Raw genomic sequence first — 110,377 nt, forward strand, 5'->3', positions numbered from 1 at the left:
CAGCAGGAGTAACGGCGGTGGGGGAAGTGACGGCGGTGGGGGAAGCAGGAACGCTGAAGGGGGCAAGGACGGTGGAGGGGGCAAGGACGATGGGGAACACGGGGAAGGCGCGGTCGGCAACGGTGGGTGCGGCCCGGGACAGGGCGGCGGCTGCTGCCGGTGGCACGGGGTGGGGCTGGGCCAGCGGCTGGAGCCGGTCGCCGATGCGTGACGGGACGCGGAGGTGGTCGGCGCCGCGGACCACCACCGGGGCGCCTGCCAGCCGGGCAGGGGCCTGAGGGGCTGCGTGCAGTGTGGCGGCCAAGGCCAGGCCCATGGTGGCGATCAACGCCACACCGAGCGCCAGCGCTGTGAACGTGCCGACCAGTGTCGTCCAGCGTGATCGCAGACTGCTCAACGTCACCGTCAGCACGCGGTAGCCTCCATCCGGGTCATCCGGGCGGCCACCGCCGACGCCGATGGTGTGTCGAGAGTGCCGTGCAGGCGACCGTCGGCCAGGAACACCACCCGGTCGGCGTGGGCGGCTGCCACCGGATCGTGGGTGACCATCACGATCGTCTGGCCGCCGTCGTCGACCAGAGTGCGCAGCATCCGCAGCACCTCGCGGCCGGTCGACGAGTCGAGGGCGCCGGTCGGCTCGTCGCCGAACAGCACCTCGGGACGGCTGATCACGGCGCGGGCGATCGCGACCCGCTGCTGCTGGCCACCGGACAGCTCCTGCGGGCGGTGCCGGGCGCGGTCGGAGAGACCGACCCGCGACAACACCGCGCGGACCTCGCCGCGGGAAGGGCGGCGGCCGGCCAGGCGCAGTGGCAGAGCCACATTCTGCTCGGCGGTCAGCGTCGGCAGCAGATTGAACGACTGGAACACGAAACCGATCCGGTCGCGCCGCAACAGGGTCAGGCGGGTCTCGTCGAGCGCTGTCAGATCGGTCTCGCCGAGAAGCACCGAACCGGAGGTCGGCCGGTCGAGGCCGGCGGCACAGTGCAACAGCGTCGACTTGCCGGACCCGGACGGACCCATGACGGCGGTGAAGGTGCCCGCGGTGAACGAGAGCGTCAAGTCGTGCAGGGCTGTCACCGCGGCGTCGCCGGAGCCGAACCTCCGGACGACCTGGCGCAGGCGGATCGCGTCACGGGTCATGCGTCAACCCTGCCGCCCGCCGAACCCGGGCACAGCCCCACTGGATTTACTCTTCAAGGTAGTGCTGGCTATACCGTTTACAGTGGCCGCCATGCGCTTCCCGGACGTCCCGAAAGCGGGTCTCTACCTGCTCGCGAATGCCGTCACCGGCCTGCTCACGCTGCTGGTGTCGGTGCTGCTGTTCGCTGCCGGGGGAGTCCTCGCGGTTGTTGTCGTGGGCCTGCCGCTGCTGGCCGGGCTGGCCCTGATCGGGCTGCCGGTGGCAGCGATCGAGCGGCGGCTCCAGCGGCTGATCGACACCCGGCCGCTCCCACCTCGGCACCGCGTGCCACCCGAGCCAGGGCTGTCGTCCTGGCTGCGTACCCGTTACACCGAGCCGGGCACCTGGCGGGAGCTGGGCTTCGCCGGCCTGCTGATGACCGTGCTGTGGCCGGTCGACCTGCTGGCCGTGACTCTGGGCGTGACGGTGCCGGCGGCACTGCTGGCCACGCCCGTGCTGTTCGGCACGATCGGTGACGGTGAGCAGGTCAATGTGCTCAAGGCCTACCCGGTCACGTCGTGGGCGGAGGCGTTGCTGGCCTGTTCGGCGGGGCTGTTCGCCGCCGTGGCCTGCGCCTGTGGTCTGGTTCTGCTGGCCCGGCTGCGCGCGGTTCTGGCCCGGGCCGTGCTCTCCCCACGCCGTGACCTCGATCAGCGGGTGATCGAGCTGACCCGCTCCCGGGTGCGGCTCGTCGACGCCTTCGAGGCCGAGCGCACCCGCATCGAGCGCGACCTGCACGACGGCGCCCAGCAGCGGCTCGTCGCCCTGAGCGTGATGCTCGGCGTGGCCCGGCTCGACGCCGCCGGCGGGCCGCTGGCCGAGCAGCTGGCGCGTGCCCACGACCAGGCCGGACTCGCCCTGGTCGAGCTACGGGAGCTGATCCGCGGCATCCATCCACCCGTTCTCACCGACTTCGGGCTCGAGGCCGCCCTGACCGACTTGGCGGATCGGTGTCCCGTACCCATCGAGGTCGATTTTGACGTGTCCCAGCGGTTTGCCGCTGCCGTGGAGTCGGCGGCCTATTTCGTGGTCTCGGAGGCGCTGGCCAACCTGGCCAGACACTCCGGCGCCGGCCGCGGCACCATCTCCGGTGGTTATGCCGGGCGGACGCTGACCGTCGAGATCGCCGACGACGGCAGCGGCGGCGCCGACATCGAGGCCGGGACCGGGCTGCTCGGTCTCGCCGACCGGGTGTCGGTGGTCGGTGGCAGACTGTCGATGTCCAGCCCGCTGGGCGGCCCGACCCGAGTGATCGTGGAGATCCCATGCCAGGCTTGCGGGTAGTGCTCGCCGAGGACAGTGTCCTGTTGCGTGACGGTCTTGCCGGGCTGCTGACCAGATTCGGTCATGAGGTGGTCGCGGCGGTCGGTGACAGTGACGGGCTGCGCGACGCCGTCGCCGCTCATGCGCCGGACGTGGTCGTCACCGACGTGCGGATGCCGCCCGGGTTCCGTGACGAGGGTCTGCGGACCGCCCTGGAGCTGCGGCGGAAACGACCACGGTTGCCGGTCCTGGTGCTCAGTCAGTATGTGGAGGCGCGATACGCGACCGAGTTGCTGGACGCCGGTGACGGTACGCATCTCGGATACCTGCTCAAGGACCGGATCGGAGATGTCAGCGAGTTCGTCGACGCCCTGTGTCGGGTCGTCGACGGTGACACCGTGGTCGATCCGGAGGTGGTTCGGCAGATGCTGCGGCGCCGTCGAGACCCGCTCGCGGCGCTGACCGTGCGTGAGCGGGAGGTGCTGGCCCTTGTCGCCGAGGGTCGTTCCAATCTGGCCATCGCCACCGGACTCACCCTGGCCGAGGCGTCGGTGGCCAAACACATTCGCAGCATTCTGCAGAAGCTCGGTCTCCCACAGACAGATGAGACACACCGGAGGGTTCTGGCCGTTCTCACGTTCCTGCGTTCCGGGCCGACGCCCACCGACAGAGATTCACAGACCCCTTCCGGGGACGTTCGGCGGCTCAGTCGATAGTGGCCGACGATCGGCCGATGGGGTGTCTGGGGTCGGAGCGCGCGACAAGTGCTGGGTGGGCTGGTGACGCGGGCGATGACAGGTTCCGGGGCGGGCTGGGTGAGAGTCGGTGGGTCTTGAATGATGGTGGATGTCCTGATTGGCTGGCCGCCGTGATGGAACTTCTGGGGCTTGACTGGCCGCCCGCACCGATTCGGACCGAGCGGCTCGTGCTTCGGGAGGCCGAAGCCCGGGACCGGACGGCGTTCGTTGATTTGCTGGCGTCGCCGGAGGTGCACGCCTACCTTGGCGGGGCCCGGCCGCGGGACGAGGTCGAGCGGGAGATGCCCGCGGTGCCGGGGCGGTGGGTCGGCAGCTTCGTCGTCGAGCTCGACGGGGTGATGATCGGGCAGGTCCTGCTCAGGCGGGCGAGCAACCACCGGGTTCCGGCTGCCGAGGGGAAGGCCGATCTCGGCTACCTGTTCCTGCCTGCGGCCTGGGGAGCAGGCTATGCCACCGAGGCGTGCGCGGCGGCTCTCGACTGGCTGGGCCGGGCCCTTCCCGGCGAGGCGGTGGTGCTCACCACCCAGAGCGCCAACACCGGTTCGATGCGGCTGGCCGCGAAGCTGGGCTTCAGTGAGGTGGCACGGTTTCACGCCTGGGACGCCGAGCAGTGGGTCGGGCTGCGGCAGCCGGTCACCGCCGCTCCTTGAGGTGCGCCGAGCCGTCCCCGTTGATTCGCCGCAGGCGGCGGCGAGTGATCCGGCTGCCGGGCGGCGAGCGATCCGGCTGTCAGTGGCGAGCGGTCCGCCCGTGGGTGGCGAAGGATCGAACCGATGGCGGCGAGTTGGTCTTGCGTCGGGTTAGGGTCGCCGGTGGACCACTGCTGTTGATCTTCGAGGAGGACGTATGCACCCGTTCCGTCAGGCGGTCGAGGCCCGGGACACCGACGCGATCGAAGGTCTGCTGGCCGACGACGTCGTCTTCACCAGTCCGGTCGCTTTCAAGCCGTACCCCGGAAAGGCTCTGACCGCCGCCATCCTGCGCGGCGCCATGCGGGTCTTCGAGAACTTCCGCTATGTCCGGGAGATCGCCGACGGCCGCAACCACGCGCTCGTCTTCGAGGCCGAGGTCGACGGCAAGGCCCTGACCGGCTGCGACTTCCTGCACCTGGACGACGACGGCAAGATCGACGACATCATGGTGATGGTCCGCCCGCTCTCCGGCGCGAACGCGCTGGCCGAGGCGATGGCCGCCCAGTTCCCGCAGATCCAGCGCGAGGCCGCGGGGGCCTGACACCGATGGATTTCGCGATCGTACGGGTGGAACCGGGCCGCGAAGCCGACTTCGTCACGGGCCTGGAGTGGCTGTTCGCGCCGCCGGGCAGCCGGCCACCCGGCTGGGACCACGACCGTGCCGTCGCCCGCACCGCAGCCCTGCTCGGTGACGAGGACGTCGCGCTGTTCACGGCCCGCGCCGAAGACGGCGAGGTGGTCGGCGTCGCCAGTGTCTACCGGGACATCCTGTCGGTGCGGTTCGGCCGGCGCGCCTCGATCGAGGATCTCGCCGTGCACCCGCGATGGCGGTCCCGCGGTGTCGGCACGGCTCTGCTGACGGCCGCGCGGCGGTGGGCCGACGAGCACGGCGCCGACTACGTCTTCCTGGAGTCGGGTCTCGGCCGGACCGAGGCGCACCGCTTCTACCTGCGGGAGGGCGCGACGCAGGCGGCCGCCGCCTTCCGCTGGACCGGGTTCAGCGACCCGGATCGATGACCAGCCGGGCCCGGCGGGACAGCGGGCTGGCGCGGAGCCGGTCGGCCTCGCCGTCAGCGAGCGCCGCCGCGTCCACCTCGAACCGGGCGAGGACCGGGACGCCGGCACCGGCCAGGAACAGGGCGGGCAGCCGGTAACGGATCGGGTCGCCGTCGTAGGAGCGCAGGGCCAGCCAGATGTCGGTGACGGCCGGGAGGTCGCCGGAGAGCAGGCAGGTCACGGTCCGGGGATCCAGCGACGGTACGTTCGGCCCGGTCACTTCGTCGTCGAGGATCACCGACAGGCTGTGCAGCCGCGGCAGACGTAATGGCCGGGTCAGGGCGAAGTGGCCGTACAGCTCCAGGGTCTGCACCGTCGCCGACGCCTGGGCGAGCCGGTCGGTGAGGTCGCCGAGGCGGCCGTGGATCTCGTGGGCGTTCGTGAACGGGTCGGTCACGCCCAGCGTCATCCGCGTCGAGTCCATCCGCCAGTGATACACGGCCGCGTCAACGGTGTGATCACCGGCGGAACTAGGATCACCGGACATGGACAATCTGACGCACACGCTGATCAGCGTTCTTGTCGCTGAGACTGTCCACCGGAGTGTTCCGCCGTCGGCGGTGCTCAGCGACCGGACCCGCCGGACCGTCGCGATCACCGTGATGGCCGTCGGCGGCAACCTGCCGGACGCCGACGTCGTCTACACCACCTGGGCCGGCAGCACGCTCGACTACCTGCTGCACCACCGCGGGCACACGCACACCGTACCCGGGGCGCTCGGATTGTCGTTGTTGCTCTTCGCGGCGGTGCGGCTGTGGTGGTGGCGACGGAAGGTGACGCCGTCGGCGGCCGACATCGGGTTCCTGGCCGGGCTGTCGGTGCTGGCGACGCTGCTGCACATCGGGCTCGACTTCACCAACAGTTACGGGGTGCACCCGTTCTGGCCGGTCGACGACCACTGGTATTACGGCGACGCGGTGTTCATCGTCGAGCCGCTGCTGTGGGCGTGCGCGGCGACGTTGCTGTTCGTGCTGCCGGGCCGGACCGGGCGGGTCCTGATCGCGGTGGTGCTGGCGGCCGGGCTGGGGCTGAGCTGGTTCACCGGGTTCGTACCGCTGGGCTTCGCCGCCCTGCTGACCGTCCTCGTCGCCGGCCTCGCGGCGCTCAGCCGATGGGCTCCGGCGCGGGTGGCGCTGGCCGCCGGCATCGTCGCCTGGCTGGCGCTGACCGCGACCTTCGTGCTCACCAGCCGGACCGCCGAGAGCCGCATCGAGGCGCTGCTCGCCGAGCGGTTCCCGCAGGCCCGGACCCTGGACGTGGTGCTGACCCCGATGCCGGCCAACCCGGTGTGCCGGGAGTTGCTGGCCGTGCAGACCACCCCTGAGCTGTACGTTCTCCGTCGCGGGTTCCATTCGCTGGCGCCCGGGTGGATCTCCGCCGAGCGGTGTGCGGAGCTGTTCCCGTCGGGCGCCGAACGGACCGCGCCGCTCGTTCCGGTCGCGCAGCCGGCGACCGCCGAGATCGCCTGGGCCGGGGAGCTGGCGCTTCCGGCCGGGCTGTTGCCGGGGCTGGTCGGCGACTGGTGCGCGGTCGACGCGCTGCTGCAGTTCGCCCGGGCGCCGTGGGCGGTCGCGGACGGTGCCGGGTGGGTCGTCGGTGATCTGCGGTACGACCGTGAGACCGGCCTCGGGATGGCCGAGGTGCGGGTCGGGCCGGGTGAGGACGAGTGCCCGCAGCTGCCCGCCCCGTGGATCCCGCCACGCGAGGATCTGTTGACGGGCCGGTGAACGGCCGCCCTTTTCGTTACCGTCTCCCCGTGTCCGTTCATGACTATGTGGAGACGTTCGCGGGACTGCCCGTCCACCGCTGGGACTGGGGTGTGCCGGAGGACCCGGCGGCGGTGGCCTGGTGGATCAACGACGACTACGGGCGCGAGCGGCTCACCGAGGTCTTCGAGGAGATGCTGGAGGTCACCGGCGAGGGCGGTCCCGTCGCGCTGATCGTCGGCGACTGGGGCGAGCCCCATCGGCAGCCGTTCCCGGTGGGCCTGCTCACCGGCAACGCGGGCCGGCTCGGTGCGCTGCGTGCGTTGTTCATCGGTGAGATGTCGTCGGAGGACTGCGAGATCTCCTGGATCAGGCAGGGCGACATCACGCCGTTGCTGGAGACGTTTCCGGATCTGCGGCATCTGTGGGTGCGGGGGTCCGAGGGTCTCGTGCTGCGCCCGGTGCGCCACGAGGGGTTACGCGAGCTGGTCCTGCAGTCCGGCGGGCTGCCCGCCACTGTGGTCCGTGGGCTCGGCGCGTGTGATCTGCCCGCGATGGAGGAGCTGGAGTTGTGGCTGGGCGTCGCGCGGTATCGGGGTGACGCCGATCTCGGCGATCTGGCGCCGATCCTGGCGGGGCGGCCGATGCCGGCCCTGCGCCGCCTCGCCTTGCGTAACGCCGAGATCGCCGACCAGGTCGCGGCCGCCGTCGCCGCCGCCCCGATCGTCGCCCGGTTGCGGGTGCTGGACCTGTCGCTGGGGGCGCTCGGTGACGCCGGAGCCGAGGCGCTGCTGGCCGGTCAGCCGCTCACCCACCTGGAGCAGCTGGTCCTCAACCATCACTTCCTGTCGCCTGAGCTGGCGCAACGGCTGGTCGACGACCTGCCCGGCGTCACCGTCGACGTCGACGACGTGCAGGCCGAGGAGGAGTGGGGCCGCTACACCGCCGTCAGCGAGTAACAACCCCACCCATCGGCTGATCAGCAGCGGCCGAGGTCCTGCCACTGCTCGGTCCAGCCGGGCTCCGAGCCCTGCGTCCAGTACCTGGCCTTCCACAGGTGCACGCCGTCGCCCGACTTGGGGCCGGACGGGTCGCCGTACCGGCTCCGCTCGTGTTTGACGGTGTTTCCGCCGGTGTAGACCGAGCTGAACTGCCAGTTCGGTGCGGTCGAGCAGTTGCCGGCCGGGACCGACGGTGACGGCGAGCCGGGCGTCGAGGGTGTCGGCGACGACGGGTTCGACGGCGACGGGTTGGTGCACGGGCCGGAGGTGGCGACCGTGTCGGTGAAGCGGGTGCCGGCGGTCCGGTACGACGCGGTCTGCGAGCTGACCTGGGCCGGGCTGAGCACCTGGTTCTTGGCGAACAGCACCCAGTCGACCTGCTCGATGTAGGTGGACTGCCCGCCGGTGTGGGTGGCGGTGTCGATGAACCACAGGTTCCAGTTGATCGTCATCGTCTGGCGGGGGAAGTACTTGCCGCCGTGGTCACCGACCTGGACGCCGTCGATCCAGTAGACGACGTGGCCGTTGGCGACCTGCGCGACCAGGTCGTGCCACCCGTCGAGGCTGGACCGCTGTTCCGAGTGCAGGTTGTCGGCGAACCAGGGCTCGTTGCGGTACGTGTACCACGTCGTCTGGTAGTTGATCGGCCCGGTCTCACCCCAGCCGCCGTTCGGCAGGTACTCGGAGATGTCGAGTTCGCTGTAGGTCGGGTCGAGGTCGCCGTTGAGCGGGCTGATGGTGAAGAACGTCTGGTTGATGTGGTCGCCGTCGTTGCCGCTGACCGGGGTGTCGGTGAACCGGACCCGGCTGGCGTAGGTGCCCTCCAGGTAGCGCTTCTGCGTGGAGTAGAGCTCGGCGTGACTGGTTCCGGCGGCGGTGCCGTCGGTCGACGCGGTCAGCTGCATCACCTTCTGACCCGCGTTGGTCGGGAAGGTGATCGCGTTCGGCGACCAGTTGGCGCCGGGGACACCCGGTCCGCCCTGGTAGCTGCGCGGCGTCCAGCCGTTGGCGGTCAGTGCCGGGTCGGCGGAGGAGGTGTAGTGGAAGTCGTCGAACAGGTAGCCGCAGTCGGCGGCGGAGGCGGTGCCGGCGTTCAGTGCCACCACACCGACGGCCGCCAGAACCGTCGCCGCGGCACCGCCGAACAGGCGTTTACCGATGGACATGGGCGCAGACCTCCCTGGGGAAGGAGCATACTTTTCATTAAACCTTGTTGCCGATGAAAATTACGACCGTCACGGCAGCAAGTCAATAATGAATTTCTATGTCCCGATCTCCGCGGGGGAGCGGCCGACCGTGACCCGGTTACGGCCGTCCGCCTTCGACGCATAAAGGGCCACATCAGCGGCGCTGATCAGCGCGCCGACATCGCCGGTCCCCGCGGCCTCAGCGACACCGGCACTGAACGTCACCGCGATGTCGGTTCCACCGAACCGCACCGGCGTCTGCTGCACCCGCCGGCGCAGTGCCTCGATCCGGGCCGTCGCCTCGGGCACGTTCGCACCGTCGAGGACCAGCGCGAACTCCTCACCGCCGTAACGCGCCACCACGTCACCGTCCAGGCCGGCCGTCGCCAGCACGCCGGCCACCCGCCTCAGTACCTCGTCGCCGCCGGGGTGGCCGTACCGGTCGTTGACCTGCTTGAAATGGTCGATGTCGATCAGGGCCACACACAGCGGGCGCCCGGTCTCCACCCGCGCGGTCAGCTCGGCCATCAGGTGACGACGGTTGTGCAGGCCGGTCAGCTCGTCACGCACCGCCTGCTCGGCCAGATCACCGCGGAGGATCTCGATGATCTCCAGCTGGGTACGGAGCTGGTCGTTCGCCTCCTCCAGGGCCAGGCGCTGGCGGTTCTGCTCGGTCACGTCCCGGGCCACCAGCAGGCGCGTGGCGGAGGTGTCCAGCACGCTGACCCGTACGCTCAGATCGATGCCGGTCCCCGCGATGTCGGTGACGCTGAACTCGGCGTCCTCGGCCGGCAGCTCGCCGAAGATCTCGGCGGCGTCCCGTTCCAGCAGCGCCAGCAGGCGGCCCGCGGCGGGATTGTGGTCGACCACCCGGCTCCGGCCGTCCACCACCACGACCAGGTCGGACATGGTACGGATGAGCTCCCGGTAGGTGACCGGTGCGGAGGCCGGAGCCGACCCGTGACGGACCACCCAGTACATCACCGGGGCTCCCAGCGCGAACCCGATCGGTGTCAGATCGACCAGCCTGCCACCGGACAGCGAACCGGCCACATTCATGGCGAACGACGGCAGGGAGGCCAGGACGGCCGGCAGGTAACCGCGGTAGCGACGAGGGTTGCGGGCGTACATCCGGAATATCGTGATCCCCGACAGGACCACCATCAGATAGCTGTAGCCGGCATGGACCCAGAACAGCGGCCCGAACACCGCGTTGAGCACTCCGTCGACACCGGTCGGGCTCAGGTGGTCGATGAACAGGTGATGCCACGGGTTCGACGCCAGCGCCACCGTGGTCAGGACCGGTTCGACCGCGAGCAGTGCGGCCGAACCGCGACGAAGGCGCCACGAGCGGTCGGTGAGCGCGCGTGAGGTCGCCCACCACCCGGCGACCAGAGCGAAGATGCCGGGGTACGCCAGGGACAGCACCCACAGCACGGTGTCCGGCTCGCGGGCGAACAGCCCGGTCAGCGACAGCGCCGACCACCAGCCGGCACCCGCGGCCAGCACCGTGATCGCGCCGAACCCGGCCGCCTCGGCCCGGCGCCGCCAGGACCGCACGCCGACCGACACCGAGATCACGACAGCCGCGGCGAAGATCACCGCCAACACCGGCAACGCCGTCACCGCACCTCCCACCGTCGACCCCTCCCGATCGGCGGCCGCGCGGTGATCCTGAGAAGGCGGGTCAGGTGTCGCCGGTGAGGGTGGGCAGCAGCTTGGCGGTGATGGCGCGCAACCGGACCACGTCCTCGTCGCTGAGGTGGTCGAAGACCAGGCGGCGGACCTCCGTCACGTGACCCGGCGCGGCCGCCGCCAGGACGGCGAAACCGGCGTCGGTCAGGTGGGCGATCTGGCCACGCTTGTCGGTCGGGCAGGCACGCCGGGCCACCCAGCCGCGTTGCTCCAGCGTGGAGACGGCGTGCGAGAGCCGGGTCGTGGTGGTGCCGGCCTGACGGGCCAGCTCGGTCATCCGCATCGCGCGTTCCGGGCGGCTGCTCAGCGCCGACAGGATGTGGTAATGCGTGTGCGGCAGGGCGGCGTCCTCGCGGAGCTGCTGGTCGAGCGCGGTCGGCATCAGCATCAGGATCTGGGCGAGATTGAGCCACGCGCCCATCTCGGTGTCGCTCAGCCAGTGCGGGTCGGTGGTCACGGCGTGGTCCTCAGGCGGTGTGGAACGAGCGTTTGGCCAGGCCGATCGAGAACCCGTCGATCGCCGTGGTCACCCCGGCCGTCGGGTCGGCGGCCGCACCGAGCGTGATGAACAGCGGGGTGAAATGCTCGACGGTCGGATGCGCGTACGGCATACCCGGCGCCCGGTCCCGGAAGGCGGCCAGCTCGTCGACGTCCCCCCGGGCCAGGGCGTCGGCGGCCCACGCGTCGAAGTCGGCCGACCAGCCCGGCACCTCGCCCGCCAGCATCGCCCGGGTGATGAACCGCAGCCCATGGGTCATGAACCCGGACCCGACCACCAGCACACCCTGCTCCCGCAACGGCCGCAGCCGCTCACCCAGGCCGAGCAGCGTCGTCGCGTCGTGCGTCGGGATGCTCAGCTGCAGCACCGGGATGTCGGCCTCCGGATACATCACCTTCAGCGGCACCCAGGCGCCGTGGTCCAGCCCGCGGCCCGCGTTCTCGTGGACGGTCTGCGGGATCAGCGCCCGCACCTGCCGGGCCAGGTCGCCGGCGTCCGGGGTGTCGTAGCGCATCCGGTAGTAGAGCGGGGCGAAGCCACCGAAGTCGTAGACCAGCTCGGTGCCGGAGCTGCCGGACAGGGCCAGCGGTGCGGACTCCCAGTGGGCGCTGACGATCAGGATCGCCGTCGGCCGGGGCAGGTCGCGGGCCCACGTGTGCAGCTCGGTCATCCATGCCGGGTCCTCGAAGGTCGGCGGCGCGCCGTGGCTGAGGTAGAGCGCGGGGATCGGCCCGTCGGCCGGGGTCCATGCCCGGTGCGGCCGGTCGAGGGCGGCCACCCGGTGCAGGTGCTGCTGGAACGGGTGTGCGCCGGGGATCAGCGCGTCGGCGAGGGCGGTACGGCTCGGGCTCATCCGATGATCTCCAGCCGGGCGGAGGGCAGCAGGACATGACTGTTGACGGCGCGGACCTGATCGGCGAGCTCGGGCAGTTCGAGTACCTCGACGCCGTGCCGGCGCAACGTCTCGACCCCGTCGCAGTCGGCGAACAGGATCGGCTCCCGCCAGGCCAGCACGACCCGGCCGACACCGGCGTCCAGGATCAGCCGGCTGCACGTCGCCGGCCGGGACCGGCGGGCGGTGCACGGCTCCAGCGACGTGTAGAGGGTCGCGCCGGACAGGTCGGGAACCGGGCGGCCGGCGAGCCGGGCCAGCGCCTCCTCCTCCGCGTGGTGGTGCGGGTGCGTCTCGCCGGTGTAGCCGGTGGCCAGCACCGACCCGTCGCCGCCGACGATCACCGCGCCGACCGCATACCGGTCGGTGACCCGCGGTGCGAGCCGGGACACCCGGATCGCCTCACTGAGCCAGAAGTGGTCGGCGACGCTCATGACGCGATCGCCGTCAACGGCAGGTCGAGGGTGTGCGCGGTGTGGTCGCGCTTGGTGGTCAGGTAGCGGGCGTTCGCGGCGGACAGGTGCACGCCGGTCGGGACCCGGTCGGTGACCCGCACCCCGAGTGCGCCGAGCTGTACCGCCTTGTCCGGGTTGTTGCTGAGCAGCCGGATCCGGCTCACGCCGAGGGCGGTGAGCATCTGCGCCGCGGCGGTGTAGTCGCGCTCGTCCTCGCCGTGCCCGAGCGCCAGGTTGGCCTGGTAGGTGTCGAGGCCGGTGTCCTGGAGAGCGTAGGCGTCGAGTTTCGCGTACAGCCCGATGCCGCGGCCCTCCTGACGCAGGTAGAGCAGGAAACCGCCGGCCGTGGTGATCCGCTCGGCGGCCTCGCGCAGCTGCGGGCCGCAGTCGCAGCGCTCGCTGCCGAACACGTCGCCGGTCAGGCACTCGCTGTGCGGCCGGACCAGGGGTGTCGCGTCACCGGCGGCCGCCGCGCGCCAGTCGCCGAGCCCGAGGGCGAGGTGTTCCCGGCCGTCCGACAGGCCGGTGAAGGTGAAGACCCGGGCCGACGTCGAGTATCCGTCCGGGAACCGTAACGGCACCGTCACCTGCGTGCGAATGTGCGCCGTCATCGCGTACCCCCAAGCTTGTTGAACTTTCACGGACCAGCATCGTCCGCGGATGTTGAATGATCAACAAAACTGAGGGTGGCGTGAATCACTTGCCGTCCGGCGACTGATCGTCACTGCGGGATCAGGTGCAGCTCCTGGCAGGCCGTCACGGTGGTCGTGTGCGAGTGGCGGCCGAGCGTGGCGAGGCGTTCGACGGCGTTGAGCACCTGCTCGTTGGGGCACGGCTTGGTCAGCAGCGCGCAGACGCCGTTCGAACCGGCCCGCGGGTCGCCGGGGTGCAGCTGCCCGCTGATCACCGCGATCGGGATCTCGGCCGACCGATCGCCGGCGCGGACGGCGCGGATCAGCTCCCAACCGTCCATCCGCGGCATCCCGATGTCGGTGAGCAGCACGTCCGGCGGTGCCTCCATGATCACTTCGAGGGCCTCGGCGCCGTCGCGGGCGCGTGACACCGTGAAGGGGGTCTTCCGGAACATCCGGAGCAGCAGCGCCGCGATGTCCTCGTCATCCTCGGCGATCAGCAGGACTGTCACGACGATCTCCCGGGTGTCTCGCCAATCGGCAGGATCAGGATGCGCCCCACAGGTGTCCGTGACATCACTTCCCCTGAGACGGCGATCGGCGGGTCGACCGGGTGGCCCGGGTCGCCGCCAGAATGGTCCGGGTCCGGGCGACCGTGGCGGAGGCCCGCAGGATCGCGGCCCGGGCGCGAGCCACGGTGTCCTGACAAGGATCCGGGCGACCGGGGCGGGCGATGCCGTACCGGGACAGCCGGTAGCGGACCTGCCGGTCGGTGGCGCCGGTCCGGGTGGCGATCTCCCGGACCGGCAGGCCGCGGCGCACGTAGAGGTCGCGCAGCAGGTCCGGCGGCAGCGGGTCGTCCGGGCCGCCGAGCGGGTGGTAACGCCGGGACCGGGTGACGGCCGCGCTCAGGCGCTCGTCGACCGCCGCGGGCGACAGACCCAGCTCCGCCGCGAGCGCCTCGATCGGTGTGCCCGACGACCAGCGGCCGACGAGGGCGTTCTGGGTGGTCCGCGGCCCGCCGGCGGTGATGGCGTAACGCTGGAGCCACGCGTAGCCGACGGCCCGGCTCAGCCCGAGCCGGGCACCCACCCGCGCGGGCGGCACACCCTCCTCGCAGACCCACTGCTGAAGGAGATCCGGATCAGGTCGGCTGCCGCGCACAGACTCCGATTATCAAGGAGCGCGCCGGTACGATCCTGACAAACGCCGTCATTGACCGGGCGCGGACAACCGGATCCCCACCCCGCGGACGGTGTGCAGGTAACGGGGCTGCGCGGCCCGCTCACCGAGTTTGCGCCGCAGCCACGTCACGTGCACGTCGACGGTCTCCAGCGACCGGCTCTCCGGCCACACCTCACCCAGCAGCTGCTGCCGCGACACCACCGTCCCGGCCCGCTCCATCAGGTAGGCGAGCAGGTCGAACTCCAGCCGCGACAGTTGCAGCGGCACGCCGTCGAGCGAGGCCGTGCGCGCCTGCGGATCGAGCGTCAGCCCGCCGACCGTGATCCCGTTGGCCGTGGTGCCGCGGCCCCGGCGCAGCATCGCCGCGATCCGGGCCTCGATCTGCTCCGCCGAGTACGGCTTGACCACGTAGTCGTCGGCTCCGGCCCGCAGCAGCCGGATCATCTCGCTCTCCGCCTCCCGGGCGGTCGCCACGACGATCGGCACCTGCGAGGTGAGCCGGATCCGGCTGAGCACCGCCGCCCCGTCGAGGTCGGGCAGCCCGAGGTCGAGCACCACGATGTCGGGTTCGCGCGCGGCGACCTCACGCAGGCCGTCGAGGGCGGTGGCACACAGCCGCACCTCATGGCCGGTTGCTGTGAGTAACCGGCCGATTGCTTCCCGGACGTCGACGTCGTCCTCGATCACCAGCACCTGGGGCATTGCGCCAGCGTATCGGTGATGCAGAATGTTCCGATGAGCCGGAGCTGGAGATATGTCGCGGGATGGCTCGCTGTGACGGTCACCGCGGTCACCGTCTCCTGGTTCGGGGTGCGGCTCGGCGTGGCCCCCGCGCTCACCGACGAGCCACCGGTCGCCATCGACGTGAACCGGCGGTACACCGAGATCCGATTCGGGCTGGCCGAGACCGAGCCGCCACCGTCCCCCTCACCGAAGCCGAGCCCGTCGGCCAGCCCGTCCAAGGTGAAACCGTCGCGTACCCCGGCCCGGACCGTCACCACCAAGCCACCGCCGTCGCCGTCGCCGACGCCGTCGGTGGAGCCGTCACCGTCGGTGGAGGACCGGCGGCCGCGCTACCGGGTGTCGGCCGACGGCGGGTCGATCATCGTGGCCTTCTCGTCGACCCGGGTGGACATCGTCGACGCCGACCCGCTGCCCGGCTACACCGCCACCGGCGCCCGCCGCAGCGACACGGTCGTCGTGGCCCGGCTGTCCGGGCCAGGGCACACGTCGGTCATCACCGCCTACTGGAGCGGCGGCCCGGCAGCGCAGGTCATCGAGGAGTACGGATCCTGATCCGGCCCGCACATCGATCGTCGTTACCGGGCCGATAGCAATCCTTCCGGTGCCCTTAAGGCAAGCACGGCGAGACTCCCACGGCACACAGAGATCGACTGAGAGTCTTGGGAGGATCGTCAGTGAGGCGTTCCCGCAGCAGAAGGGCGTTGCGCGTCACCGCGCTGAGCAGCGCCACACTGGTCATGCTCGGCCTGGGGGCGGCGTACAGCGCCGGATACTCCGGCACCGGCGAGATCCCGGAGCCCGACTTCTCCGACGGCGGCGCGGTCAGCTCCGCGGCCGCGGCCGACCAGTACGTGACCGGCACGTCGACCGGGTTCACCAAGGACCCGGACGCCACGTACACCCGCCAGTCGGTGACCACCACGACGCGTGGCCTGAACTACGTCAGCTACTCCCGTACCTATAAGGATCTTCCGGTCTTCGTCGGCGGCGACGTGGTCGTCGTGACCGACGCCAAGGGGACCGTGAAGGGCGGCACCACGACCGGCTCGGTCGAGGTGGCCACGACGCCCAAGGTGTCCGCGGCCAAGGCGGAGAAGGTCTCGCTGCTGATCCACCCGGGAACGGTCGCCGGCGAGCCGAAGCTCGGCATCGTCGCCGCGGAGGGCAAGGACCGCCTGGTCTGGGAGGTCGTCATCGAAGGTGACGACAGCCGGGCCCACGCCTACGTCGACGCGCGGACCGGTAAGTACGCTGGCTCCTGGGACGAGATCACCGGTGGCACCGGGCAGGGCCACTACGGCGGTCAGGTCACCATCGGCACCACCACCGGCACCGGCGGCTTCGAGATGCGCGACCCGGCCCGCGGCAACATGCGCACGATGAACGACACCACCGGCAAGATCCTCACCGACGCCGACGACAAGTGGGGCAACGGCACCGGCAGCGACATCGCCACCGGCGGCGTCGACACCCAGTACGCCGGCGGCGTCCTCTGGGACATGCTGAAGGCCAAGTTCAACCGCAACGGCATCGACGGCAAGGGCGGCGCCGCGACGATGTTCGTCGGCCTCACCGACGTCAACGCCTTCTACAGCTGCGCCGGTACGGGAGACGCCAGCCGCGACCAGACGAAGTACGGCCGGACCAGCGACGGAGCCCGCCAGGTCAACTCGGTCGACGTCGTCGCGCACGAGCTCGGCCACGGCGTCTTCTGCCATACCCCCGGCGGCAGCCGCGGCACCACCAACGAGACCGGCGGCCTGAACGAGGCGACCGGCGACATCTTCGGCACCCTGGCCGAGCACTTCGCCGCGAACCCGAACGACCCGGCCGACTTCCTCGTCGGCGAGGAGGTCAACCTCTCCGGCCGCGGCCCGATCCGCAACATGTTCAACCCGTCGGCCGTCGGCGACCCGAACTGCTGGTCCACGAAGATCCCGACGACCGAGGTGCATTCCGCCGCCGGCCCGCTCAACCACTGGTTCTACCTGGCCGCCGAGGGCTCGGCGCCGGCCGGCAAACCGGCCAGTACCACCTGCAACGGCTCCAAGGTGACCGGCATCGGGCTGTGGCCGGCCGGTGAGATCTTCTACCACGCGCTGCTGCGCAAGACGTCCGGCTGGACTTACAGCAAGGCCCGCAAGGCCACCCTGGACGCCACGCTCGCGCTGCACCCGAACAGCTGCACCGAGTTCACCGCGATCAAGGCCGCCTGGGACGCCGTCAGCGTGCCCGCCCAGGGCGACCCGACCTGCGCGGTGGCCGCACCACAGCCGACCCCATCGGCCACCACGGCGACGCCTCCCGTTTCGGCGTCGCCGTCGATCACCCCCAGCCCGGCCGCGACCCCCAGCCCGGCCGCCACCACCGCGAAGGCCGCCGACATCGACGCCGCCGCCCTCCGCGCCGACATCAACGAGTTCGCCCGGATCGCCAAGGCCAACAACGGCAACCGCGCCCACGGCACCACCGGCTACCAGGCTTCCATCGACTACCTCAAGCAGCGCCTGGACGCGGCCGGGTACACCACTCGCGTCCAGCAGTTCACCCACGGCGGCAAGACGGGTTACAACCTGATCGCCGATCTGCCCGGGCGTGGCGACCCCAACAAGGTCGTCATGCTCGGGGCGCACCTGGACAGCGTCACCCAGGGTGCGGGGATCAACGACAACGCCACCGGCTCGGCCGGCATCCTCGAGGTCGCGCTGGCCTACGCCGCCTCCGGCGCCAACGGTGACAAGGGCATCCGGTTCGGCTGGTGGGGCGCCGAGGAACTGGGCCTGGTCGGATCCAAGGCGTACGTGTCCTCGCTGAACACCGCCGAGCGCGCGAAGATCACCGGGTACCTGAACTTCGACATGATCGGATCGCCGAACCCCGGCTACTTCGTCTACGGCGACGACACCAGGGGCACCGCGATCGCCGCCGCGCTGAAGGCCGGGTTCACCGCCGAGGGCATCGAGTCACTGTCCACCGACATCAAGGGCCGCTCCGACCACGCCTCCTTCAAGGCCGCGGGCATCCCGACCGGTGGCACCGCCACCCTCAGCCTGGCGCCGGCGATGACCCAGGCCGAGGCCGACCTCTGGGACGGACAGGCCGGGCAGCCGTACGACCCGTGCTACCACTCCGGCTGTGACGGGGCCACCAACGTCGACTACGACGCCCTCGACGCGCACACCGACGTCGCCGCGCACGCCGCCTGGGCCCTGACCGGGGTGAAGGCACCGGCCGAGACGGCCTCGACGCGGGTGGAGAACACCGCCGACTTCGCGATCCGGGACCGCTCCGCGATCGAGTCGCCGATCACCGTCGAGCGCACCGGCCCGGCGCCGGCCACGCTCAAGGTCGACGTCGACATCCGGCACGGGTTCCGTGGCGACCTGGAGATCGACCTGATCGCCCCGGACGGCACCGCCTACCGGATCAAGAAGTCCAGCCGTTTCGACAGCGCCGACGACGTCAAGGTCGGCCAGACCGTCGACGCGTCCGCCGAGCAGGCGTCCGGCACCTGGAAACTGCGGGTCCGCGACCTCTACTCGGGGGACACCGGAACGCTGAACTCCTGGGCACTGACGTTCTGATCAGCGCTCGCCGGGCGTACCCCTCCCTATGGTGGGGTGCGCCCGGTCCGGCTATGGTCGGCGGTCCGATGAGACGAAGCTACGTACTGGTCGCCCTCGCCGTCACCACCCTGGTGGCGCTGGCGTTCGTGATCCCGTTGGCGCTGCTGGTGCACAGCGCCGTCCAGGACCGTGCCATGCGCGAGGCCGAACGCCAGGCCCTCGGACTCTCCGCGGTCGTCGTGGTGGCCACCGACCGCGAACTCGTCCTCAACTCGATCATGAGCACGCGCGCCGGGCAGAACGGTGAACTCGCCGCCCACCTGCCCACCCTCGGCACCGTCGGCGTCACCCGGGCCGGCGACGGCGCCGTCGCCCAGGTCCGCGACCGGGAGACCGCCGGCACGATCGGCATCGACGGCGGGCGCGTCTACCTGCGGCCGGTCGCCCTGCCGCAGGGCCTCATCGCGGTCATCGAGGTCTACGTCCCCGAGACGTCCCTGCGCGCCGGTGTCGGCACCGCCATCCTCGTGCTCCTGCTGGAGGCGGTCGTCCTCGTCGGTCTCTGCATGTTCCTCGCCGACCGGCTCGCCGCCCGGATCGTCCGGTCCACCCGCGACCTGGCACGCACCGCGACCAGCCTGGGAGGAGGTCAACTTCATGCTCGGGTACGCCCCAGCGGCCCCCGCGAGATCGAGGAGGTCGGCTCGGCGCTCAACCTGCTGGCCGACCGGTTCCTGGAACTGCTCGCCAAGGAACGCGCGCTCGCCGCGAACCTGTCCCACCGGCTACGGGTCCCCCTGACCGCGCTGCGGCTCAACGCCGAAGGACTGCCCGCCGGCGACGACCGGGACCGTCAGCTGCGCGTCGTCGACCGCCTCGAACACGAGATCAGCGCGGTCATCAGCGAAGCCGGCCGTCCGCTCGCCGCCCGGCCCCGGCTGCATTGCGACCTGGGGGCGGTGGTCGCCGACCGGACCGGATTCTGGGGCGCCCTCGCCGAGGACCAGGGCCGTTCCTGGCAGGCCGACCCACCGCCGGCCGGGATCACCGTGCCGGCCGCCTGGTCACGGGTCACCGAAGCCCTCGACGTCCTGCTCGGCAACGTCTTCCACCACACCGGCGAGGACGCGGCGTGCCGGGTCACCGTCACCCGCTCCGCCGACGCGGCAACGGTGACCGTCGACGACGCCGGCCCCGGTTTCGCCGACCCGGAGGGCGCGCTGGCCCGCGGCGCCAGCAACGCCGACTCCACCGGCCTGGGCCTGGACATCGCCCAGCGCCTGGCCGCCGACACGGGCGGCTCGTTCACGGTGGGCCGCAACGAGTGGGGTGGCGCCCGCGTGGCCCTGACCCTGCCTCTCGTCTCCGACGACTCCACACCGTCGTCGGCCCCCCACCGCGGCTGGTGGCGACGCCGCCGCGACGGCGCCCACGCCCGTCCATAGCCCACTTCGGGCGGCGCCCATCGGTGGGTCGTCCGGCCCTGCCGGACGGGCGGCGGCGTTTCTAGGGTGACGGGAGAAACGTCTGGGATCTGGTGAGGCGGCTATGCGAGATCTGACCACCTTCGACATGTTCGTGATGCATCCGCTGCTGCATGACCTTCCGGCGGCCTGGCTGCGGCGGCTCACCGCGCACGCCCGGCCCGTCGAGTACGGGCGGGGGCATCGCCTGTTCCACGCTGACGCTCCCGCCGACCTGCTGTGGCTGGTGCAGTCGGGGCACGTACTGCTCGATCTGCATGTCCCGGGCCGTGGTGACGTCGTCGTGGACCGGTGTGGTGAGTTCGTCGGCTGGCCGGCGCTGATCCGGTCGCGGCACTGGGATTTCGGGGGAGTGGCCGGTGAGGATCTGTCCGCGGTCGAGTTCCGGGCCTCCGGCCTGCGTGATCAGCTGGCGGACGACCCGGATCTGCGCTGCGAGTTCCTCGCGAGGATGCTGGGGATCGCCGACGGCAGTCTCGGTGCGGCCCGGCGGCGGCTGGCCGGGCTGGCCGCGCCGCCGGCGGAGACGTCGAGGACCCGGGACCGTCGGACCCCCTGAAGGAGACCAAGTGTCCTGCCGGGCCCGACGCGACCGTCCTAACGTCGGAGACGGAGGGAAACGACATGAACATCTGGCTGGTCAACGAGGTCATGACCGAGGGCGTCGTCGCGGTCACCCCGGACACGCTGTACCGGGAACTGATCGCCCTGCTCGCGGCGTACCGGATCAACGCGGTCCCGGTGGTGGACGGTGATCGTCGCGTGCTCGGGGTGGTGTCCGAGTCGGACCTGCTCCTCAAGATCGAGTTCGCGGGTGCGGACCGCCCGCGCTGGTTCGACCGGCGGGCCCGGGGCCTGCGGCGCAAGGCCGATGCCATGACCGCGGGTGAGCTGATGACGGCGCCCGCCGTGCTGGTCCGCACGACGACCGGGATCCGCACGGCCGCTCGCCGGATGGAGCAGGCCCACGTCAAGCAGCTGCCGGTGGTCGACTTCGAGGGCCGTCTGGCCGGCATCGTGAGCCGCGGCGATCTGCTGAAGGAACATCTGCGCACCGACGAGGAGATCCTCGCCGACGTCCGCGCGGCCGTCCACGAGGTCACCTACACCGAGAGCACCGGCCATGTCGTCGCCGCCGTCGACCGGGGAGCCGTGACACTCACCGGCCGTGCCGAACGCTGGTCGACGACCGTCCTGGTCGAGCGGCTGGTCCGGCAGGTGGCCGGCGTGGTGTCCGTCGACGCCCGTCTCGGCTTCGACTTCAACGACCGCGACCTGGTCAGGCCCGCGTCCGCGTTCTTCGCCGCCTGACCCCGCAGCCGCCGTCGGGTCCGGACCTGCTCCTCCTCCGAGGCCGGAACCCACCGGTGGTCCCCGGCCGGCACGGCGCCGGCCGGGGACACCACCGATCAGCGGCCGGCGCACGGTCGGCCGGGAAGGCGATCAGCACGGTCAGACCTGCGTCCAGTGTTCCAGCGTGGCCCGCAGCTTGTCCGGGTCGATGGGTTTGGCCAGGAAGTCGTCCATCCCGGCCTGGAAGGCCCGCTGCCGGTCCTCGGCCAGCACGCCGGCGGTCATCGCGATGATCGGGGTGTGCCGGTCCGGCGGCTCGTGCGCCCGCAGCTGCTCGGTGGCCTGATAACCGTCGAGCCGAGGCATCTGGCAGTCCATCAGGATCGCCACGTAGTCGCCGGTGGCGGCCAGCTCGACGGCCTCGGCGCCGTTGGCCGCGATGTCGGTGTCGTAGCCGAGGCCGGCCAGGGTGTCGACGGCGACCAGCTGGTTGATCTCGTTGTCCTCGGCCAGCAGGATCCGGCCGCGCCGCCCGGCCGGCGCCGGTGACGGCCGGTGCTCCTCGACCGCCGGTACGGCCGGCCCGAACCGTGACATCAGATAGTCGAACAGCACCGACGGCCCGATCGGTTTGGCCAGCACGTCGACGCCGGTGTGGTCGGTGAGCCGGTGCTCGGCCGACGGGTCGCGGCTCAGCAGCACGCAGAACGGCCGTGGCCGGATGTCCGGCAGGGCGCCCATGTCGGTGATCAGCTCGACGGCGTCCAGGCGCGGCACGTGATGGTCGATGACGGCGATGTCGTGCGGTTCGCCGTCGCGGCAGGCCGTGCTCAGCCGGTCGAGGGCGGCTTCGGCGTTGTCGACGGTGGTGACCCGCATACCCCACGCCTGCACGTGTTCGCTGAGGAAGGTACGGCTCGTGGCGTTGGAGTCGGCGATGAGCAGCCGGCGCCCGGCCAGACCGGCGTGGCGCGGGTGCGGTGCGGGCGTCGGTTCCACGGCGCCGAGTGCCACCGTGAAGTGGAACCGGCTGCCGACGCCGGGTTCGCTGTCGGCCTGCAGGGTGCCGCCCATCAGCTCGACCAGCTGGCGGCTGATGGTCAGGCCCAGGCCGGTCCCGCCGAACTCGCGGCTGATGGTGCCGTCGGCCTGGGTGAACGGCTCGAACATGCGGGTGATCTGGCCGGCGTCGATGCCGATGCCGGTGTCGGAGACGCTGAAGCCGTACCTCCGGCGGCCGCCGCCGACCTGGCCGAGCGGGTCGACGCGGATGACGATCTCGCCCTGCTGGGTGAACTTGACCGCGTTGCCGACCAGGTTCAGCAGCACCTGCCGTAGCCGGCCCTCGTCGCCGTGCACGATGGCCGGCAGGTCGGGCGGGTAGTAGCCGACGATGTCGATGGCCTTGTCCCGGGCCGCCGCGGCGCCCGCGTGGGCGACCTGTTCGAGCAGGTCGCCGAGGTCGAAGTCGGCCTCGGCCAGGGTCGCCTTGCCGGCTTCGATCTTGGAGAAGTCGAGGATGTCGTTGATGATCGCCAGCAGCGCCTGGGCGGAGGCCCGGATCGACTCGCCGTAGCGGCGCTGCACCGGCTGCAACGGCGTGTCGAGAAGCAGTTTGGTCAGCCCGATCACCCCGTTCATCGGGGTCCGGATCTCGTGGCTGACCATGGCGACGAACTGGGACTTCGCGGCCGCCGCGGCCAGCGCCTCGTCCCGTGCGGTGGCCAGTGCCTGCTCGGTGCGGACCCGTTCGGACACGTCCCGGATCGACGCCGACACCAGGATTCCCTCGTCGGTGTCGAGGGGCGCGAGGCTGATCTCCACCGGGAACTCGCTGCCGTCGCGGCGCAGCGCGCACAGGTCGCGGCCCAGGCCCATCCGGCGCGGGCTGGGGTCCGCCAGGTACTGGCGCATGTCCTCGTCGTGGTGGATCCGCAGCCGGGGCGGGATGAGGGTCTCCACCGGCCGGCCGATCAGGTCCGCCGCGGTGTAGCCGAACAGCCGCTCGGTCTGATCGTTGACCAGGCGGATGATCCTGTCGGCGCCGGTGATCACCATGGCGTCGGGCGCGCTGAAGATCAGCTGACGGAAGCGCTGCTCGGCCCGTTTGGCGTCGGTGACGTCGCGGGCCACCGCGTAGATGCCCTCGCCGGTCTCGGTCGGGGTGGCGTTCCAGTCCAGCCAGCGGTACTCGCCGTCGCGGGTGCGGTACCGGTTCTCGAACGAGATCGTCGGCATCAGCCCGTCGACCAGGGAGACGTTCTGGGCCACGGTGCGGTTGACGTCGTCGGGGTGCACGAACGTCAGGTACGGCCGGGTGGTCATCTCCTCGCTGGTCCAGCCGAACAACTCGGTCCACGTCGGGTTGACCCGGGTGAAGTACCCGTCGCGCGAGGCGATGCACATCAGATCGCGGGACAGGGTGAAGAAGTGGTCCAGTTCCTCGGCCATCTGCCGTCGCTGCGCCTGTTCCCGGTCGCGTTCGGTGAGGTCACGGTAGGTGACGATGAGCATGGTGACGTGCCGGTCCGAGGAGATCGGGTGGATGCTCGCGAGTACGGGAAGGAGGCTGCCGTCCCGGTGCCGCAGGGTCGCGCTGAATTCGACGCTGCGGCCCGAGACCAGCACGTTCTCCAGCTCGCGGGCGCAGTGCTCGGAGCCGTCGGGCGGCCACCAGGGATAGGGCGGGCGCATGCCGACGGCCTGCTCGATGGGGAAGCCGGTGATCTCCGACCAGCGCTCGTTGACCCGCAGGACCGTGCCGTCCGGGGCGACCGCCGCGACCCCCTCGATCAGTGCGGTGAGCACGGTGTCGCTGAAGTCGTGCTGGCCCCGCAGCTCGGCGATGAGTTCGAGACGGCCGGCGTCGGCGGCGTTGAGCATGTGCCCGGCGCGCAGCAGCACCAGGTAGAGGGTGAGCAGCAGGAGGGTGACGACGATGTTCGCTTTGAAGCCCTCCAGATCGATGCCCCTGCCTGTCATCACCGCCAGTGACAGGCCCAGCAGAACCACGACCGCGGCCACCGCCGGAGCCAGCCGCCGGACCGCCCGGCTGCCGAGACGGCGGCTGCCGAAGACCTGCACGGCGAGCCCGTCGGGCCGGCTGACCGTCACGGCCAGCGCCAGCAGCAGCACGACCGTCTGCGTGCTCAGCGGGGTGGGGACGGCGTCGCGGTCCCAGTAGAGGGCGGCCAGCCCGAGCAGGCGGGCGAACGAGCCGACCACGATGACCAGGGCCGCCGTGACGGACAGTATCTGGGACGGGAGGTGACCGCGGTTGCGGCCCACGTCGAGCAGCAGCAGGGCCAAGCCGATCAGCAGGAACGCGACCGGCGACCGCGGTGGGTAGGGGTTCGGGTCGTACTCGATGGCCGCATAGGCGGCCCGGCCGATCACGTAGACCGCCATCAGCCGGACGGTCCACCGCTGCCACACACCGGTGCGTTCCGGCCCGGCCAGCAGCAGCCCGGCCGCCGTGATGCACGTCATCGTCGCGCTGTGTGATGTCATCAGCCTCTCGCCCGGCATCAGCCGGCTCAGGCCGGTGCCCCACCGGTGGTCGGCCAGCGCCAGAACGCCGAGCAGCAGTGCGGCGAGCGTCGCGCCCCGCCACACGAAGATCCGGCTGGTCCAAGAAACCGTCACAGGACCAGCGTCACCAATAAAATGTGAGCACAAGACTTATTCACGGAACTATCCGTAGGAAAGCACATGGATCAAGCCGGCCAGGAGACGGTCGCCATCCCCGTGCCCGGTGATCCGTTCGCCGGGGCGGCGCTGTCCCGCCTGGGTCACGAGCTGCGCGGCCCGCTCGCCGGGATCGTGGGGCTGACCAAGATCATGGGGCGCAAGGTGGCCGACGGGGCCACCGACGCGGCCCAGCGGGCCCGGCAGCTCGACATGATCAACAACAGTGCGACCGAGCTGCTGGCCACCGTCGAGCGGATCGTCGCCCTGGCCCGGGCCGCGGACGCCCGCGATCGGCCGGAGCCGGTGGACTGCCGCGCCGTCTGCGAGACGGCGATCGCCGCGACGGCCGCCGCCGCCCGCGAACATCATCGGGAGGTACGGCTGGAAGCCCCGCCGTCCCCGGTGACCGGTCTGGCGAACCGTGACGACGTCCGCGACGCCGTCACCGAGCTGCTCGACAACGCCATCAAGTTCGCCGACGGCCGTGCCGTCCACGTCGTCGTCCGCTCCGAGCCCCCGGCGATCGAGATCCGTGACGACGGCCCCGGTCTGGCCGCCGACGAACGCGAGCAGGTGTTCCTGCCGTTCGTCCGCGGTCACGCCGCCCGCGACCGGGGAGTCGCTGGGACCGGGCTGGGCCTGCCCCTGGCGGTCCGGCACGCTCACCGGTGCGGCGCCGGTCTCGCCGTCCGCACCGGCGGTGCCGGTACCACCTGCACGCTCACCCTGGCCCCGCTGACCCCCGGCCGCTGAAGGAGACCCGATGGCCACCGTCCTCGTCGTCGATGACCGCGCCACCAACCGCGAGGTCGCGCGGATCACCCTCGACGACGGCGGTCACGAGGTCATCGAGGCGACCGCCGGTGCGGAGGCCCTCGAGCTGGCCCGCCGCCTGCACCCGGACATCGTGCTCGCCGACGTGGTGATGCCCGGGATGGACGGCTACGAGTTCGTCCACCTGCTGCGCGCCGACACCGGTACCGCCGACATCCCGGTGCTGCTCTACACGGCCAACTTCGGTCCGGAGGAGGCCGGGCCGATCGCCGCGGCCTACGGCGTCACCCAGGTCATCTCCAAGTCCGCCGACCCCGGTGAGCTGCTCGCCGCCGTCGAGGAGGCTCTGCGCGGCGAACCGGGAGCCACCGCCACCGACCCCGGCCGGGAACACCTGCGCGCGGTCAACGCGAAACTCGTCGAGAAGGCGCTCGCCCTCGACGAGAGCGAGGCCCGGTTCGCGGCCCTCGCCGACGTCTCACCGGTCGGCATCGTCTCCGGTCCGCCCGGGCTGCACGCCACCTACACCAACCCGCGCCTGAGCGAGATCACCGGCCTGCCCGCCGACCGGCTGCGGGGCGACGGCTGGCTGCGCTGCCTGACCAGCGACGACCGCGCCGTGCTGACCGGGCACGGACTGCCCACCGGACAGGCCGCCTACTACGGCGAGATCGTCCTGGAGGCCGGCCGGCGCCGCTGGCTGCACACCACGGTCCGGCGGATCGACGACGCCGAGACCGATCCGGCCGGTTTCGTCGCCACCGTCGACGACGTCACCACCGTCGTGCAGGCCGAGCAGCGCCGACACGCCGAGGAGCGGCGCCGCATCGCCGAACGCTTCGACAGCCTGGCCCGGCTGTCCGGCGCGATCGCCCACGACTTCAATAACATGCTCAACATCGTGCTGTCGTTCACCACGTTCACGGCCGACGCCGTCCACGACGCCACCGGCTCGCCGCTGTCCGGTGACGACGCCGCGGCCATGCTCGCCGACCTCGACCGGATCAGCACGGCCGGCAAACGCGCCGCCTACCTGGCCCACCAGCTGCTCACCTTCGGCGGCCGCGAGGTCGTCGCCCTCACCGTGCTGGATCCGAACGCCGTCATCGCGGAGGTCACCGCGATGCTCGGTGCCCTCGGCCCGAGGATCAGCACGGTCACCGACCTGCAGCCGGACGTGCGCAACGTGCTGGCCGACGGCGCCCAGCTCACCCAGGTGCTGCTCAATCTCGCCACCAACGCCCGGGACGCGATGGCCGACGGGGGAGTCCTGACCCTGACCAGCCGGGACGTGACGGTCACCGGCGACGGCCGCGGACCGGCCCTCGGCCCCGGGCGGTACGTGTGCCTGACCATCCACGACACCGGGCACGGCATGACCGCCGAGGTGCTGGACCGCGCCGTGGAGCCGTTCTTCACCACCAAACCCAAGGGGCACGGTACGGGCCTCGGGCTGGCCACCGCGTACGGCATCGCCCGGCAGTCCGGCGGCGACCTGCTGCTCGAATCGGAACCGTCGCGCGGCACGACCGTGCACCTCTACCTGCCGGCCACCGACGACCCGGTCGCCCACGTCACCGCCCCCGCCGCCGGGCCGGCCGGCGTCGGTCACACCGTCCTGGTCGCCGACGACGAGGACGGTGTGCGCGAGGCCGCCCGCCGGATCCTGACCAAGGCCGGGTACACGGTGCTGACCGCCTCCGACGGCCGGCAGGCCCTGGACATCGCCCGCCACCACTCGCACCGGATCGACGCGGTGCTGTCCGACGTGGTGATGCCGCACATGAACGGCCCGGAACTCGCCGCCGTGCTGCGGGTCGAGTTCCCGGCCGTCCCGGTGCTCTACATGTCCGGATACGCCGACCCGCTGATGTCCGAGCAGGGTCTGCTGGACGCGTCGGTCACCGTCGTCGGCAAACCGTTCACCGCCGAGCAGCTGGTGACCGCCCTGCACGCGGTGCTGACCGTCGCGGTCACGCCGTGAGAGCGGCCGCCGCCTCCCGGTAGATCACCGCCGGGTCCTCCGCCAGCCACGCCTTGACCTGCCTGCTCCAGGAGTCGGCGAGCACCTCGGTCCGGTCCGCCTCGATCCCGTCCAGGGCGGCGGCCACCACCACCTCGGGCGCGGCCTTGTCACCGGAGTACCAGGCCATCATGTCGGTGTCGGCCGCGCCCAGGTGCAGGCCGGTGACCAGGGTCCGCTGGGCCGCCAGCTCCAGGCGGGCACTGTTGGTCAGCGCCCACTCGGCCGCCTTCGCCGCGTGGTAGGCGCCCGCCCCGTCGAAGGCGAGCCATGAGATCGCCGACAGCACGTTGAGGATCGCCCCGCCGGCCAGCTGCGGCGCGAACGCCCGGATCACGTTCAGGGTGCCGTAGAAGTGGGTGTCCATCTCGCGGCGGATCGTCGCCAGGTCGCCGCTGATCAGGTTGGCGCCGGTCGAGATGCCCGCGTTGTTGACGAGGATGTCGACGTCCGGCGCGGCGACCGCGGCGGCCGCGACCGAGGTGGTGTCGGTGATGTCGAGCCGTACCGGGATCACTCCGGGTACGTCGACGAGTTCGGGGCGGCGGGCGGTGGCGTACACCTTGGCGGCGCCCCGCTCGACGAGCGAGCGGGCGAACTGCCGGCCGAGGCCCCTGTTCGCGCCGGTGACCAGGACGTTTGCTCCGTTGATCTGCATGCTGGATACGCTAGGACCTGACGTTGACGTCAGAGGCAAGTCTTATGATGGGGGTCACGGTGCGTATCGGGGAACTGGCGACGAGATCCGGAGTCAGCGTGCGGGCTCTGCGCTACTACGAGGAGCAGGGGCTGCTGGCGGCGGGCCGCAGCGACAGCGGGCAGCGGCATTACGCCGGCCCGGCCGTCGACCGGGTGCAGCTCATCCAGATGCTCTACGGCGCGGGGCTCTCCAGCCGCACCATCGCCGAGCTGCTGCCCTGCGTCGACGCCAAGGTCAACACCCCGGAGTCACGAGCCCGCCTGGCCGCCGAGCGCGACCGCATCGACCAGCAGATCGACGCCCTGATCCGCACCCGCGACCGGCTCGACGCGGTCATCGCCCTCACCACCGACCCGGCGAACGGCTGCACGATCGTCCACGACCGGTGACCGGCGCGCGGGTCAGCTGCCGGCGGCCTCGTCGGGGCACTCCCAGCCGTCGTCGGTCAGCACCACGACGCGGGTGAAGCCCTCGGCCTCGGCCGGGCCCTCATCTGGCAGGGGAGCGTTGGCGACGACGAACGACGCCGCGACGGAGAGCACAGCGGCCACCATGGCGATCGCATTCCTCGTCCGCATCGACGTCTCCCCTCACCAGGCGACAACCATACACAGAATAGTCAAACGCCTATGGGTTAACTTGTCCGGGTGAGTCTCCTCGATGACGTGGCCGAACGCGACGGCTGGCGCTGCTGGGTCTGTGACGAGCCGGTCGACCCCGACATGTCGGTCAACGACCCGCGTGGCCCGAGCGTCGACAGCCGGACCGCCGACCGCAAGGCCAGGCTCGCCGAGCGCCTCGCCCACCGCGCCTGCAACACCCGCAAGGGCGCGGTCAAGGTCGTCATCGCCTGGCCCGACCGGCTCAACGTGGTCGAGCCTGCGCCCCTGATCACCGTGGCCGAGCGGCTGGAGCGCAAGGGCGGCCGCGAGCTGGTCGCCCGCTGCCCGAGCCGCCGCGACGCCCAGGAGGCGGCCGACTGGCTGGTCGACCGCTTCTCCCGCCTGGTCCCGGGCCTGCCGGTCACCGCCACCGTCGACACCGGCGGCGGCCAGTTCCTGGTCGCCCTGGCCACCGGACGCCGCTGACCCGGGTTCGGCCTCTTGACCGGGGGCCCGGTGGACGCCTTACGGTCCAGTGGTGGACCAACGCGGTTTCGTGCAGCTTCTGGATCCTGAGGGCGACCACGTCGACAGCGTCACCGGCCCCGACGGGGTGACGTATTCCGTCGGCTTCACCGACGACGAGTACCGCGGTCTCTACCAGGACATGGTGACCGTGCGCCGCCTGGACGCCGAGGGCGTGGCCCTGCAACGACAGGGCGAGCTGGGCCTGTGGGCGAGCCTGCTGGGCCAGGAGGCGGCGCAGGTCGGGTCCGGGCGGGCGCTGCGGCCACAGGACATGGCCTTCCCCACCTACCGCGAACACGGGGTCCTGTACTGCCGCGGGATCGACCCGATCATGCCGTTCGGCCTGTTCCGGGGTGTCGACCAGGGCGGCTGGGATCCGAACGAGTTCAAGTTCAACCAGTACACGATCGTCATCGGCGCCCAGACACTGCACGCCACCGGCTATGCCATGGGCGTGACCATGGAGGGGCGGACCGGTACACCTGACGGCGAGGCGGTGATCGCCTACTTCGGGGACGGCGCCTCCAGCCAGGGTGAGGTCAACGAGTCGTTCGTGTGGTCCGGGGTGTTCAACGCGCCGATCGTGTTCTTCTGCCAGAACAACCAGTACGCGATCTCCGCGGCGGCCGAACGGCAGACCCGGGTGCCGCTCTACCAGCGGGCCGGCGGCTACGGCTTCCCCGGCGTCCGGGTCGACGGTAACGACGTCCTGGCCAGCTACGCCGTGACCCGGGCCGCTCTCGATCACGCCCGCGGTGGCCAGGGCCCGATCCTGATCGAGGCGTACACGTACCGGATGGGCGCGCACACCAGCTCCGACGACCCGACGCGCTACCGGATCGCGAGCGAGGTCGAGGCGTGGAAGGCCAAGGACCCGATCAGCCGCCTCAAGGCGTTCCTGGTCAAGCAGCGGATCGCCGGCGACGACTTCTTCGCGCAGGTCGAGGACGACGCCAAGAAGGCCGCCCTCGACCTGCGCGAACGTGTGCTGGCCATGCCCGATCCGCAGCCGGTCGAGTTGTTCGACAACGTCTACCCGACCGGCTCGCCGGACCTGGACGCGCAGCGCCGCCGCTTCCGCGACTACCGCGCGTCCTTCGACGACTAGGTCCTTGCGACTACTGGACCGCCGCGACCGCTTCGGTGGTCACCGCCTCCAGCGCACTCGCGAGGATCTCCCGCACATCCGAGACGAGGTGTACGGTCAGCGCCTCCAGCACGTCCGCGGGCACGTCGTCGAGATCCGGTTCGTTGCGCCGCGGGATGTACACCTCGGTGAGCCCGGCCCGCTGGGCGGCGAGCAGCTTCTGCTTCACCCCGCCGATCGGCAGCACCCGCCCGGTCAGCGACACCTCACCGGTCATCCCGATCTCTGCCCGCACGTTGCGGCCGAGCAGCAGCGACACCAGCGCCGTCGTCATCGTGACACCCGCCGACGGCCCGTCCTTGGGCACCGCGCCGGCCGGCACGTGCAGGTGGATCGGGTGGTCCAGCTGCTCCGGGGAGATCCCCAGCTCGCCGGCGTGCGCCCGGACATACGACAGGGCGATCTGCGCCGACTCCTTCATCACGTCGCCGAGCTGGCCGGTGACCGACAGGCCGGACGTGGTGCCGGGCAGCAGTGACGCCTCGATGTAGAGCACGTCACCGCCCATCCCGGTGACGGCCAGGCCGGTGGCGACACCCGGGACCGCGGTCCGCTCGCCCGACTCCGGCGTGAACCGGGGCCGCCCGATCAGATCCTTCAGATCGCCGGCGTCGACGGTGGCCGGCAGCTCCCGCAGGGACACCTTGCGGAACGCCTTGGCCAGCAGGCGCTCGAACGACCGTACCCCCGCCTCCCGGGTGTAATCGGCGGCGATCTCGCGCAGAGCCGCCTCGGTGACCGTCACCTCGCCGGGGTCGAGCGCGGCACGCTCCAGCTGCCGGGGGATGAGGAAGTCGCGGGCGATGGCCACCTTGTCGTTCTCGGTGTAACCGTCGATCGCGATCAGCTCCATCCGGTCGAACAGCGCCTGCGGGATCGTCTCCAGGACGTTCGCGGTCGCGATGAACAGCACGTCCGACAGGTCCAGGTCGATGTCCAGGTAGTGGTCGCGGAACGTGTGGTTCTGCGCCGGGTCCAGCACCTCCAGCAGCGCGGCGGCCGGGTCGCCCCGATAGTCGCTGCCCACCTTGTCGACCTCGTCGAGCAGCACCACCGGGTTCATCGAACCGGACTCGCGGATCGCCCGCACGATCCGGCCGGGCAGCGCGCCGACATAGGTGCGCCGGTGCCCCCGGATCTCCGCCTCGTCACGGACGCCGCCGAGCGCCACCCGCACGAACTTACGGCCCAGGGTGCGCGCGACCGACTCGCCGAGCGAGGTCTTGCCGACCCCGGGCGGGCCGGCCAGCAGGATCACCGCGCCCGAGCCGCGGCCGCCGACCGTCTCCTTGCCGCGTGACTCGCGGCGGGCACGAACGCCGAGGTACTCGACGATGCGCTCCTTGACCTCGACCAGGCCGTGGTGGTCGGCGTCGAGGACGGCGCGGGCCGCCGCGAGGTCGGTGTTGTCCGTGGTACGCACGTTCCACGGCAGGTCGAGCACGGTGTCCAGCCAGGTGCGGATCCAGCCGGCCTCCGGGTTCTGGTCGCCGGCCCGCTCCAGCTTCTCGACCTCACGGAGCGCGGCCTCGCGTACCGCCTCCGGAAGATCGGCGGCCTCGATTCGCGTACGGTAGTCGTCCTTGTCGCCGGCCTCGCCCTCGCCGAGCTCCTTGCGGATGGCCTTGAGCTGCTCGCGGAGCAGGTATTCGCGGTTGCGCTTCTCGACGTTCTCGCGGACGTCCTTCTCGATCGTCTCGTTGACCTCGGACTCGGCCAGGAAGTCCCGGGTCCACTCGATCAGCAGGTGCAGCCGGGCCTCGACGTCCGGCGTCTCCAGCAGCTCACGCTTGCGGTCGCTGGACAGATACGGCGCCCAGCCGGCCGTGTCGGCGAGGTCGCTGGGGTCGTCGATGGCACTGACCGAGTCGATGACCTGCCACGCCTCGCGCTTCTGCAGCACCGAGACGACCAGCTTCTTGTACTCGGCGGCCAGCTCGCGGACCTGCTCGGACGCCTTCTCGGTGGGGACCGGCTCGGCCTCCACCCACAGGGCCGCGCCCGGCCCGGTCACACCACTGCCGATCCTGGCCCGCGGGCCGGTGCGCAGCACGGCGGCGGGCTCACCGCCACGGATGCGGCCGACCTGCTCGACGGTCGCCACCACGCCGTAGGACGCGTAGCGGTCCTCCAGCCGCGGGGCGATCAGCAGCTCGGACCCGGCCGAGGTGCGCGCCGCGTCGACGACGGTCTGGGCGGCCTCGTCGAGCTGGACCGGAACGACCATGCCCGGAAGCAGGACGATGTCGTCGAGGAAGAGCACGGGGAGTCGCTTGCTCACGGTTACCTCCGGGAAGTTGAGTACGGCAGGCTCAACCGTGGCGTGTTCCGGCTTCTTCCGGCGTTCACTGTCGGCGAACAGCGGGACGCGGCGATGTAGCTGAGCTACGGGATTCGTGAAGCGCGGGCCCGTTGATAGCGGCCGGTCGAGCGCTCGACACTGGGACCCGATCCGAATTTCTCCCATCGGATTGGAATGAATTCCCGGCTGTACGAGAGGAACCGCCATGAGTGGTGGTAAACGCATGACCGCGGCCGTGGCCGCGCTGGTCGCCGTGGCGGCTCTGCTGACCGGCTGTAGTGGGGACGAGGCCGAGGACTACGTGACGTTCCGGTTCGCGAACTCGCCGACGGCGCTGTCGCTGGTCCGGATCGCCGATGAGCTCGGCTACTGGAAGGACGCGGGGGTACGGCCGGAGTACGTCGGACCGGCGACCACGGTCCCGGCGACGCAGCTGCTGTCGCAGGGCAAGGTCGACATCGCGACCGGGATGCAGAGCGACAACATCACCGCCTACTCCAAGGGCGTCAACGGGTTCACGATCATCGCGTCGAGCATGCTGGACCTTCCGGAGGAGCCGCACATGGCGTACTTCGTGAAGGCCGGCTCGGACATCTCGCTGACGAACCTGAAGGCCGTCGAGGGCCGCCGGATCGGCGTTTCCGGCATCAACAGCTGCACCGACCTGGTGATCAAGCGGCTGCTGAAGAAGAACGGCGTGGACCTGAGCAAGGTCCAGTTCGTGGAGCTGAAGAACGAGCTGGTCGCGCCGGCCCTGGAGAAGGGCGAGATCGACCTCGGGGTGTTCCACCCGCCGCTGGTCGGTGTGCTGCTCAGTCAGAAGGCGAAGTTCACGCAGATCGCCACGTCCTTCGACGACTGGGGCGAGCTGGGCGGGCAGGCGCCGTTCAAGGCCAGCAACACGTGGCTGAAGGCGAACCCGGACGCGGCCCGTGAGTTCGTCGGCATCATCGCCAAGACCGCGAACTGGGCCAACGAGCACCCGAAGGAGTCCGCGGAGATCGCCGGAAAGACGACCGGCTACCCGGTGGAGCAGACCACCAACTGGCACTACGCGCCGAACGCGCTGCTCGACAAGGCCAGCCTGAACCTGTGGTGGGACCTGGTCGAGGAGGTCGGCGAGGTCACCCCGCAGTGGCGCAGCGTCACGATCGAGCAGATGGCGACCAACGCCTACAACCCGTTCGCGAAGACCGCCGACCTGCTCGAGTCGCAGACCGAGAACAAGACGATCATCACGGCCGAACAGAACTCGGCGATCCTCGACAGCCCGCTGGTGCAGAGGTGAGCGCCTGGAAGATCGACGCTCGGCAGGTCGGGAAGGCGTACCCGAATCATCCGGTCCTGGAGGATTTTGATCTGCGGATCCGCTCGGGGGAGTTCGTCTCGTTGCTCGGCCCGAGCGGCTGCGGCAAGTCCACGTTCCTCAACGTGCTGGCCGGGCTGGAGGGCTACAACGACGGCGACGTCCTGATCGACGGCCGGCACGTCGAGGGGGTCAACAAAGACGTCGGTGTGGTGTTCCAGAGTTACGCGCTGTTCCCGTGGCTGTCGGCGCAGAAGAACGTCGAGGTCGGGCTGAAGATCCGGGGCGTGCCGCGGGCCGAGCGCCGGGAGCGGGCGGCCGAGGTGCTGCGCACGGTGGGCCTGAGTTCGGCGGCGAACCGGCTGCCGCACCAGCTCTCCGGCGGCATGCGGCAGCGGGTGGCGATCGCCCGGGTGCTGGCCTACGAGCCGGACATCCTCGTCTTCGACGAGCCCTTCGCCGCCCTCGACGCGCAGACCCGCGAGTTCCTCCAGGGTGAGCTGCTGCGCATCTGGGAGTCGGGCCCGACCAGGAAGACGGTCCTGTTCGTCACCCACTCGATCGACGAGGCGATCTTCCTGTCCGACCGGATCGCGATGATGACCCGTGGGCCGGGCCGGGTGAAGGACCTGATCGAGGTCGACCTGCCCCGCCCACGGACCACCGAGACGCGCAACAGCACGCAGTTCACCCGGATCCGCGCGGAGGTCTCCCGGGTCCTCGAGCAGGAGGTGCATCTTGGCAACGGTGACGACTGAGCCGCCACGGACCGAGGTCGCCGACGTCGCCTCGAAGCGGCCGAAACCACCGAACGCGTTCCTGGCCAGGTACGACCGCTACCTGTACGGCACGATCGGCCTGTTCGCCTTCCTGTTCCTCTGGTGGCTGGTGATCGACCGCGGCCTGATCTCCTCGCTGTACCTGGCCACCCCGCAGGACACGGTGAAGGCGTTCGCCGACGGGATCGCCGACGGCTCGATCGTGACCGACGCGGTGCCGAGCATCCAGCGTGCGGTGATCGGCTTCTCGATCGCCCTGGTCGTCGGCATCGTGCTGGGCATCCTGGTCGGCTCGATCCCGGCGTTCGGCAAGTTCGCCGAGCCGGTGCTGCTGTTCTTCCGCAACCTGTCGCTGCTGGCACTGCTGCCGGTCTTCGTGGCGTTCCTCGGCATCGACGAGGAGTCGAAGATCGCCATCGTGGTGTGGGCGTGTTTCTGGCCGATCTTCATCAACGCGGTCGGCGCGGTCGGCGGCGTGGAGCGGATCCTGATCAACTCGGCGCGCACGCTGGGCGCCGGCCGGTTCTACATCTTCACCCAGGTGATCCTGCCGGCAGCGCTGCCGTCGTTCTTCCCGGGTATCCGGCTGGCCGCGGCGAACGCGTTCACCGCCCTGGTCGCGGCCGAGCTGGTCGGCGGCGCGCACGGCCTGGGCATCTACATCAACAACGCCAGCTACCGGATGCAGACGCCGCAGATCTACGCCGGCATCCTGACCCTGGGCCTGCTCGGTGTGCTGGTCAACGCGGTGATGGCGGGCGCGGAGCGCTACCTCACCCGCTGGCAGAGGGGGCTGACGACCCGATGAGCAGATGGCTGGCGGCCGCGGTCGTCACCGTTGCCGCGGTGCTGGTCGCGGCGCCGGCCGCGGCGCACGTGCGGGTGGAGACCGGGTCGGCGCCGGGCAAGGGCGGCTACGGCACGGTCCGTCTGACGGTCCCGACCGAGAGCGGGACGGCGTCGACGGTGGGAGTGACCGTCACCATCCCGGACGACGTCACCCTCGCCTCGGCGCGGGTGCTGCCGGTCGACGGGTGGACGGCGACGGTCGAGACGGCCGGCCGGCGGGTCACCCGGATCGTCTGGAAGGCGCAGGACAAGGGTCTGGGCCCGCAGGAGTTCGGGATCTTCACGTTCTCCGGCGGCCCCTGGCCGGCCGACCGGAGCGCGGTGCCGCTGCCGACGGTCCAGGCCTACAGCGACGGCTCGTCGGTGGCGTGGGACCAGGTCGCCCTGGACGCCTCCGAGCCCGAGCACCCGGCGCCGATCGTCGTCCTCGGCGAGGCGGCGGCCGACCATCACGGCGTCGTCGCTTCCCAACCTCAAGATCAACCTCGCGGTGGTACGGACACCTCGCTCGCCCAGTGGGTCCTGATCGGCTTCGCGCTCCTGCTGTCGGTGACCGCTCTGCTGCGCCGGGCCCGATAGTGGTGCGCCGCCTCGGCACGGTGCTCGTGCTGCTCCTGCTCGGGATCGTGGTCTGGCCGGCTCCGGCGGAGGCCCACGCGACCCTGGTCAGCACGGCACCGACCGACGGCAGCCACCTGGAGACCGGCCCGGACGTGGTCGCCTTCACCGTCAACGAGGCCGTGTCGGTGGTGCGCGACTCGCCGCAGGTCATCGACCAGGACGGCAAGCGCTACGAGGTCAGCGCCGTCGACCTCGCCGAGGACCGCACGGTCGTGACGGTCCGGCTGGCGGCCGCGCTGCCCGACGGATCGTTCCTGGCCACCGCCCGCCTGCTGTCGCTGGACACCCACGTGGTCTCGGTCTCGGCCGCCTTCACCGTCGGTTCCGGCGCCGGACTGATCAGCACCCCACAACCCGAAGGACCCAACCCTCTCGCGTACGCCGCCAAGCTCCTCACCTACGCGGGAGCGGTCGGCTCCGCCGGAGTCCTGCTGGCGACGACCCGGTTGTGGCCGCACCTCCGGCAGCGCCGCCGCTGGCGGGCCGTCGTCGCGGTGTCGACCGCCGTGCTCGTGACCGGCCTGGTCATCCGGCTGGCCATCGAGGCCGCGAACCGTGGCGGCGACCTGTTCTCACTGGACGGCAGCTTCGCCGTTCCGGCCCTGGTGGCGATCGTGGCGAGCATCGGCGCGGCGGTCCGCCCGGTGTGGATCCTGGCCGTGGCCACCCCGGTCGCCCTCACCTTCGGCGGCCACGGCGCCGACCCGGCCGGCTTCCCCCTGCCCCTGCTGCTGACCCTCGCCCATGTCTACGCGGTGCTGGCCTGGCTCGGGGGAGTGCTGGTGATCGCCACCCACCTGCGCCGGGAACCACCGTCCGTGACGTGGCACCGCTACGCCCAGGTCCACGCCGCCCTGGCCGCCGCCACCGGTCTCGGCCTGGGGCTGCTGCGCATCCCCGCCCCGCAGTCACTGCTGACCACCGCCTACGGCCAGGCCCTGACCGTCAAGGTCACCCTGGTCGCGCTGGCTCTCGTCGCCGCCGCCCTGACCTACCGCCACCTCGGCCGCACCGCGACAGGCGGAACCCGCTGGCTCGGCGCGGAGTTGCTGATGGTCACGGTGGTCTTCGGGGCGACCGGCGTGCTGTCCTCGGTGGCGCCGGCCACGGTCAGCTACGACCCGCCGGTCACGACCAGGATCGACTTCGGGCCGGGTTCGGCGCTGGACATCTCCGTCCCGTCCACCCGCCGCGGCCCGCAGCGGCTGATCATCGACGGGGCCCGGGACGCCCCGCTGTCGGTGGACCTGTCGTCGAAGCAGGCGAACGTCGCCCGCCTACCGGTCCGCCTCGACCCCGCCCGGCCCACCGGCGACGGTGTCCGCTGGACCAGCCGTGACCTGGTCGTCCCGGTCACCGGCACCTGGCAGGTGACCATCACGTTCGGCACCCCGGCCGGCCCGCGGGTCGCCTCGTTCCACTACGACGTCCGCTGAGGAGAACCATGCGACGGATACTCGCCGGCCTGCTGATCATGACCGGCCTGGCCGGATGCGGCTCCGGGCCCGACGTCACCTACCAGACCGGCCGGACCGATGCGGACACACTGCTGGTCTACGCCGGACCGGGCGACTACCGGGAGATCCTCCAGCACACGATCGACACGCTGCTGCCGCCGGGCACCCGCATCCAGCTGGCCGACGCCCCCGCCGACGCCGCCCGCAAGGTCGAGGCCGGTGACGCCGACCTGGCCTTCTACCAGGAGGGCCCGGAGTTCGCGGCGACGCCGTCCCTGAGCGTCGTGGCCAGGGTCAACGTCATCCCGTACGCCCTCTACTCCTCGAAGTGGAAGAACCTCGACGAGACCCGATCCTGGATCAACACGGGCGTCGTCGACGACGAGGTGAACGGCGTCAGCCTCCCGCACGGCTCGAAGATCGTCCTGCCCGGCGACGAGCGGCTCTTCGCCCGTGGCCTCTACCTGCTCCAGGCTGCCGGACTGGTGAGACTGGACCGCGAGTTCGGCGGCTCGAAACCGGTCGATCTGGCGATCACCGAGGCCAACGTCAGGGACTCGCTGCGCCACCTGTCCCTGCTCGGCCTCTACTCCGACAGCCGCCTGCGCGAGATCTACCAGCAGTACGACGCCCTCGTCCTCACCCCGCAGCAGGCCGCGGCCCTCGGTCTCGACCCGGCGAAGGACGCCCTCGCCGTCGAGCCCGGCCCCGGCAACCCGTGGGCACGCGTGCTGATCGCCCCGTCCCGGCTGGCCGGCGACCCCCGCGTCCTGGCCCTCACCCACGCCCTGGAGAGCCCGGAACTCGCCACCTACCTGACCACCACCCACCCGGCCGCCAACCTCCCCGCCGCCGGCAGCGCCACCGACCGCGGCCAGGACGGCCCGCTCGGCGTGGCGGCCGCTCCGCTCACCCTCCCCATCCTTGCCGGTCTGCGTGGCACGCCGGCCCGTACCGCCCCGCAAGGAGGCTCATCGTGACCGTCACCGCATCCGTCCCGCCGGCGGCGCATCCGGCGTCCGGGATGGGTCACGTCCGGTCGTGGCCGCAGCGGCGCGGCACGGTCGCCACCCGGGTGCCCGGCGGCTACCGCGTCGACGGCGTGATCGGCTGGCACTCCGGCTGGGGCCTGACCGACGTGCTGTGGCTCGGTGCCGTCGACGAGACCAGCGAGGAGTACGTGTTCGGGATCGCCGACCTGCACGACGCCCGGATCAGTGGCCGGATAAGGCCAGGGACGGCCTGGTCAGCCTGGAGGTGCGCCGCGCCCGGTCCGGGCCCGTGCCGCGGTGTTCTTCCAGGTCCGGGGCCTGGCGCCGGTGGTGCGGGCGGCGCACTTCGCGACCTACACCCGAACCTCGTTTTGAAAAAGTGATATCACATTGATAGTCTGGGGCCATCACCACTCATGGGGAGGCCCCAATGACCGACCATCTCGACCTTCCTGCCCCGCAGGTGCGCGAGCGCGCCGCTCGCGCCGCCAACGGCTGGCCGGTTCTCGGCGCCAGCGGCCTGGTGACCCTGCTGGCCGTGGCGGTGTTCATCGTCGCCGTGCTCCAGTCGAGCGTCGCCGCCGTGCTCAGCCTGATCGGCGTCAGCGCCCTGCTGCTGCTCGGCGTCGTGATCGTCCTGGCCGGTCTCACCCCGGTCGCCCCGGGCGAGGCCCGTGTCCTGCAGCTGCTGGGCCGCTACACCGGCACCGTCCGCAGCGACGGGCTCCGCTGGGTCAACCCGCTGACCAACCGCCGCCGGGTGTCCACCCGGATCCGTAACCACGAGAGCGACGTCCTCAAGGTCAACGACGCTGACGGCAACCCGATCGAGATCGCCGCCGTGGTCGTCTGGCAGGTGGAGGACACCGCCCGTGCCGTCTTCGAGGTCGACGACTTCATCGAGTTCGTCGCCATCCAGACCGAGACCGCCGTGCGGCACATCGCCAACAGCTACTCCTACGACTCCCACGACACCGAGCTGATGTCGCTGCGGGACAACGCCGACGAGATCACCGCCCGGCTGTCGGAGGAGATCGGTGTCCGCGTCGGCGCCGCCGGTGTCAAGATCATCGAGTCGCGGCTGACCCGCCTGGCCTACTCGCCCGAGATCGCCCACGCGATGCTGCGCCGCCAGCAGGCCAACGCGATCGTCGCCGCCCGCACCCGGATCGTCGAGGGCGCCGTCGGCATGGTCGAGCTGGCGCTGGCCCGCCTCACCGAGCACGACGTCGTCGACCTCGACGAGGAGCGCAAGGCGGCCATGGTCAGCAACCTGCTCGTCGTCCTCTGCGGCGATCGTGACGCCCAGCCCGTCGTCAACACGGGCACCCTCTACTCCTGATCACATGGCCACCGAGCGCAAGAAGCTCCTCCTCCGCCTGGATCCCACCGTGCACGACGCTCTGGCACGGTGGGCCGGGGACGAGCTGCGCAGCACCAACGCCCAGATCGAGTATCTGCTGCGCAAGGCACTGAGCGACGCCGGCCGGCTCCCCGGAGGAGTCGGCCGGATGCGGGGTCCCGGCCGCCCACCCAGCACCCCCGGGCCGGACGACGACGAGGAGGAGGAGTCATGACCGTTCCCGGCAGCCTGGCCCAGCGGATCTTCCTGCTGGCCCACGACCCCGACAAGGGCCGTGTCCGTGTCGGCACCAACCTGGGCGCGATGGTCCGCGCGGCGGCTCTCGCCGACCTCTACCTTCAGGGGCACCTCACCGACGAGCGGGGCCGGGCCGCCACCGTGGCCGGCCGATCGTGCACCGACCCGGTTCTCACCACAGTGCTCGCCGAGATCGCCGGTTCCCGGCCCCGCAAATGGCAGTCCTGGGTGGACCGCCGGCAGCACGCCACCGTCGGCGCGGTGCGCGCGCAGCTGGGCGCCGACGGCTGGGCGCGCCTGGAGCCGTACAGAATCCTCGGGATCTTTCCCTCGGTCCGGGTGACGCCGCGCGATCCGCGGGTCCGCAAGGAGCTGGCCGGCCGGGTCCGGGCCGCTCTGAAGGAGCCGATCAACCGGGTCGACCCGGCCGACGCCGTCCTGGTCGCCATCGTGGCCGCCGGGCAGCTCAGCCTGGTCCTCGACCGCCGGGGCCGCCGTGACGCCCGTAAGCGTCTCCAGGAGCTCACCGACATCAGCGGGCCGATCGGGCCGGCCCTGCGCAAGTCGATCGAGGCGTCCGCCGCCGCCGCTGCCGGCTAGGGGTTCGTAGTTGAGCTGAACGATGGTGGTAGCTGAACCGCGTTGTTCGCACCGGTGAGGGTTCGCATGCTGAAGACAGCCAGCAAGCAACTCCACCGGATCGGACGAGGCATTGAGCTACCGCATTCTCGGCAGGACCGGCGTCAGAGTGAGCCCGCTGACGCTGGGGGCGATGAATTTCGGCGCCCGCGCCACCGGCGACCACGCCGAGGCCGTCGGCATCATCCGCCGGGCGCTGGACGCCGGCATCAACATCATCGACACCGCGGACAGCTACTCCCAGGGCGAGAGCGAGATCATCGTCGGCAAGGCCCTCCAGGGCAGCCGCCAGGAGGTCTTCCTCGCCACCAAGTTCCACAGCCAGTGGGGCAAGGGCCTGAACACCCGGGGCAGCTCCCGCCGCTGGATCTTCGCCGCCGTGGAGAACTCGCTGCGCCGCCTCCAGACCGACTACATCGACCTCTACCAGCAGCACAAACCCGATCCCGACGTGGACGTCGCGGAGACCGTCGGCGCGCTCGACGACCTGGTCCGCCAGGGCAAGATCCGCTATTACGGTACGACCACCAACGAGCCGCACCTGCTGGTCGAGGCACAGTGGGCCGCCGAGAAGGCCGGTCGCAGCCGCCCCGCCACCGAGCAGGTCCCCTACTCGATCCTGGCCCGCGGCGCCGAGCGTGCCACCCTGCCGGTCGCCGGCCGATTCGGTCTCGGCGTGCTGACGTGGAGCCCGCTCGCCGGTGGCTGGCTCTCCGGCCGGCACACCGCCGACAGCCCGGCGCCGGTGTCGGCCCGGGCCGCGTGGCTGCCGGCCCGCCACGACCCGCAGGTGCCGGAGAACCAGGTCAAACGCGACCTCGCGATCAAACTCGGCGACCTCGCGGCCAAGGCCGGGATCACCCTGCCGCAGCTGGCGGTCGCGTTCGTGCTGCGCCACCCGCAGGTCGACAGCGTCCTGATCGGCCCGCGCACCCGCGAGCACCTGGACAGCCTGCTCGGCGCGGACGAGATCGTCCTCGGCGACGACGTCCTCGACGCCGTCGACGAGCTCGTGCCGCCCGGTGTCACCGTCAACCGCGCCGACGAGGGCTGGCAGCCGCCGTGGCTCGGCGACGACGTCGACGCCCGCCGCCGCCCGGCACCACGGACGCGGCACTGAGTCATGGCCCGCATCGTCGAGTACAGCCCCGTCCTGGCCACGGCCCGGCACACCGACGGCATCTGGAACGCGCACGTGGCGACCCGGCGGCTCGCCCTCGAACGCGGGCACGACCACCACCGGCCGGCCGGTGGCCCGGCACCGGAGACCATCCGGGGCGCGGACGCGCTGATCCTGGCACCTGTCCCGGCCCGGCCCGCGCTGCGGCTGCCGTCCGACGACCACCGGGCGGGCCGTCCCGCCGCCCACCGGATCCTCGACCGTATCCGAGGGCAGCGTCCCGACCTGCACATCGTCCTGGTGTCGCACTTCCTCGTCGGCCGTGGCCTGACCCGGCGTGACGACAAGCCGTACACCTGGGGTCTCCGTGCTCTGGAGGGGCGGCTGCGGGACGGGCCCAACCCGTGGACGATTCTGCGGCCCGCCTGGCTGTCCGGCCGCGACGACCCGTTCCATCAGGTCTGTTTCACCCAGGACGTGCGGGCGGACGGGCTGGTCACGACCGACGGCATCGCGCGGGCGGTGCTCGCCGCGATCGAGCATCCACGGGCGGCGGCCGGGCGTACCGCCACCGTCTTCAACCTCAGCATCCCGGGCGCCGCGCCGGCCGACCTGCCCGGACAGCTCCGTGCCCTGGAACCCGACCTGGAAGCGACCACCCCGTGGCTGCAGGCGTTCGCCTGAGCCGGATCTCCCGAAGGAGTCCGCTTTGACCATCACCACCACCGGGGTACGGCCACCCGCACTCGACTCCGACGAGCTGACCGAGATCCTCGCCGCGATCGCCGCCGGCGCCCGCCGACGCCGTGCCGAAGCGCCCGCCGAACGTCCGTTGCGGGCTCTCGAGCTGGTCCGCGAGCACCGGCTCGGCGCGATCCGGGTCCCGGTCGCCGACGGTGGCGCCGGATACAGCCGCCGTGACTTCTTCGCCTTCGTCGTCCGGCTGGCCCAGGCCGACCCGGATGTGCCGCACATCCTGCGCCTGCACTACGGATTCGTCGACGAGCAGCTGCGCCGCGCCGACCGGCCGTTCCTGGCCGAGATCCTCGACGGACGGCTCTTCGGCGGGGCCGCCGCCGAGCTCGGCAACCGCTCCGGCGTCTACACCTTCGACACCACGATCACCCGCGACGGTACGGGCTACCGGCTCAACGGCCGCAAGTTCTACAGCACCGGTGCCCTCTACTCCGACTACCTGCGCCTGGCCGTCAGCGACGCCGACGGCGAGCGGGTCAGTGTGCTGATCCCGGCCGACCGGGAGGGGGTGCGCCACGAGGACGACTGGGACGGCATCGGCCAGCAGCACACCGCCAGCGGCACCACGGTCCTGGACGACGTGCTGGTGCACCCGCACGAGCTGATCCCGTTCCCGTTCCCCGGGCCGGAACGGCGCACCGGTGCCTACGCCCAGCTGATCCTGCACGCCATCGCGGCCGGCATCCTGCGGGAGCTGACCGCCGACGCCGCCGAACTGCTGCGCACCCGTACCCGGTCCTACTCGTGGGGCAACCACGACGAGTCCCGGCACGACCCGCAGATCCTGCAGATCGTCGGCGAGCTGTCGGCGACCGCCTACGTCGTCGAGGCCGCCGTCCTGGCCGCCGCCGACGCCCTGGACCGCGCCGACGCCCACCAGCGCGCCCACGGCGAACCGTCGGGGGCCCTGGAGAACGAGGCGTCGTTGCAGGCGTCGAAGGTGAAGGTGGGCGTCGAGGAGATCGCCCTGCGCGCCGCGGGTGCGGTCTTCGGGGCCGGCGGTGCGTCGGCCACCCGCGCCTCGCACCACCTCGACCGGCACTGGCGCAACCTGCGCACCCTCTTCAGTCACAACCCGACGGTTTTCAAGGCCCGGGCCCTCGGTGACGTCGAGGTCAACGACGCCGCCCTGCCCGCCGTCGGCTACTTCTGAGCAGGAGGACGACGTGACCACCACCGCAGCCCCGGATCTGCTCACCCGGTTCCGGCCCGTCTTCGACCGCATCGCCGCCGGCGCCCGCGAACGGGAGGCCACCCGCCGCCTGCCCCTGGAGGAGGCCCGCGAACTCACCGCGCTCGGCTTCGGCGCGTTACGGGTGCCCGAGGAGCTCGGCGGCCACGGCGCCAGCCTGCGCCAGCTGTTCGAGCTGCTCATCGAGCTCGGCGCGGCCGAGTCCAACCTGGTCCAGGCGCTGCGGGTGCACTTCCGCTTCACCGACGACCGGTGGGAGGAACGCGACACCGAACGCGGCCGGCTCTGGCTGCGCCGCATCGGCGAGGGCGCGATCGTCGGCAACGCCACCAGCGAACGCTCCGGCAACATCCGCGGGCGCACCAACACCACCCTGCGCTCCGACGGCGGGCGGCTCCGGCTCGACGGGACCAAGTACTACAGCACCGGCAGCCTCTACGCCGACTGGATCTCGGTGGCGGTCACCGGCGACGACGGCGACCGGGTCACCGCGCTGGTCCGCTCGGACGCGCCCGGCCTGGAGCTGCTCGACGACTACACCGGATTCGGCCAGCGGATGAGCGGCAGCGGCACCACCGTCCTCACCGGCGTCGAGGTCGACCCGGAACACGTCATCCCGCAGGTCCGCAAACACGCCGGCACCACCTCGCTGGTCCAGCTCGTGCACCTGGCCACCCTGGCCGGCATCGCCCGCCGCGCCGTCGACGAGGCCGCCGAGTTCGTCCGCCGGCGGCGCCGCACCTACGGCCACGGCAGCGCCGACCTGGCCGCCGAGGACCCGCTCGTGCAGCAGGTGCTCGGCCGCGCCGACGCCATCGCGCACACCACCCGGCAGATCGTCCTCGCCGCGGCCGACGACCTCGACGCCGCCAAGGACGCCCGCTGGGATCTGCGCACCTCCGCCACCGAGTCCGACGAGCGGGTCCAGGAGCTCGAACAGCGCGCCGAACTCAGCGTGCTGCGCGCCCAGTCCGTCGTCATCGACCAGGTCCTGCACGTCACCACCGAGATCTTCGAGGTCGGCGGCGCGTCGGCGGTCGAGGAGAACCTGCGCCTCGACCGGCACTGGCGCAACGCCCGCGTCCTCGCCTCCCACAACCCGGCCATCTACCGGGAACGGCAGCTCGGCGAGCACCTGCTCACCGGCGCCCTCCCGGTCTTCGTCCCGTCCGTCGGCGTGGCCCCGGGCCTCGCCCTCCAGGAAGGAACCCCGTCGTGACCACACTCAGCGAACCCGCCGTCAGCCTGCGGGTGGAACCGCTCGCCGGCTGGACCGGCGCCCAGATCGGCGGTGTCGACCTGCGACAGCCGCTCGACGACGTGGTGATCGAGCAGATCCGGTCGGCGCTGCACACGTACAAGGTGGTGTTCTTCCGCGACCAGGAGATCGGCCACGCCGAGCAGATCGCCTTCGCCCGCCGCTTCGGTAAGGTCACCCCGGCCCACCCGCACGAGGAGAACCCGCCGGAGGGTTTCCCGGAGATCCTTCCGATCGACAGCCGTCGCTACGAGGAGAACCTCGGCCGCAAGCGCACCTCCTACGACAACAGCTGGCACACCGACGTCACCGCCCTGGTGAACCCGCCGGCCGCGTCGATCCTGCGGTCGGAGATCCTGCCGCCCTACGGTGGTGACACGGCGTGGACCAACCTGGTCGCCGCCTACGAGAACCTGCCGAAGGAGCTGCGCGACCTCGCCGACACCCTCGACGTCAAGCACCAGTTCCACGCTCGCGCGGCCGCGGGCAGCCAGCGTGACCGCAAGGTCCGCGAGGCCAACCTGGTGGCATGGCATCCGGCGGTACGGGTCCACCCGGTCACGGGGGAGCGGGCGCTGTTCGTCAGTCCCGGCTTCACCCGCGGCGCCCGGGAGATCCGCGGCTTCAGCCCGTCGCAGAGCGAGCGCATCCTCAAGCTGCTGTGGGAGGAGGCCACCCGCACCGAATACACGGTCCGGTTCCGCTGGTCGCCGGGCAGCGTCGCGTTCTGGGACAACCGGGCCACCGCCCACCTGGCGATCTCCGACGCCGGGCACCTCGGCCACGACCGGGTCCTCTACCGCGTCACGCTGGAGGGCGACATCCCGAAGGGCGTCGACGGCCGCGAGTCCGAGCTGGTCTCGGGCGATCCCTTCTACGGAAGCTGATCCGGGCACGGCGCTCCACCGTGACGAGATCGAGTCCCGGCCGGGGGTTCCCTTCCCTGTGGAACCCCCGGCCGGGGCTTCGTCGTCAGGCCTTCGGGAGGCGGGTGTCGAGGATCGGGAACAGGTTGGTCGGGGTCAGCACCCGGAACGCGGGCAGGTCGACGCCGAACGCGGTCAGTGCCAGGTCGAGCAGCGCCGGCCCGAAGTCGCCGAGCCACGGGTTGATCGAGACGCTGAGCTGGGTTCTGGCGTCCGGCGTGGAGAACGAGTAGCTGAGGTAGCCGAAGATGCCGCCGGTGTGCCCCCACAGCGTCAGGCCGCCGGGTAGCTGCTCCTGGAAGATGCCGAGGCCGTAACCCGAGTCGCCGAACGGGGTGAGCATCTCGGCCAGCTGTGCCCGCCGCAGCAGCCGCCCACTGAGCAGGGCGCGGTAGAAGCGGTTGAGGTCGGCCGTCGTGGACACGATCTCCCCGGCGGACCAGGCCATCGACGGGTTGAGGTCGGTGAAGTCGAGCGGCACGATCTCGCCGTCCTGCTCGATCGGCTCGTAGCCGTGCGCGTGCGGCCCGTCGATCGTCACGTCGGTGCCGGGGACCTCGGTGCCGCGCAGCCCGAGCGGGCGCAGGATGCGCCTGTCGACCTCTTTGCCGTACGCCCGCCCGGTGACCTTCCGGATGATGAGGCCGAGCAGCACATAGTTGGTGTTGGAGTAGGACCACGCGGTGCCCGGCTCGAACACCGGCGGCTGTGCGGCGGCCAGCGCGACGAGCTCCTCGGGCCGGAACGTCCGGTAGCGGGCCTGGAGAACCTCCTCGATCGAGGCGAACAGCACCTCGGTGTAGTTGAAGATGCCGCTGGTGTGCTGGAGCAGGTTGCGGATCGTGATGTCCGCGCCGTTCGGTATCGCGCCGGGCAGCCAGTGCTCCAGCGTGTCGTCCAGCCGCAGCCGCCGCTCACCGGCGAGCTGGAGGATCACGGTGGCCACGAGCGTCTTGGTGATGCTGCCGACCCGGTACTGCCCGCCGGCGGCCGGCCGGCCCGGGCGGCCCAGCTCCACCACTCCGCTGGACCCGCGCCAGCTCCCGGCCGGGCTGTCCAGCCGGGCCAGGGCGGCGGTGGCCCCGGTCGCGACGATCTGGTCCAGGGCCGCCTGTAACGCGGTCCGGTCGAGCCCGCCGGACGACGCCCCGGCCGGTGATGCGGTCCCCACTCCGGCGGCGATCGCGGCGGCGGCGGATCCGGCGAGAACAGTGCGACGACTAGGCATGGTGAGTCTCCCCCCGAGTGACTGTCACCAGCCGACGCTGTCATCGCCAGTGATTCAGGTCAATGTCGTGCGACCCTGGTCGATCCCCTACGGGAGGCCCCGCACACGGCCACGAGCACCGTGCCGGCACCGAGCAGCAGCAGGCCGAACCAGCCGGTCATCGGGCCGGTGACCGGCAGGTTCTCCCGGCCGTCGACGACGTGGACGGTGCTCACGCCGGTGATCGGCGCCAGATCGTCGGCGGTGACCGTGATGGTGATCTTCCCGGTGTCCCCGGCCGTGGCCTTGCTGGACGCCTTCACGGTCACGGGCAGGTACTGCTCGACCGTCTCGCCCTCGAAGGTGAGGTCCCGCGGATCCCGGCAGACGACCCGGGTCGCCGACGGCATCTCACAGTCGCCTCGGCCGTCCGTGTTCGGTGCGATCCGGACCCCGGTGGCCCCGCTGAGTTCGTAGCCGACCGTCACCCCGGTCAGGGTCACCTCGCCGGCGGTCGACCACAGGTTCGGGCCGAGCAGGTCGATGGCGGTGCCGCCCACCGGCACGTCGATGTCGGGGAAGGCGGCCGAGACCGGACCGTCCCGTTGCGCCCGTTCGGCCCGGGCCGGCGCGGCCACGGTGACGAGCAGGATGCCGGCTACCGCCAGCGCGTGCCGAAGCCGCATGGCCGTCTCTCCCTCCCGGAGCGGATCAAGCCGACGCAGCGTACCTGCGGTACCGGGCGACACAACGGTCTGACACGCCTGTTTTTGCAGCTAGGGGCGGTTGCGCGGGTCGGGGAGCTTGAGACGTTCGCGGATGGTGGAGCCGTCGTAGGCGGACGGGAACGCCCCGGACTCCTGGAGCAGCGGGATGACCAGCCGGTTGAACTCCTCGATGCCGTCCGGCAGGACCGGGATGTGGATGTTGAAGCCGGCCACCGCGCCGGAGCTCCACCAGTCCAGGATGGTGTCGGCGACCTCCCGCGGTGTGCCGACGGCCAGCCGGTGCCCGCCCTCGACGCGGCGGACCAGCTGGCGTGGGGTGATCGGTTCGGCCGCGGCCAGTTCGGCGAACGACTTGACGAAACCGACCGGCCGTTTCTGGTCCTCGGTCCACGTGAACAGGGCCGGGTCGAGGGGCTTGTCCGGGTCGATGCGGCGGTGGTCGAGGTCGACGGCCCAGTTGCGTTCGAGGAAGTCGGCGATCAGCCCGTCCTCGCCGCGGTGCCCGTGCAGGGCCTCGTGTTTGCGGTACGCCTCCTCCCGGGTCTCGCCGAGGATCACCGTGAGCCCGGGGATCAGGCGCAGGTCGTCCGGGTCGCGGCCGTGGGCGAGGGCCCGTTCGCGCAGGCGGGACTGGTAGTCGAACGCCGACTGCTTGTGCAGTAGTGACGCGTACACGATGTCGGAATGTCTCGCCGCCAGGTCGATGCCGGCGTCGGAGGCGCCGGCCTGGGAGATCACCGGATGCCCCTGCGGCCCGATCGGCACGTTGAGCGGGCCGGTGACGTCGAAGAACTCGCCGTGATGGTCGATGCGCCGTGCGGTCGTGCCGTCCCACAGCGGCCCGTCCGGTGCCGGCCCGGACGGGGAGTCCCAGCTCAGCCACAGGTCCTTGACGACCCGGAGGAACTCGTCGGCGCGGCGGTAGCGTTCGGCGCGTTCGGGCAGGGGCGCGGCGCCGAAGTTGGCGGCGATGTCGGGGTTGAAGCTGGACACGACGTTCCAGATGACCCGGCCGCCGGAGATGTGGTCCAGGGTGGCCAGCCGGCGGGCCAGGTTGTAGGGCGAGTTGTACGAGGTGGACGCGGTCAGCAGGAACCCGATGTCGGGCACGGTCGCGGCGACGGCGGTGAACAGCACGGTCGGGTCGAAACTGTGGATCGGCCGGGACGTGTTGTCCCGCTGGAGCGCCGGATGGTCGGAGACGAAGACGATGTCGAAGACACCCTCGTGGGCCAGCTGCGCCGACCGTAGGTAGTGCTCCCAGTCGGCGAACCGGTTCCACTTGGACCCGGCCGCCCGCCACGACCGGGCCGCCGAACCGGTGCTGTTGAGGGCGACGCTCAGGTAGAGCCGGTGCGCGGTCACGCCGGCACCCCCGACCAGACGGCGTGCGCGTACTCCTCGCGGGACGGCGGGCCGGCCGGTGCCGGGGGAGTGAACCGGTGCAGGTCGGCCAGCACGAAGTCGCGGGAGATCGCCTCGACCAGGCGCGGCACGCCGATCCGCAGGCTGGGCACGTCACCGATCGGCAGGCCGAAACTCTGGCTGGCACCGGCGTTGAACACGTGGATCTGCGACACCCAGGTGTCGTCCGGGTCGCGGGGCGTGAACTGGTAGGCCGGCCCCAGGTAGGGGAACGAGCCGGCCTGTGACGAGCGCAGATCGGCCGGCGGCTCGTAGACGTCGCGCCACAGGGCGATCCGGTCGGCGATGCCGGCAAGCTCGGGCCGGGTTGCCGGATCGTGCTGGTAACCGGTGCCGGCGATGACGAAGTCGAACGTGTGCGTGCCGTCGGCCGCGGTCACCTCGACCTGCCCGCCGGTCTCCACCGCGTCGTGCCAGGGCGCGTCCAGGTGGATCCGGAAATTCGGGTGCGCGGTCGCCCGTACCACCGAGTCAAGGGGTGTGCTCGCGGCGAATCCCGCCCTCCGCCGCCATCGTTCGGCGTCCGGGAGCAGGGGGAACGCGTCGAAGACGGCCAGGGCCGGCGGTTTGCCGCCGGGCCGGACGATCACCAGATCGGACCGGCGGGAGAAGAGATGGACCTCGGCCGCCCCGGTTTCCAGAGCGGTTGCGGCGGCGTCGAACGCCGAGGCCGCAGACCCCAGAATCGCTACGGTACGGCCACGGAGCGCCGAGAAGTCGATGAGGCTCCCGGTGTGCGCGAAGACAGTCGGTGAGAGGCCGGCCACCTCCGTGGGGATTCGCGGCCCGCCGGTGCCCTCGACCCCGTTGGCCAGGATCACCTTGCGCGTCACCTCGACGGTGTCACCGCCCAGGTGCACGCGGATGCGCCCGCGGCCGTCGGGTTCGAGGCGGGTGACCCGCACCCCACGCCGGACGGGGATCCGCACCTGCGCTTGGAACCAGGTCAGGTAGGCGATCCAGTCGGCGGTGGCGATCCGGTCGATCGCGGCCCACGCGTGGATCCCGTTGCGGGCCTCGAACCAGGCGCGGAAGCCGAGCGCCGGGTTGCCCAGCTCCGGCCCGACGAGCTTCTTGTCGGTGCGCAACGTCTTCATCCGGGCCAGGCCGGCCCAGCTGCCGACGTGCCGTGGATCGTCGGCGGCGTCGAGCACCGCCACCCGGTCGATGCCGGCGCGGCGCAGCGCGTGTGCGATGGCGAGACCGCTCTGACCGGCGCCGACGATCGTCACGTCGTGGTCGGTGCCGTCGGTCGGCGGCACCCATCCGGCCGGCTCCGGCCCGAGCAGGCGTAGTGATTCGCTGGCCGTGGGATCGGCGCTCACGGGGGCTCCCTTCGACGTGTTTCAGGCAGGGTGGAACCGTGCGACGTGGGGGACGCCGCTGATCAGGAGGCGATGGCGAGACGGCCGGTGTGCAGGCCGGGGGCGATGTCGGCGGCGATGACGCGCAGCACCCGCAGGATCGAGGAGATGTTCGGATCGCGCTGGCGTCCCTCGCGGACGACCGCGCTGAACGTGCGGCCGCCCAGGTCGAGGCCGTCGACGATGAGGCCCTCCAGGTGCGCCGGGACGGCGAGGCGGGGGACGACGGCGGCGGCGACCTCGGTGGCGGCCAGGTCGCACACGTTCGGGGCGCCGATGACCCGGTGCTTGACCTGGGGGACGAACCCGCCGGCCTGCCCGGCCCGGATGACGGCCGTGTCCAGTCCGGAGTCGCGCTGGCTGGTGACCCACGGCGTGTCGGCGAGCGCGCCCAGCCCGCGTCCCCGGATGCGCAGGTGCAGGTGGGACGGCGCCATCAGCACGAGCGGCTCGTGAAGCAGGTGCTCGCCGGTGAGCCCTCCCCACGGTTCGTCCGCGCCGAAGTCGTAACGGCAGGTCAGCGCGATGTCGACCTCGCCCTGACGGAGCAGCCGGACCGCACCGGCGCTCGTCGACTGCTGGACCTGGATCTGGAGGTCGGGCTCGGAGGCGCGCAGGTGCTGGATCATCGGGGCGGCCAGCAGCGAGACGCCCATGTTGAACGAGGCGACGGCGATCTGGCCGGAGACCGCGCCCTGGGTGGCCGCGACCGCGCTGAGCGCCTCGTCGACCGCGCCCATCACCCGGCGCACGTGCTCGACGAGCACGTGGCCGCTGCGGGTGAGGCTGAGGGTACGGCCGTCGCGGCGGAACAGGATCGCGCCGGTCTCCCGCTCCAGGACACGCAGTTGCTGGGAGACCGCTGAGCTGGTGATGCATCGCCGCTCCGCGACGGCCGTGACCGTGCCCAGCTCAGCCAGGTCGTTGAGCAGCATCATGCGCCGGAGGTCGAGCATCACGGGCTCGCATGGTCGCTGATGGTGACGATCGCAGGCTTCACGAAAGTCAATATCGCACAGACGAGTGGGATAACCTAGTTAACCTATGTAACTGATAGGTTATCGACCTTGACGATGGCGGGCACCATTGAGGACTTGAACTCCTCTGAGATGCGAGCACTCGCCCGGAACGTCGTCGTCCGGGTGGCGAACCACGACCCGGGATGGCGTCTGGCGTACCCGGTGAGGCGGTTGATCCGGGCCGGTGACCGCGGTTATCAGATCGCGGCCGACGCCGTCTGGGAATGCTGGATGCTCGACCCCGGCGAACGATGGTGGACGGCCCTGCGCCGCTGGGGCCGCCCCGCCGACCGCTGTTCGAAGCTGAGCAGCGGCTTCTTCGGCCCCGAGGAGATGCACCGGCTGAGCTTCGTCGCCCTCGACCGCCCGGAGATCAGCTGGTCCGCGGAAGGGTTGGTGCAGGCCCTCGGCCGGCGCGACCACCCGATCGCCGAGATCGCCCGGCAGCGGCTGCTCGACCCCGGCGAACACGTCCGGATCGACGACGTCTGCCTGGCCGCCACCGGCTCGCCCGACGCCGTCGGCTTCCTGACCTCGGCCGGGATCCTGCCCGCCGGACTGCCCGCCCGGGCCGCCTACCTGCTGCTCACCAAGCAGCAGGAGCGGTTCTGGGAACTCGACCCGGATCAGGCGCTGCTCACCCGCGCCTATCGGGAACTGCCCGCCCTGCGGCCGGCGCTGCGGGAGGAGATGCCGTGGTTCGGCGACCTCGACCCGGCCCGGATCCTGCGCACGGCCCTGGCCGGCGCCCGCAAGACACCGGCCGAGATCGCCTACGTCACCCGGCAGATGGTGGCCGGCCACGACTGGGCCGGGCTGTGGTGGTTCGCTCGCGACCTGTCACCGATCGAGGCGGTCGTCGCGTTGCGTGACGCCGATCCGGAGTGGCAGCCGGCCGGCCGGGACGGCGCCGAGCTCTACTCGCTGCTGCGCTCCACCGACGAGCACCACCTGCGGGAACGCATCGAGGTACTGGCCGCGCCACGTCGGCTGGTGGTGAGCGGACCGGTGCTGCACGGGGCGTTCAGCGCCGACGAGCGGACCATCGCGGTCACCGTCCGCAGCAAACTGCTCGTCTACGACGTCGAGTCCGCCGACCTGACCACGGTCCACGATCTCGACGACATCGAACCCGGCCCGGTCTCGTTCGAGGACGACCGGCCGATCGTGTGCCAGCTGTGGCGGCACCAGAGCCCGGCGCGCTCCACCCTCTGGCGGTTCGAGTCCGGCCGCCGTACCGGGCGCGCCCTCGTGGGCTGGGGCCACGCGCTGCTGCCCGGGACCGTCGACGGGACGACACAGGTGGCGCTGACCCGGCGGACCCCGGGATCGCCGTCGCCGGAGCTGATGCTGGTGCGACGCCACGGCCCTCGCGCGACCCGGCCGCCGCGGCTCGCCGTCGCCCCGGCCGGTAGCCGATTGTGCACCGACCCGGTCAGCCGGCGGCTCGCCTTCGCCGGCGACCGGCTGGTGGTGGCCGAACTCGGCCGCGGCAACCAGCTGCGATGCCTGGCGGTGTCACCGCACGTGGGTGAGCGGGTGTGGCAGGGGCTCTGCCTGGCCGGCCCGGACCGGCTGTTCAGCGTCGATCGCGACGAGCTCGTCCGCTGGGAGATCGTGGACGGCCGCTTGGAGGCGACGGGCCGCCTGCCGTGCTTCTACGACGGGATCGCCTGGGTGCCCTACCGCAACGCCGTCGCCGTCCATGACTTCACACGCGGCGTGCGATATCTCGATGCCGACACGCTCGAACCCCAGGACCAGCCCGGCGAGTTGCGTGACTCGACCGACGTCCGGGTGCTGTGGTCGGCCCCGGGTGGAAGCGGCTCGCACGCGTCCGGCGGATACCGCGAGATCCAGGTCATCCCGGCCTCCTCCGCGGCGCTCAGCCACCTGGCCCGGCAGCCGATGACCGACGCGCGCCTGGCCACGGTCCCGCACGATGCGGCCGCCCGGGACCGGGCCGGCCCGCTGGCGGATCTGCTGGCCGCGAACGACCGCTACCGGACGTCCGTAAGATCGGCCGGGTGACGTTCGTCGAGGTGATGCGGCAGGGTGACCCGGCCTACGACATGGCGCTCGGGCCGCAACTGCTCCGCGAGGGGGTCGGCGACGCCCGGGACATCCTGCGGATCTATTCGCCGCGGCCGACCGCCGCGTTCAGCCGCCGCGACACCCTCCGCCCGGGGTATCAGCGGGCGGCGGACGCCGTACGCCGCCAGGGTTTCGCCCCGGTGGTCCGCCCGCAGGGCGGCAGCCTCGCCGCCTATCACCTCGGCAGCGTCGTCGTCGACCATGTGCATCGCGCCGTCGGGGAGCCGTTACAGCCGGTCGAGCGGTTCGAGCGTTTCGCCCGGCTGCACGCCGACGTGCTCCTCGCTCTCGGCGCGGATGCCCGGATCGGCCCGGTTCCCGGTGAGTACTGTCCCGGCGACCACAGCATCAACGCCGGCGGTTCCAAGATCGTCGGCTCGGCCCAGCGGGTGACCCGGGACGGCTGGCTGTTCAGCACGGTCATCCAGGTCACCGGCGCGGCCCGGCTGCGCGAGGTGCTGACTCTCGCCTACGCTGAGCTGGGCTACGACTTCGAGCCGGCGACCGTCGGCGCCCTCGAGGACACCGTGCCCGGCGTGACGGTGCCGACGGTGGTCGCGGCGGTCCGTGCCGCCTACACCCGGCTGGGTGGCTAGGGTCTCAGCGGTGCCCAACTCTGCGGACCGCATCGCGCTGATCTCCGACGTCCACGGCAACCTCACCGCCCTCGAAGCAGTCCTGGCCGACATCGGCTCCCGCGGCATCGACCTGATCTACAACCTCGGCGACTACGTCGGCAAAGGCCCGCGCGGCCGCGAGGTGATCGACATCTGCCGGGAGCGGTGCGCGGTCAACATCCTCGGCAACTGGGACGACTTCCTGCCGGACCCGGAGCGCACCTTCGACAGCGAGGGTCTGGCCTGGTGGCTGGCCCAGCTCGGCGAGGGCCAGGGTGAGTGGCTGCGTGCCCTGCCGTTCAGCCACGACTTCCTGCTCAGCGGCCGCCGGGTGCGGCTGTTCCACGCCTCGTCGACGAGCGTGCACCGGCGGGTCCGGTTCGACCACGACGAGCGGGAGTTCCACGGCATGTTCGCCAACACCCCGGCCACCGGGGACGGGCCGGAGCCGACGGTCGTCGGATACGGCGACACCCACGACCCGTTCTACGAGGTCGCGGGGGAGGGGCTGACGCTGTTCAACACCGGTAGCGTCGGCAACTCGATGAACGACCCCACTCCGGTCTACGTCATCCTCGAAGGCCGGCTCGGCTCGACGACTGCGGCGCCGTTCTCGGTACAGTTCGTGCGGGTGCCGTACGACGTCGAGGCCGAGATCGCGACGGCGACCCGGATGGGCATGCCCGAGCTCGACGGTTACGTCTCGGAGATCCGTGACGGCGTCTACCGCGGCGCTATGAACGACCCGGACGGGCCGCGCTATCACCGGCGAGCGCGCTGAACTGGGCGTCGCTGAGCCGGATGCGCTCGGCGGCGAGATTCTCCTCCAGATGGGCGAGGGCACCGTAAAGCGGCGTATCGCCGAAGCTCGGAGATCAACTGGCTAGGCGTCCCGAAGCCGTTCGAGTTCACTGAGGATCAGGCTACGTGCGTGGGTTCCGTAGGCGGCTTGCCCAGCGAGCACGCTGAAGGCCCGTGCGTACAGCGCGATCTCCCGCGGCTGTGTGATGGTGAGTTCTGCTGAGACCGCCTCGACGTGCACGAGGCGGTCATCAAACATGATGAACTGATGGGATGGCACGGTGTAAGGCGCCTGGTCTGGGAGGATACCCAGGCGCAGACGGGCCATGGACATGATCGACAAGAGCCGGTCGAGTTGGCCGGCCATCACGTCCCGGTTCCCGACCATGGTCCGGAGAGCCTGTTGCGCCATAACGAAGTGGAAGCTATGTCCCCGCTGGTAAAGGACCTGCTGGCGCTCCATCCGTGCCGCGACACCGGCATCCGTGTCGTCCGGGATCTCGTAAAAGGCGGTAACGCGTTGCAGTACCGCGGCAGCGTATTCGGCGGTGTGAAGGAGCCCTGGAACAAGAACCGGTTCGTACCACCGCATCAGCTGGGTGTCGGCCTCCAGGGATTGTGACTTCTCCTGCCGGGCGCGCGTGCCAGTGCGTAGTCTGCGCCGCCACTCGACGTACATGGCTTCGATGTCTCGGGCCGTGATGACCAGATCATCGGCCTGTTCGCCTGCTCCGCATGCACGACACCAGCCCCGAATGTCATCGGCGGACGGCGCCTGTTTGCCGTACTCAATCTTGGAGATCTTCGAGCTGTCCCACCCGGCAAGGGCGGCTAAGCTCTTGCCGGTGAGTCCAGCTTCCTTCCGAAGGTCGCGGAGCCGGGAGCCAAGGGCCTCGCGTGCCTGAAGGACCGTACTTGTCGCCAAGGAACACCGCTCAGTGCGCGTAGTCAGCGTGTGGGATGGCCAGCTTCCAGAGCTGGTCGCGTACCCGCACGCATCGGTCGACGATCAGGGGATCGGTTGTTTCGGCGCCCCCAGAAAAGGTGCCGTTCGGCGTGAAGACAGTGAACACCACTCGCTGATCGTCGATGAGCCAGAAGTCGTCGGCGGTCACATCACTGTCGTTCAGCAGGTGGCGTGGGAGCCAGCGGATATCTTCACCTGCGGCGATGTTCAGCGGCGCCACGGTCAGGCCCCATCGGGTGTAGTCCACGTGGGGTACCGACACGATGCGAATGCGTTCGATGCGACGACCCGCAGTGGTGCTCTCCTGGACCAGATCGAGCCACGGCTGGTGCCACCGGAAATCATCGACTCGCCCGTCGAGGAACTTCTGGAAAGGCTCCGATTCGCTGGGCGTGTGATACGAGTCTTCGACTTCCAGGTGGAAGGCTGAGTACCGGTTCGTCCGGAAGATGTCGAAGAACGCTTCGTCCTGGAGCAGCCGCACTCCTTACCTCTCCTTCCGCTGGACCTCGATGCAAGCCTCGTGGTCAGGAACATCCAACTTTGCGAGCACCACGTCATCCAGGCTGTCGCCGGAGATCAGAAGCGTTTCGCACTCTCCGCTGTCGCCCTGCCACCGGCGGCCGGTAGCGATGAGTTCAGCACCCAGGGCGGCATCGGGCGGTAGATGCCCCAGAAGCGATGCGGGGATCTCAACCGTCGTCGACGGGTGCCCTGTCACCCTCCAGCCCTGGACGACATAGGAGTTGCGGTCTGTCTCGAACAACGTTGGCGACCCGCCGCCCTGCGTTTCCTTGCCGAGGAACGTTAGCTCCATCTCCGATCCCTCCGATCAGAAGTTGCTTAGTTTTGCTCGACTTCCAGCGATGGTTCGCGGAGCCATGCTGTCCTGTCAAGCCTTATGGGCTCAAGCAAACTTGAGCAAACCCCTTGGAGGAGGGCAACTGCTCTCCATAGCGTCGTGACCAACGAACGGCCACGCGTAGGCCACGTCAGCGGCGGGAGGGGCAGGCATGCAATATGCGCAACGGCCGCGATCGGGTGGTGGCCCAACCGTGATGGAGCCGCCTGGGACATCGAGCTTGTTCCCGGCAGATCGTGATGAGCACACAGCTGACCGATCTTGCTGGGACTGCCGAGCCTGTGGCGAATCTTGGCCGTGCGCACCAGCGAAGGTGTCACTGATTGAGGACTTCCGAGGCCGCCGGTCGACGCTGATCGTCTTCCTGCACAGCACTTTCTATGAGGCTCTCGACTCGTACGCCGGTCGGGAAGCGCCGGCCGACCTCTACGGGCGGTTCGTCATGTGGGCCGTGAGGATGGTGAACCCGTGAGGCGTCACTATCCGCCGATCGCGGTCTTCCACATCCCGCAGTGCCCCGCTCTCGGCGGTAACGGCACCGCCCGTTCACACGAGGTGGCACGCGCGGATTGGCCCCATCACCGGGATTGCCCCTGCTTCCGGCTGGCCATGACCGCGGTGGTGCCTTACGTGATCGTGGAGGAGGGCGACGACGGCGATCATCTGTACGAGCCGTCAGCGGACCGGCCGGATGACGCTGCCCGGTCGCTGTGCCGTACCTGCAAGGGCACCCACGGCAACATCGACCAGGAGCGCGAGCGCATCGAGGTCCGGCTGGTCGCGACGAAGCCGACAGGCACCGGCGAACCGGCATCCGACCGTGCGACCCGGCCGCACCCGGTGCCCCCGGGGGATACGCCGTGACCAGGCGGGATCCGATCCGGGAACCGGCGGGCAGGCCGTTGCAGGTCGGACATGCTCCGGCGACGCCTGCGCTGCAGAATGCGCCGGTGGACTTCTGGAGACATCCCGCACCCGCGCGTGTCTGGGACTACCTGGGCGGCGGCAAGGACAACTTCGCCGCTGATCGCGCTGTGGGAGACGCGCTGGTGAAGGCGCTCCCGGACCTGGCGACCATGGCACGGGCAACCCGCTGGTTCGTCTATCGTGCGGTCCGCCTGCTGGCGTCCGGCGGTATCGATCAGTTCCTGGACATCGGCTGCGGCTTCCCGGCGCTGGAGAACACGCACACGATCGCGCAGAAGGTCAACGTGAACTCCCGGGTGGTGTACGTCGACAACGATCCGCTCGTCGCGGTCCACGCCCGTGCACTGTTGGTCAGCACCGCCGAGGGCCGTTGCGAAGTCCTGCACGCCGATCTTCGCGAGCCCGACACGATCGTGGACAGCCCGCTCGTGCGCGACACCCTGGACTTCGGCCGGCCTATCGGCTTGGTGCTCTCCGGGGTGCTGCACGACCTGCCCGACACCGACCAGCCGCACCAGGTCGTCAATCAGCTGGTGCGTGCGCTCAAGCCGGGCAGTCACATCGTGCTGTCGCACCTGACCACCGACCAGCTAGCCCAGGGCGACGATGAGCACCTGACCAAACTCGCCGCCACGACGGGCTACGGGCCACTGTGGCCCCGCAACTGCCACGAGGTGGCCCGTTTCCTGGACGGTCTGGACGTCTTGGCGCCGGGCCTGGTCCCGGCCGAGCTGTGGAGACCCGAACCCACGCCATTCGGCCAGCCGCCACCTGCGATGTGCTACGCCGCCGTCGGACGACGGACGTGAGCGCCAGCGCGGAGCACCCGCCGAACCCGCGCACCTACGACTGCCGCACTTGCCGCGCCCCGTGGCCATGCGAGCCAGCACGCCAATACCTGATCGCCACCAGCCCGGACCGGCTCCAACTCCTGTGGCGCATGGCCTCGGAACTGGAGTCCGCGTCCCTGGTGCTCGACGCACCGGACATGTGGCACCGATTCGTCGGCTGGGCGAGAAACGCCCACCGAGAAATAGGAAGGATCCAGCAATGCTGATCAGCCACAAGGGCATGCAGGTCGACGTCGCGGCGCTGGCCAGCGCCGACTTCCGCAAGAGCACGCGAAGCGGCCCCAACTGCGACAACTGCGTGGAGGTCGCGTTCGTCGGCGACACGATCGCGGTCCGCGACTCGAAGAACACCGAAGGCCCGGTACTCCTGTTCACCACGGCCGAATGGGACGCGTTCGTCGACGGAGCCAAGGAGGGCGAGTTCAACCGTCCGACGGTCTAGACCCGCGGGGGCGCTCTGTCGCACTCCACGGACGGCCGGGTCCTGCCGCCTGGAGTTCCGGCAGATAGGAGGAGGCGGTGCCGGTATTGGGGTGGCCGGCCCACCTCCTTGATCCAGAACCGTCCACCCACGTACCGCTGGGTTGAGGAGATTTCCCGGCTTGCCGCCCGGGGCCGCGATGGACGCGCTTGCCGACGGAACCGGCTAGCCGTCCGACCGACGCCCACCGCGACGGTACCGAGCGACGTGGTGGACCTGGTCGGCGCGATCCACACGCCGGGCGGCCCCTGCCGCAATGATGACGCCCGCAACATCCAGATGCGCGGTGTCGATGAGCGGGACGCCGAGCTCGACGGCCCGCCGGGCCACCGCCTTAGCCTGCTCGCGGGCGTCGCCCGGGCGTAGCCGGGAGGTGCATGGCGCCGAACCCGATCCGTCCGACAGGAAGTGTCATCGACGCCACGCTATCGGCGGAGGCGTCTCACTCGGTGACCGCGAATCCGCCGGTCCAGCTGATCTTCTCGCCGGCCGCGAGGCTGATCTGCAGGAAGGCCAGGGCCTCCAGTTCGCGGGCGCGCTTGAGGCCGCCGGCGTCGATCGCCTTGAGCCCGGCCGCGCTGACCACGCCGGTGAGCAGGGCCTTGGCGTCGGCGTCGTCGCCGGCGATCAGCACCGTGGTGGTCTGTGCGCCGACCGTGCCGTTGGCCAGGGTGCCGCCGAAGTTGGTGTTGAAGGCTTTGAGGACCGTCGACCGCGGCAGGGCGGCGGCGATCTCGGTGGCGGCGGAACCGTCGGCCGGGACGGTCAGGCCGTCGAAGGTCGCGAAGTCGACCGGGTTGGTGATGTCGACGACGATCTTGCCGGCGAGCTGGTCACCGCGCTGCGCGACGATGTCCTTGACCGAGGCGTACGGCACGGCGAGCACCACGATGTCGCCGGTGACCGGCGTGCCGCCCTGTGAGCTGTTGACCGTCTCGACCGTGTTGCCGCCCTTGGTGACGAGCCCGGCGATGACCTGGCCCATGTTGCCGGTGCCGATGATGCTGACGTGTGCCATGACGCCCTCCCGAGTGACTTTGTTGTAGCTACAACCATGCCTCGGCAATTAACTTGTAGCAACAACTATTGTTGCCTCAAGTTTGTAACCAGTCTCACCCGCCGAAAAGGTTGAGATTTCAATAAAATAGGCGGCATGACGAACCCACTCGTGGTGCTCCTGCACGGCCGCGGCTCCGACGAGCGCGAGATCATGACCCTGGCCGCCCACCTGCCGCCGGACTTCGAGTACACGGCGGTCCGCGCGCCGATCGCCGAGGGCGGCGGCTACGCCTGGTTCGCCAACCGCGGCATCGGCCGGCCCGTCGCCGAGTCGCTGCGGGCCACCATCGACTGGTTCCGTGCGCAGCTCGACGCCCCGGCGGACCGGCCGGTCTACCTCATCGGTTTCAGTGGTGGCGCGGCCTTCGCCGGCGGCCTGATCCTCGACGACCCGGAGCGGTTCGCCGGCGCCGCCGTCCTCTACGGCACCATGCCGTTCGACGCGGGCCTGCCGACCACGCCCGGCCGCCTGAGCGGGCTACCGGTCTTCGTCGCCCAGGGTGACCACGACACCGTCATCCCGCGGGAGCTGCTCGACCGCACCTGGACCTACCTGCGCGAGGAGTCCGGCGCGATCACCACCGTCCGGCGTGACCCGGTCGGCCACGGCATCGCCCCCGAGGCACTGGCCGCGCTCGGGGAGTGGCTGGTCACGAGTCGTAACGCCGGTACAGCGACGCGTCCGGGTCGAGACGGCGCAGGATCGCCTCACTGATCTCGGCCAGCTGGGACACCTGCTCCGGGGTGAGCGCGTCGATCACGTACTCCCGGACGGTCTCGACATGGCCCGGCGCGCTCTCCCGCACCGTGCGCCACCCGTCGTCGGTGAGCCGTGCGTTGGTCGCCCGCCGGTCCTCCGGGCAGGGGAAACGCTCGACCAGCCCGCGGGCCTCCAGTCGTTGCACCACGTGCGACAGCCGGGCCAGGGTGGCGGCGGTCCGGTCGGCCAGCGCGGTCATCCGCAGCACCCGCCCCGGCGCCTCGGACAGTTGCGACAGCACGTAGTAGTCGAAGTGGGTGAGTTTCGCGTCGCGCCGCAACTGCGAGTCCAGCACGCCCGGCAGCAACTCGACCACGCCGATCAGGCGCACCCACGCGGCCAGCTGCTCCGGGGTGAGCCACCGTGCCTCCATCGTCACATGGTGTCACTCCGACGATCAACTTTCGAAACCAGACGTGTTCTGTCAGGTTTTCGCGACAGCGTCGGGGACATGACGACGAAACCACTCACCGGGAAAGTGGCCCTCGTGGCCGGAGCCACCCGCGGTGCCGGACGGCAGATCGCGGTGCAGCTCGGCGCGGCCGGCGCCACCGTCTACGCGACCGGCCGCAGCACCCGCGCGGCCCGTTCCGAGTACGGCCGCCCGGAGACCATCGAGGACACCGCCGACATGATCACCGAGGCCGGCGGCACCGGTATCGCGGTGGCCGTCGACCATCTCGATCACGATCAGGTCGCCGGCCTCGTCCAGCGGATCGACGACGAACAGGGCCGCCTGGACGTGCTGGTCAACGACATCTTCGGCGGCGACCCGCTGACCACCTGGAACAAGCCGGTCTGGGAGCAGCCACTCGACAAGGGCCTGCGGCTGCTCCGCCTGGCCATCGACACCCACATCATCACCAGCCATTACGCGCTGCCGCTGCTGATCCGCAACCGGGGTGGCCTGGTCGTCGAGGTCGGCGACGGCACCACCGACTACAACGCGGCGAACTACCGCCTGTCGGTCTTCTACGACCTGGCCAAGTCCTCGGTCAACCGGCTCGGCTTCGTCTGGGCGCACGAACTCGCCGACCACGGCGCCACCGCCGTCAACGTGACGCCCGGATGGCTGCGCTCGGAGATGATGCTCGACATCTACGGCGTCACCGAGGACAACTGGCGCGACGCCTGCGCCAAGGAACCGCACTTCGCCATCTCGGAGAGCCCGGTGCTGATCGGCCGGGGCATCGCCGCCGTCGCCGCCGACAGCGACCGGCGCCGGTGGCACGGGCGGTCGGTGTCCAGCGGTGACCTCGCCCAGGCCTACGACCTCACCGACACCGACGGCAGCCGGCCGGACGCCTGGCGCTACGTCGTCGAGGTGCAGGACGCCGGGAGACCCGCCGACGTGACCGGTTACCGGTAGAGGCCGCCGAGACGGCGCGCGGCCTCCGCGAGCCGTCGCCGCAATTCGGGCGGCTCCAGCACCTCGACCTCCGGGCCGAGCCTCAGCATGTACGCGTAACCGACGTCCAGTGACTCCACCGGCAGCCGGGTCCGCACCCACCCGTCCGGATCCGGCTCGCCGGCGTCGTCGGCCGCCTGCCGCACCGCCGGCGGCTCGGCCACGAAGCGCAGCGACCGCATCCCGTCCGGGCTGAGCCGGATCGTGATCGTCTGGCGCAGCATCTGCCGCACGAACTCCTCCGCCCGCGCGGCCCAGAACCCCGGCAGGTCGAACTCCGGATCACGCGTGAAGTCGTCACCCGTCGGCTCGACGCCGGTGATCCGGTCCACCCGATAGGTGCGCAGGTCGTCACCCACCCGGCCGACCAGATACCAGACCCCGTTCTTGAGGACCAGGCCGTACGGCTCCACGTCACGCGACACCTCCTCGTCCCGCCGCCGGTAGCGCATGGTCAGCACCCGGTCCTGCCAGACCGCGCGCGCCAGCCCGGCCAGGTGCTCCGGCGGGTCGGCCCGGTCGAACCAGCCCGGCGCGTCCAGGTGGAACCGGTGCCCGGCCCGCTCGGACGCCTCCCGCAGGCCCGGCGGCAGCGCCGCGAGGACCTTGCGCCGCACCGACTGGACCGGCTCGTCCAGCCCCATGTCCCGCGCCGGGCCGGGCAGCCCGGCCAGGAACAGCGCCTCCGCCTCGCTGTGGCTCAGCCCGGTCAGCCGGGTCCGGTAGCCCCCGACCAGACGGTATCCGCCGGCCCGGCCCTGTTCGGCGTAGATCGGCACGCCGGCCGCGGACAGCGCCAGCACGTCGCGGTAGACGGTCCGCTCCGACACCTCCAGCTCGGCCGCCAGCTCGGTCGCGGTGAGCATGCCCCGCGATTGGAGGAGCAGCACCATGGTGATCAGCCGGGCAGCGCGCATCCCCCGATTCTCGGGTACCTCACGCGCACGGGGGAATTGCGCCAATCACTGTTTTGCGGGCGGTCCGGACAGGCTAGAAAGTGAGAGGATGTTCCCACTTTTCAACTTCCGTGCCCTTTTCGGTGCTCTTGTCGGTGTGGTGGCGATCATCATCGGAATCAGCAGTCCGGTCGGCGGTCACTGGGCCGTCCCGCTGGCCGGGGCACCCGGGTTGCCGGTCCCCGTGCCGGTCGCCGCGCCCGCCATGATCCTCACCGGATTCCAGGCCGCGCCGGCCGTGCGCCGCGGTCCCGAGGAACTGAGACTGACCCCCGGCGCCTTCGCCGACCTCGACTCCCGGGCCGCCGGGTGGGGCGCCGCGGACTGTGCCGAGCGCTGCGACGTGCATCTGAGCGATCAGGGCGGCGGCGTCGAGGGGACCAGCGGTGGCGAGCTGGCGGACAAGTCGGCCGCCTACTACTCGTGCCTGGCCGCGTCCGACTACGCGTTCACGATCACCCCGGACCTCGCCGGGCCGGGGGTGGAGACGTGTGTGCGTACCAGCGACGGCCGTAACGCCGGGGTGACGGTCACCCGCGTGGAGAAGAGCGGCGAGGAGGTCTCGCTCGTCGTCGCCACGGTCACCGTGTGGGAGGCGCCACCGGTGACCGTGCTGCGCAGCGTGGACCCCGACCCGCCGCTGTTCCAGGACCTGCCCGACGAGTGAGGTCAGGGCTGCACGTCGGTCAGCAGCCGGTTGGACCACCGCAGCATGTCGAGATAGGCCGCACCGAGCCCGGTCAGGTCCGAGGACGACGACAACTGCGGGATCGTGCCGTTCTCGTAGGCCTCGACGGCCTGTAGTACCCGTTCCAGGGGGCTGCCGTCGCCGCGCAGGGCCGCGGCCAGGTCGTCGGCCAGGGGCATCTGCTCGGCCATGTCGGCGCGGGGCATGCCGAGCAGGTCGGCCACGCCGGTGAGCAGCCCGAGCAGGAAGGCGGTCTCCGGCGGGACCTTGAACTCCGGTGCCAGGCGGTGACAGAACCTGGCCCGGATCAGGGCCTCGGTCAGCTGCTCCTCGGACGCCCCGGTCACCTCGCTGGCGATCATCAGCGCCGCCCACTGCCGGATCCGGGCGATGCCGAGCAGCACCACCGCCTGCGGCACCGAGGACAGCCGCTGGGGCAGGCCGGCGGCGGCGCTGTTGCTGGCCCGCAGCACCCGCATGGCCAGGGCCGGGTCGGTGCAGATGAGCTGGCTGACCTTGTCCATGTCGGTGTCGGCCGAGTGCAGCAGGGCCAACAGCTCCAGCCGGCGCATCTTCGACGCCGACAGGGTGGAGGTGGTCAGCACGTGGGGGCGGCTCAGCGCGTACCCCTGCCGCAGTTCGCAGCCGTATTTCTCGGCCATGGCGACGTGCGCGTCGGTCTCCAGGCGCTCGGCGACGAGCTGGATCTGCGGGTACTGCCGGCAGACCGCGATGGTCTCCTCCAGGCGGCTCAGATCGCCGTCGAGCATGTCGAGCTTCACGTAGGAGGCGAGGCTGAACAGCCTGTCGTGGCCGAGCCCCCACACGAAGTCGTCGAGCGCGATGCGGTAACCGGCCTCGGCCAGTGCCGTGACCCCGGCGAGCACCTCGTCGTCGATCGTGATCGACTCCAGCACCTCCAGCACCACCTGTTCCGGGCCGATCGGCAGGGTCAGGTCGCCGACCAGGAACTCCCGGGTCATGTTGATGAAGCACAGCCGGTCACGGACGACCTCGGGCAGACCGAACTCGGTGAACGCGGTGACGATCACCTGACTGGTCGCCGAGGTGTCGCGCTGGGAGGCTTCGACGTCGTCCAGGCGGCCCCGGAACAGCAGCTCGTAGCCGACGACGAGGCCCTGGGCATCGAAGATCGGCTGTCGCGCGACATGGACCAGCTGCGTGATGTCCACAGCCGGTCCCTGCGGCGCTCGGACGTCGTTCATGCTGCTCTGCCCTCCTGACAGTGTCGGCCTCTCGGGTCAGCTTGCCTGATCGTCCGGTCACACGCTGTTGGTGTTGACTAACAGCGTCGGCACATCAGGCTCGCGGGGGTCGAATCAGGCGGACAGATCGGCAGGTGGCGGCGGAAGCACAGGAATTCCCGGCCCGCCGATCAAGCCAAGAGCTGCGCCAGACGGGCCGCGCCCACGTTGCCGCCGGACAGGATCACCCCGATCCGCGCCGGGACCGGGCTCACCCGCCCGGTGAGCAGCGCCGCCAGGCCCGGCGCGCCGCTCGGCTCCAGCACCAGCTTCAGCCGGTCGACGGCGAACCGCATCGCGTCGACCAGTTCGTCGTCACTGACCAGTACGACCTCGTCGACCAGTTCCTTGTTGATCGCGAAGGTGAGGTCGCCGGGAACCGTGGTGCCGAGCCCGTCGGCGATCGTGTGCGGCACGTCGATCCGCACGGGCACCCCGGCGGCCAGCGAGCGGCGGGTGTCGTCGGCCGTGTCCGGTTCCACACCGATCACCCGGATTCCCGGGTACAGGCCCTTGGCCGCGATCGCGCTGCCCGCGATCAGGCCACCACCACTGATCGGTACGACGATCGCGTCCAGCTCACCGGCCTGCTCCAGCAGTTCCAGCGTGGCGGTGCCCTGGCCGGCCACGATGTCGGCGTGGTCGTACGGCGGGATCAGCGCCAGCCCCCGCTGCTCGCCGAGCCGTCCCGCGATCGCCGCGCGGTCCTCGGTGTACCGGTCGTAGGTGACGATCTCCGCCCCGTACCCGGCGACGGCGTCGAGTTTCGCGGCCGGGCTGTCGGCCGGCATCACGATCACCGCGGAACTGCCCAGCTCCCGTGCGGCGAGCGCGGCGGCCTGCGCGTGGTTGCCGGACGAGAAGGCGACGATGCCCCGCTCCAGCTGCTCGGGGGTCAGCCGGGCTATCGCGTTGTAGGCGCCCCGGAACTTGAAGGCGCCCGCCCGCTGGAGGTTCTCCGCCTTGAGGAAGACCTGGGCGCCGGCCCGGCCGTCGAGGGTCCGGGAGCGGATCACCGGCGTCCGGTGAGCGATCCCCTTGATCCGGTCGGCCGCGTCCCGCACATCCTGCAAAGTCACCGTCATGGCCCGATCGTAAGGGGCTGTGACGGCTGTTGGCCCGTACATTACCGGCCGGGTGTTGACGCTGCGCGCCGGGCTGCCGAGACTGCCACGATGGCGACGGTTCGCGCGGCGGGCATCCGTGGTTTCGCCGAGGTGGTCCGTGAGCTGGGCGCGGACCCCGAGCCGTTGGTGAGTGCGGCCGGCCTGGACCCGGCCGTCCTCGACCACGACGACCTGCCGATCGAGCAGTCCCGCCTGGCCGCTCTGCTCCAGTCGGCCGCCGACGAGCTCGGCTGCCCCGACTTCGGCCTGCGGATGGCCGCCCGGCACGGCCTCGACACCCTCGGCCCGCTCGCCGTGATGCTGGCCAACTGCCGGACCGGCGCCGACGCGCTCGCCGCCACCCAGCGTTACCTGACGGTGCACAGTGACGCCCTGCACGTCGACCAGGCCGCCGACCCGGACGGCGAGCCGGGGGTCATCGCGCTGCGTTACCGGGGCCATCCCGGCGGGCCGACGCCGGTGCAGGCCATGGACGCCGGAATCGGGTTCCTGCACCGGGCGCTGTGCCTGCTCTTCGGCGACGACTACGGGCTGCGCGACGTGCGGCTGTCCTACCTGCCGGCCGGTGATCCCGGCTGCTACCGGCGTTTCTACCGGGTTCCGGTGCGGTTCGGCGAGCCCGGGTCGCTGCTGCGGGTCCCCGTCGGGCTCCTGGCGCGACCGGTCACCGGCGCCCACGAGGACCTGCGGATCCGGGCCGAGGCGTACCTGCGGACCCTGCTGCCGGACGTGGACGACACGACCGGGCGCATCCGTACGGTCGTCGACGGCATGCTGGTGTTCGGAGCCGTACCGATGGAGGCCGTCGCCCGGGCCCTGGCCCTGCACCCCCGCACCCTCCAGCGGCGTCTCGCCGCGCAGGGCACGACGTTCGCCCACATCGTCGACAACATCCGCCGCGACCGGGCCCGCCACTACCTGACCGAGACGACCCTGCCGTTCGGTGCCGTCTCGGCCCGGCTGGGTTTCGCCGAACAGGCGACCTTCAGCCGCGCCTGCCACCGCTGGTGGGGTGTCCCGCCACGCCGGGTCCGCGCGGCCCGCCGCGGCGAGTGATCATTGCCCGGCCGCCCGCAGCGCGGTGACCAGGTCGGCGCCGAACGCGTCACAGCGGGCGACGAGCTCCGGGGTGACCGGCGACGAGGCGCAGAGTGCCGCGAGCTCCGCGTCGCGTTCGGCGAACGACGTGCCGGCCACCTCGTCCAGGTAGGCGCTCAACTCCGCGGCGATCCGCACGGGATATCCGGTGTCACCCGACGCGAACATGTCCATCGCGGCGAGGAGTTCCAGCTGGAACTCCTCGATCAGGTCCGGATCGAGTTCCGTTCCGTCGAACAGCGAGGTCACCGAGGTGACGCACCGCCGGTACCGGTCGAACCACCGCGTGTCGGCGAGATCGGCCGGGACCCGGGTGAGGAACTCGACCGACTCCCGGGGGACGCCCCACGACGGCGGCATCGGCAACGACAGCAGCGGGCCGCACATCCGCCGGATCGCCAGGAACCCCGCCGTCCGCTGCCGCTCGTCCACCGCCGGATCATGCCATGGACGGTGATTGTCGGGCTGGGTCAAGTTTTCCGGGGCCGAGGGCGTGCACGATGCGTGAAACACACTCGTAACGCTAGGGGCCGCCATGTCGGAAACGCACGTCGACGTGCTCATCGTCGGCGCTGGGATCTCCGGGATCGATGTCGCCTACCGCATCCGGGAACGCTGCCCGGAACTCGACGTCACCATCGTCGAGGCCCGTGACCGGCTCGGCGGCACCTGGGACCTGTTCCGCTACCCGGGCGTCCGCTCCGACTCCGACATCTACACCCTGTCGTTCCCGTTCCGGCCCTGGCAGGGGGAGCGTTCGATCGTCGACGGCGACGAACTGCTCGCCTACGTCGAGGACACCGCACGGCAATTCAAGATCGACGAGCACATCGTGTACGGGACCCGCGTGCTCGCCGCCGACTGGTCGAGCGGCACCGCCCGCTGGACGGTGACCGCCGAACGCGCCGGCGAGACCGTCACCTACGTGACCCGGTTCCTGGTCGGCTGCACCGGGTACTACGACTACGAGAACCCGCACGATCCCGGGTTCGCGGGCACCGAGGACTTCGCCGGGACCATCGTGCACCCGCAGTTCTGGCCGGCCGGCCTCGACTACGCCGGCAAGCGCGTGGCGGTGATCGGATCGGGGGCCACCGCGGTCACCGTGGTGCCGGCCATGGCGGGCGACGCCGCCCACGTGACCATGGTCCAGCGCACGCCCAGCTATGTCCTGGCACAGCCGAGGGTGGACGCGATCGCCCGTACCCTGAAGAGGTTTCTGCCGCTGGGAACCGCGCACCGGATCGCCCGCGGCAAGAACACCGCGATCCAATGGGCGCTGTTCCAGGCGTGCCGCCGTTTCCCGGACGGCATGCGTGCGCTGCTGCGCAAGGGTGCCGTCGCCGAGGTCGGCGACGCCGGCATCGTCGACCGGCATTTCCGGCCGCCCTACAACCCGTGGGAGCAGCGGATGTGCATCGCGCCCGACGGTGATCTGTACCGGTCGGTCCGCGCGGGTGACGCCTCGGTCGTGACCGGCCACATCGACCGGTTCGTGCCCGAGGGCCTGCGGATGGCCGACGGTGACGTGGTCGAGGCCGACATCGTGGTGACCGCGACCGGCCTGCGTATCAAACTGCTCGGCGGTGTCGCCGTCACCCTCGACGGCACGCCCGTCGACGTGTCGCAGTCGTGTACCTACCACGGTGCACTGCTCAGCGGGCTGCCCAACTTCGCGGTGTGCATCGGCTACATCAACCTGTCGTGGACGGTCCGCGCCGACGTCACCGCCCGGCTCGTGGCCCGGGTGCTGCGCCGGCTCCTCGACACCGGCAACGACGTGGTCGTGCCGGTGGTGCCCGCCGACCTGGGGCCGACCGGGCCGTTCATGGACATGCAGTCGGGCTACCTGGCGCGTGCGGCCGACATCATGCCCCGAGCCGGGCGGCACTATCCGTGGGCGTTCCGGCAGAACGTGTTCCTCGACGTGTGGGCCACCAACCGCACCTCACTCGAGGACGGGCTGCACTGGACCCGCGTCCGTAGGGAGGCCCAGGTATGAGGGCGGTCGTCGTCCACGACGGGAATCTCGAGGTCACCGAGGTGCCACTGCCGGTGCCGGGTCCCGGGCAGGTGCGGCTGCGGGTGAGCCGTACCGGGATCTGCGGCTCCGACCTGCACGTCCGCCACGACGCCGAGGTCAGCGCGGACGTCGCCGCCGAGGTCGGCTACCCGGACTTCATGCGCCGCTCGCACCGCGTCGTGATGGGTCACGAGTTCGCCGGAACCGTCGACGAATACGGTCCCGGCTGCCGGCGGCGGTGGCGGCCCGGGCAACTCGTCGTCTCGTTGCCGCTGATCAGGCACGGTGACGACGTGCACATGACCGGCATGTCCGAGCACGCGCCGGGGGCGTACGCGGAATATCTGCTCGTCTCCGAGGACACCACCATGCCGGTGCCCGCCGGCGTCGAGCCGGGCCTCGCGGCCCTCACCGAACCCCTCGCGGTGGCCCATCACGCGGTCCGGCGCGGCGACCTCACCAAGGGCGACACCGCGGTGGTCATCGGGTGCGGTCCGATCGGCCTCGCCGTCATCCTGATGCTCAAAGCGGCGGGGGTACGGCGGGTGGTCGCCAGCGACTTCACCGAGGGGCGCCGGGCGCTGGCCCGGACCTGCGGCGCCGACGTCGTCGTCGACCCGTCCGTGCGGTCGCCGTGGTCGGTGATCGAGGGTGACCGTGGGCTGGTCACGTCGGCGACCGACCTCTACGGCGCCGGCATCACCGCGTTGGGTGACCTGCAGAAGGTGCCCGGCGTGCCGTGGTGGACGGTGATGCGGGCCGCCGGGCGTCTCGGCGCCGGACCGCGGGGCGCCGTCGTGTTCGAGTGTGTCGGCCTGCCCGGCGTCATCGAGGACATCGTCACCCACGCGCCGTTCCGGTCCCGGATCGTGGTCGTCGGCGTGTGCATGCAACCGGACACGTTCCGCCCCACGATGGCCAGCAACAAGGAGGTCGACCTGCGGTTCTCCTTCTGTTACGACCCGGTCGAGTTCCGCGAGGCGCTGCACATGATGGCCCGCCGCCGCATCGACCCGCGGCCACTGCTGACCGGTGTCGTCGGGCTGGACGGGGTGGCCGAGGCATTCGACGAGCTGGCCAGGGCCGACCATCACGCGAAGATCCTGATCGACCCGGCCCGCCCGGCGTAGCGTTCTTGTTGGCAGGAGACAGCTAGTCGCGCATACTAGACTCATGTCTACAGTCACGGGTCTAGACCGCAACTCCATCCGACTGGTCGGCGCCCACGAGATCCGCCTGCGTTTCGGCAACATCAGCAGGCAGCGGGTCTACCAGCTGACGAGCCGCACCGACTTCCCCACGCCGATCGCCAACCTGGCCCAGGGCAAGGTCTGGCTGGCCGACGAGGTCGAGGCCTGGCGGGCCCACCGCCGGGCCGCCCTCGCCGCGGAGTAACCGGTCTACCGGCGCTTCTTCCAGTCGTAGGAGACGACGTCGGAGTCCGGGGTGTCCGCGCGCCGGCACACCCCGCGGATCACGGCGTCGACGCTGGACCGCTCGTCGGCGCCGATCAGGGGGACCGCCCAGCCGCACCCGGACAGCTCGAAATGGTCTTTCCAGCCGCGCCAGGCCCGCAGCCCGGCCAGATCGAGTGACGTCGAGCCGCCCATCTCGCCGTGCCCGCCGTTGATCGACTCGCCGAGCAGGAACGGGCGTGACCCGAAGGGCACGACACACACGTAGTAGACGTGATGCGTCGGGTGGTCCGGCGTCGGCGCCTGATTGCGGTAGGCGACCCGCAGCAACTGATTCTCCAGGTCGCGGCCGGTCAGCGGACTGGACGCGGTGAACAGGTAACCGGCGTCCAGCACCTTGCCGCCGGGCCACCACACCCGGTCGGCGTCGAAGTCGAGATGCTTGAACCTCTCCGGCGAGGCCAGCGCCGTCCAGTCCCGGTCCGGCCGCTCCCGCTGCAACCGGGCCACCGAGCAGTCGAGGACCCGCCTCTCCCCGGACGAGAACTCCAGGGCGAGCTGCCAGCGCTCGGTCGGAACGACCCGTATCAGGCCTGGAATGAGCACACCTCCGTGACGAACAATTCCGCCCGCCCATCATTTCACCTCGCCCGTCCCAGGGCGTGGCACGGTAGTGTGCCGGAGCCGCCATCAGCTGCCCGGATGCGGCCGGATGCGTTAGCCTCGGGCAGCGAATCCGTTCGATGCGCAGGGCGCTGTTGGTAGGAGGGACGTCCCCATTTCTGACGTAGCGTCGGCCCGCGCGGACAGAGCGGTGAGCGACAACCCGGTACCCGCGACCCCGGTCGGTCCGATGGCGCGGCTGCGCGCCTCCGCGGTGGCCGCCGCACCGGCCATCGGGCTGTACATGCTGTTGCGCCTGATCAGTCTCGAAGTCATGTATGTGCTGGCCACCCATGCGCATGCCCTCGATCCGGGGCGCAACGTGTACCCGGACGGGACGATCGGCAACCAGTGGCGCGGGTTCACCTCGATCTGGGACGCGCTCATCTCCTGGGACGGTCGTTGGTATACGAAGATCGCCGGCAGTGGCCTGGGTGGGCCGGTCGGGGCGGTCGACGAGGACGGGGTGCCCTACGAGCTGCGGCTCGCGTTCTTCCCGCTCTACCCGTTCCTGGCGCGGCCGCTGACGTTCCTCCCGTTCGTCTCGCCGGTCGCCGCCTGCCTGTTCGTGTCGTTCGTGTCGGCCATCGCCGCCGCCTGGGGTCTCTACGCGATCGGCCGGCACGTCCGCGGGCATCGGGTCGGCGTCCTGCTGGTGGCCGTGTGGGCGGTGGCACCGGCCGCGATGACACAGAACGGGGCGTTCACCGAGTCGCTGTTCACCGCTCTGGCAGCCTGGGCGCTGTACGCCGTACTCAAGGAACGATGGTTGATCGCCGGGGCGCTCGCCGGGGTGAGTGGCCTCAGCCGGCCGACCGCGACCGCCCTCATCGGCGCCGTGGGTCTCGCGGCGCTCGTCGCTGTCGTCACCCGGCGTGGCGGCTGGCGGCCGTACGCGGCGATCGTGCTGGCCCCGGCCGGGCTGCTCGCCTATTTCGCGTTCGCGTCGTCCCGGCTCGGCAGTTTCGAGAAATACACGAGCATCCACGACAGTACGTTCGGGGCCTGGATCGACTACGGCGAGAACACGTGGAACATGTCGACCGACATTCTGCTCGGCGTCGACGGCGACAACGCCGACAAGCCGATCCGGGTGCTGTCACTGATCATGCTGGTCGCGTTCCTCGTGATGTTCGCGTTGCTCGTTCCGCGGGCGCCGTGGCAGCTGACCGTTTTCGCGGCGGCGATGCTGGGACTGGCGATCCTGTCGCACACGCACATGTCGATGGCCGGGCGGCATCTGCTGCCGACGTTCCCGGTGCTGCTGGTTCCGGCGATCGTGCTGGCCCGTTTCTCCAATCGCGACATCGGTATCGTGCTGGGCGCGATCGCCCTGCTGTCCGGGTGGTATGCGGGATGGCTGCCGTTCATCTCCGGCCAGGCCATCTGATGTCCATTCGCGCGCTGACATTCGGGGCCGTCGCGGAATCCTACGAGCGGTTCCGGCCGGGCTATCCGGAGGAGCTTTTCACCCTGGTGGCGGGGTATGCGGACCGCCCGCTGGAGCGTGCGCTGGAGATCGGCGCCGGGACCGGCAAGGCCACCCGCCTCTTCGCCGCTCACGGGATCGCCGTGACCGCCACCGAGCCCGACGCGGGGATGCTCGCCGAGTTGCGCAAACACGTGCCGGACACCGTTTCCACCGAGTTGGCGGCGTTCGAGAACGTCCGTACCGAGGAAGTGTTCGATTTGTTCTTCGTGGCGGCCGCGCTGCATTGGACGCGCCCGGCCGGCCGGTGGGAGCGGATCGCCGGTTGGCTGACGCCGGGCGGTGTCGTCGCGTCGTTCGGCGGGCCGATACAGCTGGCCGATCCGGTGGTGGAGGAGGCCGTGCGGGCGGCCCGCGCGCCGTTCCTGGAAAGTGACGAGGTGCCGTCACCGGACGGGACGGCTCCGGAGCAGGCGATGCAATGGCCGGGTACGGAACTCGTGCGCTCACCATTGTTCACCGACGTGGAGCAGCACACGATCGAGCGGCGGCTGACCGTGAGCGCCGCCGATTTCGTCGGCCACCTCTCCACGGTCTCGGCCTATCTCGAGTTACCGCCGGAGACGCGTGATCTGGTGTTCCGCGGGATCGAGCAGGCCCTGCCGGAGACCGTCGCCCTGACCGCCGACATCATCGTCCATCTGGCACGCCGGACAGCGCTCGCAGTGCCGGGATCGACGGTGTGAACAGGTAGGCACCGCCCTTCGGGATCACGTAGTCGATCATGGTGGAGACGTGACCACCCGGTAGCGGGGCCTCCCGTGGTCCCCGGGTCCGGCCGATGATCATGTCGAGCCCGTTCGGCACCCCGGGTGACGGGCGTTCGTCGGACTTGTTGGCCCAGCGCCGGGCCAGCGTCTCGAACTGGCGGTCGATGTCGGTCTGGTAGCACAGGAACAGCAGGCCACGGTCGGCCGCCGGATCCTCGTCGTACAGCGGGCCGTAGGTGATGCCCCGGCGCAGGATCATCATGGTCAGCGTGTTTTCCTGGCTGCCCTGATCGGTCTCCTGGTCACGTGGGTTGACCTTGCGGATGTGCGCCGCCAGCGGGCACCGTCCGCCGTCGGCGTCGGCCCGTGCACCCCGGACCTCACCGATCGGGGGCGCGTCGTTGTCATACCCGAAATGGTTGATCTCGGCCGGGCTGGGATCGGTCTCGTCGCGGACCAGCGGCGATCCGTCCGGCCGACGGCCGACCAGCCAGGCGCGCAGCGTCCCGGCATCGACCGGCAGTGCCGCCGCCATCGCCGCGGTGTCGCCGCGGAACGCCGCCACGTCCTGGGCCAGCTTGCGGTAGACCAGCAGAGACCCGTTGCGGGCCAGAGCCGGATCGGTGCGCGGCGCGCCCGGCCGGGTCGTCGACGAGTCGCTCTGGGTGGGCTGCCCGAACAGGAACTGGCCCGGCCACACCAGCACGTCGCCGGGACGGGCGTAGGCGCGCCCGTCCCGCATCGCCGGCATCGGCTGCCGCGCCGCCAGCGGGGTGGCGGCGTCGACCCGGCCCCGCAGGCTGGGCTGGCTGATCCCGTCCCGGAACCCGAAGTGCTCGATGTCGCCGGGCAGCCGGTACGCCGTCTGCCGGTGCGAGACCGTCAGCCCGTGACCGGGCGCCAGCAGCGGCGCCTCGGCCTCGGCGAGCCGGCTCTCGTCGTCGCCGGCCAGGATGATCAGGATGTCGAGTTCGGCGCCGGGCGCACCGACCTCCCAGCCCTCCTTCGCCGGATCCAGCAGGCCGGACCGTTTGCCCATGCCGGCGCCGAACGCCTCGTCGATCATGGCGAGGCCGGGCTGACCCAGCACCCGCAGGCAGCGCGAGGACAGGGCGACCGCCACCGAGACACCGTCGTGGCCGGGACCCAGCGCGCGGCGCCGCGACCGGTGCCGCAGACCGGCCCGGGCCGGCGTGACCATCGGTGTCAGCGTGGCCAGCATGGCCCGGGCCGCGGCCGCCTGTCCGTCGCCGTCGGGCAGGCGCAGGCCGACGAACCGCTGATGGGTGTCCGGGAAGCCGGGCACGATGTGGGCCTGGATCTCGTCCAGCTCCAACAGCGGTTCGTTCGTCGCGTCGACCGCATGCCGGGCCGCCGGGACGGTGGCGGTCATCGCGGTGTGCCGATCGGATGCGTCATGCGGCGGCCGGCCGGGAGGATGGGTGCGATGGCGGTGACGATCGGCGTCACGGTCTCGGGGAACGCGTCCGTCCAGCCGTCCGGGCAGGCCGAGCCGGCGCCGACGATGGTCAGCAGGTCCGGGTTGCCGATGTCGGAGCAGCCGTGCCCGGCGCAGTCGGACGCCTCGGGCGCCCCGTTGCCGGCGTCGAAACCGATGCCGTAGAGCGCCATCGTGATCAGCTCGGCCAGCTGCCCGGCCCGGGTCAGGGGTACGCCGTTGACCAGGATGTCCTCCAGCCCGATCGTGGCACCGGCCGGCGGGGCGAACTCGGCGCGCAGGACCATCCGGCCGCTGCCGCGCACCGGCCGCCACCAGTCGCTGACGTCCTCACCCTGCGGGCCGCTGAGCGCGGACGTGTCGATGCCGTCCAGGTAGAGGCCGATCGGGTCGCGCAGGGACACCGTGAGACCGGCCCGGACCAGGTCGTTGACATGGGCGCCGATCGTCGGGTCACTGGACCGGTTCGGTTCGCCGTATGCGGCACAGCAGATCAGCCGCGCCGCGTCGGTCACCGGCTCACCGTTGGCGTCGACGCGCGGGATGGTGGCGTCGGCACCGAGGAAGATCTCCGCGGTGAGGGTGTTCGACGGGTGGGTCAGGTGGACGATCCCGTGCGTGGTGTTCCACTTGTTGTTCGGGTTGTACTGCCCGGCACGCCGTTCGAGCCGCCGCTGGCCGCCGACCCGCGAGTACACGTCGGACCGGTGGAACAGGTCCTCCTCGCGCACCTCGGGGCCGACCAGCTCCTGGTAGAGACTCAGCAGCAGTTCACGGTCACCGCCGACCCGGTGCGTGGCCGGCACCTGGGACGGGTTCGCGACCGCCGCCGTGCCGCCCGCGATGAACTGCCAGTACTCCGGGCCCTCGCACGTGAACACGTACCGGCGGGTGCGGCCGGTGGTCGTGTCCCGGTCGGCGAACCACTCGCAGTACTCGTCGTGGCGGCGGAAGGGGAGGACCACCCTCTCCTCGCGGCCGTTGCGGACCTGGAACATCGGGCCCAGATCGTCGGGCTCGTCGGCGGCGGCCCGGGCGGCCTGCCGGTCACCCTGGTTGCGCACCGTGATCACCCGGGGGAACGCGTCCCAGACGATCTTCCGTTCCTTCACGGTGCTCGTCGGAGGCGTCCGTGCCGGGTTGAAGAAACGTCCGCCGGCCCGCTCGGCCACCGCCGTGTCGAGCCAGGCCGAGACGACCGCCGACCAGGCCTGGAGTTGTGTCTCATCGAGATCGCCGACGTTGGCCGGCGGTGCGAAAGTCGAGCCCATGACGGAAATCCTGGACGTTCCGGCGGCCCGATCCCGGCGGCACGCCATGACCTCACCCCATGGGGGCCAAGTTTTAAACCACCCGAAGTGGTGACTTGTCCACAGTAGCCCTCAGTGATCAGGGCCGTGGATCGTAGTTTCCCTCCATGATCAACCGGGTGTCCGTCCAAGGGTCCGGGCCGGCCGCGCTGACCTGCGCGCTGCTGCTGGCCCGCGACGGGTTCCCGGTGACCCTCACCGAACCGGCGCCACCGCCGGCGCCACCCGCGGAACTCGTGCTCAACGCGGCGACGATCCGGCTGCTCACCGACGTCTGGGAGGATCCGGGGCTGGTCGGCGGTGCGCACCGGCTCACCGGCCGTTGGGTCCGGTGGGGGAGCGACGCCGCACCGGTCGAGGTGGCGGCGGCCGCGGTCGTGGTCGACGGGCCGGAGCTGTGCTCCACACTGGAACAGCGGCTGCCGCCCGAGGTGCGACGGGCCGCGGAGCAGCAGCCCGCCGACTGGACGGTCCACGCCTCGTCACGGCCCGCCAGCAACCCGCCGGTCGGGCGCCGGGTGCTGCTCGCCGGTCACGTGCGCTCGGCGGACGGCGGGATCAGCCGGACCGCCACCACCGGGCGGAGCTGGATCCACCTCGTGCCGCTCGGCGACGGGCGTGGTCTCGTCCGGGCGGCGACGCCCGTACCGCCGGATGATCCTGAGGGTTTCCTCGCCGACGAACTGGCCGAAACCGGTCTCGACGAGTGGGTCACGGAACCACCCGGGCGGGTCACCGTCGGGTCGGCGGCGCCGTGGCTGGCGCGGCAGCGGGCCGAACCCGGGCGCATCCACATCGGCGGTGCCGTCCTGCGCCTCGACCCGGTCAGCGGATCAGGGGTCGGCCACGCGGTGCGGACCGCGATCCTCGCCGTGGCCATGCTGCGCGAGATCCGCGACGGGAAGCCCGCCGCGGATCTCCTCGGGCAGTACCACCGGCGGCTCGGGGCCGCCTTCCACCGCCACCTGTGCGGGTGCGCGGCTCATTACCGGACCGCGTTCGACAGCGCCGACTGGCTCGGCGAACTGCACATCACCGCGACCGCGCTGACCGGTCACGCGGCGCAGCTGCACCCGCAACGCAGTGCACCGGCCTTCACCGGGCGCCGGGATGTCGCAGCAATGACATAGCGGCCTTGCCGGCCCCGTTGAGCGCCGCCGTCCCCGGATCGGCGGCCAGATGCACCCGCAGGCCCACCCGCGCCGAGACCGCCTCGACCAGCCCCGGATGCAGAGCACCGTCGCCGACCAGCAGCAACCCGTTCTCCGGTGAGTCGACGTCCAGGCTGTCGACGTGCGCGGCGATCCGGTCGCCGATCACGTCGACGGTGACGTCGCTGGTCAGATCGCGGGTGCCGATCTCACTGCGCCGGGCCTCGACGACCCGGCCGTGATCCAGAACGGCGACCTCGGTCAGCTCGGCACCGACATCGGCGACCAGTAACACCCCGGCCGTCTCCCCGGCACCGATCGCGGCTGCCCGCACACTGTCGATCAGCAGCAGCCGCGACGGCTCGAACACCGCCTTCAGCACCCGGCGCGTCGTCTCCTGATCGTCGCCGGACGCGAGCACCGGCCGGCACGCCACGACCACCCCACCGGACGGCACCGGCAGCGCGAACCTACCGACCAGGTGCGACAGCATCGCCACACAACCGTCGAAGTCGACGACCCGGCCCCGGCGGATCAGCGTGCCGGCGCTGTCGCACCGGCCGCTGACCACACCCTGCTGAGCGGTCCACACACCTGCGATGCCACTGCCGAGGTCGACAGCGATCGCGGACGCCATTTTCGTCACCCAACCTGCTTCTGCTGGCACGGAACACAGAACCGCGCGTGCGGCAGAATTTCCAGCCGCGCCGCCGGGATCGCCCCCGCGCACCCCTCGCAGTGGCCGTAGACGCCGTCGGCTATCCGCCGCAGCGCCCCGGTCACCTGCTCCACGCTACGTCGCGTCGCGGCGAGAAGCGCATCCTGGGTATGTGATTCGCCGGGATCTCCGGTATCGGCGCTCATTTCGGTCAGTTCCTTGAGCCGGGCGGTCTGCCGGTCCAGCTCCTCGGTCAGCGCGGCGTGCACCACGGCTTCGCTGTGGCCTGTGTCGGTACTCACGGGACTCCTCCGGACAACAAAAAAGGCCGAAGCTGGTGAGCTTCGCCCTCGGCGGTCGTTACGGATGCAAACGCCTCCACCGGTGGGCCGCGACCATCCGGTGCGGCCACCGGCTGGTGGGCAGCGTCGACCACCGTCACCGCAGTGACGGCAGGCGCGCACGACCTCACCGGAAGCATCCGAACACCATAGGCCGCCCTTCCCGGCCTGCCAAACGGTTTCGCGTACGGCGGCCCCGGTATCGTGCGCGGATGACCGGTGACCCGTTGCGGGAGTTCGATGACGGCCTGGCCTTCTGGAAGACCCGGCCCCGGTGGCCCCAGGATCTGCACAACTCCTTCTACACCGCGCGGCAGTCGAAGACCGACGGCACGTTCGGCCCGCCCTGGTGGGAGGACACCCTGCGCCACCTCTTCCGCTGGCGGGCCACGCGTGGCTCGACCTTCGAGGATCTCCGGCGTCGGTTCGAGGAGAATCACGCCGCGCTGGTCACCGTCTGGCAGGACGTGATCCTTCCCCGGCTCGGCGCCGACATCACCACCGTGAGCTGGGACGACGTCAGGGCACTCCCGGATCTCGCCGCCAGGATCAAGCCGACCGCCGGCAGTTCCGGGGTGTTTCCGTCGAAGTTGTCGCACTTCATCGCTCCGCGGCTGTTCCCTGTCCTCGACCGGCTCGCCCTCGGTGGCGGCAGCGACTACGGTCGCTATTTCGAGCTGGTCCAGCAGACGTGGGCCGGGACCGAACCGGCCGACCGGGAACTCCTTCGGCAGCGACTGACAGCGCATGTCCATGCCCACAGCGGCGGAACGATGGTGAACGGGTACCCGGTTGTGAACAAGATCGTGGAACTGCGGCTCATCGGCCGGGCCCATCCGTCCGCCTTGTGATCAGGTCCAGGCAGGGTCGCGGCCCAGGGCTGCCAGCAGCGGGCGTCACTGTGGGTTGATGCGCTGGGCCTCGGCGTGGGCGGCGGCGATGATCGCGTCGGCGTCACGTTTCGCCTCGGCGCGGTGGTCGGCGGCCTGCTCCTCGGCGAGGCGCAGGATGTCCTCGACGCGATTGCCGAGCCCGGCCAGTGTGGGCCGGTCCGCCTTCCGGGGACTGGGACCGGCGCCGACACGGGTGGCCGTGGCTGGGGACCTGGCGTCGTCAATCAGGGAACCCGTGCGTGGGCGGCTGCCGAGCATGATCAGGATCAGGCCCGCCACGACACCGCCGATCGCGACCGGGATCGAAACGCGGCCGGTCAAGGCGCCGCCGAGCGCGCCCACCCCGGCACCGAACACGAGCAATCCCCACCCCTTCATGCGCGCGATCCTATCGACGAACGCAACATGGCTGGATCAGCTGACACCCGTCCGAGTGCTACCCGCCGCTGGCCCCGGCGGGCCACCATCTCCTCATGCGAATCCGTACCGCCGCCACGGCTCTGTTCGTGGCATCGTGCCTGGTGATCGCCGGGCCCGTACCCGCCCGGGCGTCCGGGCACACCTATGCCGCGAGTCGCTGGTCCGACGTCGCGATCGACATCCTCCACACCAACCGGAAAGCGATCGGATGGTGTGCGGGCAACGTCGCCTTCCTCAGTTACGGCGGTCTCCGGGCGCTCGGGGCCATCGCCTTGCGCGACCGGATCCTCAGCATCCTGTCGCTGGCCACCGGCGCCGCGTCGGGACATTGCGTGGCCACGGCACGTGCCGCCGAGGCCGCCTACCGGGTGTGGACGGTCGGTGGTCGCGACGGGTCGTCGTTCACCGTCCGTGACGACAGTTATGTGGTGGTGCGCCGCCTGTTGCGCCCCAACGAGTGCCACCTCGACCTGACCGTCGGCGACGCGGACACCGGCGAGACCTGGAGCTACCGGACCGTCTACTCGGTGTGCGGCGCGAACACCTACGCGTGAGGGTCGCGGTGCACCACGGCGACAGTGCACGCCGAGTGCCGCAGCATGTGCTGACTGATCGAGCCCAGCAGCAGCCCGGTCACCGCACCCCCCCCGCGGCTGCCCACCACCAGCAACTGCGCGGCGGCGCTCGCCCGGGCCAGTGCCGCCGCCGGATGCTCCAGCGTGTCCTCGGCCTGGATGGTCAGGCCCCGGAACCGCCCGCGGACCACCGCCAGCGGGGCATCCGGAGTGTCCTGGTCGGGCACGGCCCGGATCACCCGCAGCGGCACCTTCCGGGCGGTGGCCTGCTCGGCGGCGAACGTCAGCACCGGCAACGTCAGCGCGGAACCGTCGGCTCCGGCGACCACCGGGGCGTCCGGCTCGGGTACGCCGCGGACCACCACGACCGGGCAGGCGGCGTGCGCGCTGACCGCCGAGATCACCGAACCGAGCAGCCCGGCCACGACACTGTGCCCGTGGCCACCGAGCACGATCAGGCGGGCGTCCCGGGAACGGTCGATCAGGGCTGTGGCGGCGTGCCCGCGTACCGCACGGGTCGTCACCTCGACCGCCGGATGCGTCTTGCGGACCGTGGCGACCGCGCGGTCCAGGGTCTCGTCGATGACGTCGGTCACCGTCCGGTCCGGCCGCAACAGCGGTAGCGGCACCATCGGTGGTGCCGTCGCCGGCCACTCGTCGGCGTGCAGCACCTCGACCGGTGCACCGGTCCGCACCGCCTCGTCCCGTGCCCACAGCAGTGCCGCCCGCGAATACGCCGACCCGTCGTACCCGACCACGATCTTGCGCATGACTAGGATTCCCCTCCCGGAACCAGACTGAACGCGCCTTCCTCCTCCTGTGCATTGTGCAGGCGCAGGATGGCGTAGAGCCCGTACAGCAATCGCCGCACGTCGATGACGTCCGGTTCGTTCGCACCGGTCGTGAGCCGGCTGAGCCGGCCGACCTGGAATTCGATCTCCGCATGGGTACGGCTCAGCCCGCTCGTCACCTCGGAGCCACCGAGCGCCCGAGCCATGATCGGCAACAGTTCGGCCTCCTCGGCCCGCTCGTGCGCCAGCAGCCGGTCCCGCAGATCGTCCAGCAGGATCCGGAGCGGGCCCAGGTCGTACGGCGGCACGTCCAGCCCGTCGGCGACCGCCCGTACCCGCTCGACCAGCGGCAGCATCTCCCGGTGCTCGGCGAACAGCCGCCGTGCCGTCGCCACGTCGTCCGCCCGCAGCGTCACCGTGTGCGAGCGTCCCGGGATCAGGGCCGTCATCGCGATCGCGATCGCCCCCAGGTCGATGCCCTCCTGCACCAGGGCGCCCGCCACCGGCGGCAGCAGTCCCGCGGCGGCCGCCAGCATCGCCACCACCGACAGGCCCATCCCGGCCGCCACCGACCACCGGGCGATCAGCCGGCTGCGGCGGGCGATGAGGATCGCGTCGGCCAGCACGTCGACGCGGTCCACGGTGAGCACCACGTCGGCGGCCTCGGCNNNGCGGCCTCGGCCGACGCCGTCATCCCCCGGGCCGCGAGCGCCACGCCCACTCCGGCGGCGGCCAGTGCCGGAGCGTCGTTCACCCCGTCACCGACCATGATGGTCGGCTGCCGCTCGGCGCGGACCAGCGCGAGTTTCCCGGCCGGGTCGCAGCCGGCGTGCACCGTGTCGACGCCGACGAACCGGCCGACCGCCTCCGCGGTGTCGCCGTGATCGCCGGTCACCAGCACCACCCGCCTGATCCCGGCGTCACGCAGGGCCCGGACCATCCGCGGCCCCTGCGGGCGCAGTGGATCCTCCAGACGCAACACCCCCGCCGGTACGCCGTCGACCGTCACCAGCACCACCATCGACCCCGGCCCGCGGCCCAGCCGCACCCGCCGGCCGTCGACGACCCCCTCGATCCCGTGACCGTGCCGCTCCCGCACCTCGTCCGCGGCGGCCGGGCGCAGCCCCCGATCGTGTGCGGCGGTCACGATCGCCCCGGCCAGCACATGCGCGGAACTCTGCTCGACACTCGCCGCCAGCCGCAGCACCTCACCGGCCGGCAGCGGCCCGCCCGGCACGACCACCACATCGGTCACCCGCGGCCGCCCGGCGGTGAGCGTCCCGGTCTTGTCGATCAGCAGGACCCGGCCCGCGGCCAGCCGCTCCAGCGCGCCACCGCCCTTCACCACGACACCACATCGGGCCGCCCGGGAGATGCCGGACACGAACGCGATCGGCGCGGCCAGCAGCAGCGGGCACGGCGTGGCCACCACCAGCACCGCCACCGCACGCACCGGATCGCCGCTCACCGCCCACGCGAGCCCGGCCACCAGCAGCGTCAACGGCACGAAGACGACAGCCAGACGATCAGCCAGGCGTACGAACGACGCGCTCCCCGCCCGCGCCTGCGCCACCAGCCGCACCACCCCGGCGTAGGTCGACGCCTCCGCGCTGGACGTCGCCGTCATCCGGAACGGCGACCCGGCGTTGACCACACCGCTGCGCACGTCCTCACCGGCCCGCCGCTCCACCGGAACCGGCTCCCCGGTCAGCGCCGACTCGTCCAGCACCGCCGGCCCGGACAGTCGCCCGTCCACCGGCACGATCTCACCGGAACCGACCACCAGCCGGTCACCGGCGACCACCGCACCGGCCGGGATCTCCACCGGCCCGGTCGGCGTGTCCCGGCGCGCATATCGTGGAGCCCGTCCGGCCAGGGCGCTCAGCTCACGGCGGGCCCGTGCCTGCGCGTGGGCCTCCAGCAGGGCGCCGCCGGCCAGCATCACCGCGATCACCGCACCGGCCAGGGGCTGGCCGATCCACAGGGCGCCGGCCAGCGCCAGCCACGCGATGACGTCGACGCTCGGCTCCCGGCGGCGGATCGCGCCCAGCAGCGTCACCGTCGAACTGCCGAGCCCGACGATCGTCGCCGCCACCCAGAGCCGTTCCGTGACCAGCCCGCCCAGCGACAGCACCGCCGTCGCCGCGAACAGGCCCTGCTCCCGCCGCATGCGATCCTCCCGACACTCGTGACGTCTCCACCGTGGGGCAAACCCCTCCGATCCGGCAGGGCCGAAAGACCCGCCCGAACGTGTTCACCCCTCGTCCGAGCTGCCCGAACGGTAGATTCCCCTCGCCCGGCGGGGACCCCCGGGCGGGGGACAGACGGGGTGCCCGGGCGGAGACCTGTGCCAGGGTGGCTCGGTGGCCCGGCGCGTACTCAGTGATCGTTACGAATTGCGGGAGCCCCTCGGGCGCGGCGGAATGGCCGAGGTCTGGCAGGGTTTCGACCGCCGGCTCCGTCGTGACGTGGCGGTCAAGGTGCTGCTCCGTGGCGGCCCCGCCCGTTTCGAACGCGAGGCCCGGACCATCGCCGCGCTGTCACACCCGAACATCGTGGCCGTTCACGACGTCGGCACCGACGACGATGTCCGGTATCTGGTGATGGAGCTGGTCGACGGCCACAGCCTCGCGGAACGGCTCAGGACCGGCCCGATGACGGTGACCGAGGCGGTCCGGACGGCGATCGGAGTGTGCGCCGCCCTCGAAGCGGCCGCCGCTGCCGGGATCGTGCACCGCGACGTGAAACCCGCGAACATCCTGCTCGACCCCGGCGGCGGGGTGAAGGTGTGCGACTTCGGGATCGCCCGGCTCGCGGGCGGTGTCGGCGGCTCGACGCGGATGGTCGGCACCAGCAGGTACATGGCACCGGAGCAGGTCACCGGCAGCACTGTGGACGCGCGCACCGACCTCTACGGCCTCGGCTGTGTCCTCCACGAGATGCTGGCGGGCCGCCCGCCGTTCCACGGTGACGACGAGGACCGGGTCGTCTGGCAGCACCTGGAACGGGCCCCGGAACCGGTGTCCGCGGTGCGCCCGGACGTCCCACCCGACCTCGACCGGCTCGTGTCCGCCCTGCTCGCGAAGTATCCCGCTGATCGTCCGGACACCCCGGCCGACGTCCGTGCCGCGCTGGAGTCCCTGGACACGGCGGCGCCGGCCGGATTCCGGCGCTGGCCGGTGATCATCACGGTGGCCCTGTCGGTCGTCGTCTTTTCGGTCGCGTCGTCGGCACCGCCGTCGTCGGCACCGCCACCACCTCCGGTGACGGCGCAGCCCGGACCCCGGGCCGTGCCGACGGCGAGCGCCACCCCCGAGCGCCGCCCGACGGACCCGCTCACCGCCGTCCGGACCGTGATCGACACCCTGCCCGACAAGGACGCCCGCAAGCTGCGCCGCAAACTCGCCGACCTCGACTCGGGCCGCGGCGGCGCCAACCGGCTCGCGGTGAAGACCGCCGCACTCCGGGCCGACTTCGACGACCTGCACCGCGACGGCACGATCACCGACGCCGGGTACGCCACGCTGCTGACCGGGCTGGAGCAGATCGCCGACTGACCTACCGGCGTGTGTACCGGTGTTTCACGCCGCGGGGGAAGTACTCCGGGTCGTCGGCGGGCCGCAGCTCGACCCGTGGTGTCCGGTAACCGGCCGGCACGTAGTGGGCGAACTCGCTGTTGAGCCGCAGCAGCTCGGCCCGGATCGAGTCGGCGGCGGCCCGCACCCGCTCGGGAGTGCCCTCGGCGCCCGGCGCCAGTTCGACGACGACGGACAGATGCCGGTCGCGGTCCTCGTCCTCGACGGTGCTCAGCACGAACCGGCCGGTCGACCAGGCGCTGATGTCGGCGCGTTCCAGGCCGACGGTGACGTTCTCCGGATACACGTTCGCGCCGAAGAACGACACCGTGAACAGGGAACGTCCGAACACGTAGACGAACGGGAGGTCCGGCCCGTCGCCCGGATCGAAGCCGTGCTCCCGGCACCGGGCGACCAGATCCGCCTTCGGCAGCACACCACCGTCGTCGGCGATGTGGTAGCGGACCAGCGGAACCGTGCCGTCGGCACTGAACACCAGCGTCCCGTCCGGCGCCGTCTCGAACCTGCGGGCCGCCGGGTCGTACTGCACCAGCGTCGGCAGGCGGGACTCACCGAAGATCTCGGCGGCGACATCGGGCCGGGTGGCGAGGAAACGCCTCGTCCGTACGCTCAAAGGGGTCTCGTTGCCCAGAACCCCCGCATCGGCCGTGCCGTAGAGAGACGCCACATCCGTCTCGGGATCGCCGATCCCGGCCCTGGCGGCGACCAGGTCACGCCACTGCTCGCTGAACACCTCACCGGCCAGCACCAGCTTCACGTGCAGCGCCGCCCAGTCGACCCCGCGGGCCACCCCGGCGTCGATGACGTTCTTCACGAACGGCGGATAACCCAGCAGCACCGTCTGCTCGAAATGGCCGCCCAGCTCACCGACGACCCGCAGGATCTCGTCGATGTCGTTGCCCGGCGCCGCGACCGTCACCGGAAGCCGCCGGCACGCCGCCACCGTGTACATGCCACCGACCCAGTTGCCGAGCGCGAAACACACCACGGCGAGGGTGCTGCGCTCACCCGCCCGGAACCCGTCCCGGAAAACCTGCTCGAACCGTGCCGTCACCGCGTCCTCGTCGCCGATCGTCCGCGGCCACACCGTCGGCCGCCCCGACGAACCGGACGACACCGCGACCATCGCGGCCGCGTCCAGCCGCCCGCCACGACACCGCTCCGGCAGGCCGAAACGCTGGTGATAATCCTGCTTGGTCATCAGCGGGATCTGATCGGGATCGGTCACCGTGGCCGGGTCGACGCCCTGCTCGCGAAGGAACAGCGGATAGGCCGGCACACTCGCGACCACGTCCCGGAACAACTCCAGCACCTGCATGAAAGTCACATTAAACCCAGCCGGGCAGCATGCTCGGTTTCCCGGCCCGGCCCCGTTCTCCGGCGAATCAGCTTCCGGCGCCGTCGTGGCGGATCCGGAGTTGATAGCCTCCCGCGGTGCCGATCATCGACCACGTCGCCGTGCCATCGGTCGTCCCGCCTCTCGTCCTGTCTGTCGTGTCGTGACGCCTGAGCTGCGCCGTGCCGTCCGCGCGATCATTCTCGACGAGGACGACCGGATCCTGTTGTGCCGGTTCGTCCCTCCCCACCCGGTGGTGCCGGAACAGGCGACGGCCGTCTGGTCGGCCCCCGGCGGCGGCATCGAACCCGGCGAGGACAGCCTGACGGCCCTGCGCCGTGAGTTGCGCGAGGAGATCGGCTTGGTGATCACCACCGAGCCGCCGCACGTCTGGCACCAGACGGTCATGGCCGCCGGCCGCGCACCGGGCATCATCAACGACTACTTCCTGGTCCGGACGGGCCACTTCCAGCCTCGAGGCGACCTGACCGACGACCAGCTCGCGGGCGAGCACCTTGCCGGTTTCCGCTGGTGGCGCGTCACGGACATCGCCGCCTACGCCGGTTCCGAGCTGTTCTCCCCGCGCGACCTCACCACACCCTTGACCGCACTCCTCACCGCGCCGCCACCCGACCACCCGATCCCGCTGGGCCTCTGACCCGGCACGTCGATCGCGGATGGTGCCTCGAAACGTGCGGAAGCAGAGCTGATAAGCCCTATCACTGCGGGCGTTCGCGTGGTGACATGGAGTCCGGAGACATCGGCGGACGTTGCCGGTGTCCCGGCCTTCATCGGAGGTGCCGTGATGTCCGATCGAACCCGATCCGCCACGATCCGCCACCACCGGGCCTGATCGTCATGGCTGCCGTGCTGGTGATGTTCGCCGTGATCCTGGTGATGAAAGTCGTGGGCCTGATCGCCCTGTCGCTCGTCGACCGCCCGCCCACGCCGCTCCCGACTCACCCCGACCCGTGCCTGGCCCCGCTACTCGACCTGCCCCCACCCGCGGCCCCCGAGCCCGAGCGGGACCTGCTGGGCGAACTGCGCTCCGGCCGGATCAGCCGCGACGACTACCGGGCCGAGATGGCCGCACTGGCCGCGCGCGACGCCCGGTCCCACCCTCTCCAGTCCCCAGCCACCCCCGACTCCTGACACCGGCCTTCGCGTCGAGCCGGTGGTGCGCCGGGGCGGGGTGCGCCGGGCGGATGGTCGCGGGGTGGGTGGCCGATGGTCCTGCCGAGGCGGGTCGTTGCGTCCTGCCGGACCTGACCGGTGTGCACCTAGCGTCGGTGTCGGAGGGATCGAAGATGAGGATCTGGCATGTCAGTGACGTGATGACCGCGGATGTCGTCACGGTCGGCCCGGCGACACCCTACCGGGAGGTGGTCGCCCTGCTGGCGGCGTACCGGATCAATGCGGTGCCGGTGGTCGACGCCGACCGGCGGGTGCTCGGGGTGGTGTCCGAGTCGGACCTGCTTCGTAAGATCGAGTATGCGGGTGCGGACCGGCCGCAATGGTTCGAGATCCGTGGACGGGCCGCCCGGCGCAAGGCCGGGGCGTTGACCGCCGGCGAGCTGATGACCGCGCCCGCCGAGGTGGTGCTGGCGACGACCGGGATCCGGACGGCCGCACGCCGCATGGACGAGGCGAACGTCAAGCAGCTTCCGGTGGAGGACCTGCTCGGCAGGCTGATCGGCATCGTCAGCCGCAGCGATCTGCTGAAGGAGCACCTGCGTCACGACGACGACATCCTCGTCGACGTGCGGGCGGCGGTTCAGGAGGCCACCCTCACCGAACGTGACGGCAACGTCGGTGCGGCCGTCGAGCGCGGCCAGGTGACGCTCACCGGCCGGGTCGAACGCTGGTCCACAGCGGTCCTCGCCGAGCGCCTGGTCCGGTTGGTCGCCGGCGTGGTCTTCGTCGACTCGCGGATCGCCTTCGACGTCGACGACCACGACCTGGCCGACCCGGCACCCGCATATTTCGTGGCCTGATCAAGCGACCTGCGAACGCGGCATGACCGACGAAAGGTGTTCGGGCCTCCGAACCGGAGGCCCGAACCGTAGGGAATGTCAGGCGAGACGCACCAGCTCGGCGGCGCGCTGGACCGGCGCGGTGCGCGGGGTGCGGACCACGACGACCGGGCCGCGGGCATGATGCAGGAGCGTCTGGGTCACCGAGCCGAGCAATCCGTGGTACGGCAACTCGCCGCGCGCCCCCACGACGACCAGTGACGCGTCCCGGGACCGGCGCCGCAGCACCGCCGTCGGGTCGCCGGGCACCACGTCGAGCCGGGCGACGACCCCGTAGGCCAGGGCCCGTGAGGCGATCACGTCCTCGAGCACGTGCGCCCGATGGGACACCTCGCCGACGTGGACGACGTGCAGGTCGACACCACGCCGGGCGGCTGCGTCGAAGGCGTGTTCGAGGACCGGCGCCGACATCGTGGATCCGCTGACCCCGACCAGCACCGGTCCCTCCGGAGGTGGCGCCGCGCGGACGACGAGCACGTGGCCGTACGCCCGCGCTGTCACCTGCACCGCTGTCGCCTCGCGCGGCAGGCAGACCTGATCGTCCAGACGGCCGTCGCCGATGACGGTGAGCGCGGAACGCCGGGACAGGCGCAGCAACCCGGTCACCGGATCGCCTTCGATCAGTTCGACGGTGGTCCACAGGCCGGCCGCGGCCGCCAGCGCGGTGGCCCGTGCCTCTCGCAGCAGGTCACCGGCTCCGCGGGCCGCGTCGATCACGCCGGACCGGTACTGCAGGGCGTGCACCAGCCGCAACGGAAGCCCGCGCATGCCGGCTTCGCGGGCGGCCACCTCGACCGCGCGCAGGCTGGCCGCCGACCCGCTGACTCCGGCGACGACCGGTGTCACTGACGAGGCGTTCATGTCCGCACCTCCGGGGCTGTCCGGTTTGTCCAGCCTCCACGCTAGGTTTCCGGACGGGTGACCGGCCAGGGCCGAACGGCCTGTCACTTCGTCGACCAGGAAGTCGACGAGCAGGAAGCGCGGGTCCTCGATGCCGCCGGCCCCCTACGGCTCCCAGGCGATCAGCTGGTCGAGGACGCGCCGGTCGCCGTCGATCTTGAGAGCCTCCAGCGGGCTGCGGTCGTAGAAGGCCAGCACCAGCTCACTCGCCGAACCCTCGGCCGTGACGCCGGCCGCCGCGGGAAGCTGGTCGACGCGGGCGCCCTCGGGAGTCAGGTGCAGACGCCAGGACGGCCCCTCGGTGGTGCGGTAGTCGACGATCGCCGGCTCGTTCGGCCACGGGCTCGACCAGGCGACACAGGTGGTCAGGAACTCGTCGACACCGTCCAGCGCCACCTCGGTAGGCAGCGGCTGGGCGTCGCCCACGGCGAGCTGCGCGTCGTACGTGTGGACGGCCAGTTCCTGCAGCTGGTGCCGGGCCACGGCGCCGGCGGTCTGCGGTGCCTGCGACCCGCCCCACCACGTCCAGCAGGCCGCGTCGGGGCCGGCCTCGCGCAGCGCGTCCAGCAGGCGCCGGGTCGCCTCGGCCAGCCAGGCCAGCAGCTCCGCACGGTCTTCGGGTGCGTCCGAGGTGCCCCAGGTCGACGGGTCCGGGGGAGCGTCGGCGGGCCCGGCGGCGACGGTGGTGGCCCAGCGGTGCCGGCCGTTGCCGATGTGCTGCGCCAGGTCGGCGAGCGTCCAGTCCGGGCAGGACGGCACCGGCACGCCGAGGGTGGGCGCGGCGCCGATCACGGCACGGAAAGCGGCCGAGCGCTCGTCGATCAGACGGAGCACGTCGGGGAAATCAAGGTTCGTTGACACCGTGGCTGTCTACCACCACGTTCGGGAATCGGACAGCGAATTAATCGGGGTTCGGCGCGTAGAGTCTTCGGCGACATAGGACACACACCCCTCTCGCGGGCGGCGGTGGACGGGCGTGACAGTCGTTGTGGGGGTGGACGGCTCCGGGCGTACCCATCGGCTCCGCATGATCGGCGCGGCCGTGACCGGGCCGGTCTGCTGGTTCGCCGCGCCGCCCGTTCCCACGGATCAGCTGGTCATCGTCGACGATGCCCACCGTCTCGACCCGTCGTCCCTGAAGCTGCTGGCCGCGGCCTGCCGGGCCGGGACGCCGATGGTGATCGCCCGGCGGCCCACGATCGACGGACCCGAACTGGCCGAACTCGACGAGGCCGCCTCCGCCGGTGGCGTTGAGCTGATCACCCCGCTGGACCGGGACGCGGTGGCCCGGCTGGTCGCCACGGTGACCGGCCGGCCGGTCTCGCCCGAAGTGGCCGACGCGGTGTTCACGGCGTCGTCCGGCCTGCCGGTGGTCGCGGTCGCACTCGCGCCGGCGCCCGGGAGCGTCCCGCCGGCGCTGCTGGCCCGGGTGCAGCGCCGGTTCGCGGTTCTGGACGCCGTCACCGTCACCGTCGCCCGGGTGCTCGCGCTGCGTCTCGACCTCACCGATCACCTGGTCGCCGCGGCCTGCGCCATCGATGTGGGCGATCTCGCCCCGGTGATGCGGGCGCTGCGCGACGAGGGCCTGCTGGCACCCGCCACGCCCGGCGCACCACCGAGCAGCGCACCACCGAGCAGCGGGGTTCCGGGCGGCGGGTTTTCGGGCGGCGGGGTTCCGGGTGGTGGGTTTTCGGGTGGTGGGTTTCCGGGCGGCGGGTTTTCGGGCAGCGGGGTTCCGGGCAGCCGGGTTCCGGGTGGCGAGCTGATGATTCCGGCGTTCGCTGAGGCCGTGCTGGTGGAGCTTCCCGCGGCGGAGCGGCGGCGGATCCACGACGCGGTCGCCGGTGCGATGACAGCCGCCGGGATCGATCCGGTGGCGGCGGCCGGGCAACTGCGGGCGGCACGGGCGGCGACACCGGCCGCGGCCGCCGTCTATCGCGAGGCAGCGGAGCGGTTGCGGTTCTCCGATCCCACGACGGCCCTCGGCTGGTACGACGACGCGACCGACTCGGGCGGTGATCCGTCAGGTCTGGCCGCGGGCCGGGCCGAGTCGAGTGTCCTGCTCGGGTTGCCGTTCGACGTGGACGGTTCCACGTTCGGTGATCCGGCCGGACCGGCGGCGGCACCCCTGCCGGACCAGGTGGCCCGCCTGGCCCTGGTCGCGGGCGCGGTGGCCGCTCACGAGGGCCGGGCCACCCGGGCCGCCGACCTGTTCCTGACCGCTCCCGCCCCCGGCCCGCTGCTGGCCGTCCCGTTCCTGGTCGGCACCGGCCGTGCCGCCGAGGGATACGCACTGCTCGCAGGGGGCCCGGTGGGTGGAGCGGCCGGTGGAGGGCCGGTGGGAGGAGCGACCGGTGGGGAGTCGGCGGGCAGGGGTCCCGCTGCTCTGGTGCGGTTCGCCGAAGGGGCCCTCGCCGCCGGAGAACCCGAACAGGCGCTGCCGCTGCTCATCGAAGCCGCGGAGGCCGTCGAGCGGAGCGCGCTCCAGGTGGTGCCGCCGGATACGCCACATGCGATCGGTGCTGTCGTGGCGGTGGCCGCGGGGGACGTCGCGACCGCCGAGCACCTGCTGGAGCGGGCCCGCGTCGCCGGGATCGGCGGGCCGGTCGCCGAGGAACGGCACCGGCTGCTGCTGGCCTGGGCCCGGATGCGGGCCGGCCGCTACGACACCGCGCTCGACGAGCTGCGGCGGTCGGTCGGGCCGGGGCAGGGGCGGGACCGGCTGCTCCGGGCCGCGATCGCCGCGGGGATCGCCCGGCGGCGGGGGGACATCGCGGGACTGCGGGACGCCTGGGCCGGGGTCGAGCCGCTGCTGGCGCGCCGGGCCGTCGACCTGTGGCAGCTCGAAGCCGTCGAGGAACTCGCCGTGGCGGCCGCCCGTCTGCGGCGCCTCAGCCGGGTCGAACCGGTGCTCGACCTCCTGGACCGGGCCGTCGCCGGGTTGGGCCGCCCGACCGCCTGGCAGACCGCCCTCGACTGGATCCATCTGCAGACGGCCGTCGCCGCCGACGACGCGACCGCTGCCACCGAGGTCGCCGAGCGCCTGTCCGACGTTGCGGCCCGGACGGGGCGGTCGGGGGCGCGGGCGGTCGCCGCGCAGCGGTGGGCCGAGGTGCTGGCCGGTGTCGTCGAGCTGGAGGCGGTCGTGGCCGCCACCGAGGATCTGCACGCGGCGGAACTGCCCTGGGAGGCGTCCCGGCTGGCGGGGCAGGCGGCCATCCGTACCACTGATGCCAATGCCGCCCGCCGCCTGCTGGAACGTGCCCGCGAACTGTCCGAACCGGAGGCCGAAGGCCCCGGCGGGGGTGGCCTGTCCGACCGTGAGGTGACGGTGGCCCGGCTGGTGCTCGCCGGCAGCACCCACCGGGAGATCGGGGCGCAGCTCTACATCTCGCCGAAGACCGTCGAACACCACGTGGCGCGGATCCGGGCGAAGCTCGGCGCGAACACCCGGGCCGAGCTCCTGGCCATGTTGCGGGAGCTGCTCGACGCCTGATCGACCGCCGTTCGGCTGGTCTCTGAGTTGGATCTCGGACACGAGACTGTGGATCCCCTAGCGCACCCCCTATACCACGGGGGACACCCCGATGCCCGGACCGGGTTGCGGGTCGCACGCTGGTGCCGTGCCCGGGTGAAGGAACGGGACGCCACACCGAGCGAGGAGAGAGAAATGACCGCCAGTGCCACCGAACTGTTGAGGGAATTCATCGTCAACCTGATGTCCGACCGGGAGTTCGCCGCCCGGTACGCCGAGGACCCCACCGGCACCCTGACCGCCGAGGGCGTCACCGACGTCGACCTGTCCGGCGTGGACGTCTCCGCCGTCGTCGGTTCCGCCGCCGCCGACCCCGGGGTCCCGGCCGAGGCCCGGACCGCACTGCACAGCCACTCCGGTTCCACGCCGCCGCCGGCCTCGGGTGGGTCGCCGTCGGTCGAGCACGTCGTGCAGCACCTCAACTACGTCACCTACGCCACCTACGAGGGCGACGAGACGATCACCCAGAACCTGGACCTGGACGTCACCAACGTCACCGACAACAGCTTCGACCTGGACGTCGACGGCAACGTCTTCGGTGACATCGACGCGTCCAACGTCAGCGCGTCCGGTGACGGCGCGGTGGCCGGCGGGGACGACGTGAACGCGGCCACCGGTGACGGCGCCGTGGCGAACAGCGGGGACGGCGACGTCAACGCGGCCACCGGCGACGGTTCGACCGTGATCGACGGGGACGTCAACTCGGCGTCCGGCGACGGCGCGCAGGTCATCGACGGCGACAACTTCGGCCAGGCCAACACCGGTGACGGTGCCGTGCAGGCCGGCGACGACATCTCGGGGGCGGTCAACACCGGTGTCAACACCGGGATCGTGGCCGACGAGCTGGACGACGCCGTGGTCGGCGACGGCAACCAGACCGCGCAGGTCGACGGGGGCGCCGACGAGTCGGTGTTCAACTTCGGGGACGGCGACGTGGCGAATCTGCCGGACGCCGAGATCGAGGACAGTGCCGTGACCTTCGGCGAGGGCGACGCCACCAACGTCTCCGGCAACACCGTGGACGACGGCTCGGCCATCTCGGCCGGTGACGGCGACGCCAAGGGCAACAACGAGGACAACGACACGACCGTCACCACGGTGTCCGACGACGACACCACGATCAACGACAACGACACGACGGTCAACGACAACGACACCACCGTCACCGACATCGACACGACCAACGTCGACACCGACATCGACGACAGCATCGTCAGCGGCGACGACACCGTCATCGGCGCCTGAACACCCACCAGGAGGAACCCGTGGCCGACGTCGCGAAGGCGGTCGCCGTCATCGAGCTGGCACTGCGAGCCTGTACGGCGTACGACCGCCCCGACACGGCCGCCCGGCTGACCGCCGTCAAGGAGTCCCTCGCCGACCCGGTCCTGCACGTGGTCGTCGCCGGCGAATTCAAACAGGGTAAGAGTTCCCTGGTCAACGCCCTGGTCGGCGCGACCGTCTGTGCGGTCGACGACGACGTGGCCACGGCGGTCCCGACCTACGTGCGGCATGGTCTGAAACCCGAGGCGGCCCTGCTGTACGAGCCGGGCCGCCGCGAGCCGATCCCGGTGGCCGACGTCCGGAAGCACGTGCTGGAGAACAGTGACGGCGACCGGGTGTCGGGTGTCGAGGTCCGCCTCCCCCGCAAGATCCTCGCCGGCGGCCTGGTCCTGGTCGACACCCCCGGCGTCGGCGGACTGGGTTCGCCGCACGCCGCGGCCAGCCTGGCCGCCGTGTCGATGGCCGACGCGGTCCTGTTCGTGACGGGCGCCGCGCAGGAGCTGACCCGCAGCGAGGTCGACTTCCTGCAGCGGGCCCGCGCGCTCTGCCCGGTGGTGGCGTGCGTCGTCACGAAGACCGACTTCTATCCGGCGTGGCGCCGTATCCAGGAGCTCAACGAGCGGCACCTGGCCACCCACTGCCCGATGCCGCTGATGCCGGTGTCGTCGACGCTGCGCTCGCGGGCGGTGAAGGCGAACGACACCGCCCTCAACGCCGAGTCCGGCTTCACCGGTCTGGTCAGGTTCCTCACCGACCGGATCGGGGGGTCGGCCGCCGACCGCCTGGTCAAGGACGCGGCGGCCGAGGTCCTGGCCCTCTGCGACCAGTTGGGCGGCCGCTTCCAGGCCGAACGGGACGCCCTGGCCGACCCGGAGGCCGCGGCCCGCGTGGTCCGTGAGCTGACCGGAGTGAAGGACCGGGTCGAGGCGCTGAAGAGCGCGGCCGCCAAGTGGAACCAGACCCTCAACGACGGCGTCACCGACCTCACCTCCGACATCGACCACGATCTGCGCGCCCGCGTCCGTGTGGTGATCGCCGAGGCGGACACCGCGATCGAGGCCGGCGACCCGGCCGACACGTGGCCGGAGATGGAGGCGTGGATGCAGTCGCGGATGGCCAACGAGCTGCTCGCGAACTACGAGTTCCTCCGCGGCCGGGCCAGTGAGCTGGGGCTGCGGGTCGGCGACCACTTCCACGAGGCGTCCACGATGATCATGCGCAGGCCGTCGGTGACCGACCCGACCCCGATGGCCACCGTCGCCGACTTCCAGCACAAGATCGACCTGGAGCGGATGCGGATCACCAAGCAGGCCATGGTCGCGTTGAAGAGTGCCTACGGCGGCGCGCTGATGTTCATCATCCTGGGCAGCATGATCGGCGTCTCGCTGGGGCCGATCGGCATCGGCATCGGCCTCGTGATGGGCCACCGCGGACTCCGCGACGAGAAGAAACGCCAGATCCAGAAGCGCCGCGGGGAGGCACGCAACGCGATCCGGCGCTACTGCGACGAGGTCAGCTTCGTGGCGAACAAGGACTCCCGCGACACCCTGCGGCGGGTGCAGCGGCAGTTGCGCGACCACTACAGCGGCCTCGCCGAGGAACTCAACCGGGCCAACGCCCAGGCCCTGGCCAGCGCCTCCGACGCCGCCAAACGCAGCCAGTCCGACCGGGAGAGACGGCTCAAGGACGTGGATGCCGAACTCGCCCGCGTCCAGCAGCTGCGCCAGCGCGCCGAGGCGGTGGCGAAGTGAGCCTCTCCGACCGCACCCGCGACGTCCTCGGCCAGGCCATCACCGTCTACCGCGGCACCGCCGACGCCGCCCGTCTCACCGCCGTCCGCGACCGGCTCGACGCCCCACTGCGCGTCGCCGTCGCCGGGCGCGTCAAGGCCGGCAAGTCCACGCTGCTCAACGCCCTGGTCGGGGAGCGCCTCGCGCCGACCGACGCGGGCGAGTGCACCCGCATCGTCACCTGGTACCGCGACGGCCACGCCTACCAGGTCCAGGCACTGATCCGGAACGGTCAACCGCGGACACTGCGCTTCACCCGTGACGACGGGCCGGTCACCGTCGACCTGGACGGCCTCGACGCCGCCACGATCGAGCAGCTCACCGTCACCTGGCCGGCACAGGCGCTGCGCACCCTCACCCTGATCGACACGCCCGGCATCGGGTCGCTCTCCGACCAGAACTCGCGCCACACCTGGGACCTGCTCGTCCCCGACGACGAGGAGACACCCGCCGACGCGGTCGTCTACCTGTTGCGGCACCTGCACCCGGGCGACATCGAGTTCCTGCGCGCCTTCCACGACACCGAGGTCTCCCGGCCCAGCCCGGTCAACGCGATCGGCGTACTGTCCCGGGCCGACGAGATCGGCGCCGGCCGGCCCGACTCGATGGCCTCGGCCCGCCGCATCGCCGCCCGGCTCGGCACCGACGCCAACGTGCGGCGGCTCGTCCAATCCGTGGTCCCGGTGGCCGGCCTGCTCGCCGAGACCGCCGTGACGCTCACCGAGATCGAGGTCGCCCAGCTGCGGAAGGTCGCCGCGCTGCCGGTGAAACAGGCCGAGGAACTACTGCTCTCCGCCGACCGCTTCGCGTCGGCCATGCCCGAGCTGGGCCTCACCGATCTGGAACGCGCGGCGTTGCTGACCCGTTTCGGACTTTTCGGCGTACGGCTGACGAGCACCCTGCTTCGACGTGAGGTCGCCACGACCGCCTCGGCGCTGTCGAAGGAGCTGGCCGACCGCAGTGGCCTGACCCAGCTCCGCGACATCATCGGCAGTCTGTTCCTGGAGCGCCGCGACATCCTCAAGTCCCGGTCGGCGCTGCTCGCGCTGGCCGACATCACCCGTGCCCGCCCCCGCCCCGGCGGCGAGGCGGTGGCCGCGGCGGTCGAGGAGATCATGGCGTCCGCGCACCCGTTCAACGAGCTGCGCGTGCTGTCCAGCCTGCGCGCGGGCTGGATCACCGGTAGACCGGACGTGGTGGCCGACCTGGAACGCCTGATCGGCGGCTCCGGCAACGCCACCAGTGAACGCCTCGACCTGCCGCCCGACGCCGCCCCCGCCGAACAGTCCGCGACCGCGCGGCAGGCGCTGGCCCGCTGGCAGCGCCGGGCCGAGAACCCGCTGACCTCCTACGAGATGACCGTGGCGGCCCGGATCGCGATCCGTTCCTGTGAGGGCATGCTCGCCCGGCTGGACCAGCGGCGATGAGCGCGCCGGCGTCGGTGTCAGCCGAGCAGGGCGTCGTCGGGGTCGTCGTCGTCCGCGTCGTCGTCACCGAACTCCGGCCAGTCCCCGTCCAGGTCGTCCCCACCCAGATCGTCGAGCCCGTGCTCGGCGGCGGGCGTGGCCGGGTCGCCGAGGCCGATGTCGATCCCGTCATCGTGGACGTCGAACCGCGTCATGTCGTCCACTGCCGTTCCGTAGCCCGTACCGAATCCGAGGTCTTCGGGGCCGGAGGCCTCCTCCTCGACCGGCGCGGAGGCCAGCAGGTCCAGCCACGTCTCGCTCGCATCGCTCTCGTCGAACCGCGCGGCGACGAAGGGCGCCAGATGCTCGGCGACCTCCAGCGGCGCGGTGTCGGCGTAGCTGACCACCGCCTCGGCGACCAGGTCGGCCGGCAGGTCCCGCAGGAAGTCGCCCGGGTCACCGCCGTTTCCGGCGAGTCCGGCGAAAACGTCGCGGAGGGGTTCCATGCCTCCACCTTATGAGCTCACCCGGCACCCGAGCCTCGGGGAAACCCCCGCGGCAACCCCCAACCCGACGATGTGGAGAAAGTGGCGATGTACGCACTAGGCATTGACCTCGGCACCACCTACACCGCCGCCGCCACATGGCGTGACGGGCACGCCGAGATCGTCCCGCTCGGCAGCCGCAGTGCCGCCATCCCGTCGGTGGTGCTGCTGCGCGAGGACGAGACGTTCCTGACCGGGGAGGCGGCCAGCCGGCGCGGCCTCACCGAACCGCACCGGGTCGCCCGCGAGTTCAAGCGGCGCATGGGCGACACCACACCGATCCTGCTCGGTGGTGTCCCGCAGTCGGCCGAGGCGCTCGCCGCCCGCCTGCTGCGCGCCGTCGCCGACCAGGTCACCGCACGTGAGGGCGGCAAACCGTCGTCGATCTGCGTGTCCTATCCGGCGAACTGGGGTCCGTACAAGACCGACCTGATGCGCCAGGCCGTGCGGATGGCCGACCTGGACGGGCCGGTCCTCTACACCACCGAACCCGAGGCCGCCGCGGTCAGCTACGCCCAGCAGCAGCGCATCGATCCGGGCGCGATCGTCGCCGTCTACGACCTCGGCGGCGGCACGTTCGACGCGGCGGTGCTGCGCAAGACCGGGATCGGTTTCGAGATCCTCGGCCGTCCGGAGGGCATCGAACGGCTCGGCGGCATCGACTTCGACGCTGCGGTGTTCAGCCACGTCCAGGCGGCCATCGGTGGCAGGCTGGCCGAACTCGACGAGGACGACACGACGGCCGTCGCCGCCGTCGCCCGGCTCCGGGAGGAGTGCGTCAATGCCAAGGAGGCACTGTCCTCCGACACCGACACCACCATCCCGGTGCTGCTCCCCAACTTCGCCACGGAGGTACGGCTGACCCGCGCCGAATTCGAGGCGATGGTCCGCCCGGCGCTGCACGGATCGGTCGAGGCACTGAAACGGGCCATCCGCTCGGCCGGTCGCACCCCCGAGGAGCTGCACTCGATCCTGCTCGTCGGCGGCTCGTCACGGATGCCGATCGTCGCCCAGCTGGTGGCGGCCGAGTTCAACCGGCCGGTGGCCGTCGACGCGCACCCCAAACACGCCGTCGCGCTCGGCGCGTCGTGGCTGGCCAGCGGAACCCCCACCCAGAGCCGCGGACCGGCCGCGGGTCGGGCCGTCCCGCCGCGATCCGCCCCCGCCACCCCGCCGCCGCGGCCTGCGCCCAGCGCGCCCGCCGTTCCGCAGTCCCGGTCCGCGCCCGCTGCCTTGGGCTCCGCCGGCGTCGCCCCTGCGCCGGTGAGTGCCGCCCCTCTGGACACCGCGCCGTCGCACGCCGGTCCGCCCATGTCTTCCCGGTCGGTCAGTGTGCCACCCGCCCGACCCTCGAACGCGGCGGCGGCGACGACCTACCTGCCGCCCGCGCGGCCGGCTCCGCCCTCCCCGGTGGCCGCTCGTGCGTCGGCCCGTCCGGGGACGCGGCCTCCGTCCGTGCCGCTGCCGGGTACCGGAAACCCGCCGCCGGGCCGAGGTCGCGGCAACCGCCGCCGCGTCTTCGCGATCATCGGCGCCGCCCTCGCCGCCGTCCTGGTGGCGGCGGGAGTCGCGTACGCCCAGTACCGGTTCGGCGACGACCCCGCCGGCCAGCTGACCGGCCAGGGCGCCTCCCCGTCACCCAGCGTCGCGGTCTCGTCCGCGCCACCCGCCGACGAACAGTGCACCGACGAGATCCGGGCCAACACCCGCTGGGTGTGCCTGACCTCGGCCGTCGTCGAGGACGGCAAGCTCACCATCGACTACGACGTCGACTGGGCCGGCTCCACCCCGGACGTCAGCGGCGGTTACCACCTGCACATCTACGGCGGTGACGGCACCTACCCGGCCGACCACGACATGGGTTCGCACGCCCCGAAGAGCGACCAGGGCCAGTGGTACGTCGAGGATCGCCAGCCGTCGGTCCTGGACACCGGCGACAAGCGCTACACCCGTGCGATCGCCGACAACCCGAAGGTCTGCGCCCGCATCGCGCTCGCCGGTCACGGTCTCGTACCCGACGCCGACGACACCTACCGGACCGGCAACTGCGTGCCCATCACCCGGAAGTAGGTCGTCCGGAGGACCCTCGAAACAGGCCGAAGGTCCCGTCATCGACGCCCGTTCCCTGCCGATGGTTCCGGCATCCCAAGGGGTGTTGTGGCCAAAGGAGGCGACATCATGACGACGACGAATCGGCAGAGCGAGGGTCGGTCCGACGAGCGCTGGGGGGTGCTGGCACCGGGCGATCGGTTCAAGGTCAGCCCGATCACGTACCCGACCCTGTGGCAGTCGCTGGTCTACACCATCGTGACCCTCAGCCGGACCCTGGTGATCACACTGATCGGGTTCGCCATCCTGATCTGCGTCGGGGTGGCGATCGCGATGGTGCTGACCGGAGCGCTGGGCCTGTTCGGCTACGACGCCTCGGCCTCGTACTGATCCTCGCCGGGCCCGGTGCCGCGAAAGGTGCCGGGCCCGACCATGGCGGCGATGCGGGCCGCGTCGCCCCACGACAGCGTGAAACCGGCGCCACCGTGGCCGTAGCAGGCGTACACCGGACGGTCGTACCCGGCGACCGCCTCCACCCGCACGCCGGCCCGACCCGGCCGCAACCCGGTCGCCCGCGACAGCACCGGCTGCCCGGCCAGCTCCGGGACCAGCTCGGTCACCCGCCGCAGGATCGCCGCCTCCACCTCCGGGTCGACCCGCTCGTCCCACGAGCCGACATCGCCGGTCCCGCCGCAGACCACGTCGTCGCGGCGCGGCACCACGTAGGTGAGCCCGCCCGGGTTGTCGTCATCGGTGATCCACTCGGTGAGCCCCGGGTTGGCCAGGCGCACCACCTGCCCCCGGATCGGGAAGCTCACGTCGTCGTCACCGAACAGCGCCGCCGAACGCAGACCGGCCGCGACCACCAGCACGTCACCGTCGTCGTGCCGCAGCACGTCGCCGACCGACCCGAACCCGGCGGTCCGGAACACCACCCCGCGCGCGGCCGTCGCCTCCCGCAACCACCGCAGGTAGACACCGGTCTCCACCAGCGGAACCGTGCACCGGATCCCCGACGCCCCGTCCGGCAGCACGCCCGCCGCGACCGGCTCGGTGTGCGGCACCGCCCGCGTCCACGAGGTGTCCACGTCGTCCCGCCGCGACATCACCGTCCCGGCCCGCAGGCGCACCCCGGTCCGCGGATCGCGGGCCAGCTCCGCCAGCCGCCGGTAGGTGACGGCCGCCGACTCCAGCACGTCCCCCGAATGGTCCACGTCGTGCGGGAACCAGATGGCCGCCGCCACCCCGGAGACGCTGTCGGTCGCCTCCCGGTCCGCCACGACGCTCACCTGATGCCCGCCGCGGGCCAGCTCATGGGCCGCACTCAGCCCGACGACCCCGGCCCCCACCACCGTCACCCTGCCCATACGGTCAGACTCTAGGCCGCGCCTATGATCGGCGGCATGGCGCTGAGGCTCGCGATGGTCAACGTCAAGGCGGGGGATCCGGCGGCCCTCGGGCGGTTCTGGGCGGCGGCGCTCGGCTGGGACGTGTTCACCGAGAGGCCGGGGACGACCGCTGTCGGGCCCGAAGGATTCACCTGGCCCGACCCGGACGCGTTGTGTCTCGACTTCATCGCGGTTCCGGATCCGGCGGCCGTGACCGGCCGGATACACCTCGATCTCGCCACCGGTTCGGTGGAGCAGCAGGCCGCCCTGGTCGCCCGGCTGATCGATCTCGGGGCGGCGCCGGCCGACGTCGGTCAGGGGGACGTCCCGTGGACGGTTCTGGCCGATCCCGAGGGCAACGTCTTCTGCGTGCTGGAGCCGCGCGAAATCTACCGGGACACCGGGCCGATCGCGGCGATCGTCGTCGACTGCGCGGATCCGCGGGCCATGGCCCGATTCTGGGGTGCGGCGACCGGCTGGACCGTGTGCGAAGCCGACGAGGACCTCACGCGGCTGCGTCCGGCTCGGGGGACCGGGCCCTTTCTGGAATTCCTTCGATCATCGGGTACGCGCAGCGGCCGCAAACGGCTACATCTGGACCTGCTGCCGTACCGGAGCGACGGTTTTGATCTCACCCGGCTCCGGGGTCTCGGCGCGCGGGACGCGGACGTCGGCCAGGGGGATGTGCCGTGGACGGTCCTGGCCGATCCGGAGGGCAACGAGTTCTGCGTGCTCGCTCACTGACGCGGTGCCGGCCTCCGGTCGGAGGCCGGCGTCCGGCGTCCGGACGTCAGTTCACCGCGCCGGTGATGGTGTCCCAGGAGTAGCCGAGCAGCGCGAACGCGGCCCCGAGCAGGCCCAGGCTGATCCGGCCGGTGCTGATCGGCAGCGCCGCCAGGACGAGCAGGATGACGGCGACGATGTAGAAGAGTCCCTGGATGGACATGTCGGCTCCTCGATGTGGGGGGCAAGGCGGCGACGCAGTACCCCCACCGTGCGGAGCGTTAAACCAGGTTGCGCAGGGCGGCCACGATGCAGAGGTGGAGTCCTATCTTCTGCCCGGCGAGCGGGTCCTCTGGGAGGGCCGCCCGGTGCGTCACCGGCTCTTCCGCAAGGCCGATGCCGCGCTGGTGCCGTTCAGTCTCGTGTGGTTCGGATTCTCGATGATCTGGCTGATCACGGCGCGGTCCGGCGGCTCCGGCGGCTTTCCGTTGTTCGGTTTGCTGTTCGCGGTGCTCGGCATCTACATGGCGGTGGCCCGGTTCGTGGTGCGGGCCGTCGCCTCGCGGCGGACCGTCTATACGGTCACCGACAGCCGGGTCGTCGTCCGGGGTGGCGTGACCGGCGGAAAGTTGACCACCGCCTACCTCCGGTCGTTGCCGCCACCGGTGATCACCGAGCGGCCGGACGGATCCGGGAGCCTCGCCTTCGGCGCGTTCCCCGGGGTGGGCGACATCTTCGACAGCGGGCGCCGCAGCGGCTGGAGCGTCTGGTCCGCCGAGCCGTCCGGGACCCTGATCCTGTGGGAGGTCCCGGACGTCCGCCGGGTCCGCGACTTCATCGCCTACGGCCAGCGGGCCGCCTAGCGGAACCGCTCGGCGGTCTCCTCGACGCGGGTGCGGTAGGCGGACCACCACGCGGTGTCGGCGGCGGGCATGTTGCTGTTGTGGGCGTGCGCTCCGGCCGCGCCGTCGACGAGTTCACGGACGATGTCGGCGTGACCGGCGTGCCGGTGGGTCTCGGCGATCACGTGGACGAGGATGCGGTGCAGGGTGTGGTTGTCCAGGTCCTCCGGCCACCACGGGACCCGGCCGACAGTGTCCAGGCCGAGGGCCTCGATGGTGGCGTCGGCGTGGGCCCACACCCGGCGGTAGAGGGCGATGATGTCCTCGCGGGACTCGTCGGCGGTCGCCCACATGTCGGCGTTGTCCTCGGCGGCGTCCTCCATCCACGGCAGCGGCTCGGGGAACGGGCGCCCGAACGTCACACCGAAGTAGCCGCTCTCCACGCCGGCCGCGTGTTTGACCAGGCCCAGCAGGTTGGTGCCGGTGGTGGTCAGGGGGCGGCGGGCGTCGTACTCGGAAAGGCCCTCGACCTTCCACAGCAGTGCCTGCCGGGCCGTGCCGAGGTAGCGGTGGAGGTCGGCTTTGGGATCGTAGGAAGTCATGCCCGGACGATAGGTGCCTACCGCACCCCGGCGTCGAAGAGCCGCCCGTTCTCCGGGAATCCGGCGAGCGCCGTGGGTTTCGGGTCGCCGGTGGACCAGCGTGGGTCCTTCTCGTCCTCGAACGCCAGATCCGGCCAGCGCATCGGGATGCCGGCGGCGGCGGTCGGGCGCGGGTCGTCCATCAGTTGGACGTGCAGGTGCGGCTCGGAGGTGTTGCCGCTGTTGCCCACCTCGGCCAGCTGCTGACCGGCCGTGACGCGGTCTCCCGTGCGGACCTTCGCCGATCTGCGGCGCAGATGGGCGTACGCCGCGAAGGTCCCGTCGTCGTGCCGGACGATCACGTGGTTGCCGAGGATCCACGAGACGCCGCCGAGCTCCCGGACGAACGCCTCGGCCGTCATCATCCAGAGCAGCGACGGCCACGTGTCACGGCTGCGGTGATCGCGCTGCCAGGAGGCGACCCGCACCACCGTCCCCGCGGCCATGGCCAGGACCGGCCGGCCGAAACACGGATAGGACCCGGGCGCGCGGGTGCGCGGCGACCAGCTGATGCTGTCGGGGGCGTCGGGGGAGGGCTGGAGCAGGTCCACGGCATACATCTGCCCGTAGGCCCTGACCCCGTGGCTCGGCGTGCCGGTGCCGGGGCTGTTGAGCGCGACCCACCGCCCGCGCACCGGCGGCCCGAGCTCGACCGGCGGTGACGCCGAGCGGGGCGGGCGGACGAAGGCGAGCAGCAGCAGCGCCGCCTTGACCGGCAGGTCGACCAGCCAGGGGAGCGGCGGAAGGACCAGCGAGACGACGACGGCCAGGACGAACAGGCGCAGCCACAGCGTCTGCCAGCGAGCGATCATGCGTTTGATCGCCGAACTCCCGTGATGTGTCATCGCCGTGCTCCCGTGATGTCTCATCGGCGGGCTCCGACCATGATGGCGAGCAGGGGGACCACGCGGGCGGCGGGCACCTCGTAGCGGCCCGCGCCGAGGGCGTGCAGCCAGCCGGCGGCGACGAGCTGCCGCAGGTGGTGGTAGACCTGCCCGCTGGTGCCCATGCCGTCGACCCGCATCAGGTCGTGGGCGGTGCCGGCACCGTGCAGGACCCGTTGCAGCAGCCGGATCCGCGCCGGGTGGGCGAGGGCGGCGAGCGCCGTGACCTGCTGCGCCCAGTCGCTGTCGAGCAGCTCGCCGGTGCCGCCGCTCTCCTGCCAGCGGGCGGCACGGCCGTCGGGCAGTGTCACGTGGCCGGTGAGCAGCACGGCGCCGGGCTCCGGCACCCGGTCGACCAGGCCGTCGAGTGCCCAGAACAGATCCGTGCCGGTCTGGTCGGTGGCGGGGCGGGTCTCGAACCTCTTCTCCAGCTCGGCCACACGTCGTTCGAGCGCGTCGAGGCGGTCGGTGTCACTCACCTCTCCACTATAACGTAATTACGTAATTACGAAATGATCGGGTCGGGCCACCGTGACCGTCCCGGCACGCCCGGACAGCAGGCCGTCGAGGTCGGTGATCGGCAGGCAACCCGGCGCGGGGTCCGGGTGGTCCAGGGCCAGCAGCACCGCGCCGTCCGGGATCGCGGCGGCGACGTCACGCGGGTCGCATCCGTGGCCGATGAAGGCCCACCGGTAGCCGATCACCCCGTCCAGCGGCACCGGCGGCCCACCGGCGACACTCACCCGCGGATTGGGCAGCGCCGGGCGCACGAGAGGGGACCGGCTGCCCGCCCGCCCGATACCGGGCAGGGCGGCCAGGACACGCAACACACCGCGGGTCAGGCGCATGACCGTACGGTTGCGGCTCTGCACGATCCGGCCGATCCGCAGCGCCAGCGCCGTGGTCCGTTCGACGTCGGGCCGCCGGTCCCGTTCGTAGGCGTCCAGCGGCCCGGTGTCGCCGGCGATCGCGTCGGCCAGCCGCCAGGCCAGCGTGACCGCGTCCCGGACGCCCATGCCGAGACCCGCGCCGGCGAACGGTGGCATCGCGTGCGCGGCGTCCCCGGCCAGCAGAATCCGGCCGGCCCGCCAGCGGTCGGCCATCCGGGCGTGGAAGGTGAACACCGTGGCCCGCTCGATCCGCAGCCCGTCCGGGTCGGCCCACTCGCCGACCAGCCGCCGCACCGACTCGTCGGCCGTCATGACCCGCGGATCCTCGCCGGGCAGCAGCATCCACTCCCACCGCCACCGGCCGGGTTGCGACATGACCACGCACGGGCGTGTCTCGTCGGCCACGAAGGCGACACTCGGCCCGCCTTCGACATCTCCGCCTACGGCGTCGACCACGAGCCAGCTCTGGGGGTACGTCGTACCGGAGAAACCCATTCCGGCAGTGGTCCGGACGGTGCTCCCGACGCCGTCGCAGCCGACCAGCCACCGACCGGCGACCCGCTGTCCGTCGTCGAGGACGGCCGTGACCTCGTCGTCCCGCTGCTCCACACCGGTGACCGTGCGTCCGGCGAGGATGCGCACCTGCCCGGTCGCCTCGGCAGCGGCCCGCAGACCGGCCTCCAGCGCCGGCTGGTCGAGCCGGGCCAGTCCCGGATAGCCGTGGGCCCGCCCGGTCTGCTCGATCATGAGCAGGGGCCGCCCGTCCCGCGCGACCACCCCGTTGCGGGCCACCGGAGTCGCCCACCCCTCGACCGGCGGCAGGCCCTCCACCAGCCCCAACGCCCGCAACGCCTCGGCGTCGAGCACCGCCGCCCGGGGCTTCGGGTAGGGCCGCTCCTGCGCCTCGACCACCACGGTCGCCACACCCCGGCCACCGAGCAGAGCCGCCAGCAGCGCCCCCACCGGACCCATCCCCACGATGACCACCTCGGCCCGCGTCGTGGTCATCGCCGGACCTCCGAAGGGTTCACGACCGTCACGACGTGTCCTTTCCCGATGGCATGGATCAGGCCCCGTTCACCGCTCAGGAGCCGCTCGACACGTGGCAACCTCCGCGCGGCCGGTCCGTCGGCGCCGGCCAGCGAACCGTCGGCGAACCCGAACACCGGTGCGCCGCCGATCAGAGCGGCCGCCCGGGCTCGGGACCGCGCCACGCCGGTGACCGTGCCACCGGCCAGGTCGACGACGGCGATGCCCTGGTCGTCGACCAGCCACAGGGTGCGGTCATGGAGCATCGGCGGGATCGGTCGGAGGTCGCGGGAGTGCCGCCACAGCACATCCACCGCGCCGCCCGGAACCATTGCCATGACCGTCCTGCGGCCACAGACGAACACCACCCGCCCGTCCACGGCGACCCGGAAAGCCTCGCCGGCGTCGGCGAACAGAACCGGCTCCGGTAGCTCCCAGGTGGCCTCGACCGCGCCCGTCATCAGCAGCAGGGCCTGCTTCGCATCGGCGACCAGCACCGCATCCGCGCCGGGAAGTGGCAGTGGGGGAGCGAGATCGCCGGTCGTCTCGCCCGGCACACGCCGGCCGTCGGCGAGAGCGAACCCGACCAGCGGGTGGTATCCGCGCCAGCCGCCGGCGAACACCGTGCCGCCGCTGACCGCGACGTGACGCCGGAACGCCGGCCCGCGAACCGACCACAGGGGCCGCCCGTCGTCCATCGCCAGGCAGTGCAGCACCCCGGACTGGCTCAGGTACAGGCAGTGCGCCCCCGCGATGACGACGGTGCCCCAGCAGTCCTCGACCCGTTGCTCCCACCGGACCTCGCCGTCGCCCGCGTCCAGCCGGACCAGGCGTGAGTGCCGTTCCGCGACCACGAGTGAGCCGTCCGCCGCCGCGGCCGCTGACGACCGCAGATGCAACCGCCGCGACCACACGATCTCGAAACCCGCCATCCGGTTATCGTGGCGTGTGCTGACAGCAGGTGTCGATCTCGCGGCCGAACGGGCCGGGACGGCGGTCGCCGTCGTGCGCTGGTCCGCGGCGTCCGCGCGGGTGGAGGACGTGATCCTGCCCGCCGGTGACGACGCGGTGCTCGCGGCCGTCCGGGCGGCCGGCAAGACCGGCGTGGACTGCCCGCTGGGCTGGCCGGACGCCTTCGTCAGGTATGTGACCGCCCATCAGGACGGCGCCGCCGAGACCGCGAGCGGTGACAAGGCATGGCGGCGCGGTCTAGCCTGGCGGCACACCGACGAGATCGTCCGGGCCACGGTGCCCCCCATCGTGCCGTTGAGCGTCGCCGCCGACAAGATCGGGCACGCGGCGCTGCGGTGCGCGCACCTCCAGTCCCGTCTCGCCGCGGAGGGCCGGCCGGTCGACCGCAGCGGCGCCGGTCCGGTGGTCGAGGTCTATCCGGCGGCGTCCCTGAGGATCTGGGGACTGCCGTGGAACGGCTACAAGGGCACCGCCCAGCTCGCCGCCCGCATCGAGCTCGTCGATCAGCTGCGTGCCGCCGCGCCGTGGCTGGACCTCGGGGCGTTCGCCGATCGCTGCGTGCGCAGTGACCACGTCCTCGACGCCGTCGTCGCGGCGCTGACGGCCCGCGCCGCCGCGTGCGGACTCACCGCCGGGCCGGCACCGGACCAGCTCGGTGCGGCCCGGCGCGAGGGCTGGATCGCCCTGCCGACCGTGGCACTCGACGGGCTCATGCCGTCACCGGGGTGACCAGATGGCCGACGGCGGTGGCTCATGCCGCCACCGGGGCCTCCTGTCGCCGGGTGGCCAGATAGCCGAACGCGGCCGCCGTGAAGAACATCAGGATGCCGTAGACGGCGGCCGGGATCGCCATCTCCGTGCTGTTCAGCAGGGCGGGGCTCACCGCGACGGTGATCGCCAGGGTGCTGTTGTGGATGCCGATCTCCATGCCGGCGGCGATCGACTCGCGGCGGCCGACTCCGGCGAGGCGGGGCGCGCCGTACCCGACGGCCAGGCTCACCACGTTGAAGATCAGGACCGCTACACCGACGGCGACGATGTAGTCGGCGATGTTGTCCCACTCCTTCAGGACCGTCCCGGCGATCACCGCGACCAGCACGACCACCGACAGGACCTTGACCGGGCGGGCGAGACGGTCGGCGAGGCCCTGGTTGCGGGCCCGTAGCGCCATCCCGATGGCCACCGGGACCAGCACGATCGCGAAGACCTGGAGCACCTTGTCGAACTGCAGGCCGATCGAGGCACCGTCGGCGAGGAAGTGTGCCGCCGACAGGTTGACGATCACCGGCAGGGTGACGACGGCCAGGACCGAGTTGACCGCGGTCAGCGTCACGTTGAGGGCCACGTGCCCGCCGAAGAGGTGGCTGTACAGGTTGGCGGTGGTGCCGCCGGGCGACGCCGCGAGCAGCATCATGCCGACGGCGAGTTCGGGACGCAGGTCGAGCGCGACGACCAGGCCGAAGCAGATCGCCGGGAGCAGCAACGCCTGGCAGACCAGGGCGATGAGGGCCGGTTTGGGATATTGCACGACACGACGGAAGTCGGCCACGGTGAGTCCGAGCCCGAGTCCGAGCATGATGATGCCGAGGGCGATGGGCAGCCCGACGGTGGTCAATGTCGAGTCCATGCCGCATTCTGCCCCGGCGCGAAGGCGTGAGGAAGGGGTCTGACCTGGAGAATGACACGGTGACGATGGTCAACGCGGTCGTCCGGCTCGCCGTCCAGGTGGGCAGCCTCCATGACGGCCTGCGCCTCGGCGATCACAACCGCCGGCACGGCGACGTTCACCTAGCCTTCGGCGGCGTCCTGAAGGAGCAGCATCAGCTCGGGGTAGCCGTCGAACAGGGAGACCAGTGCGGACGCGTCGAAGATCCGGGGGCGGTAGAACTTCACGCGGCGGGCGAGGACCGTGGGGGCGCCGGTGTCAGCCATGCAGCCCGGGTAGCACGCGGGCCCGTTCGGGTCACCTGGCGATCGGGCGGTAGACGGAGACGTGTCGGGTGCTGGCGGCCGCGAGGGGTCTGCGGTCCCAGCCGCCGTAGCGGGCGATCAGGTCGAGGCCGGCGAGCCGGGCCATCAGGTCGAGTTCGGGTAGGGGCACGTATCGCTTGAGCGACGGCAACATCCGCCAGGTGCCGTCTGTGCTGAGACGGATCTCCTGCGACGCCACCAATTGCTTTGCGGCTTCGTGGGTTTGCAGGGTCACCCGGACGTGGTCGTCGTCGACGTGGCGGACTATCACCTGTTGGCCATTGCCCGTGACGGCGTGCGGCAGAGCGGCCTCGATGACGAACCGGCCGTCGCCGGCCAGGACGGCAGAGACGGCATTGAGGCAGGCCAGTTGCCGTTCCGCGCTGCCGAGTAGGTAGAAGGTGCTTGC

General features: G+C 71.3%; 117 protein-coding genes and 1 pseudogene (1 of these 118 cut by a window edge). 65 read left to right on the forward strand and 53 right to left on the reverse strand.

Features of this window, described 5'->3' with window-relative positions; translation table 11 throughout:
* Nucleotides 1-412, reverse strand: a pseudogene (locus tag ACFO0C_RS35835) (hypothetical protein); the annotation flags it as partial.
* Entirely contained in the window at nt 406-1,143 is a 738-nt protein-coding gene (locus ACFO0C_RS35840; protein WP_378071214.1) for an ABC transporter ATP-binding protein, read from the reverse strand. The gene ACFO0C_RS35840 and the pseudogene ACFO0C_RS35835, both read right to left, overlap by 7 nt.
* A gap of 91 nt (nt 1,144-1,234) precedes the next feature.
* Between ACFO0C_RS35840 and ACFO0C_RS35845 the strand changes: the two genes are divergently transcribed.
* The 5 genes from ACFO0C_RS35845 to ACFO0C_RS35865 all read left to right on the forward strand — a co-directional run bounded on the left by ACFO0C_RS35845 (nt 1,235) and on the right by ACFO0C_RS35865 (nt 4,913).
* Nucleotides 1,235-2,467, forward strand: a complete 1,233-nt coding sequence (locus ACFO0C_RS35845) for a sensor histidine kinase (protein ID WP_378071215.1) — start codon at nt 1,235-1,237, stop codon at nt 2,465-2,467.
* Entirely contained in the window at nt 2,449-3,162 is a 714-nt protein-coding gene (locus ACFO0C_RS35850) for a response regulator (RefSeq protein WP_378071216.1), read from the forward strand. Before ACFO0C_RS35845 ends, ACFO0C_RS35850 begins: the two co-directional genes overlap by 19 nt.
* Before the next feature lie 209 nt (nt 3,163-3,371).
* Nucleotides 3,372-3,854 (forward strand): GNAT family N-acetyltransferase, encoded by a 483-nt coding sequence (locus ACFO0C_RS35855; protein ID WP_378071217.1) that lies wholly within the window; start codon nt 3,372-3,374, stop codon nt 3,852-3,854.
* 196 nt (nt 3,855-4,050) lie between these two features.
* A complete protein-coding gene (locus ACFO0C_RS35860) occupies nt 4,051-4,437 on the forward strand; it encodes a nuclear transport factor 2 family protein (protein ID WP_378071218.1) in 387 nt (128 codons plus the stop codon).
* Nucleotides 4,438-4,442: 5 nt separating this feature from the next.
* Nucleotides 4,443-4,913: a GNAT family N-acetyltransferase gene (locus ACFO0C_RS35865; protein ID WP_378071219.1), complete on the forward strand. Its 471-nt coding sequence runs from the start codon at nt 4,443-4,445 to the stop codon at nt 4,911-4,913.
* On the opposite strand, the gene ACFO0C_RS35870 is transcribed toward ACFO0C_RS35865, so the two are convergent.
* Nucleotides 4,894-5,376 (reverse strand): hypothetical protein, encoded by a 483-nt coding sequence (locus tag ACFO0C_RS35870; RefSeq protein ID WP_378071220.1) that lies wholly within the window; start codon nt 5,374-5,376, stop codon nt 4,894-4,896. The two genes, ACFO0C_RS35865 and ACFO0C_RS35870, sit on opposite strands and share 20 nt — an antisense overlap.
* Before the next feature lie 61 nt (nt 5,377-5,437).
* On the opposite strand from ACFO0C_RS35870, the gene ACFO0C_RS35875 reads away from it, so the two are divergent.
* Complete coding sequence (locus ACFO0C_RS35875; RefSeq protein WP_378071221.1) at nt 5,438-6,679, forward strand: metal-dependent hydrolase; 1,242 nt, start codon at nt 5,438-5,440, stop codon at nt 6,677-6,679.
* Between the two features lie 29 nt (nt 6,680-6,708).
* Entirely contained in the window at nt 6,709-7,617 is a 909-nt protein-coding gene (locus tag ACFO0C_RS35880) for an STM4015 family protein (RefSeq protein ID WP_378071222.1), read from the forward strand.
* A gap of 20 nt (nt 7,618-7,637) precedes the next feature.
* On the opposite strand, the gene ACFO0C_RS35885 is transcribed toward ACFO0C_RS35880, so the two are convergent.
* The 9 genes from ACFO0C_RS35885 to ACFO0C_RS35925 all read right to left on the reverse strand — a co-directional run bounded on the left by ACFO0C_RS35885 (nt 7,638) and on the right by ACFO0C_RS35925 (nt 14,897).
* Entirely contained in the window at nt 7,638-8,825 is a 1,188-nt protein-coding gene (locus tag ACFO0C_RS35885) for a glycosyl hydrolase (RefSeq protein WP_378071223.1), read from the reverse strand.
* A 96-nt stretch (nt 8,826-8,921) separates the two neighbouring features.
* Nucleotides 8,922-10,472 (reverse strand): histidine kinase N-terminal 7TM domain-containing diguanylate cyclase, encoded by a 1,551-nt coding sequence (locus ACFO0C_RS35890; RefSeq protein WP_378071224.1) that lies wholly within the window; start codon nt 10,470-10,472, stop codon nt 8,922-8,924.
* 61 nt (nt 10,473-10,533) lie between these two features.
* A complete protein-coding gene (locus ACFO0C_RS35895; protein ID WP_378071225.1) occupies nt 10,534-10,998 on the reverse strand; it encodes a MarR family winged helix-turn-helix transcriptional regulator in 465 nt (154 codons plus the stop codon).
* Nucleotides 10,999-11,008: 10 nt separating this feature from the next.
* Entirely contained in the window at nt 11,009-11,893 is an 885-nt protein-coding gene (locus tag ACFO0C_RS35900) for a dioxygenase family protein (protein WP_378071226.1), read from the reverse strand.
* A complete protein-coding gene (locus tag ACFO0C_RS35905) occupies nt 11,890-12,366 on the reverse strand; it encodes a deaminase (protein WP_378071227.1) in 477 nt (158 codons plus the stop codon). Before ACFO0C_RS35905 ends, ACFO0C_RS35900 begins: the two co-directional genes overlap by 4 nt.
* Nucleotides 12,363-12,998 (reverse strand): GTP cyclohydrolase II, encoded by a 636-nt coding sequence (locus ACFO0C_RS35910; RefSeq protein ID WP_378071228.1) that lies wholly within the window; start codon nt 12,996-12,998, stop codon nt 12,363-12,365. The genes ACFO0C_RS35905 and ACFO0C_RS35910 overlap by 4 nt, the downstream gene beginning before the upstream one ends.
* 110 nt (nt 12,999-13,108) lie before the next feature.
* Complete coding sequence (locus ACFO0C_RS35915; RefSeq protein WP_378071229.1) at nt 13,109-13,531, reverse strand: response regulator; 423 nt, start codon at nt 13,529-13,531, stop codon at nt 13,109-13,111.
* A gap of 64 nt (nt 13,532-13,595) precedes the next feature.
* The gene (locus ACFO0C_RS35920) at nt 13,596-14,183 is read right to left on the reverse strand and encodes a hypothetical protein (protein WP_378071230.1); all 588 of its coding nucleotides are present in this window, start codon (nt 14,181-14,183) and stop codon (nt 13,596-13,598) included.
* A gap of 48 nt (nt 14,184-14,231) precedes the next feature.
* Nucleotides 14,232-14,897, reverse strand: a complete 666-nt coding sequence (locus ACFO0C_RS35925) for a response regulator transcription factor (RefSeq protein WP_378071515.1) — start codon at nt 14,895-14,897, stop codon at nt 14,232-14,234.
* 42 nt (nt 14,898-14,939) lie between these two features.
* Between ACFO0C_RS35925 and ACFO0C_RS35930 the strand changes: the two genes are divergently transcribed.
* The 5 genes from ACFO0C_RS35930 (at nt 14,940) to ACFO0C_RS35950 (ending at nt 21,309) form a co-directional block, all read left to right on the forward strand.
* Nucleotides 14,940-15,500 (forward strand): hypothetical protein, encoded by a 561-nt coding sequence (locus ACFO0C_RS35930; protein WP_378071231.1) that lies wholly within the window; start codon nt 14,940-14,942, stop codon nt 15,498-15,500.
* Between the two features lie 185 nt (nt 15,501-15,685).
* Complete coding sequence (locus tag ACFO0C_RS35935) at nt 15,686-18,532, forward strand: M28 family peptidase (protein ID WP_378071516.1); 2,847 nt, start codon at nt 15,686-15,688, stop codon at nt 18,530-18,532.
* A gap of 68 nt (nt 18,533-18,600) precedes the next feature.
* Entirely contained in the window at nt 18,601-19,959 is a 1,359-nt protein-coding gene (locus tag ACFO0C_RS35940; protein WP_378071232.1) for a sensor histidine kinase, read from the forward strand.
* A gap of 103 nt (nt 19,960-20,062) precedes the next feature.
* Entirely contained in the window at nt 20,063-20,557 is a 495-nt protein-coding gene (locus ACFO0C_RS35945; RefSeq protein WP_378071233.1) for a Crp/Fnr family transcriptional regulator, read from the forward strand.
* A gap of 65 nt (nt 20,558-20,622) precedes the next feature.
* Entirely contained in the window at nt 20,623-21,309 is a 687-nt protein-coding gene (locus ACFO0C_RS35950; RefSeq protein ID WP_378071234.1) for a CBS domain-containing protein, read from the forward strand.
* A gap of 141 nt (nt 21,310-21,450) precedes the next feature.
* On the opposite strand, the gene ACFO0C_RS35955 is transcribed toward ACFO0C_RS35950, so the two are convergent.
* The gene (locus tag ACFO0C_RS35955; RefSeq protein ID WP_378071235.1) at nt 21,451-24,936 is read right to left on the reverse strand and encodes a PAS domain-containing hybrid sensor histidine kinase/response regulator; all 3,486 of its coding nucleotides are present in this window, start codon (nt 24,934-24,936) and stop codon (nt 21,451-21,453) included.
* 66 nt (nt 24,937-25,002) lie between these two features.
* Here ACFO0C_RS35955 and ACFO0C_RS35960 point away from each other — a divergent pair, with 66 nt between their 5' ends.
* Entirely contained in the window at nt 25,003-25,734 is a 732-nt protein-coding gene (locus tag ACFO0C_RS35960) for a sensor histidine kinase (protein WP_378071236.1), read from the forward strand.
* Between the two features lie 10 nt (nt 25,735-25,744).
* Entirely contained in the window at nt 25,745-27,739 is a 1,995-nt protein-coding gene (locus tag ACFO0C_RS35965; protein WP_378071237.1) for a hybrid sensor histidine kinase/response regulator, read from the forward strand.
* Here the strand turns inward: ACFO0C_RS35965 and ACFO0C_RS35970 are convergent.
* Nucleotides 27,729-28,436, reverse strand: coding sequence for an SDR family oxidoreductase (locus ACFO0C_RS35970; protein WP_378071238.1), 708 nt, complete (start codon nt 28,434-28,436; stop codon nt 27,729-27,731). The two genes, ACFO0C_RS35965 and ACFO0C_RS35970, sit on opposite strands and share 11 nt — an antisense overlap.
* A gap of 59 nt (nt 28,437-28,495) precedes the next feature.
* On the opposite strand from ACFO0C_RS35970, the gene ACFO0C_RS35975 reads away from it, so the two are divergent.
* On the forward strand, nt 28,496-28,867 hold the full coding sequence (locus ACFO0C_RS35975; protein ID WP_378071239.1) for a MerR family transcriptional regulator: 372 nt from the start codon (nt 28,496-28,498) through the stop codon (nt 28,865-28,867).
* 12 nt (nt 28,868-28,879) lie between these two features.
* On the opposite strand, the gene ACFO0C_RS35980 is transcribed toward ACFO0C_RS35975, so the two are convergent.
* On the reverse strand, nt 28,880-29,056 hold the full coding sequence (locus ACFO0C_RS35980) for a hypothetical protein (protein WP_378071240.1): 177 nt from the start codon (nt 29,054-29,056) through the stop codon (nt 28,880-28,882).
* Between the two features lie 69 nt (nt 29,057-29,125).
* Between ACFO0C_RS35980 and ACFO0C_RS35985 the strand changes: the two genes are divergently transcribed.
* Nucleotides 29,126-29,566: a hypothetical protein gene (locus ACFO0C_RS35985; protein ID WP_378071241.1), complete on the forward strand. Its 441-nt coding sequence runs from the start codon at nt 29,126-29,128 to the stop codon at nt 29,564-29,566.
* 52 nt (nt 29,567-29,618) lie between these two features.
* Complete coding sequence (gene pdhA / locus ACFO0C_RS35990) at nt 29,619-30,716, forward strand: pyruvate dehydrogenase (acetyl-transferring) E1 component subunit alpha (protein ID WP_378071242.1); 1,098 nt, start codon at nt 29,619-29,621, stop codon at nt 30,714-30,716.
* Between the two features lie 10 nt (nt 30,717-30,726).
* Here the strand turns inward: pdhA and lon are convergent, their stop codons facing one another.
* Nucleotides 30,727-33,036, reverse strand: a complete 2,310-nt coding sequence (lon, locus tag ACFO0C_RS35995; protein WP_378071243.1) for an endopeptidase La — start codon at nt 33,034-33,036, stop codon at nt 30,727-30,729.
* Nucleotides 33,037-33,262: 226 nt separating this feature from the next.
* Here lon and ACFO0C_RS36000 point away from each other — a divergent pair, with 226 nt between their 5' ends.
* The 15 genes from ACFO0C_RS36000 (at nt 33,263) to ACFO0C_RS36070 (ending at nt 46,513) form a co-directional block, all read left to right on the forward strand.
* Nucleotides 33,263-34,345 carry an ABC transporter substrate-binding protein gene (locus ACFO0C_RS36000; protein WP_378071244.1) on the forward strand — a complete coding sequence of 361 codons (1,083 nt, stop codon included), beginning with the start codon at nt 33,263-33,265 and terminating at the stop codon, nt 34,343-34,345.
* The gene (locus tag ACFO0C_RS36005; RefSeq protein WP_378071245.1) at nt 34,342-35,121 is read left to right on the forward strand and encodes an ABC transporter ATP-binding protein; all 780 of its coding nucleotides are present in this window, start codon (nt 34,342-34,344) and stop codon (nt 35,119-35,121) included. Before ACFO0C_RS36000 ends, ACFO0C_RS36005 begins: the two co-directional genes overlap by 4 nt.
* Complete coding sequence (locus ACFO0C_RS36010) at nt 35,111-35,950, forward strand: ABC transporter permease (protein WP_378071246.1); 840 nt, start codon at nt 35,111-35,113, stop codon at nt 35,948-35,950. The genes ACFO0C_RS36005 and ACFO0C_RS36010 overlap by 11 nt, the downstream gene beginning before the upstream one ends.
* Entirely contained in the window at nt 35,947-36,570 is a 624-nt protein-coding gene (locus tag ACFO0C_RS36015; protein WP_378071247.1) for a DUF1775 domain-containing protein, read from the forward strand. The genes ACFO0C_RS36010 and ACFO0C_RS36015 overlap by 4 nt, the downstream gene beginning before the upstream one ends.
* A gap of 20 nt (nt 36,571-36,590) precedes the next feature.
* Nucleotides 36,591-38,048: a copper resistance CopC/CopD family protein gene (locus tag ACFO0C_RS36020; protein ID WP_378071248.1), complete on the forward strand. Its 1,458-nt coding sequence runs from the start codon at nt 36,591-36,593 to the stop codon at nt 38,046-38,048.
* A gap of 8 nt (nt 38,049-38,056) precedes the next feature.
* Nucleotides 38,057-39,049 carry a MetQ/NlpA family ABC transporter substrate-binding protein gene (locus ACFO0C_RS36025; RefSeq protein ID WP_378071249.1) on the forward strand — a complete coding sequence of 331 codons (993 nt, stop codon included), beginning with the start codon at nt 38,057-38,059 and terminating at the stop codon, nt 39,047-39,049.
* Nucleotides 39,046-39,444 carry a hypothetical protein gene (locus tag ACFO0C_RS36030; RefSeq protein WP_378071250.1) on the forward strand — a complete coding sequence of 133 codons (399 nt, stop codon included), beginning with the start codon at nt 39,046-39,048 and terminating at the stop codon, nt 39,442-39,444. The genes ACFO0C_RS36025 and ACFO0C_RS36030 overlap by 4 nt, the downstream gene beginning before the upstream one ends.
* 47 nt (nt 39,445-39,491) lie before the next feature.
* A complete protein-coding gene (locus ACFO0C_RS36035; protein ID WP_378071251.1) occupies nt 39,492-40,403 on the forward strand; it encodes an SPFH domain-containing protein in 912 nt (303 codons plus the stop codon).
* Nucleotides 40,404-40,407: 4 nt separating this feature from the next.
* Nucleotides 40,408-40,638: a hypothetical protein gene (locus ACFO0C_RS36040; RefSeq protein ID WP_378071252.1), complete on the forward strand. Its 231-nt coding sequence runs from the start codon at nt 40,408-40,410 to the stop codon at nt 40,636-40,638.
* Nucleotides 40,635-41,261: a GOLPH3/VPS74 family protein gene (locus ACFO0C_RS36045; RefSeq protein WP_378071253.1), complete on the forward strand. Its 627-nt coding sequence runs from the start codon at nt 40,635-40,637 to the stop codon at nt 41,259-41,261. The genes ACFO0C_RS36040 and ACFO0C_RS36045 overlap by 4 nt, the downstream gene beginning before the upstream one ends.
* A gap of 112 nt (nt 41,262-41,373) precedes the next feature.
* On the forward strand, nt 41,374-42,420 hold the full coding sequence (locus tag ACFO0C_RS36050; protein ID WP_378071254.1) for an aldo/keto reductase: 1,047 nt from the start codon (nt 41,374-41,376) through the stop codon (nt 42,418-42,420).
* Between the two features lie 3 nt (nt 42,421-42,423).
* Nucleotides 42,424-43,104, forward strand: coding sequence for a hypothetical protein (locus ACFO0C_RS36055; protein ID WP_378071255.1), 681 nt, complete (start codon nt 42,424-42,426; stop codon nt 43,102-43,104).
* A gap of 25 nt (nt 43,105-43,129) precedes the next feature.
* Entirely contained in the window at nt 43,130-44,329 is a 1,200-nt protein-coding gene (locus ACFO0C_RS36060) for an acyl-CoA dehydrogenase family protein (RefSeq protein WP_378071256.1), read from the forward strand.
* 13 nt (nt 44,330-44,342) lie between these two features.
* A complete protein-coding gene (locus ACFO0C_RS36065) occupies nt 44,343-45,587 on the forward strand; it encodes an acyl-CoA dehydrogenase family protein (RefSeq protein WP_378071257.1) in 1,245 nt (414 codons plus the stop codon).
* Nucleotides 45,584-46,513, forward strand: coding sequence for a TauD/TfdA dioxygenase family protein (locus tag ACFO0C_RS36070; protein WP_378071258.1), 930 nt, complete (start codon nt 45,584-45,586; stop codon nt 46,511-46,513). Before ACFO0C_RS36065 ends, ACFO0C_RS36070 begins: the two co-directional genes overlap by 4 nt.
* Before the next feature lie 85 nt (nt 46,514-46,598).
* Here ACFO0C_RS36070 and ACFO0C_RS36075 read toward each other — a convergent pair whose 3' ends face one another.
* From ACFO0C_RS36075 to ACFO0C_RS36095, 5 genes are all read right to left on the reverse strand, one after another.
* On the reverse strand, nt 46,599-47,780 hold the full coding sequence (locus tag ACFO0C_RS36075; protein WP_378071259.1) for a serine hydrolase domain-containing protein: 1,182 nt from the start codon (nt 47,778-47,780) through the stop codon (nt 46,599-46,601).
* Between the two features lie 59 nt (nt 47,781-47,839).
* Nucleotides 47,840-48,445 (reverse strand): hypothetical protein, encoded by a 606-nt coding sequence (locus ACFO0C_RS36080; protein ID WP_378071260.1) that lies wholly within the window; start codon nt 48,443-48,445, stop codon nt 47,840-47,842.
* A gap of 90 nt (nt 48,446-48,535) precedes the next feature.
* Nucleotides 48,536-49,852, reverse strand: a complete 1,317-nt coding sequence (locus ACFO0C_RS36085; protein WP_378071261.1) for an NtaA/DmoA family FMN-dependent monooxygenase — start codon at nt 49,850-49,852, stop codon at nt 48,536-48,538.
* Nucleotides 49,849-51,237 carry an FAD-dependent oxidoreductase gene (locus tag ACFO0C_RS36090; RefSeq protein WP_378071262.1) on the reverse strand — a complete coding sequence of 463 codons (1,389 nt, stop codon included), beginning with the start codon at nt 51,235-51,237 and terminating at the stop codon, nt 49,849-49,851. Before ACFO0C_RS36090 ends, ACFO0C_RS36085 begins: the two co-directional genes overlap by 4 nt.
* A 62-nt stretch (nt 51,238-51,299) precedes the next feature.
* Entirely contained in the window at nt 51,300-52,232 is a 933-nt protein-coding gene (locus tag ACFO0C_RS36095; RefSeq protein WP_378071517.1) for a LysR family transcriptional regulator, read from the reverse strand.
* A gap of 138 nt (nt 52,233-52,370) precedes the next feature.
* Here ACFO0C_RS36095 and ACFO0C_RS36100 point away from each other — a divergent pair, with 138 nt between their 5' ends.
* Genes ACFO0C_RS36100 through ACFO0C_RS36110 form a run of 3 tightly spaced genes read left to right on the forward strand, consistent with a single transcriptional unit; the run spans nt 52,371 to nt 55,787 of the window.
* On the forward strand, nt 52,371-54,326 hold the full coding sequence (locus ACFO0C_RS36100) for a hypothetical protein (RefSeq protein WP_378071263.1): 1,956 nt from the start codon (nt 52,371-52,373) through the stop codon (nt 54,324-54,326).
* Nucleotides 54,323-54,985: a lipoate--protein ligase family protein gene (locus ACFO0C_RS36105; RefSeq protein WP_378071264.1), complete on the forward strand. Its 663-nt coding sequence runs from the start codon at nt 54,323-54,325 to the stop codon at nt 54,983-54,985. Before ACFO0C_RS36100 ends, ACFO0C_RS36105 begins: the two co-directional genes overlap by 4 nt.
* 10 nt (nt 54,986-54,995) lie before the next feature.
* The gene (locus tag ACFO0C_RS36110; RefSeq protein WP_378071265.1) at nt 54,996-55,787 is read left to right on the forward strand and encodes a metallophosphoesterase family protein; all 792 of its coding nucleotides are present in this window, start codon (nt 54,996-54,998) and stop codon (nt 55,785-55,787) included.
* Nucleotides 55,788-55,889: 102 nt separating this feature from the next.
* Here ACFO0C_RS36110 and ACFO0C_RS36115 read toward each other — a convergent pair whose 3' ends face one another.
* Genes ACFO0C_RS36115 through ACFO0C_RS36125 form a run of 3 tightly spaced genes read right to left on the reverse strand, consistent with a single transcriptional unit; the run spans nt 55,890 to nt 57,591 of the window.
* The gene (locus ACFO0C_RS36115; RefSeq protein WP_378071266.1) at nt 55,890-56,732 is read right to left on the reverse strand and encodes a helix-turn-helix domain-containing protein; all 843 of its coding nucleotides are present in this window, start codon (nt 56,730-56,732) and stop codon (nt 55,890-55,892) included.
* A 10-nt stretch (nt 56,733-56,742) separates the two neighbouring features.
* Complete coding sequence (locus ACFO0C_RS36120; protein ID WP_378071267.1) at nt 56,743-57,258, reverse strand: DUF6879 family protein; 516 nt, start codon at nt 57,256-57,258, stop codon at nt 56,743-56,745.
* Nucleotides 57,259-57,261: 3 nt separating this feature from the next.
* Complete coding sequence (locus tag ACFO0C_RS36125) at nt 57,262-57,591, reverse strand: hypothetical protein (protein ID WP_378071268.1); 330 nt, start codon at nt 57,589-57,591, stop codon at nt 57,262-57,264.
* A gap of 358 nt (nt 57,592-57,949) precedes the next feature.
* Between ACFO0C_RS36125 and ACFO0C_RS36130 the strand changes: the two genes are divergently transcribed.
* The 5 genes from ACFO0C_RS36130 (at nt 57,950) to ACFO0C_RS36150 (ending at nt 60,261) form a co-directional block, all read left to right on the forward strand.
* A complete protein-coding gene (locus tag ACFO0C_RS36130; protein WP_378071269.1) occupies nt 57,950-58,108 on the forward strand; it encodes a hypothetical protein in 159 nt (52 codons plus the stop codon).
* Nucleotides 58,105-58,500: a hypothetical protein gene (locus ACFO0C_RS36135; RefSeq protein ID WP_378071270.1), complete on the forward strand. Its 396-nt coding sequence runs from the start codon at nt 58,105-58,107 to the stop codon at nt 58,498-58,500. Before ACFO0C_RS36130 ends, ACFO0C_RS36135 begins: the two co-directional genes overlap by 4 nt.
* 86 nt (nt 58,501-58,586) lie before the next feature.
* Complete coding sequence (locus ACFO0C_RS36140; RefSeq protein WP_378071271.1) at nt 58,587-59,372, forward strand: SAM-dependent methyltransferase; 786 nt, start codon at nt 58,587-58,589, stop codon at nt 59,370-59,372.
* A 241-nt stretch (nt 59,373-59,613) separates the two neighbouring features.
* Nucleotides 59,614-59,856, forward strand: a complete 243-nt coding sequence (locus tag ACFO0C_RS36145) for a DUF397 domain-containing protein (protein WP_378071272.1) — start codon at nt 59,614-59,616, stop codon at nt 59,854-59,856.
* 246 nt (nt 59,857-60,102) lie between these two features.
* Nucleotides 60,103-60,261 carry a hypothetical protein gene (locus ACFO0C_RS36150; protein ID WP_378071273.1) on the forward strand — a complete coding sequence of 53 codons (159 nt, stop codon included), beginning with the start codon at nt 60,103-60,105 and terminating at the stop codon, nt 60,259-60,261.
* Between the two features lie 76 nt (nt 60,262-60,337).
* Here the strand turns inward: ACFO0C_RS36150 and ACFO0C_RS36155 are convergent, their stop codons facing one another.
* Nucleotides 60,338-60,913 carry an NADPH-dependent F420 reductase gene (locus tag ACFO0C_RS36155; RefSeq protein ID WP_378071274.1) on the reverse strand — a complete coding sequence of 192 codons (576 nt, stop codon included), beginning with the start codon at nt 60,911-60,913 and terminating at the stop codon, nt 60,338-60,340.
* A gap of 135 nt (nt 60,914-61,048) precedes the next feature.
* Here ACFO0C_RS36155 and ACFO0C_RS36160 point away from each other — a divergent pair, with 135 nt between their 5' ends.
* On the forward strand, nt 61,049-61,669 hold the full coding sequence (locus tag ACFO0C_RS36160) for an alpha/beta hydrolase (RefSeq protein WP_378071275.1): 621 nt from the start codon (nt 61,049-61,051) through the stop codon (nt 61,667-61,669).
* Here ACFO0C_RS36160 and ACFO0C_RS36165 read toward each other — a convergent pair.
* A complete protein-coding gene (locus ACFO0C_RS36165; RefSeq protein ID WP_378071276.1) occupies nt 61,605-62,087 on the reverse strand; it encodes a MarR family winged helix-turn-helix transcriptional regulator in 483 nt (160 codons plus the stop codon). The two genes, ACFO0C_RS36160 and ACFO0C_RS36165, sit on opposite strands and share 65 nt — an antisense overlap.
* A gap of 78 nt (nt 62,088-62,165) precedes the next feature.
* Here ACFO0C_RS36165 and ACFO0C_RS36170 point away from each other — a divergent pair, with 78 nt between their 5' ends.
* Nucleotides 62,166-63,083, forward strand: coding sequence for an SDR family oxidoreductase (locus ACFO0C_RS36170; protein ID WP_378071277.1), 918 nt, complete (start codon nt 62,166-62,168; stop codon nt 63,081-63,083).
* Here the strand turns inward: ACFO0C_RS36170 and ACFO0C_RS36175 are convergent.
* Complete coding sequence (locus tag ACFO0C_RS36175; RefSeq protein ID WP_378071278.1) at nt 63,074-64,039, reverse strand: helix-turn-helix transcriptional regulator; 966 nt, start codon at nt 64,037-64,039, stop codon at nt 63,074-63,076. The two genes, ACFO0C_RS36170 and ACFO0C_RS36175, sit on opposite strands and share 10 nt — an antisense overlap.
* An 88-nt stretch (nt 64,040-64,127) precedes the next feature.
* Here ACFO0C_RS36175 and ACFO0C_RS36180 point away from each other — a divergent pair, with 88 nt between their 5' ends.
* On the forward strand, nt 64,128-64,745 hold the full coding sequence (locus ACFO0C_RS36180; protein ID WP_378071279.1) for a hypothetical protein: 618 nt from the start codon (nt 64,128-64,130) through the stop codon (nt 64,743-64,745).
* A 2-nt stretch (nt 64,746-64,747) separates the two neighbouring features.
* On the opposite strand, the gene ACFO0C_RS36185 is transcribed toward ACFO0C_RS36180, so the two are convergent.
* Both ACFO0C_RS36185 and ACFO0C_RS36190 read right to left on the reverse strand, forming a co-directional pair.
* Nucleotides 64,748-65,992 (reverse strand): EAL and HDOD domain-containing protein, encoded by a 1,245-nt coding sequence (locus tag ACFO0C_RS36185; protein ID WP_378071280.1) that lies wholly within the window; start codon nt 65,990-65,992, stop codon nt 64,748-64,750.
* A gap of 170 nt (nt 65,993-66,162) precedes the next feature.
* A complete protein-coding gene (locus tag ACFO0C_RS36190) occupies nt 66,163-67,116 on the reverse strand; it encodes a pyridoxal-phosphate dependent enzyme (protein ID WP_378071281.1) in 954 nt (317 codons plus the stop codon).
* Between the two features lie 90 nt (nt 67,117-67,206).
* Between ACFO0C_RS36190 and ACFO0C_RS36195 the strand changes: the two genes are divergently transcribed.
* The gene (locus ACFO0C_RS36195) at nt 67,207-68,214 is read left to right on the forward strand and encodes an AraC family transcriptional regulator (protein ID WP_378071282.1); all 1,008 of its coding nucleotides are present in this window, start codon (nt 67,207-67,209) and stop codon (nt 68,212-68,214) included.
* Here ACFO0C_RS36195 and ACFO0C_RS36200 read toward each other — a convergent pair whose 3' ends face one another.
* Nucleotides 68,215-68,688 carry a hypothetical protein gene (locus ACFO0C_RS36200; RefSeq protein ID WP_378071283.1) on the reverse strand — a complete coding sequence of 158 codons (474 nt, stop codon included), beginning with the start codon at nt 68,686-68,688 and terminating at the stop codon, nt 68,215-68,217.
* Nucleotides 68,689-68,791: 103 nt separating this feature from the next.
* On the opposite strand from ACFO0C_RS36200, the gene ACFO0C_RS36205 reads away from it, so the two are divergent.
* The 3 genes from ACFO0C_RS36205 to ACFO0C_RS36215 are packed head-to-tail and all read left to right on the forward strand — an operon-like array spanning nt 68,792 to nt 71,674.
* Complete coding sequence (locus tag ACFO0C_RS36205; protein ID WP_378071284.1) at nt 68,792-70,258, forward strand: flavin-containing monooxygenase; 1,467 nt, start codon at nt 68,792-68,794, stop codon at nt 70,256-70,258.
* Nucleotides 70,255-71,409 carry a zinc-binding dehydrogenase gene (locus tag ACFO0C_RS36210; RefSeq protein WP_378071285.1) on the forward strand — a complete coding sequence of 385 codons (1,155 nt, stop codon included), beginning with the start codon at nt 70,255-70,257 and terminating at the stop codon, nt 71,407-71,409. The genes ACFO0C_RS36205 and ACFO0C_RS36210 overlap by 4 nt, the downstream gene beginning before the upstream one ends.
* Before the next feature lie 43 nt (nt 71,410-71,452).
* Nucleotides 71,453-71,674, forward strand: coding sequence for a DNA-binding protein (locus ACFO0C_RS36215; RefSeq protein ID WP_378071286.1), 222 nt, complete (start codon nt 71,453-71,455; stop codon nt 71,672-71,674).
* Nucleotides 71,675-71,679: 5 nt separating this feature from the next.
* Here the strand turns inward: ACFO0C_RS36215 and ACFO0C_RS36220 are convergent, their stop codons facing one another.
* The gene (locus tag ACFO0C_RS36220) at nt 71,680-72,300 is read right to left on the reverse strand and encodes a hypothetical protein (protein ID WP_378071287.1); all 621 of its coding nucleotides are present in this window, start codon (nt 72,298-72,300) and stop codon (nt 71,680-71,682) included.
* Nucleotides 72,301-72,508: 208 nt separating this feature from the next.
* Here ACFO0C_RS36220 and ACFO0C_RS36225 point away from each other — a divergent pair, with 208 nt between their 5' ends.
* Both ACFO0C_RS36225 and ACFO0C_RS36230 read left to right on the forward strand, forming a co-directional pair.
* A complete protein-coding gene (locus tag ACFO0C_RS36225) occupies nt 72,509-73,747 on the forward strand; it encodes a glycosyltransferase family 39 protein (RefSeq protein WP_378071288.1) in 1,239 nt (412 codons plus the stop codon).
* Nucleotides 73,747-74,532, forward strand: a complete 786-nt coding sequence (locus ACFO0C_RS36230; protein ID WP_378071289.1) for a class I SAM-dependent methyltransferase — start codon at nt 73,747-73,749, stop codon at nt 74,530-74,532. Before ACFO0C_RS36225 ends, ACFO0C_RS36230 begins: the two co-directional genes overlap by 1 nt.
* Here ACFO0C_RS36230 and ACFO0C_RS36235 read toward each other — a convergent pair.
* Both ACFO0C_RS36235 and ACFO0C_RS36240 read right to left on the reverse strand, forming a co-directional pair.
* Entirely contained in the window at nt 74,477-75,949 is a 1,473-nt protein-coding gene (locus ACFO0C_RS36235; protein ID WP_378071290.1) for a Dyp-type peroxidase, read from the reverse strand. The two genes, ACFO0C_RS36230 and ACFO0C_RS36235, sit on opposite strands and share 56 nt — an antisense overlap.
* Nucleotides 75,946-77,286, reverse strand: a complete 1,341-nt coding sequence (locus ACFO0C_RS36240; protein WP_378071291.1) for a hypothetical protein — start codon at nt 77,284-77,286, stop codon at nt 75,946-75,948. Before ACFO0C_RS36240 ends, ACFO0C_RS36235 begins: the two co-directional genes overlap by 4 nt.
* Before the next feature lie 158 nt (nt 77,287-77,444).
* Here ACFO0C_RS36240 and ACFO0C_RS36245 point away from each other — a divergent pair, with 158 nt between their 5' ends.
* Entirely contained in the window at nt 77,445-78,455 is a 1,011-nt protein-coding gene (locus ACFO0C_RS36245; protein WP_378071292.1) for a hypothetical protein, read from the forward strand.
* Here the strand turns inward: ACFO0C_RS36245 and ACFO0C_RS36250 are convergent.
* Both ACFO0C_RS36250 and ACFO0C_RS36255 read right to left on the reverse strand, forming a co-directional pair.
* The gene (locus ACFO0C_RS36250) at nt 78,421-79,113 is read right to left on the reverse strand and encodes a rod shape-determining protein (protein ID WP_378071518.1); all 693 of its coding nucleotides are present in this window, start codon (nt 79,111-79,113) and stop codon (nt 78,421-78,423) included. The two genes, ACFO0C_RS36245 and ACFO0C_RS36250, sit on opposite strands and share 35 nt — an antisense overlap.
* Nucleotides 79,114-79,118: 5 nt before the next feature.
* Nucleotides 79,119-79,436 carry a TraR/DksA family transcriptional regulator gene (locus tag ACFO0C_RS36255; RefSeq protein ID WP_378071293.1) on the reverse strand — a complete coding sequence of 106 codons (318 nt, stop codon included), beginning with the start codon at nt 79,434-79,436 and terminating at the stop codon, nt 79,119-79,121.
* A gap of 251 nt (nt 79,437-79,687) precedes the next feature.
* On the opposite strand from ACFO0C_RS36255, the gene ACFO0C_RS36260 reads away from it, so the two are divergent.
* On the forward strand, nt 79,688-80,326 hold the full coding sequence (locus ACFO0C_RS36260) for a hypothetical protein (RefSeq protein ID WP_378071294.1): 639 nt from the start codon (nt 79,688-79,690) through the stop codon (nt 80,324-80,326).
* Between the two features lie 45 nt (nt 80,327-80,371).
* Here the strand turns inward: ACFO0C_RS36260 and ACFO0C_RS36265 are convergent, their stop codons facing one another.
* Nucleotides 80,372-80,746, reverse strand: coding sequence for a hypothetical protein (locus ACFO0C_RS36265; protein ID WP_378071295.1), 375 nt, complete (start codon nt 80,744-80,746; stop codon nt 80,372-80,374).
* A gap of 95 nt (nt 80,747-80,841) precedes the next feature.
* Between ACFO0C_RS36265 and ACFO0C_RS36270 the strand changes: the two genes are divergently transcribed.
* Nucleotides 80,842-81,342 (forward strand): hypothetical protein, encoded by a 501-nt coding sequence (locus ACFO0C_RS36270; RefSeq protein WP_378071296.1) that lies wholly within the window; start codon nt 80,842-80,844, stop codon nt 81,340-81,342.
* On the opposite strand, the gene ACFO0C_RS36275 is transcribed toward ACFO0C_RS36270, so the two are convergent.
* The 3 genes from ACFO0C_RS36275 to ACFO0C_RS36285 are packed head-to-tail and all read right to left on the reverse strand — an operon-like array spanning nt 81,333 to nt 84,324.
* Nucleotides 81,333-82,133 carry a universal stress protein gene (locus ACFO0C_RS36275; RefSeq protein WP_378071297.1) on the reverse strand — a complete coding sequence of 267 codons (801 nt, stop codon included), beginning with the start codon at nt 82,131-82,133 and terminating at the stop codon, nt 81,333-81,335. The two genes, ACFO0C_RS36270 and ACFO0C_RS36275, sit on opposite strands and share 10 nt — an antisense overlap.
* Before the next feature lie 2 nt (nt 82,134-82,135).
* Entirely contained in the window at nt 82,136-82,795 is a 660-nt protein-coding gene (locus tag ACFO0C_RS36280; RefSeq protein WP_378071298.1) for a hemerythrin domain-containing protein, read from the reverse strand.
* Nucleotides 82,738-84,324 (reverse strand): heavy metal translocating P-type ATPase, encoded by a 1,587-nt coding sequence (locus ACFO0C_RS36285; RefSeq protein WP_378071299.1) that lies wholly within the window; start codon nt 84,322-84,324, stop codon nt 82,738-82,740. The genes ACFO0C_RS36280 and ACFO0C_RS36285 overlap by 58 nt, the downstream gene beginning before the upstream one ends.
* Before the next feature lie 193 nt (nt 84,325-84,517).
* On the opposite strand from ACFO0C_RS36285, the gene ACFO0C_RS36290 reads away from it, so the two are divergent.
* The gene (locus ACFO0C_RS36290; protein WP_378071300.1) at nt 84,518-85,711 is read left to right on the forward strand and encodes a serine/threonine-protein kinase; all 1,194 of its coding nucleotides are present in this window, start codon (nt 84,518-84,520) and stop codon (nt 85,709-85,711) included.
* Between the two features lies 1 nt (nt 85,712).
* Here the strand turns inward: ACFO0C_RS36290 and ACFO0C_RS36295 are convergent, their stop codons facing one another.
* Nucleotides 85,713-87,068: a phenylacetate--CoA ligase family protein gene (locus ACFO0C_RS36295; RefSeq protein WP_378071301.1), complete on the reverse strand. Its 1,356-nt coding sequence runs from the start codon at nt 87,066-87,068 to the stop codon at nt 85,713-85,715.
* Between the two features lie 181 nt (nt 87,069-87,249).
* Here ACFO0C_RS36295 and ACFO0C_RS36300 point away from each other — a divergent pair, with 181 nt between their 5' ends.
* The 3 genes from ACFO0C_RS36300 (at nt 87,250) to ACFO0C_RS36310 (ending at nt 89,080) form a co-directional block, all read left to right on the forward strand.
* A complete protein-coding gene (locus tag ACFO0C_RS36300) occupies nt 87,250-87,744 on the forward strand; it encodes an NUDIX domain-containing protein (protein ID WP_378071302.1) in 495 nt (164 codons plus the stop codon).
* A 200-nt stretch (nt 87,745-87,944) separates the two neighbouring features.
* Complete coding sequence (locus ACFO0C_RS36305) at nt 87,945-88,238, forward strand: hypothetical protein (RefSeq protein ID WP_378071303.1); 294 nt, start codon at nt 87,945-87,947, stop codon at nt 88,236-88,238.
* A gap of 155 nt (nt 88,239-88,393) precedes the next feature.
* Nucleotides 88,394-89,080, forward strand: coding sequence for a CBS domain-containing protein (locus ACFO0C_RS36310; protein WP_378071304.1), 687 nt, complete (start codon nt 88,394-88,396; stop codon nt 89,078-89,080).
* Nucleotides 89,081-89,158: 78 nt separating this feature from the next.
* Here the strand turns inward: ACFO0C_RS36310 and ACFO0C_RS36315 are convergent, their stop codons facing one another.
* On the reverse strand, nt 89,159-89,980 hold the full coding sequence (locus ACFO0C_RS36315) for a universal stress protein (protein ID WP_378071305.1): 822 nt from the start codon (nt 89,978-89,980) through the stop codon (nt 89,159-89,161).
* A 144-nt stretch (nt 89,981-90,124) separates the two neighbouring features.
* Entirely contained in the window at nt 90,125-90,880 is a 756-nt protein-coding gene (locus tag ACFO0C_RS36320) for a maleylpyruvate isomerase family mycothiol-dependent enzyme (RefSeq protein ID WP_378071306.1), read from the reverse strand.
* Nucleotides 90,881-90,995: 115 nt separating this feature from the next.
* Between ACFO0C_RS36320 and ACFO0C_RS36325 the strand changes: the two genes are divergently transcribed.
* The 4 genes from ACFO0C_RS36325 (at nt 90,996) to ACFO0C_RS36340 (ending at nt 98,055) form a co-directional block, all read left to right on the forward strand.
* Nucleotides 90,996-93,515, forward strand: coding sequence for a helix-turn-helix transcriptional regulator (locus ACFO0C_RS36325; protein WP_378071307.1), 2,520 nt, complete (start codon nt 90,996-90,998; stop codon nt 93,513-93,515).
* Nucleotides 93,516-93,689: 174 nt separating this feature from the next.
* Complete coding sequence (locus ACFO0C_RS36330; RefSeq protein ID WP_378071308.1) at nt 93,690-94,799, forward strand: hypothetical protein; 1,110 nt, start codon at nt 93,690-93,692, stop codon at nt 94,797-94,799.
* A 20-nt stretch (nt 94,800-94,819) separates the two neighbouring features.
* Nucleotides 94,820-96,589 carry a dynamin family protein gene (locus tag ACFO0C_RS36335; protein ID WP_378071309.1) on the forward strand — a complete coding sequence of 590 codons (1,770 nt, stop codon included), beginning with the start codon at nt 94,820-94,822 and terminating at the stop codon, nt 96,587-96,589.
* Nucleotides 96,586-98,055 (forward strand): dynamin family protein, encoded by a 1,470-nt coding sequence (locus ACFO0C_RS36340; RefSeq protein ID WP_378071310.1) that lies wholly within the window; start codon nt 96,586-96,588, stop codon nt 98,053-98,055. The genes ACFO0C_RS36335 and ACFO0C_RS36340 overlap by 4 nt, the downstream gene beginning before the upstream one ends.
* Nucleotides 98,056-98,072: 17 nt before the next feature.
* On the opposite strand, the gene ACFO0C_RS36345 is transcribed toward ACFO0C_RS36340, so the two are convergent.
* On the reverse strand, nt 98,073-98,540 hold the full coding sequence (locus tag ACFO0C_RS36345; protein ID WP_378071311.1) for a hypothetical protein: 468 nt from the start codon (nt 98,538-98,540) through the stop codon (nt 98,073-98,075).
* A gap of 87 nt (nt 98,541-98,627) precedes the next feature.
* Between ACFO0C_RS36345 and ACFO0C_RS36350 the strand changes: the two genes are divergently transcribed.
* Both ACFO0C_RS36350 and ACFO0C_RS36355 read left to right on the forward strand, forming a co-directional pair.
* Complete coding sequence (locus ACFO0C_RS36350; protein WP_378071312.1) at nt 98,628-100,649, forward strand: Hsp70 family protein; 2,022 nt, start codon at nt 98,628-98,630, stop codon at nt 100,647-100,649.
* 108 nt (nt 100,650-100,757) lie between these two features.
* Nucleotides 100,758-101,018: a hypothetical protein gene (locus ACFO0C_RS36355; RefSeq protein WP_378071313.1), complete on the forward strand. Its 261-nt coding sequence runs from the start codon at nt 100,758-100,760 to the stop codon at nt 101,016-101,018.
* Here ACFO0C_RS36355 and ACFO0C_RS36360 read toward each other — a convergent pair.
* Entirely contained in the window at nt 100,994-101,995 is a 1,002-nt protein-coding gene (locus tag ACFO0C_RS36360; RefSeq protein WP_378071314.1) for an FAD-dependent oxidoreductase, read from the reverse strand. The two genes, ACFO0C_RS36355 and ACFO0C_RS36360, sit on opposite strands and share 25 nt — an antisense overlap.
* A 36-nt stretch (nt 101,996-102,031) precedes the next feature.
* Between ACFO0C_RS36360 and ACFO0C_RS36365 the strand changes: the two genes are divergently transcribed.
* Nucleotides 102,032-102,760: a VOC family protein gene (locus ACFO0C_RS36365; RefSeq protein WP_378071315.1), complete on the forward strand. Its 729-nt coding sequence runs from the start codon at nt 102,032-102,034 to the stop codon at nt 102,758-102,760.
* A 46-nt stretch (nt 102,761-102,806) separates the two neighbouring features.
* Here ACFO0C_RS36365 and ACFO0C_RS36370 read toward each other — a convergent pair whose 3' ends face one another.
* Complete coding sequence (locus ACFO0C_RS36370) at nt 102,807-102,962, reverse strand: hypothetical protein (protein ID WP_378071316.1); 156 nt, start codon at nt 102,960-102,962, stop codon at nt 102,807-102,809.
* 94 nt (nt 102,963-103,056) lie between these two features.
* Here ACFO0C_RS36370 and ACFO0C_RS36375 point away from each other — a divergent pair, with 94 nt between their 5' ends.
* Nucleotides 103,057-103,602 carry a hypothetical protein gene (locus tag ACFO0C_RS36375; RefSeq protein WP_378071317.1) on the forward strand — a complete coding sequence of 182 codons (546 nt, stop codon included), beginning with the start codon at nt 103,057-103,059 and terminating at the stop codon, nt 103,600-103,602.
* Here the strand turns inward: ACFO0C_RS36375 and ACFO0C_RS36380 are convergent.
* From ACFO0C_RS36380 to ACFO0C_RS36400, 5 genes are read right to left on the reverse strand one after another with little or no spacing between them, the layout of a single operon-like run.
* Nucleotides 103,599-104,183, reverse strand: coding sequence for a DinB family protein (locus tag ACFO0C_RS36380; protein WP_378071318.1), 585 nt, complete (start codon nt 104,181-104,183; stop codon nt 103,599-103,601). The two genes, ACFO0C_RS36375 and ACFO0C_RS36380, sit on opposite strands and share 4 nt — an antisense overlap.
* A 17-nt stretch (nt 104,184-104,200) precedes the next feature.
* Complete coding sequence (locus ACFO0C_RS36385; RefSeq protein ID WP_378071319.1) at nt 104,201-105,067, reverse strand: M23 family metallopeptidase; 867 nt, start codon at nt 105,065-105,067, stop codon at nt 104,201-104,203.
* A 20-nt stretch (nt 105,068-105,087) separates the two neighbouring features.
* Nucleotides 105,088-105,585 (reverse strand): ArsR/SmtB family transcription factor, encoded by a 498-nt coding sequence (locus ACFO0C_RS36390; protein ID WP_378071320.1) that lies wholly within the window; start codon nt 105,583-105,585, stop codon nt 105,088-105,090.
* Nucleotides 105,586-105,603: 18 nt separating this feature from the next.
* Nucleotides 105,604-107,004 (reverse strand): FAD-dependent monooxygenase, encoded by a 1,401-nt coding sequence (locus ACFO0C_RS36395; protein ID WP_378071321.1) that lies wholly within the window; start codon nt 107,002-107,004, stop codon nt 105,604-105,606.
* Complete coding sequence (locus tag ACFO0C_RS36400; protein WP_378071322.1) at nt 107,001-107,957, reverse strand: outer membrane protein assembly factor BamB family protein; 957 nt, start codon at nt 107,955-107,957, stop codon at nt 107,001-107,003. The genes ACFO0C_RS36395 and ACFO0C_RS36400 overlap by 4 nt, the downstream gene beginning before the upstream one ends.
* 16 nt (nt 107,958-107,973) lie before the next feature.
* Here ACFO0C_RS36400 and ACFO0C_RS36405 point away from each other — a divergent pair, with 16 nt between their 5' ends.
* Nucleotides 107,974-108,726 carry a DUF429 domain-containing protein gene (locus ACFO0C_RS36405; RefSeq protein ID WP_378071323.1) on the forward strand — a complete coding sequence of 251 codons (753 nt, stop codon included), beginning with the start codon at nt 107,974-107,976 and terminating at the stop codon, nt 108,724-108,726.
* A gap of 22 nt (nt 108,727-108,748) precedes the next feature.
* On the opposite strand, the gene ACFO0C_RS36410 is transcribed toward ACFO0C_RS36405, so the two are convergent.
* The 3 genes from ACFO0C_RS36410 to ACFO0C_RS36420 form a co-directional block, all read right to left on the reverse strand.
* Nucleotides 108,749-109,624, reverse strand: a complete 876-nt coding sequence (locus ACFO0C_RS36410; protein WP_378071324.1) for a bile acid:sodium symporter family protein — start codon at nt 109,622-109,624, stop codon at nt 108,749-108,751.
* Nucleotides 109,625-109,785: 161 nt separating this feature from the next.
* On the reverse strand, nt 109,786-109,929 hold the full coding sequence (locus ACFO0C_RS36415; RefSeq protein WP_378071325.1) for a hypothetical protein: 144 nt from the start codon (nt 109,927-109,929) through the stop codon (nt 109,786-109,788).
* 31 nt (nt 109,930-109,960) lie between these two features.
* Nucleotides 109,961-110,377: the 3' portion of a methyltransferase domain-containing protein gene (locus tag ACFO0C_RS36420; RefSeq protein ID WP_378071326.1), read on the reverse strand. The gene runs 342 nt beyond the window's last position; 417 of the gene's 759 nt are visible here — the last part of the coding sequence; the start codon falls outside the window, past its right edge; the stop codon is at nt 109,961-109,963.

Origin of the sequence: Actinoplanes subglobosus (genome assembly GCF_042650585.1) — a bacterium.
Lineage (GTDB): Bacteria > Actinomycetota > Actinomycetes > Mycobacteriales > Micromonosporaceae > Actinoplanes > Actinoplanes subglobosus.

What these genes read in the sequence shown, in the direction of transcription:
- ACFO0C_RS35970 (WP_378071238.1), bottom strand. Translation starts at nt 28,436, where the DNA reads ATGCAGATCAACGGAGCAAACGTCCTGGTCACCGGCGCGAACAGGGGC.
- ACFO0C_RS35885 (WP_378071223.1), bottom strand. Translation starts at nt 8,825, where the DNA reads ATGTCCATCGGTAAACGCCTGTTCGGCGGTGCCGCGGCGACGGTTCTG.
- ACFO0C_RS36170 (WP_378071277.1), top strand. Translation starts at nt 62,166, where the DNA reads ATGACGACGAAACCACTCACCGGGAAAGTGGCCCTCGTGGCCGGAGCC.
- ACFO0C_RS36185 (WP_378071280.1), bottom strand. Translation starts at nt 65,992, where the DNA reads ATGAACGACGTCCGAGCGCCGCAGGGACCGGCTGTGGACATCACGCAG.
- ACFO0C_RS36235 (WP_378071290.1), bottom strand. Translation starts at nt 75,949, where the DNA reads ATGACCGCCACCGTCCCGGCGGCCCGGCATGCGGTCGACGCGACGAAC.
- ACFO0C_RS36145 (WP_378071272.1), top strand. Translation starts at nt 59,614, where the DNA reads ATGCTGATCAGCCACAAGGGCATGCAGGTCGACGTCGCGGCGCTGGCC.
- ACFO0C_RS36165 (WP_378071276.1), bottom strand. Translation starts at nt 62,087, where the DNA reads ATGGAGGCACGGTGGCTCACCCCGGAGCAGCTGGCCGCGTGGGTGCGC.
- ACFO0C_RS35900 (WP_378071226.1), bottom strand. Translation starts at nt 11,893, where the DNA reads ATGAGCCCGAGCCGTACCGCCCTCGCCGACGCGCTGATCCCCGGCGCA.
- ACFO0C_RS36125 (WP_378071268.1), bottom strand. Translation starts at nt 57,591, where the DNA reads ATGGAGCTAACGTTCCTCGGCAAGGAAACGCAGGGCGGCGGGTCGCCA.
- ACFO0C_RS36055 (WP_378071255.1), top strand. Translation starts at nt 42,424, where the DNA reads ATGGCCCGCATCGTCGAGTACAGCCCCGTCCTGGCCACGGCCCGGCAC.
- ACFO0C_RS36045 (WP_378071253.1), top strand. Translation starts at nt 40,635, where the DNA reads ATGACCGTTCCCGGCAGCCTGGCCCAGCGGATCTTCCTGCTGGCCCAC.
- ACFO0C_RS35945 (WP_378071233.1), top strand. Translation starts at nt 20,063, where the DNA reads ATGCGAGATCTGACCACCTTCGACATGTTCGTGATGCATCCGCTGCTG.
- ACFO0C_RS36250 (WP_378071518.1), bottom strand. Translation starts at nt 79,113, where the DNA reads ATGGCGTCCGCGATCGCTGTCGACCTCGGCAGTGGCATCGCAGGTGTG.
- ACFO0C_RS35840 (WP_378071214.1), bottom strand. Translation starts at nt 1,143, where the DNA reads ATGACCCGTGACGCGATCCGCCTGCGCCAGGTCGTCCGGAGGTTCGGC.
- ACFO0C_RS35850 (WP_378071216.1), top strand. Translation starts at nt 2,449, where the DNA reads ATGCCAGGCTTGCGGGTAGTGCTCGCCGAGGACAGTGTCCTGTTGCGT.
- ACFO0C_RS36000 (WP_378071244.1), top strand. Translation starts at nt 33,263, where the DNA reads ATGAGTGGTGGTAAACGCATGACCGCGGCCGTGGCCGCGCTGGTCGCC.
- ACFO0C_RS36315 (WP_378071305.1), bottom strand. Translation starts at nt 89,980, where the DNA reads ATGAACGCCTCGTCAGTGACACCGGTCGTCGCCGGAGTCAGCGGGTCG.
- ACFO0C_RS36360 (WP_378071314.1), bottom strand. Translation starts at nt 101,995, where the DNA reads ATGGGCAGGGTGACGGTGGTGGGGGCCGGGGTCGTCGGGCTGAGTGCG.
- ACFO0C_RS36095 (WP_378071517.1), bottom strand. Translation starts at nt 52,232, where the DNA reads ATGCTCGACCTCCGGCGCATGATGCTGCTCAACGACCTGGCTGAGCTG.
- ACFO0C_RS36155 (WP_378071274.1), bottom strand. Translation starts at nt 60,913, where the DNA reads ATGGCACACGTCAGCATCATCGGCACCGGCAACATGGGCCAGGTCATC.
- ACFO0C_RS35865 (WP_378071219.1), top strand. Translation starts at nt 4,443, where the DNA reads ATGGATTTCGCGATCGTACGGGTGGAACCGGGCCGCGAAGCCGACTTC.
- ACFO0C_RS36275 (WP_378071297.1), bottom strand. Translation starts at nt 82,133, where the DNA reads ATGCGCAAGATCGTGGTCGGGTACGACGGGTCGGCGTATTCGCGGGCG.
- ACFO0C_RS36265 (WP_378071295.1), bottom strand. Translation starts at nt 80,746, where the DNA reads ATGAAGGGGTGGGGATTGCTCGTGTTCGGTGCCGGGGTGGGCGCGCTC.
- ACFO0C_RS36190 (WP_378071281.1), bottom strand. Translation starts at nt 67,116, where the DNA reads ATGACGGTGACTTTGCAGGATGTGCGGGACGCGGCCGACCGGATCAAG.
- ACFO0C_RS36230 (WP_378071289.1), top strand. Translation starts at nt 73,747, where the DNA reads ATGTCCATTCGCGCGCTGACATTCGGGGCCGTCGCGGAATCCTACGAG.
- ACFO0C_RS35845 (WP_378071215.1), top strand. Translation starts at nt 1,235, where the DNA reads ATGCGCTTCCCGGACGTCCCGAAAGCGGGTCTCTACCTGCTCGCGAAT.
- ACFO0C_RS36180 (WP_378071279.1), top strand. Translation starts at nt 64,128, where the DNA reads ATGTTCCCACTTTTCAACTTCCGTGCCCTTTTCGGTGCTCTTGTCGGT.
- ACFO0C_RS36370 (WP_378071316.1), bottom strand. Translation starts at nt 102,962, where the DNA reads ATGTCCATCCAGGGACTCTTCTACATCGTCGCCGTCATCCTGCTCGTC.
- ACFO0C_RS36240 (WP_378071291.1), bottom strand. Translation starts at nt 77,286, where the DNA reads ATGGGCTCGACTTTCGCACCGCCGGCCAACGTCGGCGATCTCGATGAG.
- ACFO0C_RS36040 (WP_378071252.1), top strand. Translation starts at nt 40,408, where the DNA reads ATGGCCACCGAGCGCAAGAAGCTCCTCCTCCGCCTGGATCCCACCGTG.
- ACFO0C_RS36160 (WP_378071275.1), top strand. Translation starts at nt 61,049, where the DNA reads ATGACGAACCCACTCGTGGTGCTCCTGCACGGCCGCGGCTCCGACGAG.
- ACFO0C_RS36410 (WP_378071324.1), bottom strand. Translation starts at nt 109,624, where the DNA reads ATGGACTCGACATTGACCACCGTCGGGCTGCCCATCGCCCTCGGCATC.
- ACFO0C_RS35905 (WP_378071227.1), bottom strand. Translation starts at nt 12,366, where the DNA reads ATGAGCGTCGCCGACCACTTCTGGCTCAGTGAGGCGATCCGGGTGTCC.
- ACFO0C_RS35930 (WP_378071231.1), top strand. Translation starts at nt 14,940, where the DNA reads ATGAGCCGGAGCTGGAGATATGTCGCGGGATGGCTCGCTGTGACGGTC.
- ACFO0C_RS36395 (WP_378071321.1), bottom strand. Translation starts at nt 107,004, where the DNA reads ATGACCACGACGCGGGCCGAGGTGGTCATCGTGGGGATGGGTCCGGTG.
- ACFO0C_RS35960 (WP_378071236.1), top strand. Translation starts at nt 25,003, where the DNA reads ATGGATCAAGCCGGCCAGGAGACGGTCGCCATCCCCGTGCCCGGTGAT.
- ACFO0C_RS35875 (WP_378071221.1), top strand. Translation starts at nt 5,438, where the DNA reads ATGGACAATCTGACGCACACGCTGATCAGCGTTCTTGTCGCTGAGACT.
- ACFO0C_RS36175 (WP_378071278.1), bottom strand. Translation starts at nt 64,039, where the DNA reads ATGCGCGCTGCCCGGCTGATCACCATGGTGCTGCTCCTCCAATCGCGG.
- ACFO0C_RS35940 (WP_378071232.1), top strand. Translation starts at nt 18,601, where the DNA reads ATGAGACGAAGCTACGTACTGGTCGCCCTCGCCGTCACCACCCTGGTG.
- ACFO0C_RS36295 (WP_378071301.1), bottom strand. Translation starts at nt 87,068, where the DNA reads ATGCAGGTGCTGGAGTTGTTCCGGGACGTGGTCGCGAGTGTGCCGGCC.
- ACFO0C_RS36075 (WP_378071259.1), bottom strand. Translation starts at nt 47,780, where the DNA reads ATGCCTAGTCGTCGCACTGTTCTCGCCGGATCCGCCGCCGCCGCGATC.
- ACFO0C_RS36310 (WP_378071304.1), top strand. Translation starts at nt 88,394, where the DNA reads ATGAGGATCTGGCATGTCAGTGACGTGATGACCGCGGATGTCGTCACG.
- ACFO0C_RS36195 (WP_378071282.1), top strand. Translation starts at nt 67,207, where the DNA reads ATGGCGACGGTTCGCGCGGCGGGCATCCGTGGTTTCGCCGAGGTGGTC.
- ACFO0C_RS36080 (WP_378071260.1), bottom strand. Translation starts at nt 48,445, where the DNA reads ATGCGGCTTCGGCACGCGCTGGCGGTAGCCGGCATCCTGCTCGTCACC.
- ACFO0C_RS36215 (WP_378071286.1), top strand. Translation starts at nt 71,453, where the DNA reads ATGTCTACAGTCACGGGTCTAGACCGCAACTCCATCCGACTGGTCGGC.
- ACFO0C_RS35870 (WP_378071220.1), bottom strand. Translation starts at nt 5,376, where the DNA reads ATGGACTCGACGCGGATGACGCTGGGCGTGACCGACCCGTTCACGAAC.
- ACFO0C_RS36270 (WP_378071296.1), top strand. Translation starts at nt 80,842, where the DNA reads ATGCGAATCCGTACCGCCGCCACGGCTCTGTTCGTGGCATCGTGCCTG.
- ACFO0C_RS36350 (WP_378071312.1), top strand. Translation starts at nt 98,628, where the DNA reads ATGTACGCACTAGGCATTGACCTCGGCACCACCTACACCGCCGCCGCC.
- ACFO0C_RS36260 (WP_378071294.1), top strand. Translation starts at nt 79,688, where the DNA reads ATGACCGGTGACCCGTTGCGGGAGTTCGATGACGGCCTGGCCTTCTGG.
- ACFO0C_RS36385 (WP_378071319.1), bottom strand. Translation starts at nt 105,067, where the DNA reads ATGACACATCACGGGAGTTCGGCGATCAAACGCATGATCGCTCGCTGG.
- ACFO0C_RS35910 (WP_378071228.1), bottom strand. Translation starts at nt 12,998, where the DNA reads ATGACGGCGCACATTCGCACGCAGGTGACGGTGCCGTTACGGTTCCCG.
- ACFO0C_RS36205 (WP_378071284.1), top strand. Translation starts at nt 68,792, where the DNA reads ATGTCGGAAACGCACGTCGACGTGCTCATCGTCGGCGCTGGGATCTCC.
- ACFO0C_RS36345 (WP_378071311.1), bottom strand. Translation starts at nt 98,540, where the DNA reads ATGGAACCCCTCCGCGACGTTTTCGCCGGACTCGCCGGAAACGGCGGT.
- ACFO0C_RS35935 (WP_378071516.1), top strand. Translation starts at nt 15,686, where the DNA reads ATGCTCGGCCTGGGGGCGGCGTACAGCGCCGGATACTCCGGCACCGGC.
- ACFO0C_RS36355 (WP_378071313.1), top strand. Translation starts at nt 100,758, where the DNA reads ATGACGACGACGAATCGGCAGAGCGAGGGTCGGTCCGACGAGCGCTGG.
- ACFO0C_RS36015 (WP_378071247.1), top strand. Translation starts at nt 35,947, where the DNA reads ATGAGCAGATGGCTGGCGGCCGCGGTCGTCACCGTTGCCGCGGTGCTG.
- ACFO0C_RS36035 (WP_378071251.1), top strand. Translation starts at nt 39,492, where the DNA reads ATGACCGACCATCTCGACCTTCCTGCCCCGCAGGTGCGCGAGCGCGCC.
- ACFO0C_RS35860 (WP_378071218.1), top strand. Translation starts at nt 4,051, where the DNA reads ATGCACCCGTTCCGTCAGGCGGTCGAGGCCCGGGACACCGACGCGATC.
- ACFO0C_RS36305 (WP_378071303.1), top strand. Translation starts at nt 87,945, where the DNA reads ATGGCTGCCGTGCTGGTGATGTTCGCCGTGATCCTGGTGATGAAAGTC.
- ACFO0C_RS36210 (WP_378071285.1), top strand. Translation starts at nt 70,255, where the DNA reads ATGAGGGCGGTCGTCGTCCACGACGGGAATCTCGAGGTCACCGAGGTG.
- ACFO0C_RS36025 (WP_378071249.1), top strand. Translation starts at nt 38,057, where the DNA reads ATGCGACGGATACTCGCCGGCCTGCTGATCATGACCGGCCTGGCCGGA.
- ACFO0C_RS36380 (WP_378071318.1), bottom strand. Translation starts at nt 104,183, where the DNA reads ATGACTTCCTACGATCCCAAAGCCGACCTCCACCGCTACCTCGGCACG.
- ACFO0C_RS35950 (WP_378071234.1), top strand. Translation starts at nt 20,623, where the DNA reads ATGAACATCTGGCTGGTCAACGAGGTCATGACCGAGGGCGTCGTCGCG.
- ACFO0C_RS35980 (WP_378071240.1), bottom strand. Translation starts at nt 29,056, where the DNA reads ATGCGGACGAGGAATGCGATCGCCATGGTGGCCGCTGTGCTCTCCGTC.
- ACFO0C_RS36365 (WP_378071315.1), top strand. Translation starts at nt 102,032, where the DNA reads ATGGCGCTGAGGCTCGCGATGGTCAACGTCAAGGCGGGGGATCCGGCG.
- ACFO0C_RS36415 (WP_378071325.1), bottom strand. Translation starts at nt 109,929, where the DNA reads ATGGCTGACACCGGCGCCCCCACGGTCCTCGCCCGCCGCGTGAAGTTC.
- ACFO0C_RS36330 (WP_378071308.1), top strand. Translation starts at nt 93,690, where the DNA reads ATGACCGCCAGTGCCACCGAACTGTTGAGGGAATTCATCGTCAACCTG.
- ACFO0C_RS35965 (WP_378071237.1), top strand. Translation starts at nt 25,745, where the DNA reads ATGGCCACCGTCCTCGTCGTCGATGACCGCGCCACCAACCGCGAGGTC.
- ACFO0C_RS36400 (WP_378071322.1), bottom strand. Translation starts at nt 107,957, where the DNA reads ATGGCGGGTTTCGAGATCGTGTGGTCGCGGCGGTTGCATCTGCGGTCG.